This window comes from Actinocorallia aurea (assembly GCF_054783995.1).
Genome location: NZ_BAAGPQ010000028.1, coordinates 286,010 through 383,531, shown reverse-complemented (window position 1 = coordinate 383,531; position 97,522 = coordinate 286,010). Strand labels below are relative to the sequence as shown.

At 71.5% G+C, this 97,522-nt stretch carries 95 protein-coding genes and 1 pseudogene; 52 read left to right on the top strand and 44 right to left on the bottom strand.

The genetic code is table 11. The features are described from left to right. Window positions 1-463, bottom strand: a pseudogene (locus tag ACYVOM_RS32665) (hypothetical protein); the annotation flags it as partial. Between the two features lie 156 nt (window positions 464-619). Between ACYVOM_RS32665 and ACYVOM_RS32660 the strand changes: the two are divergent. Next, complete coding sequence (locus tag ACYVOM_RS32660) at window positions 620-1,618, top strand: LacI family DNA-binding transcriptional regulator (RefSeq protein WP_460307412.1); 999 nt, start codon at window positions 620-622, stop codon at window positions 1,616-1,618. A 52-nt stretch (window positions 1,619-1,670) separates the two neighbouring features. Here the strand turns inward: ACYVOM_RS32660 and ACYVOM_RS32655 are convergent, their stop codons facing one another. Together ACYVOM_RS32655 and ACYVOM_RS32650 are read right to left on the bottom strand one after the other, a co-directional pair. After that, complete coding sequence (locus tag ACYVOM_RS32655) at window positions 1,671-2,327, bottom strand: DedA family protein (protein WP_460307411.1); 657 nt, start codon at window positions 2,325-2,327, stop codon at window positions 1,671-1,673. 194 nt (window positions 2,328-2,521) lie between these two features. Next, entirely contained in the window at window positions 2,522-3,247 is a 726-nt protein-coding gene (locus ACYVOM_RS32650) for an alpha/beta hydrolase fold domain-containing protein (protein ID WP_460307410.1), read from the bottom strand. 155 nt (window positions 3,248-3,402) lie between these two features. On the opposite strand from ACYVOM_RS32650, the gene ACYVOM_RS32645 reads away from it, so the two are divergent. The 3 genes from ACYVOM_RS32645 (at window position 3,403) to ACYVOM_RS32635 (ending at window position 4,666) form a co-directional block, all read left to right on the top strand. Continuing rightward, window positions 3,403-3,570 (top strand): hypothetical protein, encoded by a 168-nt coding sequence (locus ACYVOM_RS32645; RefSeq protein WP_460307409.1) that lies wholly within the window; start codon window positions 3,403-3,405, stop codon window positions 3,568-3,570. 23 nt (window positions 3,571-3,593) lie between these two features. Next, window positions 3,594-4,019, top strand: coding sequence for a hypothetical protein (locus ACYVOM_RS32640; protein ID WP_460307408.1), 426 nt, complete (start codon window positions 3,594-3,596; stop codon window positions 4,017-4,019). Between the two features lie 365 nt (window positions 4,020-4,384). Continuing rightward, on the top strand, window positions 4,385-4,666 hold the full coding sequence (locus ACYVOM_RS32635) for a GlsB/YeaQ/YmgE family stress response membrane protein (protein ID WP_460307407.1): 282 nt from the start codon (window positions 4,385-4,387) through the stop codon (window positions 4,664-4,666). 133 nt (window positions 4,667-4,799) lie between these two features. Here the strand turns inward: ACYVOM_RS32635 and ACYVOM_RS32630 are convergent, their stop codons facing one another. After that, window positions 4,800-5,171: a hypothetical protein gene (locus tag ACYVOM_RS32630; RefSeq protein ID WP_460307406.1), complete on the bottom strand. Its 372-nt coding sequence runs from the start codon at window positions 5,169-5,171 to the stop codon at window positions 4,800-4,802. 392 nt (window positions 5,172-5,563) lie between these two features. Here ACYVOM_RS32630 and ACYVOM_RS32625 point away from each other — a divergent pair, with 392 nt between their 5' ends. The 4 genes from ACYVOM_RS32625 to ACYVOM_RS32610 all read left to right on the top strand — a co-directional run bounded on the left by ACYVOM_RS32625 (window position 5,564) and on the right by ACYVOM_RS32610 (window position 7,782). Next, on the top strand, window positions 5,564-6,010 hold the full coding sequence (locus ACYVOM_RS32625) for an OsmC family protein (protein ID WP_460307405.1): 447 nt from the start codon (window positions 5,564-5,566) through the stop codon (window positions 6,008-6,010). Between the two features lie 188 nt (window positions 6,011-6,198). Then, a complete protein-coding gene (locus tag ACYVOM_RS32620) occupies window positions 6,199-6,753 on the top strand; it encodes an AAA family ATPase (protein ID WP_460307404.1) in 555 nt (184 codons plus the stop codon). Between the two features lie 180 nt (window positions 6,754-6,933). Next, window positions 6,934-7,470 (top strand): hypothetical protein, encoded by a 537-nt coding sequence (locus tag ACYVOM_RS32615; RefSeq protein ID WP_460307403.1) that lies wholly within the window; start codon window positions 6,934-6,936, stop codon window positions 7,468-7,470. A 174-nt stretch (window positions 7,471-7,644) separates the two neighbouring features. Further along, on the top strand, window positions 7,645-7,782 hold the full coding sequence (locus ACYVOM_RS32610) for a zinc-binding dehydrogenase (protein ID WP_460307402.1): 138 nt from the start codon (window positions 7,645-7,647) through the stop codon (window positions 7,780-7,782). Window positions 7,783-7,862: 80 nt separating this feature from the next. On the opposite strand, the gene ACYVOM_RS32605 is transcribed toward ACYVOM_RS32610, so the two are convergent. The 4 genes from ACYVOM_RS32605 to ACYVOM_RS32590 all read right to left on the bottom strand — a co-directional run bounded on the left by ACYVOM_RS32605 (window position 7,863) and on the right by ACYVOM_RS32590 (window position 12,314). Continuing rightward, window positions 7,863-8,774, bottom strand: coding sequence for a hypothetical protein (locus ACYVOM_RS32605; RefSeq protein WP_460307401.1), 912 nt, complete (start codon window positions 8,772-8,774; stop codon window positions 7,863-7,865). Next, entirely contained in the window at window positions 8,771-9,964 is a 1,194-nt protein-coding gene (locus ACYVOM_RS32600) for an aromatic ring-hydroxylating oxygenase subunit alpha (protein WP_460307400.1), read from the bottom strand. The genes ACYVOM_RS32605 and ACYVOM_RS32600 overlap by 4 nt, the downstream gene beginning before the upstream one ends. Further along, a complete protein-coding gene (locus tag ACYVOM_RS32595; protein ID WP_460307399.1) occupies window positions 9,961-11,484 on the bottom strand; it encodes a class I adenylate-forming enzyme family protein in 1,524 nt (507 codons plus the stop codon). The genes ACYVOM_RS32600 and ACYVOM_RS32595 overlap by 4 nt, the downstream gene beginning before the upstream one ends. Before the next feature lie 209 nt (window positions 11,485-11,693). Further along, entirely contained in the window at window positions 11,694-12,314 is a 621-nt protein-coding gene (locus ACYVOM_RS32590) for a TetR/AcrR family transcriptional regulator (protein ID WP_460307398.1), read from the bottom strand. 64 nt (window positions 12,315-12,378) lie between these two features. On the opposite strand from ACYVOM_RS32590, the gene ACYVOM_RS32585 reads away from it, so the two are divergent. Beyond that, a complete protein-coding gene (locus ACYVOM_RS32585; protein ID WP_460307397.1) occupies window positions 12,379-12,711 on the top strand; it encodes a YciI family protein in 333 nt (110 codons plus the stop codon). Window positions 12,712-12,870: 159 nt separating this feature from the next. On the opposite strand, the gene ACYVOM_RS32580 is transcribed toward ACYVOM_RS32585, so the two are convergent. The 4 genes from ACYVOM_RS32580 to ACYVOM_RS32565 all read right to left on the bottom strand — a co-directional run bounded on the left by ACYVOM_RS32580 (window position 12,871) and on the right by ACYVOM_RS32565 (window position 14,738). Next, window positions 12,871-13,248: an ArsR/SmtB family transcription factor gene (locus tag ACYVOM_RS32580; protein ID WP_460307396.1), complete on the bottom strand. Its 378-nt coding sequence runs from the start codon at window positions 13,246-13,248 to the stop codon at window positions 12,871-12,873. Continuing rightward, window positions 13,248-13,406, bottom strand: a complete 159-nt coding sequence (locus ACYVOM_RS32575) for a DUF3073 family protein (protein ID WP_460307395.1) — start codon at window positions 13,404-13,406, stop codon at window positions 13,248-13,250. Before ACYVOM_RS32575 ends, ACYVOM_RS32580 begins: the two co-directional genes overlap by 1 nt. A 53-nt stretch (window positions 13,407-13,459) precedes the next feature. Then, window positions 13,460-13,642, bottom strand: a complete 183-nt coding sequence (locus ACYVOM_RS32570; RefSeq protein WP_460307394.1) for a hypothetical protein — start codon at window positions 13,640-13,642, stop codon at window positions 13,460-13,462. Between the two features lie 175 nt (window positions 13,643-13,817). Continuing rightward, the gene (locus tag ACYVOM_RS32565; RefSeq protein WP_460307393.1) at window positions 13,818-14,738 is read right to left on the bottom strand and encodes an alpha/beta fold hydrolase; all 921 of its coding nucleotides are present in this window, start codon (window positions 14,736-14,738) and stop codon (window positions 13,818-13,820) included. A gap of 59 nt (window positions 14,739-14,797) precedes the next feature. Here ACYVOM_RS32565 and ACYVOM_RS32560 point away from each other — a divergent pair, with 59 nt between their 5' ends. Then, window positions 14,798-15,328, top strand: a complete 531-nt coding sequence (locus ACYVOM_RS32560) for a helix-turn-helix domain-containing protein (protein WP_460307392.1) — start codon at window positions 14,798-14,800, stop codon at window positions 15,326-15,328. Window positions 15,329-15,384: 56 nt separating this feature from the next. On the opposite strand, the gene ACYVOM_RS32555 is transcribed toward ACYVOM_RS32560, so the two are convergent. Then, window positions 15,385-16,290, bottom strand: a complete 906-nt coding sequence (locus ACYVOM_RS32555) for a carbohydrate kinase family protein (protein ID WP_460307391.1) — start codon at window positions 16,288-16,290, stop codon at window positions 15,385-15,387. A 301-nt stretch (window positions 16,291-16,591) separates the two neighbouring features. Here ACYVOM_RS32555 and ACYVOM_RS32550 point away from each other — a divergent pair, with 301 nt between their 5' ends. From ACYVOM_RS32550 to ACYVOM_RS32520, 7 genes are all read left to right on the top strand, one after another. Further along, the gene (locus ACYVOM_RS32550; protein WP_460307390.1) at window positions 16,592-16,990 is read left to right on the top strand and encodes a VOC family protein; all 399 of its coding nucleotides are present in this window, start codon (window positions 16,592-16,594) and stop codon (window positions 16,988-16,990) included. Window positions 16,991-17,212: 222 nt separating this feature from the next. Then, window positions 17,213-17,968: an IclR family transcriptional regulator gene (locus ACYVOM_RS32545; protein ID WP_460307389.1), complete on the top strand. Its 756-nt coding sequence runs from the start codon at window positions 17,213-17,215 to the stop codon at window positions 17,966-17,968. A gap of 143 nt (window positions 17,969-18,111) precedes the next feature. Continuing rightward, on the top strand, window positions 18,112-19,116 hold the full coding sequence (locus ACYVOM_RS32540) for an aromatic ring-hydroxylating dioxygenase subunit alpha (protein WP_460307388.1): 1,005 nt from the start codon (window positions 18,112-18,114) through the stop codon (window positions 19,114-19,116). Then, complete coding sequence (locus ACYVOM_RS32535; protein ID WP_460307387.1) at window positions 19,113-19,280, top strand: hypothetical protein; 168 nt, start codon at window positions 19,113-19,115, stop codon at window positions 19,278-19,280. Before ACYVOM_RS32540 ends, ACYVOM_RS32535 begins: the two co-directional genes overlap by 4 nt. Next, on the top strand, window positions 19,277-20,245 hold the full coding sequence (locus ACYVOM_RS32530) for a PDR/VanB family oxidoreductase (RefSeq protein WP_460307386.1): 969 nt from the start codon (window positions 19,277-19,279) through the stop codon (window positions 20,243-20,245). The genes ACYVOM_RS32535 and ACYVOM_RS32530 overlap by 4 nt, the downstream gene beginning before the upstream one ends. Before the next feature lie 192 nt (window positions 20,246-20,437). Then, on the top strand, window positions 20,438-21,847 hold the full coding sequence (locus ACYVOM_RS32525; protein ID WP_460307385.1) for a sulfatase family protein: 1,410 nt from the start codon (window positions 20,438-20,440) through the stop codon (window positions 21,845-21,847). A gap of 107 nt (window positions 21,848-21,954) precedes the next feature. Then, window positions 21,955-22,683 (top strand): GntR family transcriptional regulator, encoded by a 729-nt coding sequence (locus tag ACYVOM_RS32520; RefSeq protein WP_460307384.1) that lies wholly within the window; start codon window positions 21,955-21,957, stop codon window positions 22,681-22,683. A gap of 2 nt (window positions 22,684-22,685) precedes the next feature. On the opposite strand, the gene ACYVOM_RS32515 is transcribed toward ACYVOM_RS32520, so the two are convergent. Genes ACYVOM_RS32515 through ACYVOM_RS32470 form a run of 10 tightly spaced genes read right to left on the bottom strand, consistent with a single transcriptional unit; the run spans window position 22,686 to window position 33,536 of the window. Continuing rightward, window positions 22,686-23,675, bottom strand: coding sequence for an ornithine cyclodeaminase family protein (locus tag ACYVOM_RS32515; protein ID WP_460307383.1), 990 nt, complete (start codon window positions 23,673-23,675; stop codon window positions 22,686-22,688). Between the two features lie 51 nt (window positions 23,676-23,726). Further along, the gene (locus ACYVOM_RS32510) at window positions 23,727-24,950 is read right to left on the bottom strand and encodes a M24 family metallopeptidase (RefSeq protein ID WP_460307382.1); all 1,224 of its coding nucleotides are present in this window, start codon (window positions 24,948-24,950) and stop codon (window positions 23,727-23,729) included. Then, window positions 24,947-25,984: a sugar phosphate isomerase/epimerase family protein gene (locus ACYVOM_RS32505; RefSeq protein ID WP_460307381.1), complete on the bottom strand. Its 1,038-nt coding sequence runs from the start codon at window positions 25,982-25,984 to the stop codon at window positions 24,947-24,949. The genes ACYVOM_RS32510 and ACYVOM_RS32505 overlap by 4 nt, the downstream gene beginning before the upstream one ends. Further along, window positions 25,981-27,399: an FAD-binding oxidoreductase gene (locus ACYVOM_RS32500; protein WP_460307380.1), complete on the bottom strand. Its 1,419-nt coding sequence runs from the start codon at window positions 27,397-27,399 to the stop codon at window positions 25,981-25,983. The genes ACYVOM_RS32505 and ACYVOM_RS32500 overlap by 4 nt, the downstream gene beginning before the upstream one ends. After that, window positions 27,396-28,427 carry a sugar phosphate isomerase/epimerase family protein gene (locus ACYVOM_RS32495; protein ID WP_460307379.1) on the bottom strand — a complete coding sequence of 344 codons (1,032 nt, stop codon included), beginning with the start codon at window positions 28,425-28,427 and terminating at the stop codon, window positions 27,396-27,398. The genes ACYVOM_RS32500 and ACYVOM_RS32495 overlap by 4 nt, the downstream gene beginning before the upstream one ends. Next, window positions 28,408-29,244: an ATP-binding cassette domain-containing protein gene (locus ACYVOM_RS32490; protein WP_460307378.1), complete on the bottom strand. Its 837-nt coding sequence runs from the start codon at window positions 29,242-29,244 to the stop codon at window positions 28,408-28,410. Before ACYVOM_RS32490 ends, ACYVOM_RS32495 begins: the two co-directional genes overlap by 20 nt. Then, a complete protein-coding gene (locus ACYVOM_RS32485) occupies window positions 29,223-30,158 on the bottom strand; it encodes an ABC transporter ATP-binding protein (protein WP_460307377.1) in 936 nt (311 codons plus the stop codon). The genes ACYVOM_RS32490 and ACYVOM_RS32485 overlap by 22 nt, the downstream gene beginning before the upstream one ends. Beyond that, entirely contained in the window at window positions 30,158-31,009 is an 852-nt protein-coding gene (locus tag ACYVOM_RS32480; RefSeq protein WP_460307376.1) for an ABC transporter permease, read from the bottom strand. The genes ACYVOM_RS32485 and ACYVOM_RS32480 overlap by 1 nt, the downstream gene beginning before the upstream one ends. Further along, window positions 31,006-32,013, bottom strand: coding sequence for an ABC transporter permease (locus ACYVOM_RS32475; RefSeq protein ID WP_460307375.1), 1,008 nt, complete (start codon window positions 32,011-32,013; stop codon window positions 31,006-31,008). The genes ACYVOM_RS32480 and ACYVOM_RS32475 overlap by 4 nt, the downstream gene beginning before the upstream one ends. Before the next feature lie 5 nt (window positions 32,014-32,018). Beyond that, a complete protein-coding gene (locus tag ACYVOM_RS32470) occupies window positions 32,019-33,536 on the bottom strand; it encodes an ABC transporter substrate-binding protein (RefSeq protein ID WP_460307374.1) in 1,518 nt (505 codons plus the stop codon). A gap of 199 nt (window positions 33,537-33,735) precedes the next feature. Here ACYVOM_RS32470 and ACYVOM_RS32465 point away from each other — a divergent pair, with 199 nt between their 5' ends. Both ACYVOM_RS32465 and ACYVOM_RS32460 read left to right on the top strand, forming a co-directional pair. After that, on the top strand, window positions 33,736-34,419 hold the full coding sequence (locus ACYVOM_RS32465; protein ID WP_460307373.1) for a GntR family transcriptional regulator: 684 nt from the start codon (window positions 33,736-33,738) through the stop codon (window positions 34,417-34,419). Window positions 34,420-34,671: 252 nt separating this feature from the next. Further along, window positions 34,672-35,292, top strand: coding sequence for an L-threonylcarbamoyladenylate synthase (locus ACYVOM_RS32460; RefSeq protein WP_460307372.1), 621 nt, complete (start codon window positions 34,672-34,674; stop codon window positions 35,290-35,292). A 103-nt stretch (window positions 35,293-35,395) separates the two neighbouring features. On the opposite strand, the gene ACYVOM_RS32455 is transcribed toward ACYVOM_RS32460, so the two are convergent. After that, the gene (locus ACYVOM_RS32455; RefSeq protein ID WP_460307371.1) at window positions 35,396-36,040 is read right to left on the bottom strand and encodes a TetR/AcrR family transcriptional regulator; all 645 of its coding nucleotides are present in this window, start codon (window positions 36,038-36,040) and stop codon (window positions 35,396-35,398) included. 298 nt (window positions 36,041-36,338) lie between these two features. On the opposite strand from ACYVOM_RS32455, the gene ACYVOM_RS32450 reads away from it, so the two are divergent. Continuing rightward, a complete protein-coding gene (locus ACYVOM_RS32450) occupies window positions 36,339-37,577 on the top strand; it encodes a YncE family protein (RefSeq protein WP_460307370.1) in 1,239 nt (412 codons plus the stop codon). A 249-nt stretch (window positions 37,578-37,826) separates the two neighbouring features. Continuing rightward, window positions 37,827-38,180 carry a hypothetical protein gene (locus ACYVOM_RS32445; RefSeq protein ID WP_460307369.1) on the top strand — a complete coding sequence of 118 codons (354 nt, stop codon included), beginning with the start codon at window positions 37,827-37,829 and terminating at the stop codon, window positions 38,178-38,180. Here ACYVOM_RS32445 and ACYVOM_RS32440 read toward each other — a convergent pair whose 3' ends face one another. Beyond that, entirely contained in the window at window positions 38,181-38,774 is a 594-nt protein-coding gene (locus ACYVOM_RS32440) for a TetR/AcrR family transcriptional regulator (protein WP_460307368.1), read from the bottom strand. It abuts the gene before it with no gap. An 84-nt stretch (window positions 38,775-38,858) separates the two neighbouring features. On the opposite strand from ACYVOM_RS32440, the gene ACYVOM_RS32435 reads away from it, so the two are divergent. The 5 genes from ACYVOM_RS32435 (at window position 38,859) to ACYVOM_RS32415 (ending at window position 42,615) form a co-directional block, all read left to right on the top strand. Beyond that, window positions 38,859-39,545, top strand: coding sequence for an SDR family oxidoreductase (locus tag ACYVOM_RS32435; RefSeq protein ID WP_460307367.1), 687 nt, complete (start codon window positions 38,859-38,861; stop codon window positions 39,543-39,545). A 102-nt stretch (window positions 39,546-39,647) separates the two neighbouring features. Then, window positions 39,648-40,652, top strand: a complete 1,005-nt coding sequence (locus ACYVOM_RS32430) for an NADP-dependent oxidoreductase (RefSeq protein ID WP_460307366.1) — start codon at window positions 39,648-39,650, stop codon at window positions 40,650-40,652. 219 nt (window positions 40,653-40,871) lie between these two features. After that, a complete protein-coding gene (locus ACYVOM_RS32425) occupies window positions 40,872-41,282 on the top strand; it encodes an ArsR/SmtB family transcription factor (protein WP_460307365.1) in 411 nt (136 codons plus the stop codon). Beyond that, entirely contained in the window at window positions 41,279-41,737 is a 459-nt protein-coding gene (locus tag ACYVOM_RS32420; RefSeq protein ID WP_460307364.1) for an SRPBCC family protein, read from the top strand. The genes ACYVOM_RS32425 and ACYVOM_RS32420 overlap by 4 nt, the downstream gene beginning before the upstream one ends. Window positions 41,738-41,772: 35 nt before the next feature. Then, the gene (locus ACYVOM_RS32415; RefSeq protein WP_460307363.1) at window positions 41,773-42,615 is read left to right on the top strand and encodes an alpha/beta fold hydrolase; all 843 of its coding nucleotides are present in this window, start codon (window positions 41,773-41,775) and stop codon (window positions 42,613-42,615) included. 275 nt (window positions 42,616-42,890) lie between these two features. Here ACYVOM_RS32415 and ACYVOM_RS32410 read toward each other — a convergent pair whose 3' ends face one another. From ACYVOM_RS32410 to ACYVOM_RS32400, 3 genes are read right to left on the bottom strand one after another with little or no spacing between them, the layout of a single operon-like run. Continuing rightward, the gene (locus ACYVOM_RS32410; protein ID WP_460307362.1) at window positions 42,891-44,126 is read right to left on the bottom strand and encodes an RNA polymerase sigma factor; all 1,236 of its coding nucleotides are present in this window, start codon (window positions 44,124-44,126) and stop codon (window positions 42,891-42,893) included. Next, window positions 44,123-44,494, bottom strand: a complete 372-nt coding sequence (locus ACYVOM_RS32405; protein ID WP_460307361.1) for a YciI family protein — start codon at window positions 44,492-44,494, stop codon at window positions 44,123-44,125. The genes ACYVOM_RS32410 and ACYVOM_RS32405 overlap by 4 nt, the downstream gene beginning before the upstream one ends. 56 nt (window positions 44,495-44,550) lie before the next feature. Next, entirely contained in the window at window positions 44,551-45,177 is a 627-nt protein-coding gene (locus ACYVOM_RS32400; RefSeq protein ID WP_460307360.1) for a DUF998 domain-containing protein, read from the bottom strand. 160 nt (window positions 45,178-45,337) lie between these two features. On the opposite strand from ACYVOM_RS32400, the gene ACYVOM_RS32395 reads away from it, so the two are divergent. The 7 genes from ACYVOM_RS32395 (at window position 45,338) to ACYVOM_RS32365 (ending at window position 56,269) form a co-directional block, all read left to right on the top strand. Then, window positions 45,338-45,790 (top strand): hypothetical protein, encoded by a 453-nt coding sequence (locus ACYVOM_RS32395; protein WP_460307359.1) that lies wholly within the window; start codon window positions 45,338-45,340, stop codon window positions 45,788-45,790. A 96-nt stretch (window positions 45,791-45,886) separates the two neighbouring features. After that, window positions 45,887-47,413, top strand: coding sequence for a tetratricopeptide repeat protein (locus ACYVOM_RS32390; RefSeq protein WP_460307358.1), 1,527 nt, complete (start codon window positions 45,887-45,889; stop codon window positions 47,411-47,413). Next, window positions 47,395-51,030, top strand: a complete 3,636-nt coding sequence (locus ACYVOM_RS32385) for a CHAT domain-containing protein (protein ID WP_460307357.1) — start codon at window positions 47,395-47,397, stop codon at window positions 51,028-51,030. Before ACYVOM_RS32390 ends, ACYVOM_RS32385 begins: the two co-directional genes overlap by 19 nt. Before the next feature lie 142 nt (window positions 51,031-51,172). Then, on the top strand, window positions 51,173-51,664 hold the full coding sequence (locus tag ACYVOM_RS32380; protein ID WP_460307356.1) for a hypothetical protein: 492 nt from the start codon (window positions 51,173-51,175) through the stop codon (window positions 51,662-51,664). A gap of 3 nt (window positions 51,665-51,667) precedes the next feature. Continuing rightward, a complete protein-coding gene (locus tag ACYVOM_RS32375) occupies window positions 51,668-53,206 on the top strand; it encodes a hypothetical protein (protein WP_460307355.1) in 1,539 nt (512 codons plus the stop codon). Window positions 53,207-53,366: 160 nt separating this feature from the next. Beyond that, window positions 53,367-54,773, top strand: coding sequence for a tetratricopeptide repeat protein (locus tag ACYVOM_RS32370; protein ID WP_460307354.1), 1,407 nt, complete (start codon window positions 53,367-53,369; stop codon window positions 54,771-54,773). A gap of 383 nt (window positions 54,774-55,156) precedes the next feature. Further along, window positions 55,157-56,269: an IS110 family RNA-guided transposase gene (locus tag ACYVOM_RS32365; protein WP_460307353.1), complete on the top strand. Its 1,113-nt coding sequence runs from the start codon at window positions 55,157-55,159 to the stop codon at window positions 56,267-56,269. A gap of 293 nt (window positions 56,270-56,562) precedes the next feature. Here ACYVOM_RS32365 and ACYVOM_RS32360 read toward each other — a convergent pair whose 3' ends face one another. Further along, on the bottom strand, window positions 56,563-57,162 hold the full coding sequence (locus ACYVOM_RS32360) for a superoxide dismutase (RefSeq protein ID WP_460307352.1): 600 nt from the start codon (window positions 57,160-57,162) through the stop codon (window positions 56,563-56,565). Window positions 57,163-57,354: 192 nt separating this feature from the next. Between ACYVOM_RS32360 and ACYVOM_RS32355 the strand changes: the two genes are divergently transcribed. Next, window positions 57,355-60,087 carry a CHAT domain-containing tetratricopeptide repeat protein gene (locus ACYVOM_RS32355; RefSeq protein ID WP_460307351.1) on the top strand — a complete coding sequence of 911 codons (2,733 nt, stop codon included), beginning with the start codon at window positions 57,355-57,357 and terminating at the stop codon, window positions 60,085-60,087. An 83-nt stretch (window positions 60,088-60,170) separates the two neighbouring features. Here ACYVOM_RS32355 and ACYVOM_RS32350 read toward each other — a convergent pair whose 3' ends face one another. Next, entirely contained in the window at window positions 60,171-61,043 is an 873-nt protein-coding gene (locus ACYVOM_RS32350) for a helix-turn-helix transcriptional regulator (protein ID WP_460307350.1), read from the bottom strand. A gap of 328 nt (window positions 61,044-61,371) precedes the next feature. Between ACYVOM_RS32350 and ACYVOM_RS32345 the strand changes: the two genes are divergently transcribed. Both ACYVOM_RS32345 and ACYVOM_RS32340 read left to right on the top strand, forming a co-directional pair. Further along, window positions 61,372-61,773: a (R)-mandelonitrile lyase gene (locus ACYVOM_RS32345; RefSeq protein WP_460307349.1), complete on the top strand. Its 402-nt coding sequence runs from the start codon at window positions 61,372-61,374 to the stop codon at window positions 61,771-61,773. Between the two features lie 52 nt (window positions 61,774-61,825). After that, window positions 61,826-62,848: a zinc-dependent alcohol dehydrogenase family protein gene (locus ACYVOM_RS32340; protein WP_460307348.1), complete on the top strand. Its 1,023-nt coding sequence runs from the start codon at window positions 61,826-61,828 to the stop codon at window positions 62,846-62,848. A gap of 87 nt (window positions 62,849-62,935) precedes the next feature. On the opposite strand, the gene ACYVOM_RS32335 is transcribed toward ACYVOM_RS32340, so the two are convergent. Continuing rightward, window positions 62,936-64,093: a spirocyclase AveC family protein gene (locus ACYVOM_RS32335; protein WP_460307421.1), complete on the bottom strand. Its 1,158-nt coding sequence runs from the start codon at window positions 64,091-64,093 to the stop codon at window positions 62,936-62,938. A gap of 237 nt (window positions 64,094-64,330) precedes the next feature. Here ACYVOM_RS32335 and ACYVOM_RS32330 point away from each other — a divergent pair, with 237 nt between their 5' ends. After that, window positions 64,331-64,933: a TetR/AcrR family transcriptional regulator gene (locus ACYVOM_RS32330; RefSeq protein ID WP_460307347.1), complete on the top strand. Its 603-nt coding sequence runs from the start codon at window positions 64,331-64,333 to the stop codon at window positions 64,931-64,933. 102 nt (window positions 64,934-65,035) lie between these two features. Next, window positions 65,036-66,715 (top strand): protein kinase domain-containing protein, encoded by a 1,680-nt coding sequence (locus ACYVOM_RS32325; RefSeq protein WP_460307346.1) that lies wholly within the window; start codon window positions 65,036-65,038, stop codon window positions 66,713-66,715. A gap of 700 nt (window positions 66,716-67,415) precedes the next feature. Here ACYVOM_RS32325 and ACYVOM_RS32320 read toward each other — a convergent pair. Continuing rightward, a complete protein-coding gene (locus ACYVOM_RS32320; RefSeq protein ID WP_460307345.1) occupies window positions 67,416-68,390 on the bottom strand; it encodes a LacI family DNA-binding transcriptional regulator in 975 nt (324 codons plus the stop codon). A 216-nt stretch (window positions 68,391-68,606) separates the two neighbouring features. On the opposite strand from ACYVOM_RS32320, the gene ACYVOM_RS32315 reads away from it, so the two are divergent. The 3 genes from ACYVOM_RS32315 (at window position 68,607) to ACYVOM_RS32305 (ending at window position 72,390) form a co-directional block, all read left to right on the top strand. Beyond that, the gene (locus ACYVOM_RS32315; RefSeq protein ID WP_460307344.1) at window positions 68,607-70,340 is read left to right on the top strand and encodes a glycoside hydrolase family 3 protein; all 1,734 of its coding nucleotides are present in this window, start codon (window positions 68,607-68,609) and stop codon (window positions 70,338-70,340) included. A gap of 362 nt (window positions 70,341-70,702) precedes the next feature. Next, window positions 70,703-71,050 carry an anti-sigma factor gene (locus ACYVOM_RS32310; RefSeq protein WP_460307420.1) on the top strand — a complete coding sequence of 116 codons (348 nt, stop codon included), beginning with the start codon at window positions 70,703-70,705 and terminating at the stop codon, window positions 71,048-71,050. Then, on the top strand, window positions 71,020-72,390 hold the full coding sequence (locus ACYVOM_RS32305; protein ID WP_460307343.1) for a sensor histidine kinase: 1,371 nt from the start codon (window positions 71,020-71,022) through the stop codon (window positions 72,388-72,390). Before ACYVOM_RS32310 ends, ACYVOM_RS32305 begins: the two co-directional genes overlap by 31 nt. A 93-nt stretch (window positions 72,391-72,483) precedes the next feature. On the opposite strand, the gene ACYVOM_RS32300 is transcribed toward ACYVOM_RS32305, so the two are convergent. The 3 genes from ACYVOM_RS32300 to ACYVOM_RS32290 are packed head-to-tail and all read right to left on the bottom strand — an operon-like array spanning window position 72,484 to window position 75,259. Beyond that, window positions 72,484-73,233, bottom strand: coding sequence for an SDR family oxidoreductase (locus ACYVOM_RS32300; RefSeq protein WP_460307342.1), 750 nt, complete (start codon window positions 73,231-73,233; stop codon window positions 72,484-72,486). Beyond that, complete coding sequence (locus ACYVOM_RS32295; protein ID WP_460307341.1) at window positions 73,230-74,417, bottom strand: NADH:flavin oxidoreductase; 1,188 nt, start codon at window positions 74,415-74,417, stop codon at window positions 73,230-73,232. Before ACYVOM_RS32295 ends, ACYVOM_RS32300 begins: the two co-directional genes overlap by 4 nt. 14 nt (window positions 74,418-74,431) lie before the next feature. Beyond that, window positions 74,432-75,259 carry an SDR family oxidoreductase gene (locus ACYVOM_RS32290; protein ID WP_460307340.1) on the bottom strand — a complete coding sequence of 276 codons (828 nt, stop codon included), beginning with the start codon at window positions 75,257-75,259 and terminating at the stop codon, window positions 74,432-74,434. A 96-nt stretch (window positions 75,260-75,355) separates the two neighbouring features. Here ACYVOM_RS32290 and ACYVOM_RS32285 point away from each other — a divergent pair, with 96 nt between their 5' ends. The 8 genes from ACYVOM_RS32285 to ACYVOM_RS32250 all read left to right on the top strand — a co-directional run bounded on the left by ACYVOM_RS32285 (window position 75,356) and on the right by ACYVOM_RS32250 (window position 80,752). Then, a complete protein-coding gene (locus ACYVOM_RS32285; RefSeq protein WP_460307339.1) occupies window positions 75,356-75,967 on the top strand; it encodes a TetR/AcrR family transcriptional regulator in 612 nt (203 codons plus the stop codon). Between the two features lie 262 nt (window positions 75,968-76,229). After that, complete coding sequence (locus ACYVOM_RS32280; protein WP_460307338.1) at window positions 76,230-76,379, top strand: GPGG-motif small membrane protein; 150 nt, start codon at window positions 76,230-76,232, stop codon at window positions 76,377-76,379. Window positions 76,380-76,869: 490 nt separating this feature from the next. Continuing rightward, on the top strand, window positions 76,870-77,271 hold the full coding sequence (locus tag ACYVOM_RS32275; protein WP_460307337.1) for a VOC family protein: 402 nt from the start codon (window positions 76,870-76,872) through the stop codon (window positions 77,269-77,271). Between the two features lie 190 nt (window positions 77,272-77,461). Next, window positions 77,462-77,872 carry a hypothetical protein gene (locus ACYVOM_RS32270; RefSeq protein WP_460307336.1) on the top strand — a complete coding sequence of 137 codons (411 nt, stop codon included), beginning with the start codon at window positions 77,462-77,464 and terminating at the stop codon, window positions 77,870-77,872. A 187-nt stretch (window positions 77,873-78,059) separates the two neighbouring features. Beyond that, window positions 78,060-78,422 carry an ArsR/SmtB family transcription factor gene (locus ACYVOM_RS32265; RefSeq protein WP_460307335.1) on the top strand — a complete coding sequence of 121 codons (363 nt, stop codon included), beginning with the start codon at window positions 78,060-78,062 and terminating at the stop codon, window positions 78,420-78,422. Then, the gene (locus tag ACYVOM_RS32260) at window positions 78,419-78,910 is read left to right on the top strand and encodes an SRPBCC family protein (protein WP_460307334.1); all 492 of its coding nucleotides are present in this window, start codon (window positions 78,419-78,421) and stop codon (window positions 78,908-78,910) included. Before ACYVOM_RS32265 ends, ACYVOM_RS32260 begins: the two co-directional genes overlap by 4 nt. 2 nt (window positions 78,911-78,912) lie before the next feature. Continuing rightward, the gene (locus tag ACYVOM_RS32255; RefSeq protein WP_460307333.1) at window positions 78,913-79,476 is read left to right on the top strand and encodes a dihydrofolate reductase family protein; all 564 of its coding nucleotides are present in this window, start codon (window positions 78,913-78,915) and stop codon (window positions 79,474-79,476) included. Window positions 79,477-79,531: 55 nt separating this feature from the next. Then, entirely contained in the window at window positions 79,532-80,752 is a 1,221-nt protein-coding gene (locus ACYVOM_RS32250) for an ATP-binding protein (RefSeq protein WP_460307332.1), read from the top strand. 415 nt (window positions 80,753-81,167) lie between these two features. Here ACYVOM_RS32250 and ACYVOM_RS32245 read toward each other — a convergent pair whose 3' ends face one another. From ACYVOM_RS32245 to ACYVOM_RS32230, 4 genes are all read right to left on the bottom strand, one after another. Further along, window positions 81,168-81,524: a hypothetical protein gene (locus ACYVOM_RS32245; protein WP_460307331.1), complete on the bottom strand. Its 357-nt coding sequence runs from the start codon at window positions 81,522-81,524 to the stop codon at window positions 81,168-81,170. 148 nt (window positions 81,525-81,672) lie between these two features. Then, window positions 81,673-86,478 (bottom strand): DNA-binding protein, encoded by a 4,806-nt coding sequence (locus tag ACYVOM_RS32240; RefSeq protein ID WP_460307330.1) that lies wholly within the window; start codon window positions 86,476-86,478, stop codon window positions 81,673-81,675. An 847-nt stretch (window positions 86,479-87,325) separates the two neighbouring features. Beyond that, window positions 87,326-88,129: an ArsR/SmtB family transcription factor gene (locus ACYVOM_RS32235; protein WP_460307329.1), complete on the bottom strand. Its 804-nt coding sequence runs from the start codon at window positions 88,127-88,129 to the stop codon at window positions 87,326-87,328. 113 nt (window positions 88,130-88,242) lie between these two features. After that, window positions 88,243-88,956, bottom strand: a complete 714-nt coding sequence (locus ACYVOM_RS32230; protein ID WP_460307328.1) for a PaaX domain-containing protein, C- domain protein — start codon at window positions 88,954-88,956, stop codon at window positions 88,243-88,245. Window positions 88,957-89,019: 63 nt separating this feature from the next. Here ACYVOM_RS32230 and ACYVOM_RS32225 point away from each other — a divergent pair, with 63 nt between their 5' ends. Next, window positions 89,020-90,633 carry an acyl-CoA dehydrogenase family protein gene (locus ACYVOM_RS32225; RefSeq protein WP_460307327.1) on the top strand — a complete coding sequence of 538 codons (1,614 nt, stop codon included), beginning with the start codon at window positions 89,020-89,022 and terminating at the stop codon, window positions 90,631-90,633. Between the two features lie 102 nt (window positions 90,634-90,735). Here ACYVOM_RS32225 and ACYVOM_RS32220 read toward each other — a convergent pair whose 3' ends face one another. Together ACYVOM_RS32220 and ACYVOM_RS32215 are read right to left on the bottom strand one after the other, a co-directional pair. Continuing rightward, window positions 90,736-92,325, bottom strand: a complete 1,590-nt coding sequence (locus tag ACYVOM_RS32220) for an AAA family ATPase (protein WP_460307326.1) — start codon at window positions 92,323-92,325, stop codon at window positions 90,736-90,738. A 110-nt stretch (window positions 92,326-92,435) separates the two neighbouring features. Beyond that, window positions 92,436-93,086 (bottom strand): DUF6518 family protein, encoded by a 651-nt coding sequence (locus ACYVOM_RS32215; RefSeq protein WP_460307325.1) that lies wholly within the window; start codon window positions 93,084-93,086, stop codon window positions 92,436-92,438. A gap of 3 nt (window positions 93,087-93,089) precedes the next feature. Here ACYVOM_RS32215 and ACYVOM_RS32210 point away from each other — a divergent pair, with 3 nt between their 5' ends. Together ACYVOM_RS32210 and ACYVOM_RS32205 are read left to right on the top strand one after the other, a co-directional pair. Then, window positions 93,090-93,974 carry a hypothetical protein gene (locus tag ACYVOM_RS32210; RefSeq protein ID WP_460307324.1) on the top strand — a complete coding sequence of 295 codons (885 nt, stop codon included), beginning with the start codon at window positions 93,090-93,092 and terminating at the stop codon, window positions 93,972-93,974. A 9-nt stretch (window positions 93,975-93,983) separates the two neighbouring features. Next, window positions 93,984-94,556 carry a hypothetical protein gene (locus ACYVOM_RS32205; protein ID WP_460307323.1) on the top strand — a complete coding sequence of 191 codons (573 nt, stop codon included), beginning with the start codon at window positions 93,984-93,986 and terminating at the stop codon, window positions 94,554-94,556. A gap of 9 nt (window positions 94,557-94,565) precedes the next feature. On the opposite strand, the gene ACYVOM_RS32200 is transcribed toward ACYVOM_RS32205, so the two are convergent. From ACYVOM_RS32200 to ACYVOM_RS32190, 3 genes are all read right to left on the bottom strand, one after another. Further along, window positions 94,566-96,179 carry a serine/threonine-protein kinase gene (locus tag ACYVOM_RS32200; protein WP_460307322.1) on the bottom strand — a complete coding sequence of 538 codons (1,614 nt, stop codon included), beginning with the start codon at window positions 96,177-96,179 and terminating at the stop codon, window positions 94,566-94,568. A gap of 199 nt (window positions 96,180-96,378) precedes the next feature. Further along, window positions 96,379-96,555 carry a DUF397 domain-containing protein gene (locus tag ACYVOM_RS32195; RefSeq protein WP_460307321.1) on the bottom strand — a complete coding sequence of 59 codons (177 nt, stop codon included), beginning with the start codon at window positions 96,553-96,555 and terminating at the stop codon, window positions 96,379-96,381. Further along, window positions 96,552-97,364, bottom strand: coding sequence for a helix-turn-helix domain-containing protein (locus ACYVOM_RS32190; RefSeq protein WP_460307320.1), 813 nt, complete (start codon window positions 97,362-97,364; stop codon window positions 96,552-96,554). The genes ACYVOM_RS32195 and ACYVOM_RS32190 overlap by 4 nt, the downstream gene beginning before the upstream one ends. Window positions 97,365-97,522 lie beyond the last annotated feature (158 nt).

Genomic DNA, 97,522 nt, shown 5'->3' with positions numbered 1-97,522 from the left:
ATGATCCTTCACAACTGAGCGTCACGACCAACGAGCCGACCCCAGGGAGTGAGACAGAGCCCAGGAAGAGCTGGTAGCCGGTCACCGAGAAGTACCCGGTGTAGAGGAGCAAGCGCCCGAGGAAGGCCCACGCGAAGTCGGGGTGCTGGACCGGGCTGACCCAGAAGGTGGCCAGGACCTCGCGCGGCCGGAGCGGGCCGGGGGACGCGCCGGTGCTGGGGTGGTCGGGGTTGAGCAGGGTGAACAGGCCGAGGTCGGCGACCTTGTCGTCCTCGCCGAACAGCACGGTGATCTGCTGCGGCAGCAGCACACCGGGGATCGCGCCCCACAGCAGGAAGACGCCCAGGTTCGCCGGGATGATCCAGCCCATCAGGCGGCGCAGGCCCCTGATCGGGGCGGGCGGGTCGTGGGCGCCCTCGGCCTGGGCGAGGGCGGGCGCGGAGAGTCCGTCGGGGTGGGACATGGGGGGTCTCCAGAACAGTGGATGAGCTGGGAATACACTCACTTAATCGTTATAGTGGAGAGGACGATCCCACCCTGGTGCGATGTCTATCAAGGTGCTCATGGAGCGTTATCTTGAGGTGGCCCGAGGGGCGCCACACGACCACAGGAGCCAGCCATGCCCCGCGAATCGACGCCGGCCAGGCGCGTCACCGGCGCGGACGTCGCCCGCAGAGCCGGGGTGTCGGCCGCGACCGTCAGCTTCGTCCTGAACGAGACCCCGGGGCAGACCATCCCCGCGGCCACCCGCGAACGCGTCCTCGCCGCCGCCCGGGAGCTGCGCTACCAGCCCTCGGCCGCGGGACGCGCGCTGCGCAGGGGCCGCTCCGACATCGTCCTGTTCCTCATGCCGCACTGGTCCACCGGCGAGGCGGTCGGCCAGGCCATGGACGCGGTGTCCGCCGCCCTCTCCGAACGCGGCCTGACCTACCTCGTCCACCCGCGCGCCACCTCCAACCGCCACCTGTCCGACCTGTGGCGGAGCATCACCCCGGCCCTCGTCATCTCGGCCGACGCCCTCGACCCGCAGGAGGCGGCCACCCTCGACGCCGCCGGCATCGCCCACATGACGCTCGACGACGGCAGCGCCCTGGGCTCCTTCCAGGAGACGATCGGCCGCATCCAGGCCGAACACCTCATCCAGACGGGCCACACCCGCCTCGGCTACGCCACCGCACCCGACACCTCCCCCTTCACCTTCACCGAACCGCGCCTGCGCGGCGTCCAGCAGGTGTGCGCCGAACACGGCCTGCCCGCCCCCCTCCCCCTCGGCGCCGAGCCGGGCGCGGAAGCCGCCCGCTCCCTGCACACGTGGCGCTCCGCGGGCATCACCGCCGTCGCCGCCTACAACGACGAAGTCGCCCTCGCCCTCCTCCACACCGCCCGAGCCTCCGCCCTCACCATCCCCGACGACCTCTCCGTCATAGGCGCCGACGACATCACCGCCGCATCCCTCGCCTTCCCACCCCTCACCACAGTCCGCTTCGACCCCGCCACCCTCGCCCCCGCCCTCGTCGCGACCATCACCTCCCGCCTCGCCAGACCCGCCGACGAGAAACCACCGGCGGTCCCCCGGGCAGAACTCGTCCTCCGCGCCTCGACGAAACTCCCGACCTAAGGAGAACCCGTTGCCCGCGACGGCCGAGCCCGGCGTAGGACTCCCGGCGTCTTCACCGATCGAGGCGAGGCAGGTGGACCGAGGCGGCCGATCTGCGCGCACGACGGAGTTCCAGTAGGACGGGCAGGGCGGACACCGCGGCGATCACGCACACCGCGGGCAGGAGGTACCGGTCCACGCCGGGGACTGTGCTGCCGAGCAGGTACCCGGCGCCGACGATGCCGACGGTCCACAGCAGGCCCCCGGCGACCTGCCAGAAGACGAAGGTCCGTGCGGGCACGTTGAGCACGCCCGCCATCGGATTGAGGACCGTCCGGACGACCGGCACGAAACGGGCCAGCACGATCGCCTTGCCCGGCCCGTACCGGGTAAGGAGCTCCTCGGCCCTCGCCACCCCCCGGTGGATCTGCTCACTGCGCGTGCGGCCGAGCAGTGCCCTGCCGCCCCGACGCCCGATCAGGTAACCGGTCTGGGCCCCGATCAGCGCACCCGCGACGGACGCCACCAGCACCCAAGGCAGCGACAGCGCCGAGGACCCCGCAGCGCTCGTCGTGCACAGCAGCCCCGCGGTGAACAGCAGCGAGTCTCCCGGCAGGAAGAACCCGATCAGCAGCCCGGTCTCCGCGAAGAGCACCAGGGCGACACCGGCCGCCCCGAAAGCGGCCACCAGCGCATGGGCGTCGAGCGGATTGACAGCGAGCGCGACCATTCGAACCCCGTCCGGTAGAGATCGCGCTCAAGCTAGCCACAGCAAGGTTAGAGCCAGGCAAGCCCCGGCCCCGCGTCCCGCCCCTTGCCGTTCAAGATCCGCCCGAGCTGGTCGGGGGATCGGGAGGAAGGCCGAGCCCGCACCGCGATCGATCACCCCAGTCCCGGACCCGTCGTCCGGGGCCGGGGGTGGGGTCAGGGTTCCAGGGCTCGGCGGAGGAATTCGGTGCGGGTGGCGGCGGAGGCCTGGGCGAGGGCGGATGGGTAGGCGGCCTCGAAGCCGTGGTACCCGCCGCCCCACAGGTGGAAGTCGACGCTGACGCCCGCTTGGGAAAGGCGCAGGGCGTAGTCGATCGCCTCGTCGCGGAAGGTCTCGACCGAGCCGACGTCGAGGTAGGTGCGCGGGAGGCCGGACAGGTCCTCCGCGCGGGCGGGGGCGGCGTAGGGGGAGACGTCGGCGGTGCCGCGGCGGTCGCCGAGCAGGGCGGTCCAGCCGAAGAGGTTGTCCTCGCGGTCCCAGACGCCCTCGCCGTCGAGCATGCGGGAGCTGGGCGTCGTCATCCGGTCGTCGAGCATCGGGCAGAGGAGGACCTGGTGGGTGAGGGCCGGGAAGCCGCGGTCGCGGGCCAGCAGCGCGGTCCCGGCCGCGAGGCCGCCTCCGGCGCTCCCCCCGAGGATCATGAGGCGGGCGGGGTCGGCGCCGAGCGCGGCGGCGTTCTCGGCGAGCCAGCGCAGCCCCGCGTAGCAGTCCTCGACGGGTGCGGGGTCGGGGTGCTCGGGCGCGAGGCGGTACTCGACGGACACCGCGACGGCGAGCCCCTCCGCGACGTACCCGACGACGCCCGCCAGGCCGGTGTGGCGGGCGCCCATCACCATGCCGCCGGGATCGAAGGGCGGACGGGACGGGGTGGTCTCTGGCATGGGTGCTCCTTCCTCAGCGCGATGAGCCTCGCCGATCTCCGGCGGGACGGGCACCCGCCATCCGTCGTGGTGGCGGCTTCCGTCGCCCGCCACCCGGCGGCCCCGCGCTCCGGACCGCCGCACCGTCTGGCGCTCTCCCCGGTGAAGGAGTATCGATGAGCGGTACGGCGCGGCTCGCGGGAAGGGGCACCATGCACGATCTCATCACGAGGCTGGCGGTCGTCGACGGCGACGCGGCCAGCGCCCTGCGCGTCATCTCGCACTTCGACGCCCTGCCCTGCTCATCCTCACCGCGTGGACGCCCGTCTTCTTTCCCGAGCTGAACCTGCGCCAGCCCCTCTGCACCGTGACGACCGCGAACGCCGTGGTCTGTTACGAGTGCGAGGGATGGGGCGTCTGCCTGGAATGCGAGGGCAGCGCCCGCGACCCGCGCCGGACCTGGGGACGCTGCGAGTGCGTCGCGTCGAACGCCGGGCCGGGCCGCTGCGGGGTCTGCCTCGCCGCGGGGCAACTGCCCGCCGAAGCGGTCGCGTCGGTGCGCCGCCGTCACGGCACGTCGGCCGAACCCGGCCCCGGCACGGTCGAAGGGGAGGCGTCCTCCCCGGTCCGCGCGCTCGCCGCCGCGGCCCGCCTCACCTGCGCGTGCGGTGAGTTCCGCGCCCTGTGGCGGGCCGCCCTCAGCACCGGACGGGACCGCCCGGTCCTCACCTTCTCCGCGTGCTGCCAGGGCTGCGCCGCGCACCGCGCCCACGACTTCGCCCTCCCCGGCTGAGCCGCCGTCTTCCGAGCGCGACGAACCGGGGAATGGCGGCGCACCGGTCAGAGAATGGCGCGGCGCGCGCCGCGATAATGTGCACGAGAAGCCCCATGCGCGGGATCCCGGCGCAAGGCTTCTCTCCCTTTTCGGGGACGTGAGTGAGCACGGAGCGTGTACGGCATGGGCCGCACAGGGGGTGAATCCGTCGCCTAGAAAGTGGGGATGAACTGGTGATATGCAGCAGCATACGCCAGAGAAAGGTGGTGCTCACCTTCTGTGAAAACCACGTGATGCACGTCTCTTTTCGATACCGAATGGTTAGTCGAATGGTGCTTCGGGCATAAGTGGATTATCAAATTTCGTCTTGAGGAAGAGGACACATGACCGTCGCAGGGATCATCACCGCCATCGTCATCGGCGCCATCGTCGGGATGCTGGGCCGGCTGGTGCTGCCGGGTCGGCAGTCGATCGGCGTCCTGCTGACCGTCGGCGTCGGTATCGTCGCCGCACTGCTCGGTACCGCGCTGGCGCAGAGCGTCGGCGTGGCCACCACCGACGGCGTCGACTGGATCGAGCTGGTCTTCCAGGTCGGCCTGGCCGCGGTCGGTGTCGGCATCGTCGCCGGCGTCCGCGGCGGTCGCACCCGCAGCGGCCGCTACTGACCCCCCAGCTCGGCTCCCTTCCGGGGGGTTGGGGAGCCGATCGCCGAGGGCCGCACCCACGCGCCGGGTGCGGCCCTCGGCCTTTCGCACGTCACCACGAGCCCCGCACCGCCAGAAAAGCGGAGGAGCGACCTCAGAAGGTCCAGCACCCCGAGTAGTGGTTTCCGGGCAGGTAGTTCCCCGGAACGAAGAGCACCCACTCCCAGGGCACGAAGTAGTGGATCCGGCAGTAGGGAGCCCACCCGTCGATGTACGGCCCGAGCACGTCCCAGCCGAAGGTGAACCCCGACGCGGCGAGCGAGGAGAGCGCCGCGTCCGGCGCTCCCTCCGCCCGGAGCTTCCCGGCGATCTGCTCCCGCTGCGCCGGCGAGAGCGTCGTGCACGTCGTCTGCACCGTGACCGTGCAGACGGATTCCGGCTCGGCCGCCGCAGCCGGAACAACGCTCCACACACCTCCGGCCAGTGCGCAGACCGCAGCCATCGATGCCGTTCGTGAGATGGTCATGCCGCCGACGCTAAACCGCAAACCATCCCGAATCTTGTCATTCCCACCACTAATCCCGCACAAGGACCCACCCCGCACTGGACATCCGCCACATGATTGTCAACACCACCCCACAAGCCAGCGGCGCCGACCGAAGCGGCGCGGCGGCCGGCCCCCCGCCCACTACCGCCGCACCCAGTCCCCGTCCGGACCCTGACCCGAGATCGGAGGAACCGGGCAGGGCGCGGCCGACGACGGCAGCGGTTACAACCACCGCGTTGTCAACTACACCGGGTGACCTTTAAGCCAGAGATGTCCATGGCCCGCTCAAGAAAGTCCATATATGACGATGTCTGGTGGGATCTGCCGCACACTCGGGTGTGCCACCACTTCGACGCCTCGGGGGCTCCGCCATGACCGAGATCAAGATCGTCCACCAGGACGGCGACGCTTTCACCATCTTCATCCGCGACCACGTCGTGCACGTCGATGTCCCACGCGCGGGCGGCTACGACTCCGGGCCCACTCCGCTGGAGCTGTTCGTGGCCTCCATCGCCGCCTGCATCGCCCACTACGCGCGCCGCCACCTGAAGGACCACGGCCTCCCGCACACCGGCCTTGAGGTCGGCGCGGGCTTCACCATGATCACGAGCGACCCGCAGCGCGTCACCTCGATGTCCCTCGACGTCCGGATCCCTTGGAAGCTCTCGGAATCCGAGAAGACCGGCCTCCTCAACGCGCTCAACCCCTGCCCTGTCCTGGCCTCGCTCCAGACCGCGCCGGACGTCTCCGCCACCGTCACCTGCGCCCCCACGGCCCATCGCGCCGAACCGGCCCCCACCCCCATGGCCCTGCACTGACGCAGCGCGCCGCGCTCCTGGGGCCGGCCCGGACGTGGACCCGGCTCGGCTCTCCGCGGTTCGCGCGGCGCTCCGGCGCTCCTGGGCCGACCGACTGCGGCCGCACGCCCTCGTCGCGCCCGCCGAAGGGCCCACCGCCTCGCCATGCCGGCGCCGACACACGTGAAGTGCCACAATGCACTGTGACCGTGAGCGCACCGACGCTGATCGTGGTCAGCGGCCCGCCCGGGAGCGGGAAGACCACGCTGGCCCGGCAGATCGCCGCGCGGATCGGCTGCCCCCTGATCGTCCGTGACGAGATCAAACAGGGCCTGGTCATGGCGACGCCCGGCTACGCGCCCGGCGGCGACGACCCGCTCAACCTGACCGCGCTGACCACTTTCACCGACGTGCTCACCACGCTGCTGAAAGCCGGGACGACCACGGTCGCCGAGGCCGCCTTCCAAGACCGGCTCTGGCGGCCGATGCTCGAAGACCTGACGCCACTGGCCGACATCCGGATCATCCGCTGCGAAGTGCCCGCCGAGACCGCGCACACCCGGGTCGCCGACCGCGCCGCCGCCGACGCCCACCGGGCCGCCCACGGCGACGCCGGACTGCTGGCGGCCATCGCCGCCGGGAACAGCCCGATCGCGTCCTTCACACCGATCGCGATGAACCTGCCGAGCCTGATCGTGGACACGTCCGACGGCTACCGGCCCGGCCTCCCCGACATCATCGCGTTCGCCACCGGCAAGGCCTGATCAACGGACCCCTCCGCCGACGAGCCGCGGCTCTCGGGACGCGGGCGGGGACAAGAGCGGGACCGGAGTCCTCATCGTCTGGACGAGAGCGGGACCGGGCACCCTCGTCGGCGGAGGAACCGATCATTAGCGTCGGCCTTGCTCGAAGCCCGATCCGGACTCTCCCCGAAGGCCTGACGCATGAGCGAATCGATCGGACCCCTGCGCGTGTCGAGGGTGGGGCCCGCTGCGGTGATCCTTCTGCTGGCCGCCGCGTCCTGCACCGCGCCCTCCGAACCGGTCCGGCCCGCACCGGTCGCCCCCTCGTCGGCCGGTGCCGCGCAGCCTTCCACCGGCACCGCCCCCTCCCCGAGCGGCTCCGCCGACGGAAACTCGATGCACCTCGTCGGTGCGGTGAATTACAAGGTCCCGGGCTCCGGGATGGCCGTCACGTGCGAGGTGACCCAGAACGGACTCACCCTGGTCGGGACCGCGCAGGGACCGGACGCGACGACCTACACGCTGAAGGTCGACCTCGTGAACGAGGTGGTCGCCGTGCTCGTGCGGGTCTCCGGCCCGAACGGCGTCTCCACCTTCGGTGCCACAGGACTGGACGGCCCGGCCGAACTCGCCTTCGTCAACGCCCAGGAGAAGTTCGCCGCGGTGCTGGGCGACCTCCAGGGCATGGACGGCACTTCTGGCACCGTCACCGTGGGCGGCGGCCTGCAATGCCCCTGACGGGCGTCCGAGCAGGAGGCCGGTCCGGTTGTGGACTGTGGAGGGGGCGGCGGCGGGCGTAGGGTCGGGGCGTGAGGGCCGCTGTGCATAGCCGGTATGGGGCGCCGGAGGTCGTGCGGATCACCGAGGTGGACGGGCCGGTGGTCGGGGAAGGCGATGTCCTGGTCAGGGTGCATGCGACGGGAGCTGATCGCCTCGGGCTCCTACACACCGCTCATCGACCGCTGCTACCCCTTCAACGAGATCGTCGACGCCTACCGGTACGTCGAAACGGGCCGCAAGGTCGGCAACGTGATCGTCAAGCTCCGGTGAGCCGACCGGAGACACGGGCCTCCGTTCGGCGGAGCCGGGGCGACGGACAAAGCGCCTGATCGCTCACTTTCGCCTGACCGTCACCCGGCCGGGACGGGCAGTTCGAACCAGGTGTCGGTCCGGTCGTGCTGGAAGGCGGCCGATCGGAACAGTTCCAGGTCGGTGGGCGCGGCGGCGTCGACCTCGGCCTCGACGGCCCTGGCGCCCTGCCGCCACAGCCAGGCGAGGGTGGACGCGAGCAGGCGGGCTCCGTGCTCCGGCCCGGCGGGATCGGGGAGCGCGAGCCTGTGGATCGTGCCGAGGCGCCCGTGCTCCTCGTCGGCGGCGACCGTGACCAGGGCCTGTCCGGCCGGGCCGCCGAGGCCGTCGGCGAAGCGCACCGTGGACTCCGTGCCCGGCACCCGCGCGGACCGGCCCCCCGCGCTCCCCGCGCTCCCCGAAATGACGGTCGTGTCGGGCACCGGCACGGCGACGGCGAGCCTGGAGCCGGCGTGGTCCGCGCGGGACGGGAGCAGCAGCCGGTGCCGTTCGCCGCTCGGGACGACGCCGAACCGGCGGGCGAGGCGCAGCGCCGCCGGGTGGCTGCCGTACGCGCAGGCCCGCACCACGTCGAGGCCCGCATCCGCTCGGCCTGGCACGGCGGACAGGCCGGGCCCGAGGAGCTCGGCCGCGGACGTCGCCACGCCCATCGACCGGAACTCCGGGGCGACGACGAGGCCGGCGATGCCGACCGGCGGACAGGAGGCGTCGAGCGTGACGACCGCGGCGAGCCGCGGCGCGGTCCCCGCGGCGACGGCACCGCGGCGCAGGCGCGTGCGCACCTCGACCGTGGTGCGGTCGCCATCAGCCGAGGGAGCGGGAGCGCCGAACCCCATCTCGCGGTCGGCGCGGCGCGCCCGCTCCAGCAGGGCGCGCGCCGCCGCGCCGGGCGGGCCGTCGGACCAGCGCAGGTCGACGGTCCGCGGGAGGTAGGAGCGGCGGGCGGCGGTCACTGCGGTGTGCCGTGGACGAGGCGGCGGATCTCGCGGCGGAACAGGTGGCCGGCGATCTCGTTGCGGCCGAGCAGCATCGTGCCTGCGTCCTGGTTGAACATGGCGTTCTGTGATCCGGCGAGGATGGGGAAGTCCTCGTCGTGGATGATCGAGATCATGATGTGCCAGTTCTTCTCCCAGAGCTCGCGCCAGCGGTCCTCGGAGAGCCCGGTCGCCTCCCGGGTGGGCGCCATGATGCGCATCTCCATCGTCGAGCGGCCGGGGTCGGCGCCGCACGGGCGGAAGGTGAGCAGCTCGACGTGGCTGGCGTGCTTGAGCAGCATGCTGTTGGGGGCGATGAAGACGCTCTCGATGACGTGCTTGTCCATCGGCGCGTCGCCCGGTCCGGTGTCGAGGAAGCGGTCGATGCTCTTGCGGGCGGCCAGGAACCAGAAGTGCCTTCCGAAGTCCTGCAGCGCGATGGCGTTGGTGTGCAGGACCTTCCCCGCGGTGTTCGGGTGGGCGTACCTGACGTGGTAGTTGTCGAGGAAGCCGTCCTGCATGATCTTCCAGTTGGTCGGCCGCTCGAACGTGTGCGGGGTGACGCTGACGAGCTCGTCGATGCCGTAGCCGGCCAGGACGGCGTCGGCCTCGGGCCCGAGCCATCCGGCTACGTCGATCTCGGCCTCGGCGTTGTCGACGATCCAGACGAACCCGTGCCGCTCCTCCACCGGCAGCCGGACGAGCCCGAAGTCGGCGCGGTCGAAGTCGCCGAAGGTGCCGTCGAGCGTGACGGTCCGCAGGGAGCCGTCGGGGTCGTAGGACCAGCGGTGGTACGGGCAGGAGAACAGGCGGCAGCGTCCCGAGGGCTCTTCGACGAGTTGGGCGCCGCGGTGGCGGCAGGCGTTGACGAACGCGCGCAGGCCGCCGTCCCGTTGGCGGACGATGACGACGTTGTTGCGGGGCAGCTGCACCGACACGAAGTCGAACGGCTCGGGCACCTCCGAGGCGTGGGCGACGATGAACGGCACGGCCCCGAAGATCCTGTCGCGTTCCAGCACGGCGAGGGCCGGGTCGCGGTACTCGGCGGCGGAGAACGGCTCGATCCGGTCGAAATCGTCGGTCGTCGCGTCCTTGAGGTGGGAGATCAGCCGGTGGACGGCCGCGCCGCGCACCTGTTCGTCGATGGTGCCGCTGGAGTCGCTGCTCATGCGCTGGTTCCTCTGCGTTCGAAGCGTTCGGTCAGGTCGGCGTAGGAGGCGCGGATCGCCGGTTTGTCGATCTTCATGCTGGAGGTCCGGGGCAGCGGCTCGGTGCGGAAGACCACGTACCGGGGCGCCTTGTAGGCGGCCAGGCGCTGCCGACAGTGCGCGACCACGTCGTCGGCGCTCAGGCCGCCGGTCGCGGTGAGCAGCAGGGCCGGGGTCTCGCCGAACTCGGCGTCGGCGACGCCGATCACCGCGGCCTCCAGGACTTCGGGGAGTTCCAGGACGGCGCGTTCGATCTCGGCCGCGTAGACCGTCATGCCGCCGGACTTGATGAGGTCCTTGGTCCTCCCGACGATCCGCAGCGTGCCGTCGGCCTCGCGGACGCCGATGTCGCCGGTGCGCAGCAGGCCGCCGCCGAACACCTCCTCGGTCAGCGGCTCGTCCTGCCAGTACCCGGCGGCGACGCCCGGCCCGGAGACGCAGATCTCGCCGGGCGTCCCAGCCGGGCACGGCGCGCCGTCGGCGCCGAGGATGCGGACGTCGGTGAGGACGCCGCCGAGGCCCACCGACTCCGGCAGGCGCATCGCCAGTCCCGCCGACGGGAACGTCACCATGGACAGCGACTCGGTGAGGCCGTACGCCTGGCGCAGCCCGACGTTCTTGCGCGCCCACGCCTCGACCAGCGGCGGCGTCACCGGGTTTCCGCCGGTGAACACGACGGTCAGCGACGTCAGGTCGGTGTCGGCGAAGCTGGGCAGGGCGGCCATCTGCTCGAAGAAGATGGTGGTGGCGGCGATGCAGTTCACCCGGTGCTCCTCGATGAGGCGCAGGGCGTCGTCCGGATTCCACATCGGCATCAGGACGACGGTGCCGCCGAGCACGAGCGGGGCGAGGAACCCGTTGAGCAGACCCGCGGCGAACGACATCGCGCTGATGTTCAGGGTGGTGGCGCGCAGCAGCTCCGGCGCCTGCAGCGTCCATTCGAAGAATGCGCCGAGCAGCGACTCATGGGTGTAGACGACGGCCTTGGGCAGCCCGGTCGAGCCGGACGTGGGGATGACGGCGACCGGTGCGGAGGGGTCCGCGGCGAGGGCGGGCAGCTCGACACCGTCCGCGCCGCCGTCCGCGAAGGCCTCCATCGGCAGCAGCAGCGGCCGCCCCTGCGCGACGGCCTGCCCGGCGAGCTCCCGGTGCGCCGCGCCGACCACGAGCACGGACGGGTCGAGCCGGCCCAGCACCCCGGCGAGTTCGGCCGCGGGGTACCGCTCGTTCAGCGGGCACAGGATCGCGCCCGACCGGATCACGCCGAGGGCGGTCACCGCCCAGTCCAGCGACATGCCGCCCAGCAGGGCCACCCGGTCGCCGGGCCGCACGCCCGCCGCCAGCAGCCGCGCCGCGGCGCGGTCCATCGCGCCGGTGAGCTCACGCCAGTCCAGGGCGTCGTCCCGGCATCTCAGCGCGACGGCGTCGGGCTGCCGCAGGGCCCAGGAGTACAGGGCCCTGATCACTGTCGTATTACGCATTGCGCTCCTGTCGGGGGTGGGGTGGAGACGGGTCACAGTGCAGCGGTGGGGATGGGGCGCGACGGACGCCAGGCCGCGCGCTCGCCGTAAACTTAATGGCTTTAAGTAAAGGGGTCAATGGTCCCCGGCTGGGAACGGGCGGCGTTCTTTCGAGGCCACGGCCAGGCGTGCGACGGCCGCGGCCGTCGTCGGCTCAGTGGCGAGCGGTCTCAGCCGGTCTTGGCGGCACCGTGCAGGAAGACGCGGACGGACTCGGCGAACAGCTCCTCGGTGCTGCGCCACTGGTTGGCCTCGACGGCGCCGACGAGCCGCGGCTCCCGCTCCGGATCGGCGTACGGGAAGATCTCATCTCGGGTCGCCTCGGGCTTCATCGCCTGCGTGAGCGCCGCGCCCAACGTCAGGTTCTCCATCCCGTCCACGATCAGCACGTGCCGCTCCGCCGGCACCCCCGCCTGCTCCAGCAGCACGATCGCCTCGTCATACCGCGCCGTCAGCAGATCGCGCGGCACGAACTCCAGCAGCAGCGGCGCCGCGTTCGGATGCCGCAGCACCGCCCGCCTCAGGTCGACGCACAGCGAAACCAGCCACTCCACCCAGTCCGCCGCCCGCCCCTGCCCCGGCACCGGGATCTCCCTGACGATGCTCCGCGCCACCTCGGCCATGATCTCCGCCCGGTCCGCGAAGTGGTGGTAGAGCGCCGGCGCCTTCGCGTCGAACTCCCGAGCCAGCCGCGGCAGGCTGCAGGCCCCCAGCCCCTCCGCATCGATGATCTCAAGAGCCTTCGCGATCACACGATCACGCCGGAGCAGAGGCTGACTGGGACGCGGCATCCCCCCATTATTCTCCGCGGCAGCGGGTAGAGGAGGCACGGGACCAGACGAGAGGAGTTCCGCCTTGGCGAAGTTCATCACCATCGGCTACGGCGAACAGACCGGATACGACCGCACCGACCCTGCCGTGCGCGACGCCGCTCATGCCCACGACGCCCGGCTGCGGCGCGAGCAGCGCGGCCCCATGGGCATCGCGGGCGAGCCCGTCCAGGTGCGCAACCACGACGCCGCCGGGACGAGCACGCAGCAGGGCCCGTTCATGTCGTCGCCGCTCGCGCTCGCGGGCTTCGGCGTCATCGAGGCGGCGACGCTGGAGGAGGCCGTCGAACTCGCCTCCCGCACCCCCTGCGCGGTGGCCCACGGCGTCGTCGAGGTCTGGCCGCTGCGGGAGCAGTGAGGCCCGCAGGCCGCGCCGGGCCGGCTGCGGGGACTCCGTGCGTCACCGCGGACAGCTGTCCGCGGTGACGCACCGGGTCGTCATCGCCGCCCCCGCAGGCCGTGTTTCCACAGGCTGCACCGGGTGGACGTGCCCCGTCCGGGGCGACCGCGCCGGGCCTCAGCGGTCCTCTTCGCCTGCCGAGGCGGTGCGGAAGTCCTGGAGGAGATCGGCCTGGCCGACGAGGACCTCCGTGAGGATGCTGCGGGCGACGCGCAGGAGTTCGCCGACCTGGGGGTCGGTGAGCCGGTAGTGGACGCTGGTGCCCTCCTTGCGGGAGGCGACCAGGTTCGTGCGGCGCAGCACCGCCATCTGCTGCGACAGGTGCGCGGCCTCGATGCCGATCTCGCGGGCGAGTTCCCCGGCGGAGCGCTCGCGCACGCTGAGCAGCTCCAGCACCCGGATCCGGGCCGGATGACCCAGGGTCCGGAAGAACTCGGCCTTCAGCTGGTACAGCGGAGTCCGCACCGCCGCACCGGCCGCGCCCTCACCGGTCATCACTCGACCTCATGCTCCTTCGCGTCGGCGCGGCCCTCGTCCTCACCGTGCCCGACCCCGAGGTCGCGGCGCAGCCGATCGAGATCGACCCTTCCGCCGTCGTACTTCAGGTCACGCGCGATCTTCCGCTGCATCGCCCTCGACCGTCCGCGTCCCATGACCGCCCTCCTTCATCCCGCCCGTCGGCCGCACCCGATCGGCGCCGCCCGGCCTATCCGTCCTGTTCCTCGTCGTCAACGGTGATGCCGTGGTCGGCCGCCCGCCTCAACAGATCCTCCAGCTCGGCCGCGAACGTGTCCTCGCCATGGCCGTCGCCCTCGGACCGCGCACGGGCCAGGTTCACGCGCGCCGCACGAATCCGCTCCCGCAGATTCCCCGCCATCGCACCCGCCATACCCAGGCCTCCCCACCCACCCGACGACTACTTGCAAACATTAGCAAGTTAGCGAAAGCCGCCGCAGGCAGGTCGGCCACGAGGCCCCCGAGCGGCACGAGCCGTCCGACGATCCGGATCCGAAGGGGGCTCACCCGGCATCCAGCCGAGGCCCGTCCACGACGCCGCGACCCGGTCAGCGGCGGGCGATGACGTCGCGGATCGCTTCGGTGATCGCGTCGGGACGGTGCATGGGGAGCGTGGTGTGGCCGACACCCTCGACGAGCCGGTTCTCGCCTCGGGGGACGGAAGCGGCCATCCGGTCGTACAGCAGCGTCTTGCCCTCGATCTCGGCTTGGAGCAGAGCCGGGGGCAGGTCGGCGGAGACCAGTTGCTTGAACGTGTCGACGCCGGTCGCGGTCAACACGATCAGTGGCAGGTCCGGCAGGGGGCCCGCGGCGCGGAGTTCGCCGTCCAACCTGCGGGCCGCCATCGCCTCGATCAGACCGGCGCGCAGTCCGTCGCGGCTGACATGGTGGTCGACGAGGGGTCGGCGGATCTCCTCCGGCCAGGCGGTCAGCTCCTGGTCGAACACCGCGCGGTAGAACTCGGCGATCTCGTCGGGGATCTCCTCGACGAGCGCCCGTCCCGGGTCGAAGGCCCGGTGACGGGCGGCGAGTTCGGGCGGCAGGTGGGCCGTGTAGTCCTCGTGATGGGGCTCGACCAGGACCAGGCCCGCGACCCGATCGGGGAAGCGCGAGATGAAGACCCGCGCGTAGTCCGCCCCGAGCGAATGCCCCACCAGAACGTACGGGCCGGCCACGCCGGCCTCCTCCAGGAGCCCGGCCAGCTCATCGGCCACCGCCGCAGCGGTGCGCTCGGTGTTCGCCTGGTTCTTGTCCGCGCGTGGCACCGGGCCGCTCCAGCCGGTGCCCGCCCGGTCGTAGATGACGCTCGTGGTGAACTCGGCCGTCTGCCGGTGGGACGGCCAGTAGTCCAGGCCGACCGCTCCGGCTCCGGCGAGGAAGACCGCGGCCGGGACGCCTGCTCCGGCCGCGTGCAGGAACAGGTCGTGGTCGCCGACTCGGTAGTGGTGTCCGTAAGGGGGTCGGGGCATCGCCTGCTCCTCAACGGTTCCATTTTTGGGAACGGTACCAGATATGGGAACATTACCTCGTGGATGCTCTCGACCTGCTGCTCCATCCGGTCCGCCTGCGCCTCGTGCACGCCATGTCCGGGGGACGGCTGCGCACGACGAACGAGCTGTGCGCCGACCTCACGGACGTGCCGCGCACGACCGTCTACCGGCATGTGGCCGTGCTCGCCGAGGCGGGTGTCCTGGAGGTGGCCGAAGAACGGCAGGTCAACGGCATCGTCGAACGCCGCTACCGGCTGACCGGCCACCGGCCCGTGATCGACCGCGCGGCCATGACCCCCGACCACCACCGTCGCGCCTTCGCGCTCGCCGTCAGCGTCCTGCTCTCCGAGGTCGGCGCCTACCTCGACCGCCCGGACGTCGACCCGGTCGAGGACTCCCTCGGCTACACCCAGTTCACCCTCTGGCTCACCGACCGCGAACGCGCCGACCTGATCGACCGCCTGGTCGCCGCCATCACCGACGTCCGCGGCAACCAGGCGGCCCCCGACCGTCGGCCCTACCTGCTCAGCCCCGTCCTCATCCCCACCCGACCGGATCCGCGCCCCTGAGCCGAGCACCGGAGGACCGAGCGGGGCCGCAACCGCCTCCCATGCTCGCGCACGGGCTACCGAAGGGGCGAAAGGGCCGTGCGGGACAGGAGGGCTTCTCGCGTCAGCGGGGAGGCGTGGGTGCCGGGAGTGGTGCAGGCGTGGTGGCCCGCGATGGCACCGTAACGCAGGGCGGTGGCCAGGGGGAGACCCGCCAGATGGGCGTAGAGGAAACCGGAGACGAAGGCGTCTCCGGCGCCGTTGGAATCGACGGACGGGGCTCCGGTGGCGGGCGGGTAGGAGAGCACTTCGCCTGCCGAGCGCGTCAGGTAGCGGCCGCCTCTCGCGCCGTCCGTGGCGACGACGGTGTGCGCACGGCCCTTGTCGAGGATGCGGCGCATCACCTGCGGAGTGCGCGGCCCGAGGACCGCGGAACTGAGGAAGACCAGGTCGGAGGAGTAGGCGAAGTCCTCCTGGTAGGGCGCCTCGCCGTCCCAGGTGTGCAGATCGGTCGAGGTGGAGACGGCGCCGAGCAGAGGGTAGGCGTGGCGCGCGAAGTCCATGATGGAGACGTGAACATGGCGGACGCCTTCGAGCGCGCGCCGCAGCACGGGCTCGGGGGCCCTGGCGCCGGGCTCGTCCTGCCCGTCGTAGAACGACATCCGGCGGCCTTCGGCGTCGACGAGGTTGACGGCGCGCCGGGTCCTCGCGGCCGGCAGCCATATCGTCTCGATCCCCGCGACGGCGACCCGCTCCCGCACCAGGGCTCCCTGCGGGTCGTCGCCGAGGAAGTCCAGGAACCGGACCCGCAGGCCCAGCGCGGCGCAGCCCAGGGCGACGCCCGTGCCCGTGTGGCCCGCGTGGTCGGCGATCCCCGGCGTCATGACCGAGTCCGCGAGCGGCACGGGCAGCCCCTCGACCCGCACGATGGTGTCCACCCCCGCCCCGCCCAGCACCAGCACGTCGGAGTCTCGGGTGCTCATGGGAACCTCCTCCATTCGAGAAGAACCGGCGTGCGCAGCCAGGAGGCCCGCACGAGGCCGGCCACTCGGCAGAAGGCCGCACTCTAACGGAAATGCCCGTTGCGCTCCTGGTGACGGGCGGTCCGAACGCCTCCCGGAGGCGTTCTGCACCACGTACGCGCCTCCGCTCGGACGTTGCCCTCGGGGATCCTGCCGGGGCCGAACCTTGCCGATGGTCGCCAGAGCCGGTGAGGTCTCGCGGGGGACGACCGGGAACGGTCATCGGGAAGCGGCCACGGCAAGGTGGCGGCAGCATGGGCAGATGATCGGTCATCTCGGGATCAACGTTCCGGATCTGGTCGGAGCCAAGAGGTACTACGACCGGCTCATGCCCCTCGTCGGCTTCGAGCCGTTCTTCGCCGAAGACGACGAGTTCGCCTACGCGCCTCAGGGCGGAAAGCCCGGCACCTACCTGTTCTTCTACCCGGCGCTGGAGGACATGCCGTTCTCCAGGCACCGCACCGGCCTCCAGCACCTCGCGTTCATGGTGCGGACCCGTTCCGCGGTGGACGCGGTGCACGCCCACGCGGTCGCCGACGGAAGGCAGGTGATCCACGCACCACAGCACTTCCCGCAGTACCCCCCGCCCTACTACGCGACCTTCTGGCTCGACCCCTTCGGCCTCATGCTGGAGGCCGTCTGCCACCACGACCGCCCCTGACCAAGGCGACCGCATCCCTCGGCCGCGAGCGGCAGCCCGCCGATCCGGCCCACCCGCGCGCCGGTCTCGACATCCCCGGCGAGGGACATCGATCCGCTCATGACCGGGCAGCCTAGGCCTGTTCGCCCGTCCCGCCCGGCCGCAGGACGACCGATCGCACCGGCGGAGAGATACGTTCGGTGAGGACGGGATCAGAGCCGGGCGGCGGACGGGAAACGGGCGATGGGCGACGACGGTGGGCCGCGGACGGCCGCTTCGCGGCTGCTCGACGTGCTGGGGGCGTTCGGGATCGAGCATCCTGACCTGTCGCTCACCGAGGTCGCGCTGCGCGCGCACCTGCCGCTGCCGACGGCGCACCGGCTGGCGGCGGCCTTGGTGGAGTGGGGGGCACTGGAGCGGGGCGACGACGGCCGGTACCGGATCGGGCTGCGGCTGTGGGAGGTCGCCGCGGCGTTCCCGCACGACATGGGGCTGCGGGCGGCGGCCATTCCCTTCCTGGAGGATCTCTACGAGGCCACCCACGAGAACGTGCAGATGGCCGTGCGGGACGGCGGCGAGGCGGTGTTCACCGAGTGGATCGCCGGGCGTTCGGCCGTCGGGGTGAAGACGCGGGTCGGCGCGCGCTGGCCGCTGCACGCGACCGGTGTCGGGCTGGTGCTCCTCGCGCACGCGCCCTCGGCCGAGCAGGAGCGCTACCTCGGCGGCCCGCTCGCCGCGTTCACCCCGTACACGATCACCGACGCGGGCGCACTGCGCCGCGTCCTGGCCGAGGTGCGGCGGACGGGGTGCGCGGTGAGCGACCGGCAGATCACCACCGACGCCGTGTCGGTCGCGGCCCCCGTGCGGGTCGAGTCGGGGAAGGTGGCGGCAGCGGTTTCGGTCGTCGTGGCGGCCGACACCGCTGCCGTCGCGGCGCTGGTGCCCGCGGTGCGTCTCGCGGCGCTCGGCATCAGCCGACGGCTCTCCCAGCAGCGCTGACGGACGCCGGCTTCCGCCACGCGGAAGTCCCGTTGTGCCGTGGCTCACGGATTCCGGATGCTGGGTGCGCACCCGGGCGCCGCCGCCCGTCACCACCCCGCTACGCACCGGACTCCTCGGTGTGCCGTCCGGCAGGAGAGATCATGACGCCTTTCGCCCGTGACCAGTGGTACGTCATCGCCTACGCCCACGAGGTGGGCCGCGAACTGCTGGCGCGCACCGTCCTCGGCGAGCCGATCGTGCTCTACCGCACCGAGGACGGGCGTGCGGTCGCCCTCGCCGACCGGTGCGTCCACCGCCGCTATCCCCTGTCGGAGAGCGCGCTGGTCGGCGACACCGTGGTGTGCGGCTACCACGGCTTCACCTACGACGCCCAGGGGAGCTGCGTCGCGGTCCCCGGCCAGTCCCGCGTCCCGCGCACCGCGCGGGTCGCCGCCTACCCGCTGTCGGAGACCGATGGCTTCGTGTGGGTGTGGATCGGCGATCCCGCCCTCGCCGACGAGACCGCCGTCCCGCGCGCCGCCCATCTCACCGCCCCCGGATGGGTGACGGTCAAGGGAATGGAGCCCATCGCCTGCGACTACGGCCTGCTGGTGGACAACCTCATGGACCTCTCCCACGAGACGTACCTGCACGGCGGCTACATCGGTACCCCCGAGGTGGCCGAGACGCCGATCACCACCGAGGTGGACGCCGCGGCCGGCGTCGTCCGGGTGTCGCGGCACATGGCGGACGCCGAGTGCCCGCCGTTCTACGCCCGCTCCACCGGCATCCAGGGGCGCATCCGCCGCCACCAGGACATCGAGTACTTCGCCCCCTGCCTGTACCTCCTGCACAGCCGGATCAGCCCCGTCGGCCAGGACGCGCCGCTGTTCCGCACCGAGATCACCTACGCGATCACCCCGTCCGCGCCCGGCCACGTCTACGACTTCTGGGCCGTCTCCCGCGACTTCGCCACCGACGACCCGCAGGTCACCGACTTCCTGGAGAAGTTCAACCACACCGTCGTCATGCAGGACGTGGACGCGCTGAACCTGCTCCAGCGCACCCTGGACGCCGATCCCGGCGAGAGCCCGGAGCTGAGCATCAACATCGACGCCGGCGGGCTCGCCGCGCGCCGCATGCTCGCCGGGCTGGCCGCGCGATGAGCGGGTCGCGCGAGGTCGTGCGCGTCACCTGGACGCCCGGCGCCGACCTGCTGCGCGGGACCTGCCACTGCGGCGCCGAGCAGACCGGACAGGACCCGGCCGAGATGTGGGACTGGCTGTTCGCCCACCCCACCGGCCACCGGACGAAGGAGGAGCAGCGATGACCGCTCAGCCGCAGCAGCAGGACACCTACGAACTCGTCGTCGCCGACCGGCGGCCCGAGTCCGCAACCGTCGTGTCCCTGACTTTGCGCGACCCGGACGGGCGGGCGCTTCCGTCCTGGTCGCCCGGCGCGCACATCGACCTCCTGCTCGACACCGGAGCCGTCCGGCAGTACTCGCTGTGCGGGTCGCCGGAGGACGCCACTGCGTGGCGCATCGCCGTGCTGCGCGAGCCCGACGGCCGCGGAGGCTCCTCCCACATCCACGCCGATGTCGCGCCCGGAAGGAGACTGCGCGTCCGCGGCCCGCGCAACCACTTCGCGCTGGAGCCCGCCGCGCGCTACCTGTTCGTCGCCGGTGGCATCGGCATCACCCCGCTGCTCCCGATGCTCGGCGAAGCCGCCGCGCGCGGAGCGGACTGGCGGCTCCTGTACGGCGGCCGGAGCCGCGCCACGATGGCGTTCCTGGAGGAGGTCTCGGCCTTGGCCGCACACGAGGGCCAGGTCAGGATCGCACCGCAGGACGAGGAAGGGCCGCTCGACCTCGCCGCGTTCCTCGGCCCGCCCCGATCCGGCGCCCTCGTGTACTGCTGCGGCCCCGCCGGCCTTCTGGACGCCGCGCGTGAGGCCTGCTCCGCCTGGTCCGAAGGCGCCCTGCGCACCGAGAGCTTCGCCTCCGTCGAAGCCACCCGCGAGGGCGACACCGGCTTCGAGGTGGAACTCGCGCGCTCCGGCCTCACCCTTCAGGTCCCCGCGGACCGCAGCATCCTCGACACCGCCCTGGACGCCGGCGTCCCCGTCCTCTACTCCTGCGCCGAGGGAACCTGCGGGACCTGCGAGACCGACATCCTGTCCGGGGAGGCCGACCACCGCGACACCGTGCTCACCGCCGCCGAGCAGCAGACGCACCAGATGATGATGATCTGCGTGTCCCGCTGCCGGGGCGACCGCCTCGTCCTCGACCTCTGACCCCCGGCGCGGCCGACCCGCCCCGATCCGGGTGGGAAGCCTTTCCCACCCGGCTCATCCATCTCGCAGATCCCAGACATCACGAAAAGCGATTTCCCTGTGAACCACATCACTCCTTAGCGTTACCCGGGCCGGACGTTCTCGTGCGCCGGAGAAAGCGCACGGATCCGGTCCCACCCGAAGGAGTTCCGAATGTCCTCGTCCCTGTCCCGTCGCGCCTTCGCCGGGCTGATCGGCGGCGGCACCGCAGCGGCGGCGCTCTCGGCGGCACCCGCACTGGCCTCCCCCTCGGCCGTACGCCAGGACGAGCGGGAGTTCTCCGCCTCCTCCACCAAGATCCGCAAGAAGCCCAACATCCTCGTCATCGTCGCCGACGACCTCGGCGCGGCCGACCTGTCGTGCTACGGCGCGCCGCACATCAAGACGCCGAACCTCGACAGGCTCGCCGCCGAAGGAGTCCGCTTCACCCAGGCGTACTCCGGCTCCGCGACCTGCTCGCCCACCCGCTTCTCCCTCTACACCGGCCGCTACCCGGGCCGGCTCGAAGGCGGGCTCGCCGAACCGATCGCCGACGAGAGCGTCGGCCTGCCGCCCGAGCACCCGACTCTGGCCTCCCTGCTGCGCGACGCCGGGTACTCCACCGCCCTCATCGGCAAGTGGCACGCCGGCCACCTCCCCGAGTACGGGCCGACCAAGTCCGGATGGGAGGAGTTCTTCGGCAACTTCGGAGGCGCCCTGGACTACTTCTCCAAGATCGACGCGTCAGGCGCCTACGACCTCTACGAGGGCGACGCCACCTATCAGGACCTGCGCTACTACACCGACGTCCTCACCGAACGGGCCGTCGAATACGTCGAACGCGACCACCGCAAGCCCTGGCTGCTGAACCTCAACTTCACCTCCCCGCACTGGCCATGGGAGACCGAGGACGACAAGGACGTCAGCGACCGGATCACCGAGCAGGTCCGCTCCGGCGCCAAGCCCGGATTCCTCGCGCTGCTCCACCAGGACGGCGGCTCCGTGGACACCTACGCCCGCATGGTGGAGTCCCTCGACCGGGCCGTCGGGAAGGTCCTGCGAGCCCTGGCCCGCGCGGGTGCGGAGAAGGACACCATCGTCCTGTTCACCAGCGACAACGGAGGCGAGCGCTTCTCCTACCAGTGGCCGCTCACCGGTGAGAAGGCGAGCCTCAACGAGGGCGGGATCCGCGTCCCCAACCTTCTGCGCTGGCCGGCCGCGATCAAGGGCCGCCAGTACAGCGCGGTCCCGGTGATCACTCCTGACTGGACCGCCACCCTGCTGGAGCTCGCGGGCGCGACCCTCGACCCCGCATACCCGCTGGACGGACGCAGCCTCGCCGGCTACCTCACGAGGGGTTCCGAGGCGCCCGAGGGCGACCTGTTCTGGCGGGTGCGCGGCTACCGCGCCCTGCGCCGCGGGAACTGGAAGTACCTGCGGGACGCCGACGGCAAGGACCACCTCTACGACCTGTCCACCGACGAGCGTGAGCAGACCGAGGCCGGAGCCGCCGAACCCGGCAGGCTGGCCTCGATGAAGCAGGCATGGGAGGCCGTCAACGCCACGCTCCTGCCCTACGGCTGATGCCGCGCCGCCTCCGGCCCCGCGCCGGAGGCGGTCGACGATGATGGTCCCTTGGCGCGCGAGCGGTGCTCGTGTGTGATCGCGCCTGCGCGGTCCGGTAATCTGAGATGGTCGAGATTGCGGATCGGGAGCGGGTGCCGGTGGCCGGTGCAGAGACTGCGATGGCGCCTGGAGAAGCGGATCGTTCACTGCCACAGCTGGTGTACGAGCGCGTGCGCCAGCAGATCATCTCCGGGGAGCTGCGGCCTGGGCAGCGCTTGATCGAGCGGGAGCTGTCGGAGGCGCTGCGGGTGTCTCGCGTGCCGCTGCGTGCCGCGCTGCCGCAACTGGAGGCCGACGGACTGATCAAGATCTTGCCGCGGCGGGGCGCGATCGTCACCGAGCTGAGCATGCGCGACGCCGTCGAGCTGTTCGAGATGTGGGAAGTCCTGGAAGTGATGGCGGCCCGCCGCGCGGCCCGCAACGCCGCCGCCGGAGGCGGCGCCCCGGCGCTGGCCGCCTCGATCGATCGAGCCCAGCGCGCGATCGAAGCGGGCGACGCGGAGGCGGCCGCCCGGGAGACCAATGACTTTCATCGGCAACTGCACGCCTTGGCCGACCATCGGTTGCTCGGCGGCGTGATGCAGTTCCTGGAGAGCCGGCAGCTCCGGCTGGCCCGGCTGGTGGGCAAGCAGGGCGGCGACGAGCTCGCCGAGCATCGGCGGATCTACGAGGCGGTCCGGGAAGGGGACGAGGAGCTGGCGGCGGCTCTGGTCTTCACGCATATCGCGCAGCTCCGCCGCGCGGCCGTCGCCGAATTGGCGGGCTCCCTTCCCGAGGACATCGAGCAGGATTAGGTTCAGCCCGCGAGGTCGATTTCGCGGCCCATGTTCTTCTCCCGCGCCAGATCGACGATCATCCGCGCGGTGGCCAGGTCTTGCAGCCCGATGCCGAGCGAGTTGTACAACGTGATCTGGTCCTCGTCGTCGCGGCCGGGTCTCGTTCCGGCGAGCACTTCGCCGAGTTCGTCGGCGACGTGCGCGGGGCCGATGATTCCTTCGGTCAACGGGATCAGGATGTCGCCGGACTCCTGCAGAGCGCCGGCTCTGCTGTCGACGACGACACGTGCGCGGAAGATGCCTTCCGAGTCGATCTCCCGGTGGTCGGGCCGGGGCGGGGCGCCGACGGCGTTCACATGGATGCCGGGCCGGAACCACGCACCGTGCACGATCGGATCGCGCGACGGCGTCAGCGTGCAGACGACGTCGGAGCCCTCTACGACATGCCGTGCGGAGGGCACCGCCTCCACGGGCGTTCCCTGCCGTGCGGCCTTGTCGAGGAAGGCTCGCACCGTCTCCGCGGAGCGGCTCCACACGAGGACGCGATCGAGGTGGGGAAGCACTGCGGTGAGGGCGGTCAGATGGGCGTGCGCCTGGGCGCCGGCCCCGACCAGGCCCAGCGTGCGGCTGCCCGGACGGGCGAGCACGCCGGTGGCGAGCGCGGAGGCCGCCGCCGTGCGGAACAGGGTGATCGCACCGCCGTCGAGGACCGCTTCGCACGCGCCGTCGTCGGTGGAGGTCATGAGCAGCGCCGAGCGCTGGGTGGGCAGGCCTCGCGAGGCGTTGGAGGGCAGATCGGCCAGGAGCTTGACTCCGGCGAGCCGCGCCGAAGCGGACGCCGAGACCATCGCGAGGAAGGCTCCGTCGCTGCTCGGCACCCGCATCACGGGGGGTGCCGGATTGACCGCGAGTCCTCGGGCCAGGTCCGCGTGCGCCGCCCTCACGGCTTCGAGGACGGCGGAAGGAGTGAGGAGGCCGAGGATGTCCGAGCGGGTGAGGATCAGGGTCATGGTGTCCTCCGGTGAAGGCCCGGGCCGTCGGCGGCCCGGGCCTGGGGCGTTTCAGGCTTCGACGACGACGATGCGGCCGGTGAGGGTGTTGAGCTCCTCGTAGCCGTCCTCGGTGAGCAGGACTGTGCCGCCGAGGCAGACGCGCTTGCCGTCGTGGACGGCGTTGGCTTCGAAGGCGAAGGCGACGCCGGCCTCGAGCGTGAAGTCCCCGTCCCGCGCGACGCCCGGGATCGGGCGGGGAAGGTGCGCGAGGCCGGGATCGAGGTGCGTCCCCTCGTGCGTCTTGCCGTTGTAGATGGCCGGGGAGATCGTCTGCACCATCGGCCCCGTGTTCCAGACCTTGGCGCGGGTGAGCGGCTCGTGCATCGCGTCGCACACTTCGGCGAAGGTGGCTCCGACGCGCAGGGCGTCGAGCCCGGCGCGGTTCGCCTCGATGACGATGTCCTCCAGACGCCGCAGATCCTTGCCCGGTTCGCCGAGCGAGACGTCGATCTGCTGCTGGGATTCGAAGCCCCCGTAGAAGGCGAACAGCTCCGAGCCGATGGTGTCGCCGCGCCGCAGGGTGCGGGGCTGCCCACCCAGGTTCATCCACTCGGGCTGTCCCCAGGCGAAGCGGGTCGGTCCGCTGCGCTGCAGGACGTAGGGCGGGTAGAACGGGGTGCCGCCCTCGGCGAGGATGGTGCCGAGGGCCGCGCCGACCGCCGCGCTCTCCAGCGCACCGGGCCGGCAGGCGCCCGCGTAGGCGGCGCAGGCGGCTTCGCCGATGGCGGCGGCCTTGCGGATCATGTCGCGTTCCTCGGGGCTCTTCACCATGGCGATGTGCTCGAAGACCGCGGCCACGTCGACGAAGGTCGCCTGCGGCAGCGCCTCGGTGATGCGCGTCCAGACGCCGTGCGGGATGACCCCGGCCCAGGAGCCGACCTGCCGACTGCTCAGGCCGACGACACCGATGACGCCGGCTCCCACCCCTCGTTCGTTGAGCACGTCGGGGAGAGAGGCGCCGACGCGGAAGTCGGAGATCCACCGCTGGTGGGCCTGGCCGGGCTCGTCGAACCACTGGAGCGGGTAGCGCCCGAGCAGGTGGACCGCCTCTCCTTCTGCGGTGAGGACGGCGATGCCGCCGGGTTCACCGGCGATGTAGCGGTCGAGCGGCTCGCGTTGGCCTCCGAAGACGACCAGTGCGTCAAGGCCCTGTGTCGTCATCATCGCGCGCAGCACCGACCAGCGTCGGTCGCGTTCGGCGAGCGAGAGCGTCGGGAACCAGGTGCCGGTCATGGGGCGACCTCCAGGTCGGTCAGGACGGAGCGCAGGTGGGCCGCGCTGCGGGTGATGAAGGAGAGTTCGCTCTCCGCGTCGGAGAGCTCGCGCAGTTCGGGCAGTCCAGGTGCGGAGCCCTGCCCGACCCGGGCTTCGTAGCCGCGGGTGAGGGCGATGACGTCGTGCAGCTCGGCCGACGTCAGGTCAGGGTGGGAGGCGTGCCACAGCGGATCGTGCAGGTACAACGGCATCTCGGCTCGGCCGAACATGATCCCCTCGATGGAGAGGGTGGCGTGCGCGGGCAGGTGGCGCAGCAGCGCCGCCCAGTCGATGACGCCTTCGCCGCAGGGCGCGAGGAAGCGGCCGATGCCGTCGCCGGTGAAGACCGCGGCGACGTCCCGGACGTGGCTCTGCCGGACGTGGGGCGCGACCCGTGCGGCGGCGGCGACGGGGTCCTCGCCGCGGACGAAGACGTTCGCGGTGTCGAAGGTGATGCCGAACGCGTCGGGTCCGGCGTCCTCGACGAGGCGGACCACCTCGAAGCTGGTGATCTCCTCGTGGGTCTCGATGTTGAGGTGGACGCCGAGGTCGAGCAGGAGGGGCCGCAGCCGGTGCAGCACCTTGGCTGTGGCGGCGAGCTGGTCGGCCCAGGCGACGTCGTCGCGGAACCGGTCGCAGGCGCGCATGCCGCGGAGCTTGAACTGGTAGTTGGCGGTGGCGGTCCACAGCTCCGTCACGCCGGCGCCGGCGCAGGCCCGGATGAGCTTCTCCAGCCCGGCGAGATAGTCGCCGTCGCCCAGCGCCCGGACCTGCGGCGCTTCGGGGGCGGCGAACGGGTTGGCCTTGGCGGTGCCGACCTCCACGTAGAGGCCGAGTTCCCGGCCCAGGGCGACGGCGTCGCGCATCTCGCCGGGATCGAGCGTCGCGCTGAGCTCGTACGGGGAGCGGAAGAACGCCCCGTCGAGGCCGAGCCGATGGATCTCGCGCAGGGTCCAGAGGGCCCCGTTCGCGGCGGCGCCGGGGAATTTGCTGGTGTCGGTGCCGATCCTCACGAGGCGGCCCCGGGGGCGAGGTCGACGAGGCCGCGGCGGAAGACGTTGCCGGGGTCGTAGGTCTTCTTGACGGCGACGAGCCTGTCGTACTTGTCGCCGTAGACCTGCCTGCCGATCTCCTCGTCGCCCTGCACGCTGGTGAAGTTGATGTAGGTGCCGCCCTGGTAGGGGGCGAGGGCGTCGGCGAAACCGCGCGCCCACTCCACCAGGGGGGCCTTCTCCTCGGCGAACTCGAAGTCTGCGCCGATGTTGGCGGAGTACGGCATGAAGTGCGCTCCGGCGGCGGTGGCGTCGGGGTCGCGCCGGGCCATCCGGCCGCCGCCTCCGATGATCTCGAAGGGGCACATGACCTGGTGGGCGATGGAGGCGTGGGCCTGGAGGGAGCGGCCGGGGTAGCGGTCGGACCAGTCGAGGGCGATGTCGATGGCCTCGTCGGAGAACGACTGGATGAAGACGTGCTTCCAGTAGTGCCCGATGTTGTAGCGGAACTCGTCGTCGGTCTGGTGCTGGAGGGTGACGTGCGGCATCGTGCGCAGGCTGGTGTAGATCGGTTCGGCCTGGGCGAAGAGGGGGGCGGTCGCGGCCGGCTCGTCGGCGGGGTCGCCGTAGAACACCGTCGCGATCGACACGATCTCGGTCCCGCGGTGCGCGGAGGGGACCTGCGACCAGTACTCGGGGCACTTGTACAGCCGGGCGTAGGCCGAGGCGTTGTCCGGCAGCGCGACGGACAGGCCGCGGAAGGCCCGCAGTACCTCGCGGCGGTCGTCGGTGGCGAACAGCGCGATCCGCACGGTCGCCTCGCCGGGCAGCGGGACGTACCGGAAGGTGAAGGAGGTGACGACGCCGTAGTTGTGGCCCGCGCCGCGCAGCGCCCAGAACAGGTCGGTGTGCTCGTGCTCGTTCACCTGGAGGATCCTGCCGTCGGCGACGACCACGGTCGCGGCGACGAGGTGGTCGACGGTCATGCCGTGCAGGCGCGACAGGTAGCCGGCGCCCCCGCCGAGGGTCAGCCCGGCGACCCCGGTGTGCGACACGACTCCCGCGGGCACGGCGACGCCGAGTTCGGCGGCGGGCCGGTCGACGTCGCCCCACCGGCAGCCCGCGCCGACGGTGACGGTGCCGGCCTCGGTGTCGAACAGGACGTCCTTCATGAGGCCGGTGTCGAGCAGGACCGCGCCGTCGATGACCGCGGTGCCGGCGAGGTTGTGGCCGCCGCCGCGGACGGTGATCTCGTGGCCCTGTCCGACGGCCCAGGTGAGGGCCGCCGAGACGTCCTCGGCGTTCCGGCACTTGACGATGGCGGCCGGGCGGCGGTCGACGTCGGCGTTCCAGACCCGGCGTTCCAGGTCGTAGCCGGTCTCCCCGGGCAGGATCACCCGGCAGGAGACGACGTCGCGCAGTTGGTTGATGGTCATGCGTGCTCCAGTTCGGACAGCACGGCCCGAAGGTGGGCCGCGCAGGCTGCGGTGAAGTCCTCGAAGACGGGCTGGGGGCCGTGGCGGAGTTCGTCGAGTCCCGGCCCGGTGTGGGAGTCGGCCAGGTCGCCCAGTGAGGCCAGTTCGGCGTCGGTGAGGTCGGGGTGCCCCGCCCGCCACACGGGGTCGTCCGGGTAGAGGCCCATCTCGGCGCGCAGGCCGCCGATGGGCTCGATGGTGAGGTTGCGGACGGGGGCGCGGGCGATGAGCTCGCCGAGTAGCAGCGTCCAGTCGATGACGCCTTCTCCGCACGGCATGAGCAGCCGTGCGATCCCGTCCTCGGTCCGGCGCAGCGCGGCGTCGCGCAGCTGCGTGGTGCGGACGTAGGGGGCGAGCCTGCGGACCGCGTCCATCGGGTTCTCACCGCGGACGGGGAGGTTGGCCGGATCCAGGCAGACGCCCAGGACGTCGTCGCCGACGGACTCCACCAGCCGGATCAGTTCGAAGCTCGTGATCTCCTCGTGGGTCTCCAGGTTCAGGTGCAGGCCGGTCTCCCGCAGGAGCGGTGCGAGGAGGTGCAGGGCCCGCTCGGTCGCGGCGAGCTGGTCCGCCCAGGGGGCCTCGCCCCGGAAGCGGTCGGTCGCGTGCATCCCTGAGTACTGGAACTTGAAGCCGCCGGTGGCGCTCCACAGCTCGGTCACCCCCATCTCGGCGGCGGCGAGGATCAGCCGTCGCTGGCCCTCCAGGTAGCCGCCGTCGCCGAGCGCGCGGATGTGCGGGAGTTCGGCGGCCATGTACGGGTTGACCTTGCCGATGCCGAGCTCCAGGTAGAGGCCGAGCTCCGCGGCGAGCTCCCGGACCTCCTTGAGGTAACCGCGGTCGAGCGTCGGGGACACCTCGTACAGGGTGCGGATGTGCGCGCCTTCCAGCCCTGCCTCGTGGGTGGACCTGAGGGCGGCCAGGGCGTCGGGCCACAGCGGAGGCCCGTAGGTGGCCTCCAGCTTGACGTCATGCCCGATCTTGAACATGGGTTGCCTTTCTCGTCGCGCGCCGGGCCCGTTCGGCCGCCGGGTCGGGCAGCGGCACTGCGGCCAGGAGCGCTTGCGTGTAGGGGTGAGAGGAGGAGCCGAAAACCTGCTCGCGGGTTCCCGTCTCGGCGACCCGGCCACTGCTCAGGACGACGAGCCGGGCGCACAGTTGCCGCACGACGGCGAGGTCGTGGGCGATGAACAGCACGGACACCCCGAGCCGCTCGTGCATGTCGGCGAGCAGGTTGACGACCTGGGCCTGGACCGACACGTCGAGCGCCGAGACGGGCTCGTCGCACAGCAGCACCTGGGGCCGAACCGCCAGAGCGCGCGCGATCGCGATGCGCTGGCGCTGGCCTCCGGAGAAGGAGCGGGGATGCCGGGTCAGGTCTCCTGCGCCGAGTCCGACGAGTTCGAGGACCTCGACGGTCCGGTCGCGGCGCTCGGCGCGGCTCTTGGACAGCCGGTGGACTTCCAGGCCCTCGCCGACGATCTGCTCGACGGTGCGTCGCGGGCTGAGGCTGGAGTACGGGTCCTGGAAGACCATCTGCACCTCGCGCCGGAAGCGGGCGAGGTCGGCTCGGCGCGCGGTCCGCACGTCGATGCCGTCGTAGACGATCCGGCCGGCGTCCGGTGCGGTGAGGCCGACGATGCAGCGGACGGTCGTGGACTTGCCCGAGCCGGACTCCCCCACGAGCCCGAGGATCTCGCCCCGGGCGAGGTCGAAGGAGACGTCATCGACGGCGCGACCGCTGCCGAAGGACTTGGTGAGCCCGCGCACCGACAGGAGGCCGCTCATCGGTCGCTCAGATGGCATGCCACTCTCTCCTTCAGCCGGGGCACCTCGGCCCTGCACCGTTCGAACGCCGCGGGGCAGCGCGGGTGGAAGGCGCAGCCGCTCGGCAGGGACGAGGGCGTCACCGGGATCCCGCCGATGGCCGGGAGCCGCGCGGACGGGTCGCGGTCGACGCGGGGCACGGAGGCCAGGAGCGCGTCGCCGTAGGGGTGGCGGGGCTTGTCGTAGAAGGCGTCGACGTCGCCCTCCTCGACAAGGCGCCCGGCGTACATGACGGCGACCCTGTGCGCGAAGCCCGCCACGATGCCGAGGTCGTGGGTGATGAGCAGGACGGCGAGGCCGAGGTCTTCGGAGAAGTCCGCGATGAGGTCCAGGACCTGCTCCTGCACCCGCACGTCCAGCGCGGTCGTGGGCTCGTCGGCGATGAGCACGCTCGGCCGGGCGATGAGCGCCGCGGCGAGCACGACCCGCTGCCGCATGCCGCCGGAGAACTCGTGCGGGTAGGCGTCGACGCGCTCGGCGGCGCGCGGGACGCCGAGCCTGTCGAGCATGGCCGTCGCCTCTTGGCGGGCGACCTTCTTGGGGGTGCCGCGTAGCCGCAGCGGCTCGGCGACCTGCACGCCGATGGGCAGGACGGGGTTGAGGGCGGTGAGCGGGTCCTGCAGCACCATCGCGATGCCGCTGCCGCGCACGCCGCGCATCTCCCGTTCGGGCAGGTCGAGCAGTTCGCGTCCGGCGAGGCGGACGCTGCCGCCGACGTCGAGCCTCCGGTCGAGCCGCATGATCGCGCGGGCGGAGACGGACTTGCCGGAGCCGGACTCGCCGACCAGCGCCACTCGCTCCCCTGCGCGCAGGGTGAGGTCGAGGCCGTGGACGAGGCGCAGGCCGCCGGGCAGCCCGACGGTGAGCCCGCTGACCTCCAGGACCGTGTTCATCAGTGCTCCCGGAGGGTCGGGTCGAGCCGGACGCGGACCGCGTCTCCGGCGAGGCCGAAGGCGACCGCGGACAGGGTGATGGCCGCACCCGGGGCAGCGGCCACCCACCAGGCCGTCGTCACATGGGCCTTGCCCTCGGCGATCATGGCGCCCCAGTCCGGGCTCGACAGCGCGGGCCCGACGCCCAGGAACGCCAGGCCCGACATCATGACGATCACCGTGGCGACGTTCAGCGCGGCCTGCACGTACAGGTCGTCGAGGGAGTTGGGCAGGACGTGGCGGGTCATCAGCCGCCGGCGGGAGACGCCGAGGACGCGGGCGCTCTCCACGTAGGAGGAGGCCATGGTCTCCCGGATGACGCCGCGCACGAGCCGGGCGAAGGCCGGCCACATCGCGATGGCCATGGCCAGGATCGTCGAGCGCGACCCGGAGCCGAGCGCCGCGGCGATGCCGAGCGCGAGGACCAGGCTCGGCAGGGACAGGAAGATGTCGCACAGCCGCATCAGCGCGGCGTCGACCCAGCGCGGCGCGAGGGCCGCCGCGGAGGCGACGGCGGTGCCGACGGCAGCGGCGAGGAACACCACCGCCAGGGAGGACAGGAGGGTGAGGCGGGTTCCGGCGAGCAGCCGTGACAGCACGTCGCGGCCTGCGCTGTCGGTGCCCAGCCAGTGCTCCGCGCCGGGTGCCTGGAGCGTCCGGGTCATGTCGACCTGGTAGGGGTCGTGCGGGGCGAGCCAGGGCCCGATGAGCGCGAGGATCAGCAGGGCGAGGACCAGGATGAGGTTGAGCCCGTCGAGCAGAGGCAGGTGAAGTCTCGGAAGGCGGGCGAGGCGTGAGGTCGCGGCGGTCATGCGTCGGCTCTCGTCCGGGGGTCCAGGGCCACTTGGGCCAGGTCGACCAGCAGGTTCATGAGGACGAACACGACGCCGACGACGAGCACCGAGCCCAGGACGGCGAAGGTGTCCTGCGAGCCGACGGCGTTCGCGAGGTAGGTGCCGACTCCCGGCAGCCCGAACACCGTCTCCACGAGCAGGGCGGCGCCGAGGATCCAGCCGAACTGCATGCCGAGCAGCGTCAGCGTCGGGGTGAGCGCGGACCGCAGTGCGTGCCGGACCACCACCCGGGACGTGGAGCCGCCCTTCGCCCGGGCGAACACCACGTGGTCGGAGGCGAGCGCGCCGAGCAGGGAGGAGCGCACGCCGCGGGCGACCGCGGCCAGGAACGGGGCCGACAGGGCGATGGCCGGGAGGATCAGGTGCAGGAGGGTGTCGAGGAGCCCGGCGGGGTTCCCGGCGAGGAGCGCGTCGAGGGTGGCGAACCCGGTGACGGCGGGCGATTCCATGCCGTAGGAGGTCCGGCCCGAGATCGGCAGCCAGCCCAACCGTGTGCCGACGACGTACTGGAGCATCAGGCCGAGCCAGAAGACCGGGATTCCACCGCCGAGCACGACGGTGATCCTGATGGCGGTGTCGGCGGCCCGGCCGTGCCGGACCGCGGCGACGACGCCGAGGGGCACGGCCACGCACACGTTGATGATCATCGTGATGACGACGAGTTCGAGGGTGGGCGGCAGCACGGTCGCCAAGTCGGAGGTGACGGGCTGGAAGGTGACCACGGAGGTGCCGAGGTCGCCGTGCAGCAGGCGCCAGAGATAGGACAGGTACTGCTCGATCAGCGGTTCGTCGAGACCGAGGCGCTGCCGTGCCGCCTCGACCTGTTCGGGGGTTGCGGTGCGTCCGGCGGCGATCCGGGCCGGGTCGCCGGGAATCGCCTTCATCAGCAGGAAGATCACGGTGGCGATGCCCCAGACGGACAGGACCGTCTGGGGCAGCCGCCGGAAGAGGAGGCGGCGCATGGCGGTCAGTTCTTCGTGAAGAGGGTGGGGTCGAGCAGCATGTGCGTCGGCGAGTAGCCGAGGCCCTGCACGGTGTCGGCGTGGACGACGACCTCTTCGGCCGAGGAGATGTTGGCCGCGACCGCGTCGTCGTCGACGATCGTCTGGATCTCCTTGCTGATCTCGCACGACTTCTCGGGCGAGCCGGCCTTCTTGGCGGCGGCGAGCAGGCCGTCGACCTTCGGGTTGGCGTACATGCCGTAGTTGGAGCCGGTGCCGACGAACCGCGAGTCGTAGACGCGGCTGAGCATCTCGGTGGTGTCGGGGTACATCGGGAAGTCCCACAGCAGGACCAGGTCGGGCGCGTCGGCCTTGCTGGACAGGGCCTTGATGATCTCGGGGTAGGCGGCTGCCTTGAGTTCGAGGTCGACGCCGACGTCGCGGAGGTTGGACTGCAGGAGCTGGGCGGCCTTGGCGTGCTCGGGCAGGTAGCCCTGGTAGTAGACGGTGAGAGAGGTGTCCTCGGCCCCGGCCTCCGACAGCAGCTTCTTGGCCTGGGCGACGTCCTGGGCGGAGTCGGGCCTGTCGAGGGAGCAGGAGTTGGCCTTGGGCACCGGCCCGTTGGCGATGGTGCCCTCGCCGCTGAGGATGCCGGTGATGTGGCCGGTGTAGTCGTAGGACAGGCGGATGGCCTTGCGCACCCGCACGTCGGCGGTCGGCCCGCCGCCGGTGTTCATGAACAGGTAGAGCTGGACCGGGGTCTTGACCTCGGTGGTGGTGAAGCCGTCGGCGTCCCGGAGCGTGGCGGTGTCCTGCGGGGTCAGGTCGTAGGCGACGTCGATGTTGCCGCTGCGCAACTCGTCGCGCTGGGTCGCGCTCTCGGCGATGTAGCGGTAGACGAGGACAGGGGTCTTGCCTCGGTCGGCATCCCAGTAGCCGGGGTACTTCTGGAACTTCGCCTGCTGGTTGGCGGTGTAGGACTCCAGCGTGTACGGGCCGGAACCCGCGGTGTGGGTCGCGAGCCAGCCCTGGCCGTCGTCGGTGCCCTCGTTCTTCGCCACCAGGGCGGAGTTGAGCACGTAGACCTTGCTGAGCGCTCCCAGGAACGCGCTGTTCGGCCGGGCGAGTTCGATGGTGACGTGGGTGTCGTCGACGGCCTCGGCGGACTCGAAGTCCGCGATGAGTGCGGAGACGCCCATGCCCAGGCGGTGCGCCCGGTCCAGGGTGTAGACGACGTCCTTCGCGGTGAGCGGGGAGCCGTCGTGGAAGGTGACGCCGGCCCGCAGGGTGAGCTCGACGGAGGCGGCGTCGTCCGCGACCTTCCACTCGGTCGCGAGGGCCGGGACCAGGCGGTCCTCGGCGTCGTAGGCGAGGAGGCTGTCGTAGACCGGTGTGCTGGTGAGGTCGGTCTGCACGTCGGAGGCGAGCTGCGGGTCGAGGGTGGTCGGCACCGCGGAGACGCCGATGATCAGGGTCTCGTCCCTGGAGCCTGACCCGTTCGTCGCCGCGCCCGCGCAGCCGGACAGGACCAAGGTCAGGGCCAACGGACCCGCGGCTAGGCGTGCTGAACGATGCATGGCTGCTCCCATGGTTCCCGGGGATGTGTTGGTATACAAAGAACCAGGACCATGGAACAGGCTGATGTCCCGCTTGTAAAGAGGGTGTTTCCTACCAGCGGATTTGCTTTAAGGCTTGCAAGCCTGCGCAGGCACAACTAGATTTTGGATACCAAAGGAGGGGTGAGTGCGGGTAAGCGACGCCATCGCCAACGGAGCGCTCTCGGAACGGGTCTACGCCTCACTCAGGGAGATGATCATCGATGGACGGTTCCAGCCAGGGGCACGTCTGGTGGAGCGCGTGCTCTGCGAGGTCCTGCAGGTCTCCCGCATCCCCTTGCGCGAGGCCCTACCGCGGCTGGAAGCGGATGGATTCGTACGTCTCCTCCCCCGGCGCGGCGCGGTGGTCCGGCAGATCACGCTGCGGGACATCGGGGACCTCTTCGCCGTGCGGGAGAGCCTGGAACCCCTCGCCGCACGCCTGGCCGCCCGCAGGGTGGCCGAAGGCCACGCCTCCGCTTCCGAGACGGAAGGCCTGCGCGACCTCGTCACGCGGGCGCGGCGGGCGCTGGCCGACGGCGACGAGCAGGGCGCGGCGGCGGCGAACGTCGCCTTCCATCGCGGGATCGTCACACTGGCCGGCAACGACCTCCTGTCCCTGCTCATGCAGCCCCTGGACGGCCGGATGGAATGGCTCTTCCGCATGACCGCCGACCGCGACCTCGACGTGCAGTGCCACGAGCACGAGCAGCTGTACACGGCGCTCATGGCGGGCGACGCCGAGCTAGCGGCGAGCCTCGCCTACGTGCACGTGGCTTCCGGAAGAACGCCTTCCCTCCTCTCCCTGGCCGACCTACTACCCACCGAATGACCCACGCTGGTATTTGGTATCCAAAATGGGAATCACCCTCGGAGGGATGGCCCGTGACCTTGACGCAAGGGCCACCCCACGAGAGCCCACTCCTGAAATCCCTGTTCAGCGGACTTCTTGGAGCCGGAGACGTATTTGCGTTTGGGGCTACGGCATGCTGCGGAACCATCCGGCCGGGCGGTGCCTCCAGGGTCATGTCCGCGAGGCCGTCGGCTTCTTCACGGACGGAACGTTGGCCCTAGGCTGTGGGGCGTGGCCAAGTATTTCGATGTGCATCCGGAGAACCCGCAGCCTCGGCTGCTGGGGCAGATCGTGGATCTCGTGCGGGCGGACGGGCTGATCGCCTACCCGACGGACTCGTGCTACGCGCTGGGGTGCAGGCTGGGGAATCCGCGCGGGATCGAGCGGATCAGGGAGATCCGGCGGCTGGACGACGGGCATCACTTCACGCTCGTGTGCAAGGACTTCGCCCAGCTCGGGCAGTTCGTGCAGATCGACAACTCGGTGTTCCGGGCGATCAAGGCCGCCACGCCGGGCGGCTACACCTTCATCCTCCCCGCGACCAAGGAAGTCCCGCGACGTCTGCTGCACCCCAAGAAGAAGACGGTCGGCGTGCGGATCCCCGACCACAAGGTCACCCACGCGCTGCTGACCGAACTCGACGAACCGCTCCTGTCGAGCACCCTGCTCCTGCCGGACGAGACCGAACCGATGACCCAGGGCTGGGAGATCAAGGAGACGCTCGACCACACGATCGACGCCGTCATCGACTCGGGCGAATGCGGCGACGTCCCGACCACCGTCGTCGACTTCTCCCAAGGCGAACCGGTGATCCTCCGCAGCGGTGCGGGCGACCCATCGCCCTTCGAGTGACCCACCCGCGGTCGGGCCGGTTCGCTCGCTCGACAGACGTCGGCGGATCACCACCGGATGGGTGCTGACGCTCGCCGCGATCTGCTCGGAGGTGGCGCCGGGGCTAGAGGGCGATCTTGTAGCGGCCGAGGAGGAGTTGGAGGAGTTCGTTCGCGATCTCCTCGCGGGTGGCGTCGACCCAGCCGACGACCCAGTCGTGCATGAGGCCGTTGACGGCTCCGATGTAGGCGGCGCCCGCGATCCGGTAGTCGCCCGGGGGGATCTCGCCGCGCGCGATCGCGTCGTCGGAGAGGGCGGAGACGAAGTCGATCCAGGTGGCCCGGCGTTCCAGGCGCTGGAGGTCGATGCGGGGGCTGACGCCGATGACCTCGACGTAGACGATCCGCGCGTGCCTGAGATCGGAGACCGCACCTTCGACATAGGTGTGGAGCAGGCGCTCCAGACGCTCGGCGAGGGGCAGGTCCCGGACTTGCGGAAGGAGTTCGACGACCGGTTGCTGAGCGTGGGCGTGCACCATGAGGTGCAGTTCGGCCAGGAGGTCCTCCAAGGCGTGGAACTGCTCGTAGAACTGGCGGCTGGACAGGCCGGCCTGCTTGCACAGGTCCGCCAGGGTGGTGCCCCGGTAGCCGGGTCCGCCGCCGAACAGGTCGAGGCCCGCCTCGATGAACCGGGCGCGCCGCTCCGCCTGCCGCTGGGCGGCGTCCTTGCCCCCGTACCGGCCCTCCGCCGGACTGATCCTGCCTGCCACCATGCCCTCCGCTGGGTCTGACCACATCCTCCCCCATCCGGGGTTGTGGCCGACGTCACCATTGCCTACCATCCAGTAACACGAATTGAACTTCGGCAGGTTCAAAGTTCAGTTCGGGTGGCGGGCGGCAGCGAAGCCGAGCGCCGCCCGTGTGCTCGCGTTCGAACCGGCTCGCCCACCAGATCCCCCCAGTCACCAGGGCCGCTCGACTCCCCCGGCCGCGGTGGAAGAAGCGGGGGCATCCGCGTCTCCGGCGTGCCGTCCCACCCCCCTGCCTGTGGAGCATCCATTGAACATCGTGTTCCGTTCCCTCCGGTGCAGAACCCTGCTCGCCGCCGGCGCCGCCGCCGCGGTCGCCGCCGCGGGGATCACGGTCCCCGCGCACGCCGCCGCGCTGCAGGAGGTGATGTTCGTCGGCAACAACTGGAGCGGCACCGCCACCGTCATCAAGTCCCGCGGGGACTTCGCCAGGATCGGCCAGATCAACGTCATCCCCGACAAGGACCAGCGGATGGCGGAGATCTACCTCAACCCCCTCAAACTGGCGTTCTTCCTGGGCATCCGCTACTCCGTCGGCGAGGGCCACGACCAGTTCGTCGACGACATGTACGCCACGCCCGACGGCGGTGCGCTGGTCGCCTCGCGGCCGAGCTTCGCCGACGTCGTGTCCATCGACGTGACCACCGGCAAGCTGAAGTGGCGCTTCCCCGTCTCGGGTTTCCGCTCCGACCACATGGCCGTCTCCCCCGACGGCACGAAGATCGCGGTGTCGGCCTCGACCTCCAACACCGTCCACGTCCTGGACATCAACACCGGCAAGGAGCTGGGCGAGTTCGCCACCGGCGACAAGCCGCACGAGAACATCTTCACCAAGGACGGCCGGTACATCTGGAACAGCTCCATCGGCGAGGTCAACAACGACGCCGACGCCCCGTCCCAGGACTGGCGCAAGGGCGACCGGAAGATCGTCGTCGCCGACGCCGCCACCTACAAGGTCGTCAAGACCATCGACATGCGGCCCCGCCTCGACGCCGCCGGCCGCTCCGACCTGTCCGACGCCGTCCGCCCCGCGGTCTTCAACGCCGACGAGTCGAAGCTGTACTTCCAGGTGTCGTTCTTCAACGGCATCGTCGAATACGACATCCCGACCGACAAGGTCACCCGCGTCAAGACCCTGCCGAAGAACCCCGCGACCAGCGACGACCGCACCACCTACGTCAACGACTCCCGCCACCACGGCCTGTCCATCAGCCCCGACGGCGCCAAACTGTGCGTCGCCGGGACCATGGACGAGTACGTCACCATCGTCGACCGCGCCACCCTCGCCGAAGGCCCCCTCATCCCCGCCGGAAAGCCCTACTGGGCCACCGTCAGCGGCGACGGGGGCGCCTGCGTCATCTCCGAGAGCGACACCGACGTCGTCACCGCGGTCGACTTCGCCACCGGCCAGAAGATCACCTCCGTCCCCGTCGGCGACCACCCGCAGCGCGTCCGCCTCGCCCACATCCCCGTCGGCTGGACCAGCCCCACCGGCTGATCTTCCGGCCGAGCCTCAGGAGCCCGAACAGCCCATCCCCCTCCGCTGGTCCCGGCCGCACCCCGCATCCGGGACCAGCGGACCGAGGCGTTCGACGGGCACCGCGGATCGCCACGCCCGAGGAGGCCTCTCGGGTTCCCGGAGCCCGCCGGTCGCGTCACGGTGTGACCCAGGGATCGGGCCCGGCGCCTTCTTCTCGGGCCGGAGCCCGCGCAGGTCCACAACCGCTTCCCGCGCATCGACGCGGGCGTGGTCCGCCTCGGCGGAACGCGGCTGCTCGGCCTCGTCACCGTGAGCATGGACGGGGAACAGGGCGCGCAGTGGGTCGAGACGGTCGCCTGCGACACCGTCGTCCCGGTGCACTTCGACGACTACGCCATTCGGGACGCAGCGCACCGGCCCGGCACTGAACCCGACTCCGGGAAGCTCCGCGCCGCCGCGAGGGCGAGGCCCGGTGGCGCGGCTTTGCGGGCGATGGGCGGGGTGGTCCCGGGTCTGGCCTCCCCGCCCAGGGGAGTTCCGCGCTTTCGGAAGATCTGCGAGAGCGCCTGCGCGGTGGCGGGGCGCTGGGCCGACTTCGGGGCCCAGGGGTCGCGGTCTTGATCAGTCGGTCGGGGTCAGGGAGGTGCGGGCGGCGGTGAGGATCTCTTCGGACAGGGGGGAGCCCTGGGTGGCGCGGGAGAGGAGGAGCGCCCCGATCATGGTGCACAGGCGGGCGATGCCGTCCTGGTCGCCGGTGGTGAGGGCGTCGGCGAAGTCGCGCACGCCCTGGGTGTAGACGCGGCGGGCCTCGTGGGCGTCGGTCTCGCGCGCGATGTCGGCGGCGAGGGCGGCGGCGGGGCATCCGTCGGCCGGGCCGTCGCGGTGCTCGACGGACAGGTAGCGGTCGATCAGCTCCTGCTGGGCGGCTTCGCGCTGCCCGTCGTGCTGCCGGAGGCCGTCGGCGTGGGTGCGGGCGAGTTCGGCGAAGGCGTGGGCGGTGGCCTCGTCGATGAGCGCCTCTTTGGAGGCGAACTGCTTGTAGAAGCCGCCGTGGGTCAGACCGGCGGCCTTCATGACGTCGGCGACGCTGACGTGGGTGCCGTGCTCCCGGAACAGCCGGGAGGAGGTCTCCACGACCCGACGGCGGTTCTCCTGCGCCTGTGCCTGCGACACGCGGCCCATCGGCTGCCTCCCCGTTTGGATGTCGATGCACATCTATCATAGGCTACAGTTTAGATTACGAGCATCATCCAATCGGGGCGGGGCCGTCGGGCGCGCCCACGACGCTGGGAGCAGGGCATGGAACTCAAGAACGCGGTCGCAGTGGTCACCGGCGCCAACCGGGGGCTCGGCCGGCACCTGGCCGCCCAGCTCGCCGAGCGCGGGGCGAAGGTGTACGCGGCGGCCCGCCGTCCCGAGACCGTCGACCTTCCGGGCGTCACCGCGCTGCGGCTGGACATCACCGACGCGGCGTCGATCCGGGAGGCCGCCCTGCTCGCCTCCGACGCGACGCTCCTGATCAACAACGCGGGCATCTCGACCGGAGCGCCGCTGATCGCGGGCGACCTCGAGGCGGTGCGGCTGGAGATGGAGACCAACTTCTTCGGCCCGCTCAACGTGACGCGCGCGTTCGCTCCGGTCATCGAGGGCAACGGCGGCGGCGCGGTGCTCAACGTCCTGTCGGTGCTGTCCTGGCTGCACCCCGGCGCGCTGGGCTCGTACGCGGCGGCCAAGGCCGCGGGGTGGGCGCTGTCCAACGCCGCCCGGGAGGAGCTGGCGCCCCGCGGCGTCGCCGTCTCCGCCCTGTACGTCGCCTACATGGACACCGACATGGCCGCGGCAGTCCCCGCCGACCAGAAGACCGATCCCGCCGCCGTCGCCGCGCAGGCCCTGGACGGGGTCGAGGCCGGCGTCCCGGAGATCCTCGCCGACGACATCACCCGCCACGTCAAGCAGAACCTGGGCGCCGCGCCGAGCACCCCGTGAAGCCGCGCCCCCGGGGTCATCGACCGCGGACACCCGATGCGACGACGGAGCAGTTCGCCTGCCCACCCGAGGCCGGCCAGACGCCGGGAAACGGAGACGATGATGAAGGCCTTCGCGATCGAGCGGTACGGCGACAAGGCAGGGGTCCGCGCCAGGCGGATGCCCGAACCGCAGGTGGGAGCGGCCGACGTCCTGATCCGGATCCACGCCGCGAGCGTCAACCCGCTGGACCTCAAGATCGGTGACGGGGCCTTCAAGGCCTTCCTGCCCTACCGCCTCCCGCTCATCCTGGGCAATGACCTGGCCGGTGTGGTGGTCCAGACGGGATCCGCCGTGACCCGCCTCTCGGTGGGCGACGAGGTGTACGCGCGACCCGGCCAGGACCGCATCGGCACCTTCGCCGAGCTCATCGCCGTCCACCAGGACGACGTGGCGGTCAAACCGGCCACGCTCACCATGCGGGAGGCCGCCTCCCTGCCCCTGGTCGCGCTGACCGCGTGGCAGGCGCTGGTCGAGCGGGCGCAGGTACGGCCCGGCGACAAGGTCCTGATCCACGCCGGCGCCGGCGGCGTCGGCACCGTGGCGATCCAGCTGGCCAAGCAGCTCGGCGCGCACGTCGCCACCACCGTGAGCACGGCGAAGGCCGACCTCGTGAAAGAACTCGGCGCGGACGTCGTCGTCGACTACACCCGGCAGGACTTCGAGACCGTCCTGCACGGCTACGACGTCGTCCTGGACACCCTCGGCGGCCGGACCCTCCACACCTCGCTCCAGGTGCTCGAACCGGGCGGCAGGATCATCAGTGTCGCGGGGCCTCCAGACGCGGCCTTCGCCCGTGAACTGGGCCTCAACGCGGTCCTGCGCGCGGTGATGGGCGCGCTGAGCTTCAAGATCCGGCGCAGCGCCAAGCGCCACGGAGTCACCTACGAGTTCCTGTTCATGAAGGCCGACGGAGACCAGTTGCGTGAACTCGCCGACCTCGTCGACGCCGGGAAGATCCGGCCCGTCATCGACCGGGTCTTCCCCTTCGAGCAGACGCCTGAGGCCATGGACTACGTCCGCGAAGGCCGCGCGAAGGCCGGCAAGGTCGTCGTCTCCATGACGTGAGAGCCAGGCCCTCACCGGACCCCGCGCCTCGGTCGGGGCCACGGTCACCGCGAGGGGCGGCGAAGCCGGCGTGATCGGTCCTTCTTGGCCGGAGACGCGCGGGAGGCAGCGGGCCGGCACAGCGCCGCGCGGGGCACGGGGGGGCCGACGGCGATGGGACGAACGAAACCCACAACCCTTCAGTTGTACAACTTCGCCATTGTGGGTTAGCGTGGGGGCATGTCGTTGGTGGAGGAAGTACTCGAGGACAGGCTCAGCGAGGTGTTCGCCGCGCTGGCCGATCCGACGCGGCGGGCGATCGTGGCCCGGCTGGCGGGCGGGGAGGCGACGGTCGGGCAGCTCGCGGAGCCGTTCGCGCTGACCCAGCAGGCCGTCTCCAAGCATCTGAAGGTGCTGGAGGAGGCGGGGCTGGTCGCGCGGGCGAAGGTCGGGCGCACCAGGCCGTGCGCGCTGCGGCCGGAGCCATTGGACCGGGCGACGGGCTGGATGGTGCGGCACCGCGCGCTGTGGGAGGAGCGGCACGACAACCTCGCGGCGTACCTGTCCGAACTGCGGGCAGGGCTCGGCGAGGGGGCCGGCACGGCGGGGCGCGAAGCCGGAGAGCCCGCGCGGGAAGGAGGCGGGCGATGAGCGAGAGCGCGGAGGTGGGGGAGATCGTGCACCGCAGGGTGCATCGGGCATCGCCGGAGCTGCTGTTCGCCTGCATGACCACGCCCGAGCACCTCGCCCGGTTCTGGGGGCCGAAGGGCACCCGCACGCCGGTCGAGAACATCGTGGTCGACCTCCGGCCAGGTGGGGCCTTCGAGACCACGATGGTCAACGAGTCCGACGGCGGCGCCTACACGATGCGCGCGGTCTACGCCGAGATCCGCGCGCCGCATCTGCTCGTGTGGATCGAGCCCGCGGTGGAGGGCGGCATGCGCACCAGCGTGACCTTCACCGACCTGGGCGACGGGCTCACCGAGGCCGTCACCCGCCAGAGCAACGTTCCGGCCGCCTACCGCTCCGCCGAAGCGCAGGCCGGCTTCGCCACCAGCCTCGACCGCTTCGACGTCTATCTGGCCGAACTCGACCGGCGCCCGTAGCCGAGCGCCGCGAGGCGTGCAGACAGGAGCAGACCATGCCCACCGCGATCTCCCGGGACGGAACCCCGGTCGCCTACGAGCGCGACGGCTCGGGCCCCGCGCTCATCCTCGTGGACGGCGCGATGTGCCATCGCGCGGGCGGCCCGATGCGTCCGCTCGCCGCGCTCCTGCGGGCGTCGTTCACCGTGCTCGCCTACGACCGCCGCGGGCGCGGCGAAAGCGGCGACACCGCGCCCTACTCACCAGAGCGCGAGGTCGAAGACCTGCGCGCCCTCATCGCCGAAGCGGGAGGCCCCGTCCACCTGTACGGGATGTCCTCGGGCGCGGCCCTCTGCCTCGCCGCCGCGGCCGCCGATCCCTGCGTCCTGTCCGCGGCGCTCTACGAGCCGCCGTTCCTCGGCGCCCTCGCCGACGACGCGGCGGCGGAACGTGCCGCCCGGTCCCGCGCCTACACCGCGGCCTTGGAGACCGCCCTCGCCGAAGGCCGCCGCGGCGACGCCGTCGCCCTCTTCCTCGCCCACGTCGGCACCCCGTCCGGCCAGGTCTCCGCGATGCGCACCCAGCCTTTCTGGCCCGCCATGGAAGCGCTCTCCCCCACCCTTGCCTACGACGACGCCCTCCTCGGCGACGGCACCGTCCAACCGTCCTGGATCTCCACCGTCACCGCCCCCCTCCTCGTCCTGGCCGGCTCCGCCAGCCCGCCCGACCTCCGCGAAGCGGCCTCCGTCACCGCCCGATCCCTCCCCACCGCCACCCTCCGCACCCTGCCCGACCAGACCCACGACGTCTCCCCGACCGCCCTCGCCCCAGCCCTCACCTCCTTCTTCACCGACCATCAGCCTTCGCCCCCGACACCCCGGCACGCCCACCCCGGCTGATCCCACCCGCCCGGCGGCCCGGCAAGGGACGCTCCGAGCGGATGCGGAGTCCCTCCGATGGGGTGTGTCGCTGTCGTCGGCGTTTGCCGTGCTCAGAACCGTCCCGAACACCCTCCGCAGCACGTCGACGCAGGCGACGCCCTCCACACTCGACCCGCACCCCCGCCGTCGCGTGCGACACGCCGGTCAGGCGAGGCCGCCGAGAACGTACTCCGCGGCACGCGGGCGACGCCCTCCTCGCCTGACCCGGTGCGCCGTCGCGTGCGGCGTGCCGGTCAGGTGAGGCGGCGGGCCTCGTTCAGGAGGTAGCGGCGTTCTACCTCGTTGCGGGTGAGGTCGGCGGCTTGCCGGTAGAGGGACGCGGCGGGGGCCGTCCGGCCGGTCAGGCGCAGGAGGTGGGCGCGGACGGCGCGGGCGCGGTGACGTACCAGCGGGTCGGTCTCCAGGCCGTGGCGGTGGTCGAGGTCCGCCAGCAGTGCCAGGCCCCGGTCGGCTCCCCAGGCGTGGGCGACGGCGACCACCCGGCTCAACCGCACCGGGGCGGTCGGGGTGAGGTGCTCCAGCCACAGATAGAGCACGGCGATCTGCGGCCAGTCGGTGTCCTCGGACGCCGCGGCGGCGGCGTGCACCGCGGCGATCGCCGCCTGGAGCTGGTACGGGCCGATCTCGCGGCGCGGCCACACCGCGTCGATCAGCGCCACGCCTTCGGCGATCAGGGTGCGGTCCCAGCGGCCGCGGTCCTGCGCGTGCAGCGGCACCAGCGTCCCGGCGCCGCCGGTGCGGGCCGGGCGGCGCGCCTCGGTGAGCAGCATGAGGGCCAGCAGTCCCGCCGCCTCGGCGTCGTCGGGACGGGCGGCGTGCAGCATGCGGGCCAGCCGGATCGCCTCCGCGGTCAGGTCGACGCGGGTCAGCGCGGGGCCCGCCGTGGCGGTGTAGCCCTCGTTGAAGATGAGGTACAGGACCTTCATCGTGGCGGCAGTCCGCTGCGGCAGGTCGGCCTCCTGCGGCGGAGTGAAGCGGGCGCCCGCGCGCTTGAGCCGCTGCTTGGCGCGGCTGATGCGGGTGCCCATCGTCGCCTCGGCGACGCCGTGGGCGTGCGCGATCTCCGCGGTGCTCAGGCCGCCGACCGCGCGCAGCGTCAGCGCCACCTGGTCCGCCGGGCTCAGCGCGGGGTGGCAGCACAGCAGCAGAAGGGCGAGGCTGTCATCGACGGCGGAGACCTCCGCGGCTTCGCGCGAGCCGGGCGCGAACCCGGCGGCGGCCGTCTCCAGTTCGCGGCGGTGCCGGGCCTGCTCGGCGCGCAGGAGGTCGACCATACGGCGGTAGCCGACCCTGATCAGCCACGAGCGCGGGTCGGCGGGCACGCCGTCGGCCGTCCAGGACCGGTGGGCGGCCAGCAGGGCCTCCTGCACCGCGTCCTCGGCCGCGTCGAAGCGGCCGAAGCGCCGCACCAGCGCGCCGAGCACCTGCGGCGCCTCGGCGCGCAGCAGGTGCTCGACCGGAACGCTCACGCGGTGAACTCCGCGCCCATGATCGGCCGGATCTCCACCGGCTCGCCGAGGGCCGCGACGATCCGGGACGCGATCTGCACCGCGCGCTCGTGCCCTGACACGTCGATCACCGCGAAGCTCGCCAGCACCTCCTTCAGCTCGGCGAACGGCCCGTCGGTGGCCACGGCGCCGGCCGGAGCGGGGCGCACTGTCGTGCTGACCGCGGGATGGCCCAGGCCCTCGGTCGCCACGAGCTCGCCCGTCGCGCGCAGTTCCCGTTCGAGCTCCTGGTAGGCGGCGAACGCGGCCAGCGCGTCCGGCGTGGGCGCGTCCGCGGTCCCGGCGTCCCAGGCCGCCGCCGGCGTGTAGCCGAGCAGCAGGTACTTCATGTCGTCTCCCTCGACGAGGTGCAGGGCCGTCCCTGCCCGGCGATCTTCCAGCGTAGTCAGGCCGACCGCAGGCGCAGGGCCAGCAAGGTCGTCCAGGTGAAGGCGACCAGCCCGTTCACCGCGATCTGGACGCTCATGTGCTCGGCCGACATCGGCAGCAGCAGGACCAGCGCCGCCGCCCCGCTCAGCACCGCCGACGGCACCCGGCGTCCGCGCGCCTCGCGGACGGCCAGGACGACCGCCGCGGCGGCGAGCGCGGTGAAGGACACGACGGCCGCGGCCGAATGCGCGACGCCGTGCCACGACATCCGCGCGGCGGGGCCGTCGGGGGTGCCGGCCGGGAACCCGTGCTCGGGATCCATCGGGAACACCCCTGCGGCGATCATCCCGAGTCCGAACACCGTTATCAGTAGCGGCAGCGCCCTCCGTCCGACGCCCTCGGTGATCGTGCGGCCGATTCCCGCGGCAAGGACCAGCCCACCCGAGCCCGCGGCGGCGAACGCCGCGACCTGGATCCAGCCCAGGTCGCCGACGGCCAGGAGGCTGATCGGGTGCCGGGTGAGGTCGAAGCCGTCCCGGGCGACGGCCTGGGCCGCGGCCGCGGCGAGGAAGACCGGCCCGGCGAGTGCGCCGGCCGCCAGCAGCCGGCGGGTGGTGGGTGTGGTGTCGATCGTGGTGCGCATGTCCGCCTCCTGAAGGGTCGCTCGCCGGATACCTCGGAGCCGGCGCACGGACTTCGACGCCACAGAAAGTGATCCACGTCACGTCGCTTCGGTGCCGGAACACGCGGGACGGCTCCGAGGTACCGGGTGCGAGCACCGACCACGACCCCAGGAGGACGGCATGACCACCACCGACCACGACGACACCGCCGACGACACCGCCCGGCCCAGCGCCGCCCTGCGCGCCCTGGACCGGCTCGTCGGCACCTGGCGCATCTCCGGCGGCGCGGAAGGCACCGTGCGCTACGAGTGGATGCCCGGCGGGTTCTTCCTGCTCCAGCACGTCGAACTCGTCCAGTCCGGACACACCGTCACCGGCCTGGAGGTGATCGGCCACCTCAGGCCCTTCGGCGAGCCGAGCGGCGCCGACGTCGTCTCCCGCTTCTACGACTCCGACGGCAACACCCTCGACTACGCCTACGAGATGACCGGCGACAAGCTGACCATCTGGGCCGGCGCCAAAGGCTCCCCCGCCTACTACGAGGGCGCCTTCAGCGCCGACGGCACCACCGCCACCGGTGCCTGGGTCTATCCCGGCGGAGGCGGCTACTCCTCCACCATGACCCGCCTCTGACCCGACCCGCCTGCGGCGCCTCCTCCCCCGGAGAGGCGCCGCGGGCGGCTCTGCTGATGGTTGACGTTCGCCACGGAAGTTGGGGACCGTGTATCCGTGACGGAGCACACGCCCTGGGAGGATGTCGCCGACCGGCTGCTGGCCGAGATCTTCGAAGACGGGAACGGCGAGGCTCTGGGCGAACTGTCGCTCAACGTCGAAGACGCGTCGGCGGTGGCCCGGTCCCTGAGCGAGCTCGCCGAGCATGAAGCGTACGTGTTCAATCTGGCGATCGCCTGGCGTCAGCTGTACAGGATGACGGGTGCCACGGAGGCGCTCGACCGGGCGATCGCCGAGTTCGAGCGGTGCGCCGACCTCATCTCGGTCGACCATGGGCAGTATGCGCGGTTGCTGACGGAGATCGGCGTGACCGTGCGATTGCGGCTCGAGTTGAACGGCGACCGCGCCGACGCCGAGCGGGCCGTCGGGGCGATGGCCGAGGTCTACGGGATCGCGGAGGACGACCCCGCTGTCCGGGCCCAGCGGGCTCTGCAGTTGGGCATCGCCCTGCAGGACCGCTATGAGCGCACCGACCAGGGCGACGACCTGGACGCGGCGGTCGATCTGTTCCGGGCGGCCGCCCGCGACGCCCCGCAGGACCCCGCGCCCCATGGTGCGGTCGGCAACGCGCTGCGCGTGCGCTTCTCACGCACCCGGGACCTCGCCGACCTCGACCAGGCGATCGCCGCTGAGGAGCGGGCCGTCGCCCTCCACTCGCGAGGGGGCGACCCGAGGGTGCTCAATCACTTCGGCTTGGCGCTGGAGGCCCGCTATGAGGCGACGGGCGACCTCGCCGATCTGGAGCGCGCCATCGCGCTCTTCCAGGCGGCCGGGTCCGGGGTGCCCGACGGTGGCTATGACCAGGTGATCTTCTCGGTCAACCTCGGGCGGGCGTTGTGGGAGCGGCACGGACGATCCGGCGACCGCGCGGACCTGGAGGCCGCCGCGGTGGCGTACCGGCGGGTCCTCACCTCCGACTACGCGCCCTACGGTCGGAAGCCTCCCCAGGTGATCTTCTCCTACCCCTTCCTGCTGCTCGAACTGCTGGGACCCGGCGACACCCTGGAGCCTCTGCCCGAGGCGGTGGACGCGGTGCGCGCGTTCGATGCGGCGCTGGAGGTCTTCCCGGCCGGCGGTGAGCCGCACGGCCGGCTGCTGGGCGGGCGGCGGGCCGCGCTGGCGCGGCTGCCGCGCCCGCGGGCGGGTTCAATCGTGCGAAGGGGCGGACGGACCGCGTTCGTCCTGACCGGCGAGCATCGCGGTGTGCCGCGCAGGATCGTGACGATCCTGCCCGGCGACGGGGAGATCCTCATCGGGGTGGGCGCCGATCCCCATGCGGAGCGGTTCGCCTCGACGATGTCCCATGTCGACCGGTCGTATCCGGACGGGGACGTCCATCCGACGTGGCTGGCCGAGCGGTCGGCCGCCGCGAGCGGCGAGCCGGCTTCCGAGATCGTCCTGCGGTACTTCGCGGATTCGACGATCGGCGAGGAGGAACTCGCGCTGGACGCGCTGCGCTGCACCGAGGGGGGCCGCCGGAGGCGCACGGTCCCTACGGGGACGGGTTGCCCGCGCTGGTGCTGACCGGTCCGTTCGCGGGTGCCGAGCGCCACCTCGTCCTCGTGGGAGAAGAGGTCGAAGCCTGGGGCGGCATGGCCTCCGGCGGGCTCGCGGCGATGGGCTTCTTCATCAACGCGATGAGCGCCGCGGTCACAGCGGTTCCGGAGGCACGGGTCGTAGGCGTCCAGGGCGGTGTCGTCCAGTACTACGGTGATCTGCCCAAGTCGGGCCTGCCGCGCGCAGTCGCCGAGCAGGTCCTCGGCGCGCTGGCTCCCGACGGCCAGGACGCGGGATGGGATCCGGCCGGCTACGACGAGGCCGGGCGGCAGGCTCTGACGCTGCACGCGTCGGCGATGCGCGTCATGGGCGTGTTCGAGCAGACGGGTGATCCTGCCCTGCTCGACAGGGCGGCGGTGGTGTTCCGGGCCGCGATCGATGCCCTGCCCGTCGCGCATCCGCACAGGAGCAACCATCTGGTCACCTTCGCGAGCTTCTGCGACTGGCTCTTCGAGAGCCGGGACGACATCGCGGCGCTGCGCGAATCCGCCCGGCTCTGGCGCGAGATCGCCGCGGCCCCTGACGCGGCGTGGCGGCACGGCTTCCAGTTGGGGCGGGTCCTGGCGATCCTGGGCGAACAGCTCCACGATGCGGAGTCGATCGGCGAGGCCATCACCGAACTGCGCGCGGCCTCGGCGACCGTCGAGCCGGGCGGCGGGGATGAGGTGGAGGTCCTCGCGATGCTCTGCTCGGCCCACCGCCTCCTCGCGTGGCTGACCCGCGACGCCTCCGCCGCGGCCGAAGCCGTCGCAGCGGGCAGACGCCTGGTCGCCCTCGGCGAGGATCATCCGCAGCGGCTCGGCCACCTGGAGCAGCTGGCTCTGGCCCTGCGGATCCGGGCGGAACTGACGGAGGAGCCGGGCCCGCTCGACGAGGCGGTCGACCTGCTCCGCCAGGTGCTTCACGAGAGTCCTTCCGACGGCGTGGAGCAGGCCGGCCGCCTGCACGATCTCGCGCTGGCGCTGGCGTCCCGCGCGGCCGACGGTGACGGGGAAGAAGCGCTGGAGCTGTTGCGGCGCGCGGCCTACGGACACCAGGCGGCCGACGCGGACCAGCGCAGGGCGGTCCTGCTGGCGAGCCTTGCCGGGGCGCTGACCGAGCGGTACCGGCACACTCAGAACCGCGAAGTGCTGGAGGAGGCGCTGACCGCCCAGCGCCACGCCGTGGAGCTGACCCCGCAGGAGGCCGGAAGCCGACCCGCACGGCTGTTGGCGCTGAACTCGCTGCTCCATCAGCGCTACGAGCGGTCCGGTTCGCATGCGGCTCTCGACGAACGGATCGAGATCTGCCGCGAGCTCGCCCACCGCCACCCCGACGGGCCGCGCCTCCTCGGCCAGGCGCTCACGATGCGTCACCGGAGCCGCGGTGAGCATGCTGACCTCGCCGAGGCCATCGAGGTGCTGCGCGGCGCCGTCTCCCGGACGGCCGCCGACGCGCTCACCTTCAACGATCTCGCACTCGCCCTGCAGAGCCGCTACACCGAACTCGGTGATCTCGCCGCGATGCGCGAGTCCGCCGAGCTGATCGAGCGTGCCGTCCACCTCACTCCGGCGGGCTCACCTGACCTGCCGGGCCTGCTGTCCAACCTCGCGCACGCCTACCGCACGCTCTTCGAGCGCACCGGGGAGGCGGTGATGCTGGACCACGCCATCGACGCCGGGCGGCGCGCCGCTGCCGCAGGCCCCTCCGCCATCATGGACCGGGTCGGGATCCTCACCAATCTCGGGCTCGCCCTGATGGTCAGGGCGCGGACGGTCGGCGACCTGGCCGCGGGCGCCGAGGCCGTCGGGCTTCTGCGCCAGGCAGTGGACCTCCTGCCGCCCGACTTTCATGATCGGGGGCTCTACCTGTCGAACCTCGCCCTGGCTCTCGCCGCCCAGGATCCCGCGGAGGCGCTGGAGGCCGCCCGCCGGGCCGTCGAGACGACGCCTTACGGGGCGGCCCGCGCCGAACGGCTCACCAACCTGCTCCTGCACCTTGCCGAGCACACTCCCGATGCCCTCGACGAGATCATGGCGACGGCACGGGCGGTTCTGGAGATCGAGTACGCGCCGCCGATCACCCGTGTCCGCGCCGCCGGCGTGCTCGGCGGCCTGCTGGCCCGCCGCGCGGAGTGGGCCGAGGCGACACGCGTCTACGTACCGGCCATCGAGCTGCTGCCCCAGGTCGCGCCCCGCGACCTGGCCCGGACCGACCAAGAGCACGGGCTCGCCGGTCTGGGACCCTTGGCCGAGGACGGCGCCGCCTGCGCGCTGCGATCCGGTGATCCCGAACTCGCCCTGCGGCTGCTGGAGCAGGGCAGAGGCGTGCTGCTCGGGCAGGCGCTGGACGACCGGAGCGACGTATCGGAGCTGCGGCTGCGGTCCCCGGAACTCGCCGAACGTTTCGAACGGCTCCGTGACCGGCTCTCGGACCCCGCGACCGGAGCCGATGAGACGCGGGTGCGGCTCGGACAGCAATGGCGCGAGGTCCTCCAGGAGATCCGGTCGGCGCCCGGCTGGACGGACTTCCTGCGGCCGCCGCAGCTGTCCGAACTGCTCGCGGCCTCCGCGCACGGCCCGATCGCGGTGCTCAATCCCAGCGAGTTCGGCGGCGACGCGCTGATCGTCTCGCCCGGCGGCGTCCGCGCCGTACCGCTGCCCGGCCTCACGCCCACGGCGCTCGACGAGCAGATCAACGCCCTGCGCGCGGCTCTCCAGGCATCCGGTGACCTCGCGGAGATCCTGCGATGGCTCTGGGACGTCGTGGCCGAGCCCGTCCTGAACGAACTCGGGTTCACCGGCACTCCGGAAAGCGGGCGCTGGCCGAGGCTGTGGTGGTGCCCGGCCGGGCCGCTCGCCCTGCTCCCGCTGCACGCGGCCGGGCGCCGCACCGATGGCCAGGACCCCGAGCCCGCGGTCCTCGACCGGGTGATCAGCTCCTACACCCCGACGATCAGGGCACTGCTGCACGCCAGGAGCAACGCCCTGGACGAGCGGACCGATGCCGACGAGATCGTCGTGGTGTCGGTTCCGAACGCCCCGGGCGCGCAGCCCTTGCCCGGTGTCCTGCACGAGACCGAGAACCTCGTCCGGCGCTTTCCCGGCAGCACGGTTCTCGCAGGTCGGGACGCCACCCGCGAACGCGTCCTGCGGGCCCTGGCCGCACACCGGATCGCGCACTTCGCCTGCCACGCGACCTCCGACCCGGTCAGGCCTTCGCACAGTCACCTCGTGCTGTGGGATCACGAGCGCCGCCCGCTCACCGTCCTCGACCTCAGCCGCAGCGACCTCGGCCGAGCCCAGCTGGCCTATCTGTCAGCGTGCCAGACCGCCGCGACCTCCCCGGCGCTGGCCGACGAGGCGCTGCACATGACCGCCGCCTGCCAGCTCGCCGGATTCCCGCACGTGATCGGCACGCTCTGGCCCATCTCCGACTGGTTCGCCGCGCGGACCACTCATGAGGTCTACACGGCCCTGTCCGGCTCCGGCGGCATCGACGTCGGCGCAGCCCCGGAGGCCCTGCACCAGTGCCTGCGGCGCGCCCGCGACCGGGATCCCGGACGTGCCGGGCTCTGGGCGGCTTTCGTTCACTTCGGCTCCTGACCGCATCCTCGTGCCGCGCCGTCCGGACGGCGACGCCTCGCAGCCTTTCCCGGTGGCGCGCCTTTCCGCGGTGAAAGGCAAAGCCCGTGTCAAGAAGCGAGCCGATGGGGCATGCTGCTTGCTGAGGAAAGGTGGTCGGCGCTTGAATCAGCCTCTGCTCAGCGAGCTCACCACGGATGCGGCGACCTTGGACCCGACGGGGCGTTCCTCCGCCCCCGGCATCATCGTCCAGGTCGATGCCGAAGGCCGTCCGGAGTCCGCGAGAGACGCGACGGGCCCCCTGCGGTTGCAGGTCGTCGCCGACGACACCACGGTCGAGGGACTGCTGTCGGACTACGACGTCGTCACGGCGGTCCTGTACGAACGCGTCGTCGTGGTGCTGGTGGACTCCGGCGGCGCCGCGAGCGGGGTCGTCCCGCAAGAGCATCTGGTGTACGCGCTGACGGCGCAGAGCGGGATGCGCGGCGGCGACCTGTTCGGCCACGACGCCCAGATCTTCGGAGAACCGAAGAACGAGCCGATCGGGGGCTCGAACGTCCGCTGCCCCTCGTGTGGTCACACGGCGAGGTACGACTACATCGAGCCGGGCGAGACGACGTGCGTCCGTTGCGCCGCCGTGCTCAGGCCGGAATAGCCGATGGGTGGACTGGTCGACAGCGCCGCCGGGCTGCTCAGCAGGCGTCTGGTCGTCACGACCTGGATTCCGCTGTTCGTGCTGCTTGCCGTGCTGGCGTTGCTCGCTGCCGCCGGCACCGGCTGGTCTTCGCTGATGTCGGTGTGGAGCACGGTGCCCGCGGATCTCCGGGTGCTCGCAGGGCTGGCCTGCCTTGCGGTGACCACCCTGCTGGCCCAGGTGCTGAACGCGGTTCGCCCCGGCCTGATCCAGATCTACGAGGGCTACTGGCCTGCCCGGCTGGTGGAGCGGTACCGGGGTCGTCATGAGGAGATCCATCGCGGCCTCGCCGGTGCCGACCCGTGGCCGGCCGCCTATCCGCGCGCGCCGCGCCGGGTGCTGCCGACCAGGCTGGGCAACGTGCTGCGGGCGGCGGAGGAGCATCCGAGGCTCCAGTACGGGATCCCCGCGGTCATCTTCTGGCCACGGCTGTACAGCGTCCTGCCCGAGATGTTCCGCGCCACGCTCGCCTCGGCCGCCGCCGGACTCGAGCTGATGATCACCATGAGTTTCCTCGGGCTCGTCCTCGCGGTCGCCGGAACCGTCGTGTCGGCGGTGCTGCTGCCGTGGTGGGCGGCGCCGCTGGTGCTGCTGGCGGGCGTGTCGGTGTTCTGGTTCGGCTATCTGGCGGCGGTCCGGGCGGCCCTGCCGTATGCGAACCAGGTGCGGGCGGCCTTCGATGTCCACCGCTGGAAGCTGCTGCAGGAGGCGGGGCTGCGTCTGCCCACCGCCTACGGGGAAGAGCGGGCCCAGTGGAACCAGCTCGCCAAGCTGTGGGCGGGGGCCGGGCCGGACTCCGACCGGGCCGACCTGCTGCGCTACCCGTTCGAACAGTTGCCGCCCGACCCGGCAGCCGGTGCCTGCACATTTCAGGCGGCTGCCCCCGGCCCGGCGCCTTCTCCTCCGCCACCACCGGTCGCGAGCCCGGTGCCGTCGCCTCCGGCGCCCGCGACCGCACCGGCGGCTCCCGCGTCGACCGCGCCCGCAGATCCGCGACCGCTTCCGAGCCGAGGCGCCCGGCTCGGGCGTGATCTCGGCCTTGCCGTGCTCCTTCTCTGCTGCGTCACCGTCGCGGTGACGGTCATCGCGGAAGTGCGCAGGGACGAACCCGTCACCGCACGCCATGGCGTGCCCGCCTTCCACCAGCTGGCGGTCGCGGACCTCAAGGGCCCGGCGGACCGGCTGATCGGCCGGTACACCGTCGCGCCGATCGGGTCCGGTGCGGAAGTCGACGGCAAGGCGCTCGGCCCGAAACTGGCGGTCGGCGCACTGGACGGCCGCTCAGTGGTCACCCTCGCCTGTGCGTCCGGCACTTCGATCATCGTCCGTCGCGGCGACACCGCGACGCTCCGATGGACGCCGGACAAGGCGACGTCCGCCCAGAGCGTCGACGATGTCCTGCTGCTCGCGTGGCTCCCGGGCGAGCGCGCGGTGCTGGCGGTCCGATCCGCCGATGTCGGCCGCCTCCCCACATCGGTAGCCGTACAGTTGGCGCGCGGCTGAGGGCCGAACCGACGTCCCCGAGGTCACGCGGACCGTTAACGGCCAGGACGGACAACCGTGCCCCCGGCCCGCAGGTGGCACGGGAGACTCGCCACATGGTCGTCGATGTGATCCGGACCGCCTGGCGCCGACCGCCGTGCCGCGATCGAGGGCAGGGCGCGTGAGCGAACGCGATGAGCTCATCGCGGCGTTGCGCCGGCGGTTGAGCCGGTCGGTCGAAGAACAGGACCCGGCCGCGATCCTGGGCGCCGAGGTCCTCGTTCAGGCCCGGCATCTCGCCGAGCACCTGGAGCACGATGACGACCTCATCGGAAGGCATCTCCTGGGCTGGCTGCACTGGAACCGCTACCAGGCGCTGCCGGACGGGATCGGTGCGGCGGATCTGCAGGCGGCGCTGGACAGTTTGGTCGTCTGCTTCATCAACGACGTTCCCGACGGCGACCTCCCGGCGAGCCTGCTGCCCTCTCTGGCGGACCTGTCGGCGCCCGCAGCCGCCGACTTCCTGCGCCGATCGCTGGATCTGCCCGATCCCGCCGAGTTGTCCGCGAGCATCGACTTGTGGCGGCGCATCCTCACCCATACCGCTGCGGACGGTCCCCCCGTCGGGTACCTCAACAATCTGGCGATAGCGCTGCGGAGCAGATTCCTGCTTCTTAGTACTGCGGCGGACCTGGAGGAAGCGATCACGATCAGCCGTCTCGCGGTGCGTGCCGCTCCCGCCGACGGCCTCGACCATCCCCTCGCCCTCAGTAACCTGGGCATCGCGCTGCGGACGAGGTACGAGTACACGGGTGCGGTGGCGGACCTCGCCGAGGCCATCGACGTGGGCCGCCTGGCGGTGCAGATGACCTCGCCCGATCATCCTGAACACGTCAGACGGCTCAGCGGTCTCGGTGCCGCGCTGCGCACCAGATTCGGGCATACAGGGGTGGCCGCGGATCTGGACGAGGCCGTCGACATCGGCCGCCAGGCCGTGCGGAGCACTCCCCCCGGTCACCCCAACCGCCTTGTGCACCTGAGCCATCTGGGCGTGGCGCTGCGCACCAGGTTCGAGCACGCGGGCGCGGTGGAGGACGTGAACGAGGCGACCGACCTGCTCCGCGAGACAGCACGGTCCAGCTCCGTTGGGCAGCCGAATCATCCGGTGCATCTGGGCGAGTTCGGCACCGCTCTGCGGATCAGGTTCGACCGGCTCGGCGAGGCGGCGGATCTGGACGAGGCGGTGGAGGTGCTCCGGGAAGCCCTGCGCGTCACCTCCCCCGACCACGCCGACCGTCCCGGACGACTCGGTGCTCTGGGCGCGGTCCTGCAGGCCAGGTTCGACCGGCGGGGCGAGGTGCCTGATGTGGACGAGGCCGTCGACGTGCTTCGCGAAGCGGCGCGAATCGCCCCCGCCGACCACCCCGGCCGCCCCACGATGCTCGACTCGCTCGGGGCCGCGCTGGAGGCGAGGTTCGACCGGCTCGGCGAGGCGGCGGATCTCGACGCGGCGATCGCCGCCGGGCGACAGGCCGTGCAGGCGACCCCCGCACGCCACCCGGGCCGACCCGGCCGACTGCACTGGTAGTTGTAGATCCGCTCCGCTGCGGCGGCCTGACCATCGATTGCATACGGGCCCGTTGGTGCCTTGAAGTTGAGCTGTCGTCCGTCGCAGCGGAGCGCCCTGGCCGTCGCCGTACCGGTCCTGTTGAAGATCATTCGATGGTGGGATGGGTGTTGACCGCGTCTCCCGCCTCGTGCTGGCCCCTGCTCATTTCATTGACCCCCGGTTGTCCGGTAATCGACCCGCCGTCCGAGGAGCCTTCGGGCGGCGTGGGTGGTGCCGGAGCGGACCACGCAGTGACCTGATAGGAGCATGACCCCGCCCCCGGGCAGGGCTCGTACCAGTGATGTCCAGCAGGTCCGCACCGCCGCCGGCAAGAACGTCAGCACGACCCGAGACGAGGCGATGTGACCATCACCCACCAGCCTGCCCGCGCCCATGAGGTGTGGGTCGGCGTCGACACCCATCGCGACGTGAACGTCGCGGTCGCCCTGGACGAGCGCGGTCGGCGACTCGGCGAGATCTCGGTGGACACGACCCGGCAGGGCAACGCCGAACTCGTGGCCTGGGCGCGAGGGCTCGGCGACCGGGTTCGCGGGTTCGCGGTGGAGGGGACCGGCACCTTCGGCGCGAGCCTCACCCGCCACCTCCAGGCCGAGGGCGTGCCCGTCGTGGAGGCGACCCGGCCGCGCCGTGACCGGATGGCCCAGCGCAACGACGGCAAGAGCGACAGCTTCGACGCCCTGCGCGCCGCCAAAGGGCTCCTGGCCGAAGACCTCAGCATCGTCCCCAAGAGCCGCGACGGGGACGTTGAAGCCCTGCGGACCCTCAACGTCGTCCGGCGCAGCGCCGTCAAGGCCCGCACCGCCGCGATCAACTCCATGCGCGGCATCCTCGTCTCCGCCCCCGACCAGCTCCGCGACCAGTTCCGCGGCGCCGCCAAAACCGACCTGATCGACCGCTGCTCCCGCCTGCGTCCCGGCCCCGACGGCGGCCTGGAGGGCTCGCTCAAGCGGAGCCTGCGCCGCCTGGCCCGCCGCTGCATCGCGCTCACTCAGGAAGTCGCCGACGTCGACGCCGAGATCTCCATGCTCGTCCAGCGCTGCGCCCCGCAACTCCTGGAACTCCAAGGCGTCGGAGCCGCGGTCGCGGCCACGCTCCTGGCCGCCGTCGGCGACAACCCCACCCGCCTGCGCAGCGAAGCCAGCTTCGCCCACATGGCCGGCGCCGCGCCCCTCCCTACAGGGAGCGGCCTCACCAGCGGACGCCACCGACTCAACCGCGGCGGCAACCGCCAAGCCAACAACGCCCTGTGGACCATCGTCCTGACCCGCCTCAGCCGCGACCCCCGCACCAAGACCTACGTCGCCCGCCGCACCGCCGAAGGAAAAACCAAGAAAGAGATCATCCGCTGCCTCAAACGCTACGTCGCCCGCGAGGTCTACCAGGTGATCATCAAAGCGATGGACCCCGGACAAGCCCACCCCGCCACCACGGCCGGACAGCCCGGCCGTCGATAAGACGGTCTAAACGCATAACTTGCTCCCACCAGGGCAACCAATGCCGGAACCGTAAACGAGGCAGGTGGCTGAGGTCGATCACCGAGGAGGCCGCAGGACGCACTCGGGTGGTGGGGCGGATGTCGTTCGCGTTCTGCACAGGATGTTCGGCTTGGACGGGGCGGGCCCTTACCGGAACATGCCCGCCCCTCCACGGGATGGAGAGGCGGGTGCGGCGCCGACGGGGAAGTCTTCTCAAGGGTTACAAGATCCGATCCGACCCACCACTGCCGGCGCCGCGCTTGTGGGCGGTCTCAGCCGCGGGCGGCGTCGAAGCGCGCGGTGACGTCGGCCCAGTTCACCAGGGACCAGAGCTTGGCCACGTAGTCCGGGCGGACGTTCTTGTACTGCAGGTAGTAGGCGTGCTCCCAGGCGTCGAAGACCAGCAGCGGGGTCGAGCCGATGCCGACGTTGCCGTGGTGGTCGTAGACCTGCTGGACGATCAGCTTCTTGCCGATGGGCTCCCACCCGAGGACGCCCCAGCCGGAGCCCTGGACGGTCTGGGTGGCCAGCGTCAGCTGCCTGCTGAAGGCCTCGAACGAGCCGAAGTGCTCGTCGAGTGCGGCCGCGAGCTCGCCGTCGGGGCGGTCGCCGCCGTCGGGGGACAGGTTGTCCCAGAAGATCGAGTGCAGGACGTGCCCGGACAGGTTGAACGCGAGGGTCTTCTCCAGGCCGACCAGTCCGCCGAGCTGTTCCTTGTCGCGCGCTTCTTCGAGCTGCTCCAGGGTGTCGTTGGCGCCCTTGACGTAGGCGGCGTGGTGCTTGCTGTGGTGCAGCTCCAGGATCTCGCCGGTGATCGCGGGCTCCAGCGCCGCGTAGTCATACGGCAGGTCCGGCAGTGAGTAGGTCGACATGATCCCTACTATTGCAAGTAACTCGCAACAACAGCAAGTACGCAACAAGTTCAGGCGTGTGCCTCCCTTCCCAACCCTCACCGCCGAGGGCTCACCCATCCCTCTCACCGGGGCGCTCGTGCGCACGACGATGGGTTCGATGCGCTGACGTTTCCCCAGAGCGGACCCTTGCCGGAACATAGGAGCGTCAACTTGGGGAACGCCTTGGCCGCGCGGTTCGCGCGTTCGGGTGAGGCCGAGGTTCTTGAGGAGGCGATCGGCTTCTTCCGTGAGGCGGTGCGCACCTCGTCCGCCGACCATCCGCACCACGCGACGATGCTCAGCGGTCTGGGCGGCGCTCTGCGGGGGCGGTTCAAACGCACCGGCGAGGTGGGTGACCTGGACGAGGCGATCGAGATCTGCCTTCTGGCGGCTCAGCGCACTCCCGCCGGCCATCCCGACCGTCCGGCACGTCTCAACGGTCTGGGCAACGTGCTGTGCGCGAGGTACGAGCGCCGGGGCACGCCGGCGGATCTGGACGAGGCGATCAAAGCGCTCCGAGAGGCGGTGCGGGACACCCCGTCCGGCCATCCCGACCTCCCGGCATGGTACGTCAACCTGGGCAGCGCGCTGAGCACCCGGTACGCGAGGTCAGGTGCCGAGGGCGACCTGGACGAGGCGATCGAGGCGGGCCTCGCCTCCGTCCGGCACCTGCCCGCCGACCACGCCGACCGCCCCAAGGCGCTCGGCAACCTGGGGAGTGCGCTGCGCACGAGGTTCGAGCGCCGGGGCGCGGCAGGCGACCTGGACGAGGCGGTCGAGCTGCTTCGCGAGGCTGTGCGGGCCACCCCCGCCGACCACACCGACCACCCCGAGATGCTCGCGAATCTGGGAAACGCGCTGGCCGTGCGGGCCGAGTCGGCGGGGACGGCGGGGACGGCGGAGGACCTGGGCGAGTCGGTCGAGGTGCTGCGCAGAGCCGTGCGGACCATCCCCGCAGACCACCCGCTCCACGCGGCGGTGCTCGGAAACCTGGGGAGCACGCTGAAGGACCGGTTCAGCCGTTCGGAGGCGGTCGAGGATCTGAACGAGGCGGTCGGGATGCTTCAGGAGGCGGTGCGCCGGGTGCCCGATGATCAACCCGATCACGCCCTGCTGCTCAACAATCTGGGAGCCGCACTGCACGCCAGGTTCCAGATCTCAGGCGCGGCGGAGGATCTGGAGGCGTCGGTGGCGGCGCTGGAGGGGGTCTTCGCGGCAGAGGCCGCGGCACCGTCGATGCGCGTCCAGGCCGGGCGTGCTGCGGGTCGCCTGCTGGCCGGAGCGGAGACGGCGCGGGCCGCGGCGCTGCTGGAGAAGTCGGTCGGCATGCTGGAGGAGGTGGCTTCCCGGGAGCTGGGCCGGGGCGATCAGCTTCGCGCGGTGGGCGCGCTGACCGGCCTGGCGGGCGAGGCCGCGGCGCTGATCCTTGAAGATGAGTCGCGCCCCGGGCGGCAGCGGGCCGAGTCGGCACTGCGGTCGCTGGAGTTCGGCAGAGCGAGGGTGATGGCGCAGATGCTGGAGACCCGTACCGATCTCAGCGAGCTGGGCGAGCGGCATCCGCGGCTGGCCGACCGCTTTCAGGAGCTGCGAGCCCTGCTGGACCGGCCCGAGCCGACGTCGCACTCTCCCGGAGGGTTCTCCGGGCTGGAAGGGGGTGCGGCGCGTGACGAACGGCGTGCTGCCGCGCGGGAGATGCGGGGACTTCTCGCCCGGATCCGGAGCCTTGACGGTTTCACGTCGTTCGCCGGGCCGCCCGCGGTCGAGGAACTCAAGGCGCAGGCCGGCCATGGCCCGGTGGTGACGTTCAACGTCACCCCGCGCCGCAGTGACGCTCTGCTCCTGACGGCCGCGGGCGTCGTTCTCGTCCGGCTTCCGGATCTGAGCCATGAGGCCCTCATCGACCAGGTCAACGGCTTCCACCAGGCCCTGCAGGAAACCGGCCACGGCCCGATGGGGGCGCGGATCGCGGCCCAGCGGAGGATGGGACGGACTCTGGAGTGGCTGTGGGACACGGCGGCCGGGCCGGTGCTCGGCGCGCTGGGCATCACGGGCGCGCCGTCGGCGCATGATCGGTGGCCGCGCGTGTGGTGGGCGCCGGGCGGACTGCTGGGCTTGCTGCCGCTGCACGCGGCAGGACACCACACCGATCCGCCGGGGCCGGAACGGCGGGTGGTGCTGGACCGGGTCGTCTCCTCCTACACCCCTTCCATCGGAGCGCTGCGCCACGCCCGCCGTCCCGTGCGCCCGGCGCCGGACCGGTCGCTGATCGTGGCGATGCCCACCACTCCGGGACTCGCCGGTGGAGCGCCGCTGCCCCAAGTGACGCGTGAGGCAGAACTCCTGAGCGACCGGCTGCCCGACGTCACGCTTCTGGCAGAGCCCGCCCCCCGGAACACGCCTCCCGAGGGCGACGATCCAGAGGCCCCGACCCGTGTGCGGGTGTTCGCACGGCTGGGCGAGGCGACTGTCGCGCACTTCGCCTGCCACGGATTCAACGATCCCGCCGATCCGTCGCGCAGTCGGCTGCTGCTGCACGACCACGCCGGCGATCCGCTCACCGTGGCCAGTCTCGCGCCGCTGGATCTCGGTCACGTCCGCCTGGCCTATCTGTCGGCCTGCTCCACAGCAGTCTCCTTCCATCAGGATCTGCTGGACGAGGCAGTCCATCTCACGTCGGGTTTCCAGCTCGCGGGGTTCCCCCACGTCGTCGGCACGCTGTGGCCCATCAACGACCGCGCAGCCGTCGACATCGCCGACGACTTCTACGCGCACCTGGCCGCCCCTGACGGCTCCCTGCGCTGGCAACACGCCGCCCACGCCCTGCACCGAGCCATTCGCACCCGATACGCCGCCACGCCCGGCATGCCCTCCCTCTGGGCGGCACACCTCCACGCGGGCGCATGACGCCGACCCGCGAAGCGTCGAGGGCGATCACGCGGTACCGGCCGCCGTTCCTGATCTCCCCGGCCTGATCGGTCGGTGGACGTTCAGGTTCGGGTGGTGTCGGCGGGGGTGGTGGGGAGGGTGGCGGCGCAGCTGGCCAGGAGGCGGAGGGCGTCGTGGGCGGGGGTGCCGGTGGGGGCGGTGTAGACGGTGAGGGTGAGGCCGGGGTCGCCGGGCAGGGCGAAAGCTTCGAAGTCCAGGGGGAGGTGGCCGACTTCGGGGTGGTGGAAACCCTTGCTGCCGGTGTGGTGGAGGCGGACGTCGTGGGCGGCCCAGCGGGTGCGGAAGTCGTCGCTGCGGGTGGACAACTCGCCGATGAGGTCGGAGAGGTCGCGGTCGTAGGGGTCGCGTCCGGCTCCGGTGCGCAGGATGGCGACCGAGGTGTCGGCGGCGGCGTCCCAGCTGGGGTAGAAGTCATGGGCGCGTGGGTCGAGGAAGCAGAAGCGGGCGAGGTTGACCGGCCGGTGCGGGGTGTCGAAGGCCGGGGCGTACAGGGCGCGGCCGAGATCGTTCGCGGCCAGGACGTCCAGGCGGCCGTTGCGGATGAACGCGGGCCCGTCGGCGAGGGCGTCGAGGACCTGCTGGAGGCCGGGCCGGATCTTGTGCGTGGGGCGGCGCCGCTGCCGGGGACCGCTGCCTGCGGTGCGGGCGAGGTCGAACAGGCGGGAGCGCTCGGCCTCGTCGAGCTGGAGGGCCCTGGCGATGGCGTCCAGGACGGCTTCGGAGGCGCCGGCGAGCCTTCCGCGTTCCAACTGGGTGTAGTAGTCGATGGACACCCCGGCCAGCAGGGCCGCTTCCTCGCGGCGCAGGCCGGGGACGCGCCGATTGGTGCCGTAGACGGTCAGCCCGGCCTGCTGCGGGGTGATCCTGGCCCGGCGGGAGACCAGGAACTCGCGGATGTCGTCCCTGTTGTCCATGCCCCCAGCCTACGAGCCGGACTCACCATGAGGGGGGTGCTGTCGACCCCTGGAACACCAGCCACTGCCACCAGGCCGTTTTCGCAGGTTGTATGGGCGAGGGGGCCACGAGGGAGGTCAGGAGTGGCGCGGGGGTCGGCTGAAGGCAAAGACCAGCCCTGCCGCGGATGAACTCCGCCGCCTGTCAGCAGTAGGCCGCCCACCTCAAGGAATAGCCCTATTTGAGGAGGTATGTGATGGGTCTGGACAAGCCGTCGGATGCCCGGCCGATGTTCGGGGATCTGGTCCCCGACCTGGGTCGGCCGCAGATCGTCGAGGAGAGCTGATCATGGAGTTGGTGCAGAAACCGGCGACCGTGAAGGGCCCGGCCGAGTGGTTCGCCGGGGACGTCTGGTTCGACGTGATCTATCGGGGCGAGGACCCGTCTCGGGCGCGGGCGAACACGGTGAGGTTCGCGCCCGGCGCCCGCACCGCCTGGCACTCCCACGGCCTGGGCCAGACACTCCTCATCGTAGAGGGCGTCGCACTGATCCAGTCGCGCGGCGGACGGCTGATCGAGGCGCACCCCGGCGAGGTGATCTGGACGCCGCCGGGCGAGGAGCACTGGCACGGCGCCGCCCCCGACCACTTCATGACCCACCTGGCGCTGTGGGAGGGCGACGACACCTCCTGGCTGGAGCACGTCACCGACGCCGAATACGGCGCGCAGCGCTCCGGCACCCGCGCCTGACCGGCGCCCGCATCGACGACGAGCATTCACCGAGACAACGAGGAGATCTCCCATGCGTGGAGTAGTCCTGAACGGGCCCCGCGACGTCCAGGTCGTCGACCGCGACGACCCGAAGATCAGCAAGCCGACCGACGCGATCATCAAGGTGACGGCGGCGTGCGTGTGCGGGTCGGACCTGTGGCCCTATCGCGGCATCGAGAAGACCAGCGGCCCGGCTCCGATGGGGCACGAGTACGTCGGCGTGGTCGAGCAGACCGGCGACCAGGTGAAGAACGTCAAGGTCGGCGACTTCGTGGTCGGCTCGTTCTTCGCCTCCGACAACACCTGCGAGATCTGCCGGGCCGGCTACCAGTCCCGCTGCGTGCACGCCGAACTCATCGGCGCGATCGGCACCCAGGCGCAGTACGCGCGCATCCCGCTCGCCGACGGCACCCTGGTCGCCACCCCCGGCCTGCCGGACGCCGACCTGGTCCCCTCGCTGCTGGCGGCCTCCGACGTGCTCGGGACGGGCTGGTTCGCCGCCGTCGCAGCCGAAGCGGGCCCGGGCAAGACCGTCGCGGTCGTCGGGGACGGCGCGGTCGGCCTGCTCGGCGTCCTTGCCGCCCGGCAACTCGGCGCCGAGAAGATCGTCATCTTCTCCCGGCACGCCGACCGGCAGAAGCTCGCCCTGGAGTTCGGCGCGACCGACGTCATCACCGAGCGCGGCGACGAGGGGGTGAAGGCGCTGAAGGGAATGAACGGCGGGCTCGGCGCCCACTCGGTGATCGAGGCGGTCGGCACGCAGGAGTCGATGATGCAGGCCATCCGATCGACCCGCCCGGGCGGGCACGTCGGCTACGTCGGCGTCTCCCATGACGTCTCGCTTCCCGGGGACGAGCTGTTCTTCTCCTCCGTCCACCTCCACGGCGGGCCCGCCCCCGTCCGGCGCTTCCTGCCCGAGCTGATCGACCTCATCTGGAACCGGACCATCGACCCCGGAAAGGTCTTCGACCTCACCCTCCCCCTGGAGGACGCCGCCGAGGGCTACCGGGCGATGGACGAGCGCCGCGCCATCAAAACCCTGCTCACCCTCTGAGGAGCGCCCGAGGAGTGCGAAGCGGGCGAGGCGTCTCGGTCCGTTCCTAAGCACCCTGACGCCCCCGGTCTCCTCAGCCGGGACGCATCATCTCCCTTGCTCGAAGGGAACGACCTTCGGCTGCTCCCCGCCCGGCGGCAGGACGAACTCGCCGTCGATGTCGACGTAGCCGGAGCGCTTGGTGGGAATCGGCAGCGCGGGATCGGGGCAAGGGCGGTCCGATCCCCCACCGCAGACGGGTCCGCTGAAGTAGGAACGCTTCTGCACATCGACGGGCCAAGGGTCGGCGTGCATACCGATCCACTGCGCCGGGACGTTGTAGAAGGTGAAGAAGCACGCGCTGACCGCGGCGAAGATCGCGAGGAATCTGGTGAGCTGCCGGCGCGCTGCGCCTCCGCGCACATGGTCCAGGCCGCGCTCGACGACGGTCCTGCCGCGGTCGTCGGTGAAGTAGCGCAGACAGCACAGCGCCGCCTGGACGGCTCCCCACATCAGCCCCTCATAGACGGGCCATTGGTAGTAGTGACCCGCGTTGATGGACAGCGACTGGATGGCGCCGGGATACGAGTACATTCCGGCGGGCAGGATGACGCAGCCCTCCATGACGAAGTCGAAGACGATGGCCATCGCATAGGTGAGGCCGATCAGCTGAAGATCGCTGATCTTCGGCCATCGCGCCTTGATCCCGCGCATGAGCCGGCATCCGGCGATCGTGATCAGGAGGACGCCGAACGCGTAGCCCGGCGCGTTCGTCAAGATGGGTTCCGGCACCTGGTGGCCCGGCTCCTCCGGGGACACCCAGCCGGGAATGTTCGATGACCAGGAGCCTCGGTTGAACAGCCACGCGTTGTACGTGCACCACGTGTTGACGTAGTTCAGCAGCGGGTCCTGGAAGAACATCAGGCCCATGGAGACGCTGAGCATGCCGTCCAGCGTGATGCGCCGCTCGCGCCGCCAGGGCCTGATGATGAACCACCACGCACAGAGCGGCACCAGGACCCACATGGCGACCATGTTCGCGGTCAGCACCACCTTCATGTACGTCGGCGGGTCGCTCGGCCCCGAGGGCACCCGCTCGAAGTACGGCCCGGTGACCCACCGGGTCCACACGTACAGCTCGAGCGCCAGGATCAGCCCGCCCGCCGCGGCCCAGATCAGGACCGGCCTGGACTCGGGCCGCGTTCCCGGCTCGGCCGTCGCCTCCCGCGGTTCGGTGACGGCATCGGCCTTCGTTCCGTCCGGCATGTCACTCACAGCACCCTCCTCGTTGGCGCCCGACTTGCCCCGGCATGCACACCCGCAGGGTACTCATCGGTATCTGAGAGGGGAATGAGTATCTGAGATGCTTCTCGGGGGCCCGTCGTTGAGGCAGGTGAACGCGACCGAGCGTCCTGAACCGGTCAGCGGGGGCGATCGACGGGGCATCGGCACCCTCTCCCGGCGCGCGAGGCCAGGCCACGGCCCTGTGACATACTCGCTGGCATGGTCGAGCGCTGGACGAGGGAGCGACGTCTGGAGCACACTCGATCGCTGCTCCTGGACGCCGCGGAGCAGGTGTTCGCCGAAAAGGGCTTCACCCAGGCGACCATCGACGACATCGCCCACACGGCGGGTTTCACCAAGGGCGCCGTCTACAAGCACTTCGGCACGAAGGAAGACCTCTTCCTCGCCGTCAGCGACAAGTACTGGCGCCGCTACTTCGACAACTTCACCGAAGTACTGGCGGCGGCGACCTCGGTGGGGGCCCGCGAACTCGACGAGGTCGCCCGCCGGTGGCGCCGCCTCAGCCAGGACCGCGGAGTGGAGCACGCCGCACTCGGCCACGAGTTCACCCTGTACCTGCTCCGCAACCCGGAGGCCCGGGAACGGGTCAGTGCGAAAAGGCTGAAGGTCGCCCAGGAACTGGCCGCCTTCATCGTCGAGGGCCTGGACAAGATCGGCGGAACCCTGCTGATGCCCGCCCTGACCTTCGCCCACGTCCTCATCGCCACCAGTGACTCCGTCGTCCTGGGAACCCGACTCGACGACGTCGATCTCTACCGCCCGACCCTCGAAATGTACATGTCGGCCATCAAACTGCCCTGACCCGATTCCCCGATGACGCCCCTGGCCGCCTGATCGCCGGGAAAGGACTTCCTCGCTCAACCCTGGCGACCCCGGCCTTCAACCTCGGTAGCATTTTGGATCATGTCGCAACTAAATGCGCGAATCCTTGGCGGGCGCTACCGGCTCCTGGACCGGGTGGGGCGCGGTGGGATGGGTGCGGTCTGGCGGGCGCGTGACGAACTCCTGGGGCGCGAGGTCGCCGTCAAGGAGATCGTGTTGCCGCCGGGTCTGGACCAGGAGCACCTCGCGGAGGCGCGCGGCAGGGCGGTCGGCGAGGCCCGTGCCGCGGCGCAGGTTCGGCATCCGGCGGTCGTGACGATCCACGACGTGGTCATGGAGGGGGATCACCACTGGATCGTGATGGAGTACATCAAGGCGCGGTCGCTGGACGATCACCTGCAAGATCGCGGCGCGTTGCCGGTGGCCGAGGTCGCCCGCATCGGCGCGGTCCTGGTGGGCGCGCTCCAGGCCGTTCATGACCTGGGCATCCTGCATCGTGATGTCAAGCCCGCCAATATTCTCCTGGATGACGACGGCCATGTGGTGTTGACCGATTTCGGGATCGCCACGATCGAAGGCGACGCCCGCCTCACCGCTTCGGGATTTCTCATCGGCACGCCGGGCTACATGGCTCCGGAACGGCTGCGAGGCGACCCGGCCGGACCGCCTTCCGATCTGTGGTCTTTGGGAGCGGTTCTCTTCACCGCGGTCGAGGGGCATCCCCCGTACCAGGGAAACACCCCCATGGTGATCGCCTCAGCCATCCTGACCCACGACCAGGTTCCGCTGCGGCGGGGCGGACCGCTCAGTGCGGTGATCCTCGGCCTGCTCACACCGGATCCCGCCGATCGCCTGGACGCGCGCGCCACAGCTGATCGTCTCGCGAAGATCGTGGAAGGCCGGGGCCTGGACAGCCCTGCCGGCTCATGGCCCCAGCCTGATCCCCAGGTTGAACTGACGCGGCGAAACCCGCCCGGCGAGGGCACCGGGCCCGTACCCGCCGCCTCGCCCGGGGACGACGGGCAGGGGCGGCCGAACGACCTCGCCACGTCACCGGCGGCACAGGTCAAGTACCGGACGCGGACGGGTCCGGTACTCCTCGCCGCGGTGGCCGGCGCCGTACTGGTGGCGGTGGCCGCCGCTGCGATAGGCATAGGGGCCAACGACACCGGGGACTCTGCGGCGGCGCACCGTCCCGAAACGAGAGCCGGGAACTCGGCCGCGCCGACGCCCAGCAAGGCGGCCGGTGATCCGTCCGTGAAACCCCTGGCGAGTGGCAGCCAGGAGGCGACCATCTCGCCGTCGCCCGAAACCGTCGAGAAGCCCGCCGCCGTGCCGCACACCAAGAAGCCGACCGCATCTGGGAAGCCGACCACGATCAGGCTGCGAGCCCGTTCCAACAAGAAATTCGTCGCATTGGACCCGGACACGCTGACGCTGGCCGCGAACCGCACCGGCGCCGGACAGGGGGCGAAGTTCACCGTGACGTATGTCGGCCATAACGATATTCAGTTGAAGGTGAAGTCCAACGGCAAGTTCGTGACCGCGGACGGTCCAGAGGGCACGAAGCCCCTGATCGCGAACCGCGACGCGGCTTCGGACTGGGAGACCTTCCTCCTGGTGCGCAACTCCGACGGTTCGGTCAGTCTGCTGTCGCGCGCCGACAACAAGTACGTGACGGCGAACAACGGCACGGCGCCCCTGATCGCGAACCACCCCGCCAACGACAACTCAGCCCGCTTCGACCTCATCCCCAGCTGACGCGGCGACGGACCTCGACCGCCTGGAGCATCTGCTCGGCCCCCTCAGCGGTGCGCCCGGAGCGTCCTGGCCCGGTAAAGATCTTCTCGGCGAAGGTGCACCCACAGCTGTCCGGCGGCTGGGACCACGTTCGGGAGCGGAGGGCCGGAACCCGTGTGGCCTCGTCCGCTCCGGCTCAGTTCGGTGGTCCTCGCGGTGGCCGGTCACGCCGCCGCGTGCGGGATCCATGCTCGCGAGCACGTCATCCGGCAGGGCGGAGCGGGTGCGGGAGGCACCCGAGAGCAGCTCGATCTTGACGTCCCCGTTGGCGATGAAGACGAACGTGGTGCCGTGCGCCTCGAAGCGCCGTTCGAGGACGAAGCCGAGCTTGTCCGAGTACCACTCGATCATCGCGTCGAGCCGCTCAGGGGTGACGCTGATACACCAGGGAGAACCCGGCCATGGGACCAGCAGTACCACCCTGACGGACAAGTCCCCCACAACAGAATGCACCCCGCTCCGGGAGCCGAGGACAGCCGAACTCCACTCCCGTCAGCCCCCGGTCCGGTGCGGCTCTCGACCCCATGGACGGCGGGTGGCTGCCGCGTCACCACCGACGCCGTCCAGGTCTTGGGCGGCAGCGGCTGCACCCGCGAGTGCCTCGTCGTCTCCCGCGGCCTCCTCTGACCGTGAGAAGAGGCGGACCGCCTTCGTTCGGCGGTCAGGCCGAGGTCCGTACGATGACGTCGGCGGCGTTCAGCGGGGCGGGTGGCGGCACCGGCTCGCCGTGGAGCGCGGCGACGATGCGGCCGATGAGGTCGGCCGCGTTGCTGGAGGGGTCGCCGACGGCCACCGTGGTGAGGGACGGCGTGTAGAGGGCGGCGAGGGGATGGTCGTCGATGCCGATCACCGCGACCTCGTCCGGGACCGAGACGTCCAGGTCCGCCAGGGCCGCCAGGACGGCGAAGGCGGTCTCGTCGTTGTAGGCGCAGATTCCCGTGGCTCCGGCGTCCAGCAGCGCGGCGACGGCGGCGCGTGCGGCTTCCCGTCGCGCCGGCACGGCCTGGGAGGGCGAATCGGAGAGGCCGAGCTCCCCGCAGGTCGCCTTCACGTCCTGGTGGCGCGAGGCGTCGAAAGCGGCGAGCCTGGGATCGGGTGTCCCCGCGTAGGCGACGACGCGGTGGCCGCGCTCCGCCAGGTGGCGTACCTGGAGTACGGGTGGCCGCTCCCCCACGGCGGCGTCGGAGAGCGCCACGACGACCGGGGCGTTGAAGGCGCGCAGGTAGGCGCTCTCCTGCGGGTCGGGCTCGGTGAGGTGCAGGACCGCCGCGGGGGCGAGTTCGTTGGCGGGGTGCCGGACCTTCGCGGCGGGGTCGTAGCCGAGCTGCCACACCAGATTGAGGCCTCTCGCGCGCAGCCCGTCGGCCAGCGGTTCAAGATAGGGGGCATAGCTGGGCGGGACGATCGGCGCCCGGTGCGCGAACAGGATGAGATCGCTGGCGCCGCGGGCCAGGGCCCGCGCCGGGGCGTAGGGCGTGTAGCCGAGACGCGCCGCCACCGCCAGGACGCGTTCCCGCGTCTCCTTCGGGATCGTCTGTCCCGGCTTGTCGTTGAGCACGTAGCTGACGGTCGCGGTCGAGACCTCAGCCTCCCGTGCGACGTCCGCGCTCGTGACCCGCTTCGGTCGCCCGCCCATCGCGATTCCCTCCTCGGCGCTGCTTGACGCCTGTGTGACGCGACATTAACTTATGCGCCTAAGTGATACTACTTGCGCGCTTAACCCAAGCTCACACCCCACCCCTTTCACCGCAAGAAGTACGAAGGGTCGCATTGGCCTCCACCCACGCCGAGCCGTCCCCGGCACCCTCGCCATCCGCCCCATCCGATCCGTCCGCTGAACGAAGAGAAGAACATGACCTACCGCGATCCCGCAGCCCCGATCGACGCCCGCGTCGAGGACCTGCTGTCCCGCATGACCCTGGAGGAGAAGGCGGGACAGATGTTCCACACCATCCTCCTCATGGGCCCCGACGGAGAGCTCTGGGAGGGTGAGAGCCCGTTCGGCGCCCTCTCCACCGACGCGTTCGTCTCCGGCAGGCTGATGACGCACTTCAACGTGCTGCAGGTCGCCTCGCCCGCGAAGATGGCGGGCTGGCACAACCGTCTGCAGGAACTCGCGTCCCGGACCCGTCTGGGCATTCCGGTCACCATCTCCTCCGACCCGCGGCACAGCTTCACCGACAACCCCGCCACCGCGCTGTTCTCCGGCGCGTTCTCCCAGTGGCCGGAGTTCCTCGGCATGGCCGCCACCCGCGACGCCGAACTCGTCCGCGCCTGGGCCGACATCGTCCGCCAGGAGTACCTCGCCGTCGGCATCCGCGTCGCCCTGCACCCGATGGCCGACCTCGCCACCGAACCCCGCTGGGCCCGCGCCGTCGGCACCTTCGGCGAATCCGCCGAACTCGCCGCCGAACTCGTCGCCGCCTACATCCGCGGCCTCCAGGGCGACGAACTCGGCCCGCACAGCGTCGCCGCCATGACCAAGCACTTCCCCGGAGGCGGGCCCCAGAAGGACGGCGAAGACCCGCACTTCCCCTACGGGCGCGAGCAGGTCTACCCCGGCGGGCGCTTCGACCACCACCTCATCCCCTTCGAAGCGGCGTTCGCCGCGGGGACGTCGCAGATCATGCCGTACTACGGCATGCCCGTCGGGACCGAGCTCGAAGAAGTCGCCTTCGGCTTCAACCGCGGCGTCATCACCTCCCTCCTACGCGAGAAGTACGGCTTCGACGGCATCGTCTGCACCGACTGGGGCCTGCTCAACGACATGGAGATCGGCGAGACCACCGAAGTCGCCCGCGCCTGGGGCGTCGAGGACCTCACCCCGCGCGAACGCGCCCGCAAGGCCCTCGACGCCGGAGTCGACCAGTTCGGCGGCGAAGCCTGCCCCGAACTCATCGTCTCCCTCGTCCGCGACGGCGACATCACCGAAGAGCGCATCGACACCTCCGTCCGCCGCCTCCTGCGCGAGAAGTTCCGCCTCGGCCTCTTCGACGCCGCCCCGCTCGACCCCGAGAAGGCTGCCGCGACCGTCGGACGGGCCGACTTCCGCGCGGCGGGCCGCAAGGCCCAGCGCCGCTCGATCACCCTCCTGAAGAACGACGGCGTCCTCCCGCTGCGCCCCGGCGCCCGCGTCTACACCGAAGGCATCGACCTCGGCGCCGCCTTCCCGGCGGCGTCCTCACCCGACGAGGCCGACGCGGCAGTGCTGCACCTGACCGCGCCCTACGAGGCGCGCAGCGGCAACTTCCTGGAGGCCCTCTTCCACGCGGGCGACCTCTCCTTCCCGCAGGAGGAGATCCAGCGGGTGACCGCCATCGCCTCCCGCGTGCCGACCGTCATCGTCATCCACCTCGACCGCCCCGCCGTCATGCCGGAGATCGACGCGGCCGCATCAGCCGTCCTCGGCGAATACGGCGCCGACGACGAAGCCCTGGCCGCCGTCCTCACCGGTGCCCACCAGCCGGAAGGCAGACTCCCCTTCGACCTGCCCTCCTCCATGGCGGCCGTCAAGGCAGGCCGCCCCGACGTCCCCCACGACACCGCCGACCCCCTCTACCGCTTCGGCCACGGCCTCACCTACTGAGCGGCCCCGATCGTCCGGCGGAACTCTCCGGCGCGCTCGCGCCGCTGAGTGACCGCCCCGAAGGTCGCGGACAGTGCTCCCGCTCTCGGGAGGAAGCCGTCGTGCATGCGCAGGCATGCAACCGTCGGGGGCTGCACCGATCAGTCTTGAGCACTCGATGCCACCACAGAGCTGGAGCCTCAGGATGGTCCACCACAAAGTCGAAGAATGCATCTACCACCTCGCGGAGCCCTTCCCTGCCTGCCGGGGCCCGGGCGAACAGCTCATCGAACACGTGATCAGGGATCGACCGGACCACCGGCGGCCTGATCTGCGGCCGTAGCCGGGCACGACGGTAAGGCTGCGCGGACTCCACGACCGATCTGCCGGCCGCCCCCAGCCTCCACGCCTACGAACTCTGGCTCATCGGCCCCGCCGGAGCCCGTCCCGCAGGACTCCTCGACGGATCCAGCGACCCCAGCCTCACCCCGCCGCTCACCGACACCACCCACATCGGCCTCACCATCGGACCCGCCGGCGGATCACCGGCCCCCTGCGAACCGGCACTGCTCCCCCGCAGCGGCCGCCTGTCGGGGATTGACGCTCTCTTCACCATCGCTTGTCCGCCGGTGGGCATGAGGGATGAAGAGTCGTGTCCTCGCTGTGCGGGCGGAGGTGCGTCGGGAACACGGGAGCGGGGATGGGTGGCTGGTCGATCCGCGTGCGGCTGACCGTGCTCGCCACTGTGGTGATGACCCTGCTCTGCGTCCTGGGGTGCGTGCTGATCACCGTGTTCAACTATGAGCAGGCCGGGGTGTTCCGGGCCGAGCAGATCGAGGCGTCCGCGCTGAAGACCGTCCACCTGATCAAACGGGGCGCCCTCACCACGGTGCTGGCCGACCCCGGACCGCCCACCACCGCGCTCCAGGTCGTCAACGCCCGCGGCGAGGTCGTCGCGGGGACCGGGGCGCTCGGCACGCAGGACCGGCTGTCCAGGCTCGTCCCCCCGAAGGACGACACCACCCGAGATGGCACGATGTGCAACGTGGCCGACACGCCCGGGTGCCTGGTCGTCGCGGTGTTCCGTGTCTACCAGGGCGACGGCGACTGGTACGCGTACGCGTTCGGTGAGCCGGTCCCCTGGTACATCAGTGTCCAGTTCGTCGGCCAGCTGCTCACCTGCTCGCTTCTGCTGATCCTGCTCACCGCATGCGGGACCGCTCTGGTGGTCGGGCGGGCGCTGTCTCCGGTGGAGCAGATCAGGCGGGACGCTGCCGAGATCGGCGACCACGTGGCCGACCGCAAGGCCGAGGGCCGCCGTGTCCCGCTGCCCGCCCACGATGACGAACTGCGGGCGCTGACGGTCACCGTCAACGCGCTGCTGGCCCGCATGGAGGAGTCGATCCAGCACGAGCGCCGGTTCGCCTCCGACGCCTCCCACGACATGCGCAGCCCCATCACCGCGATGCGCATGGAACTCGACGACGCCTTCGACAACCCCGACGACACCGACTTCGAGGAACTCGCCCACCGCGTGGCGGGCAGCGTCGACCGGCTGCAGCGGCTCGTCGACGACCTGCTCGCCCTCACCCGCCTGGACGCGGCGGCGCCCGCGGCCCGCGAACGCCTCGACCTGGCCGCACTGGTCGGCGCCGAGATCACGCACCGCGAGCCGGACGAGCGCGTCGAGGTCCACGCCCAGCATGTCCTCATCGACGGCTCACGCTCCCAGCTGTCCCGACTCGTCGCCAACCTGCTGAACAACGCCTGCCGCCACGCCGACCGGCACATCCGCATCCACATCTACCGCGACGGCGACGACGCGGTCCTCGACGTCGACAACGACGGCGACACCATCCCCGCCGAGCAGCGCGAAGCGATCTTCGATCGGTTCACCCGCCTGAAGGACTCCCAGACCAAGGACAAAGGCGGCAGCGGCCTCGGCCTGGCCATCGTCCGCGAGATCGCCACAGCCCACCACGGCACCGCCACCGCCACCACCTCCCCCCTCGGCACCCGCCTGCGCATCCGCCTCCCTCGCACCACCACCCCACCCCCAGACGAGCCCTGACGAACAAGCCCAACACGCGGGCACCACCCCGGAAGGACCCGCGCCCCGCCCTCAGGTCCCGCCGGGTATCCCGGCGGGACCTCGGTGCGCTGGTCAGAAGGATGAACCGGCGGTCATGCCTCCGTCCACGACGAACTCGGCTCCGGTGGAGAACGCCGACTCCTCGCTCGCGAGATAGACGACCAGGGCGGACACCTCTTCGGGCAGCCCCATGCGCTTCAGGGTGCTCGCCGTCAGGTCCACGTCGGCGACGCCGTGCTCGGCGGCCATGCCCGCGATCATCGGGGTGTAGATCGCGCCGGGGTGCACGGAGTTGACGCGGACGCCGTGCTCGGCGAGTTCCAGCGCCGCGGACTTGGTGAAGCCCCGCAGCCCCCACTTGGAGGCCGTGTATCCGTGCATGCCGGACACGCCCTGGAGGCCGGCCGCCGAGGAGATGTTCACCACCGAGGCGGGCCGGGCGGCGACGAGCGCGTCCCTTGCCGCGCTCAGCCCGAGGAACGCGCCGGTGAGGTTGACGTCGAGGATCCGGCGCCACTGCTCGTCGGTGTACGCGCCGAGGGGTCCGCCGTCGAGGATGCCCGCGTTGTTCACCAGGACGTTGAGGAGCCCGAACCGCGCGAGGGCGGATTCGATGGCCGCCGCCCAGTCGGCGGCGCTGGTGACGTCGAGGTGGACGTAGAGGCCGTCGATCTCCTCGGCGAGTGCGGCGCCGCGCTCGTCGGAGACGTCGGCGACGACGACGTGCGCGCCCTCGGCGGCGAAGGCCCTGGCGTGGGAGGCTCCCATGCCGGAGGCCGCTCCGGTGATCAGCGCCACTCGCCCTGCGAGCCGGCCGGTCACCGGGTCTCCGCCAGGACGCAGTGCGTGCCGGTGAAGATCGACGGCATGCACTTGTTGCAGTGGATGCACAGCGAGCGGGCTGAGGAGTCGGCCTGCATGCGGTTCAGCAGGCCAGGCTCGCGCAGCAGGGCGCGGGCCATCGCGACGAACTCGAAGCCCTCGGCCATCGCCTGGTCCATCGTCGCCTTCTCGCTGACCCCGCCGAGCAGGATCAGCGGCAGGTCCAGGGCCGCGCGGAACTGGCGCGCGCTCTCCAGGAGGAAGGCCTCCTGGTACGGGTAGCTGCGGATGAAGTGCTTGCCGACGAGCTGGACGCCCAGCTTGACCGGCTGCTTCATGACGGCCGCGAACTCCCGCAGCGGAGCCTCGCCGCGGAAGAGGTACATCGGGTTGAGCAGAGAGCTGCCCGCGGTCAGCTCCAGGGCGTCGAGGCTGCCGTCGCGCTCCAGCCACTGAGCGACCTGGAGGCTCTCATCCAGCCAGAAACCGCCGGGCACGCCGTCGTCCATGTTGAGCTTGGCGAGGATGCCGATGCGATCGCCGACCGCCTCGCGGACGGCGCGGGCGATGCCGAGCGGGACCTTGGCGCGGTTGGCGAGGGAGCCGCCGAACTCGTCCTTGCGCTTGTTGAGCTTGGGGCTGAGGAACGAGCTGGCCAGGTAGTTGTGGCCGAAGTGGATCTCCACGGCGTCGAAGCCCGCCTCGATCGCCATGAGGGCGGCGTCGGCGTGCGCCTTCGTGACGCGCTCGATGTCGTCCTTGGTGGCGCCGCGGACCAGGGCGAGCGCCTGCGGGTTGAAGAAACGCGCGGAGCTGATCGCCGGCAGTCCGTTGGACTTGCCGTTCGCCACAGGTCCGGCGTGCCCGATCTGGGCCGAGGCGGCGGCGCCTTCGGCGTGCACCGCGTCGGTGAGGCGGCGCAGCCCAGGCAGAGCCTCGGGCCGCCAGTAGATCTGGTCGCGTTCGGTACGGCCTTCCGGGGCCACCGCGCAGTAGGCCACCGTGGTCATGCCGACGCCTCCCGCGGCGTGGGCGCGGTGGAACTCGATCAGTTCGTCGCTGACAAGGGCACCTTTGGTCATGCCTTCGAAGGTCGCGGCCTTGATAGTGCGGTTGCGCAAGTTGACGGGGCCGAGCTTCGCGGGGCTGAAGACGTCGGGGATCGTCGTTTTCGGGGTGGTCATCGCGGGGCTCCGGTTCAGAAGGTCATGGCGGTGGGGTAGGCGTCGGGGCGCATGGCGGCGTCGGTGCCGCCGTCCACGTAGAGGATCGTCCCGGTGGTGTAGCGGGCCTCCGGGCGCAGGAACTGGTGCACCCAGAAGGCGATGTCCTCGGGCTCGCCGAAGATCCCAAGCGGCATCGGGGTGGGGAACGCGTCGGCGTCCAGGTCCTCGCGGCGGCCGGTGGAGCCGAGCATGAGCGGGGTGATGACGGCGCCGGGAGCGACGGCGTTGAGCGTGACGCCCTTGCGGGCCCACTCCTCGGTGACCGCCGTGCGACGGACCCAGCGGCTGACGGCGAGTTTGGAGGAGGCGTACGCGCCGATCGACGGCACGAGGTCGGTGATCTCCTTCGGCATCGCCGCCTGCGCCTCGCGGGCGCGGAGCCTGGCGGCCTCCTCGTCGCCGGACAGGGCGAGCCCGACCAGGTCGTCGTCGACGAGCGGCACGGTGGAGGCCGAGTTCGAGCTGATGACCACGGCCCGTCCGCCGCCTCCGCGCGCCAGGGCGGGGCGCAACGCCTCCAGCAGGGTGGTCTGCCCGAAGTAGTTGATCGAGATCACGGCCGCGGCGTCGGCCATGTTCGGGCCGACGCCGGCGATCGCGGCGACGCCGTCCAGGGTGTCGCCGCACTCGGCGAGGATCCCCTGGGCGGCCGCGGCGCGGCCTTCGGGGGTGGAGAGGTCCGCGATCACCTGGGCGTCGCGCAGGTCCACCCCGATCACGGTGTGCCCGGCGTCGGTGAGCAGCGCCGCGGTGGCGGCGCCCATCCCCGAGGCCGAGCCGGTGACGGCATAGGTAGCCATCGGTCATCCCTTCTCTGGGGGTCCCGGGGTTCCCGGGCCATCATCAGTCAATCACTGATTGAATGATGGTTGCGCATCTTGTGGTCCAATGGCCAGATGCCAGAGGAGACTTCTTCGACCCGTGACCGCCTGCTGGCCGCCGCAGAGCGGTTGTTCCTGTCCAAGGAGCCCGAGCGGGTGTCCGTGCGGGCGATCAACGCCGAGGCAGGTCTCAATCCCGGCGCCGTGCACTACCACTTCGGCTCCCGGGAGAACCTCGTCGCCGCCCTGCTGGAGCGTGAGCTCGTGCCCGTCTGGGCGGATCGGCTGGGTCCGCTGGCCGAGCGCTCCCAGAGCGACGCGGCGGCCGACACCCCGTCGGTCCGCGACCTGGTGACCGCGCTGGTGGAGCCCTTCGAGGACCTGGTCAGCACCGAGAAGGGCCGGATGCTGTGCCACCTTCTGGCGCGGGCGACCCTTCAGCGCCGGCGGATGCCGATCTCCTCGCCCTGGTTCAGCTCGACCCCGTTCGAGGTGATGCTCGGCCGGGCCCGACCCGACCTGTCGGTCCGCCAGATCTCCGACCGCTGGCGGCTCGCCTTCACCCTCCTGCTGGAGATCTACGGAAGCTCCCTCGCCGCGGGGCCCAGCGAGAAGCCGCCGACCATATCCGGCGCCGCCATCATCGACTTCCTGACCGCCGGCCTGGACGCGCCGCCCAGCGCCTGAGATCAGGCCGGGGCCGCCACCTCGGGTCGCGGCCCCGGCGTTCGTCAGTGGTGGGCTCCGCCGTCGATGCGGATCTCGGTCCCGGTGAGGAACGCGCCGTCGTCGGATCCGACCCTTCCGTCCCGGCCCGGCGCCGTCGGCGCCGGTCAGACCCCCGCAGGGTCCTTGCGCGGACCGGCGAAGCCACTGTGATGCGGGTCGCAATTCCGGATCTGTCGGATAGGGACGTTTACCTGATTGGGGAAAGGGCTATAACGAATACATGCTTACTCTTTTGTGGCTGATTGCAGTGGTCCTGGTGATCTACGGAATTTACGTGCTGATCGCCCAGCGCAATGTCCTCCTGGGCATCGCCCTGATCGTCATCGGCCTGCTCGTCGGGCCAGGCGGCGTCAGCATCTTCAACTTGTAGGCACCAGGGCATGAACCCCGCCCGGCCGAGTGGAGGTCCCACTCGGCCGGGCCCTGTCATTTCACCCCGGAACCTCGGAGACAGATCAAGCCGACCGCAGAGGGCACGAAATCCGTGGCGATCGCGAATTCGACCGCCCGTGCTCTTCGGATGAAGCGACCGGTGACATGGGCAGGGAATGACGACTCCGATATAGCACCGTGATCGGCGAAAATGGGTCGTGATGTGGGCCAAGGTCCCTCATCGCACTAGCGACCAGACCCCGCTCAGCGATGTCGCCGCCTTCCGGCCTGGAGATCTCCCCTCGCGAAGCGCGGCCGCGCTCGCGTGGCCGACCTGCCGGGACGGGTGACGTCGGTCGCCCTACGGGTCGGGCGAGAGATCCGGGAAGCGCCCAGGCAGGCGAACCGGCGGCGGTTCGGGTCTTGACCTCGAGTTCGGTCGAGGTTCTAGCGTCGGGGGAAGGCCGGCGGAGAGAAGGAGAGCGATCGTGTCCGATCAGCACATTGATTCCGGAGTGCGACTTGATCACACGGTGGTGAACGCGAGCGACCGCACCGTGTCGGCGACGTTCCTCGCCGGCATCCTCGGGCTGAAGGTCGGCGCGCCGACGGGCCCCTTCGTGCCCGTCGTCGTCGACGGAGGACTCACCCTGGACTTCTACACCTACACCGGCGGTCCCGTGCAGAGCCAGCACTACGCCTTCCGGGTCCCCGCTGCGGAGTTCGACACCATGATCGACAGGCTGGAGCGGTCCGGCGTCACCTACTACGCCGATCCCCGCCACACCCGTCCCGCGGCCGTCGGCGAGCACGGCGGCTGGCGCAACGCCTACTTCGCCGACCCGGACGGCCACAACATGGAGATCATGACCTACCCCTCCGAAACCTGAGAGGCGCCGAGGGACATCCCGGGACCGGCGGAGCCTGGTGGCCGCCTGCCGCCGCCCGAGTCGACGACGGGCAGGTGGCGGGCTTCATCACGATCCGCTCCCGGCGCCCAAGGTCCCGCAAGGCACGGACTTTCGTCCCAAGGTCGCCGACCGCCCGTCCCGCGGCGCTCTCTGATCGTAAGGTTCAGGGGTGGCGATGGATGAGGCGGTCGAGTTCGTCGTGGGTGAAGCCCTCCAGGATCTGGCGGCGGGCCGGTGGCGCACCTCCCGCACGGACCGGCTGAGCGCGAGTCAGCTGCGCCAAGCGCTGGCGCCCTTTGCGGGGCCGCGCCCCGAGGAGCCGTTGCGCGGCCGGCTGGAGGCGCTCCGTGAGGGCCTGGCCGCGATCGCGATCGCGGTCGCGTCCTGCCACGGACCGATGGCCTGGTGCCTGAGCCGGTGCATGCTCGCCTTCAACCCCATCCTCGGCTGGCGGTCGCTGGCGGCCGACGACCGGCACTCCTTCGGCACCACCATCCCCGCCCCCGGCCAACTCGCCGACGCCGAACAGGCCTTCTCCCGCCTGCACGCCTTCCTCTCGGACTCCCAACACTGGAGCTGACCCACAAGACGCTCCTCCGCGGACACGGTCCCGACCGCCCGTCGGCGGCCGTGTCCGTTACGGATCTCTTTCCGACGGTCACCACGTGAACGCCCAGGAGCTCAGGGAAGCGTCCAGGCGCATCCCCTTGACGGCATCGCCCTCTCCGATACGCTTAACATGGTCGTTAAGTGAAGGGAGGCTTCGCATGGCCGGCTCCGATCAGCTCAGCGCGGTGTTCGCGGCGCTCGCCGACCCGACTCGACGGGCGATCCTCGCCGAACTGGCCGAACGCGACGCCACCGTCACCGAACTCACCGCTCCGCTCTCCATCTCGATGCCCGCGGTGTCCCGGCACCTGAAGGTGCTCGAACACGCCGCGCTCATCTCGCGGTCCCGGTCGGGCAAATGGCGCGCGAGCCACCTCGAACCCGCCCCCCTGCGCGAGGCCGCCGACTGGATCGACCACTTCCGACGGTTCTGGGACTCCTCCCTCACCCGCCTCGACGCCCACCTCGCCGCAGTGCAAGCCGCCGAACGGGCGACCGACGACCCCAGGGAGGTCGAATGAACACCAGAACTCCGCAACTCGTCATCTCGCGCGTGTTCGACGCGCCGCGCGACCTCGTCTACCGGGCGTTCACCGACCCCGACCACCTGGCGGCGTGGTGGGGTCCGGCCGGGAACTCGCTGCCGCGCGACGAGATCGAGTTCGACGTGCGCCCCGGCGGCCATCAGCGGTGGACGGAGGTCAACGCGGCCGAACCCGGCCTTCGCGTGCGCGTCCACTTCGACCTCACGGGCGTCGTCGGCGGCGCACTGCTCGAAGGCGTCATGCACGTCGGCGGCCGGCTGCCGGAGGGCGTCGAGGCGTTCGAGACGAGGCTCCGCATCGAGTTCCATGACGAGGCCGACGGGCGGACCCGGCTGGAGATCCGCCAGTGGCTCCCCGAACACCTGGCGCACCCCAGCGAGAACGGCTGGCGCCAGGCGTTCACCAAGCTGGACGCCGCGCTGACGAGGGTCCAGGCCGTCGCAGCCGATCACCGAGAGGCATAGGCATGGCAAAGCTCATCTACGTGACGAACGTGTCGCTCGACGGCTACATCGAGGACGAACGCGGCGTGTTCTCCTGGCTCCCCGGCGACGACGAGGTGTTCGCGTTCACCACCGGCGTCCTGCGGTCCGCCGGCACGCTCCTCTACGGGCGGCGCCTGTACACATCGATGGCCGTCTGGGAGACCGACCCCGCTCTGGCCGCCCGGTCCGACCTCACGGCCGACTTCGCGAAAGCCTGGAAAGCCCCGCACAAGATCGTCTACTCCACGACCCTGGCCACGGTGCCGACCGCCGACACCCGGATCGAACGCCACTTCGACCCCGCCGCGGTACGGCGCCTGAAGGCCGAGGCCGACAGCGACCTCACGATAGGCGGCGCGAACCTCGCGACCCAGGCCTTCAAGGCCGGCCTGGTCGACGAGTGCCACCTGTTCATCTGGCCGCTCGCCGTAGGCGGCGGCAAGCCGGGCCTGCCGACCGGCACCCGCACCGACCTCGACCTCCTCGACGAACGCCGCTTCCCCAACGGCGTCGTCCACCTCCACTACCGCACCCTCGAACACTGAACTTTCGTGCAGGTCAGGGGTTTTCTATGCTGGGAGGGACTGCGAGGGGGCCGACATGGACAAGGTGGATTTCAGGACGTTGTTCGACGTCGCTCCGGTGGCGCTGGCGCTGATGTCGCCGGAGTTCGACTACGTTTCGGTCAACCGGGCGCATGAGCGGCTGTTCCGGCTCCCCCGCGAGGAGTGCGTCGGCCGGAACGTCTTCGAGGTCTTCCCCGGGCGCGCCTGGCCGCAGGGGGCCGAGAGCCTGCGGGCGGCGTTGGAGCGGGCGCTCGCCGGGGAGGAGGGCGACGTCCTCACGCTGCAGCGGTACGACATCGAGGTGCCCGGCGGCTCCGGCGAGAGCACCGAGCGGTACTGGATCGTGGCCGCCACGGCGTTCCCGGAGCCGGACGGCACGATCGGCGGCGTGGTCGTGCGGGTCCAGGAGGTCACGTCGTCCGTCGACGGGATCGGCGCGGGCGGCCTGTCCGCGTTCTCCGGAGCCGGGGCGACGCACGCGGCGGCCGTCGAGGCCCGGCTGTTCGCCCAGGCCGGGGAGCTCCAGGAGATCAACCGCAGCCTCCGCAGCGCCGGGGACCAGGAGCGGCGGATCTCCGAGGGGCTGCGGGAGATCGTGCGGCGCCAGCGCGAGGCGGTCGCCGACACCTCCCACGACCTGCGCGGCCCCGTCACCGGCCTCCAACTCCGGCTGGAGGACGCCCTGGCCGACCCCGACGCCGACCCGCGCGCGATCCTGCGGTCGGCCCTGCGGGACGCGGAACGGCTCGGCGACATCATCGGCGACCTCCTCCAACTGGCCCGGCTGGAAGAGGGCGCGGCAGTCCCGACCGAACCCGTCGACCTGGCCCGCCTGGTGCGCGACGAACTGGCCCGCTCCGACCCCGGGACCGCCACCACCACCCACCTGGACTTCGGCGTCGTCGTGAACGCCTCCCCGATCCGCCTGGCCCGCCTCGTGGGCAACCTGCTGGCCAACGCCGAACGCCACGCCCGCTCCCGCGTGGAGGCCCGCGTCACCGCGCAAGGGGACACGGCAGTCCTGGAGGTGATCGACGACGGCCCCGGCATCCCCGACGCCGACAAGGAGCAGGTCTTCACCCGCTTCTACCGCCGCCCCGACGCCCGCACCGCCGACCCGGGCGGCAGCGGCCTGGGTCTCGCGATCTCCCGCGAGATCGCCGAATCCCACGGCGGCACCCTCCACGTCACCGACCGCCCCGACGGCTCCCCCGGCGCCCGCCTGGTCCTCCGCCTCCCCCTGCCCCGCCCCTGACCGCCGACCCCGCCGCGGCGTCAGCCCTCCGCCGGAGGGGGAGGGTTCCGGCCGTACCGCTCGGCCAGGGCGGCGCCGATCGAGGCCAGGTGGGCCCGCACTCCCGTCGGGGATCCGCCGCAGGTCTCGCGGAACCCCCTCGTGGCCGACGCTGTGGGCAGTCGTCTTCTGAGACCGGAGTGATCTATGGCCGGCCTGCGGTGGGGCACCGCCGTCCTCGTCTGCTGTCGCGTGATGCTGTCCGCCTGCTCGGGGGAAGGTCCTCCCGGACCGGAGCCGTCGGGCGCCGCCGAGGGGCGGACGTGCGCCGACAGGGTGGCGGCCTGGGAACTGGCACGGTGAGCGGCGGCGCGGCAGCCGAACCTGTGTCGTTCGCCGTCCGGTAGCCGCCGACATCGGGGCGTCGGTGGGGTGGTCAGCGATTCAGGACGATGGCGCAGAAGCCGACGCCGCCGACCGCCCAGGGCGTCGAGGCGTCGGCGAGGTCCGGGTGGCGGGCGGCCGAGACGACGGCGTGGGCCAGGGACTCGTCGGGGAACGCGCCGGTCAGCGTCAGACCGGAGAGGGCCGACCTGCCGACCACCTCGCCCGTCTGGACCGCCCACGCGGCCGTGCCGAGCAGGCGCGTCCCGTGCGGGCACGGCAGGTGCGCCGACGCGTCGCGGCGCTCGTCGGCCGCAGCGCGGTGCGCGAGCGCGGTGTACCCCTCCAGCGGATCGCCGCACAGGCCGTCGGGCATGTCCTCCTCCCCCGCCACCACTTCTGCCCGCACCCGGCGACCTCCCCGCTCGACGCCCAGTGTGCGCCCGACCCCGTCCGACGCCCCAGGGACTCCCGCCCACGCCTCCCGGGACACCGACGCAGCCCGCACCCACGCCCCGGCCCCGGGCGTGAGTGCGGGGCCGCGGGCGGGGCCGGCGTCAGGGTGCCGCAGGCCCGGGTGGGGGCTCCTCAGCGGGGAGGTGCGGGCGGTCGCCTTCGGTGATCCGGCGCCAGGCGCGACGGTACACGTCGGCGACGGGTTCGGTGGGCACCACCGTGGTCAGCGGGGCGGCGCCGCGGGCGGAGAAGGGGTACAGGGCGTGCTTCCACTCCTCCATCGGCACCCGCGGACCGGGGGCCTCGGCCCACGGGCAGGGCAGGAAAAGGCCCCGGCCCGCCTTCGGGCGGCGGACCATCACGACGAGGTCGGTGGCGGCGAGCTCTTTGCGGGCCGCGGCCAGGCGGGCGGGGCGCCAGCCGGTCCAGCGGGCGGTGTTCCGGTCGGTCGGATCGGGCATCGCCAGCAGCATGAGGTACACCGCCGCGGCGTCCCGCGAGACGCCGCACCGTTCGGCGGCCTCGGCGACGACCCCCGGCACGGAGCGCGAGGGGTCCTGGGGGTACCAGGTGCCGTCCTTGAGCCGGTCGCCTTCGGCGGGGTCGCCCGGATCGGCGAGCAGCGCCGCGAAACGCTCGTCGAGCGCCGTCCGGAAGGCGATCTCGACGGCGTGCGGCAGCTCGGGCTCGCCGCGCAGCAGGGGCAGCCGCGGCTCCTCCGCGAGACGCGCGGCCAGAAGGCCGGGCCGGTACCGGGGGACGCCCGTCTTGAGGAGGATCGCGCCGTACCGCTCCCATCCGTCGCCCTTCTCCTCGGGGGCCTCTCCCGCCGCCTGCTTGAAGTCCGCGATGTCGATCTGGTCCGGCAGCCCGAGGACGAGCCCCGGGTGGGCGAGGCGCTCGCGCACGGCGGCGAGCCCTTCCGGGAGCAGCTTCCGCAGCCGGTCGCCCGCGGGCAGCCGGTGCGCCAGCCAGGCCAGCGACCGCACCGACGATTCCAGCACGTCCGCGGTGAACCCGTCCCTGACGACGGGCTCGAAGCCGTAGCCGCGCGGCTTGAACTCCAGGTCCCGGGAAAGGCCCGGGGAGTTCTCCGGGTCGAGCACCGCGCGCAGGTGGCGTTGCGCCCCCGTCCCTGATCCCAACTCCTGCTCCGCCTTGGTGAGCAGGTCCTCGGGCACCATCGTGCGCCACGGCACGCTCCGGTTCCACACGTCGGCGGCGGCGGCGACGTCCGGGCCCCGGCTCCACAGCAGTGCGGGGTCGGCGGGCAGCAGCGCGCCGACGAGCGCGCGGCGCACCTTCCCCGGCAGGGTCCGCAGGGACGCCTGGGCGGCCTCGGTCTCGGCGGCGTTGCGGCCGAGCGCCTTGCGCACCCCGTCGAGCTGGGAGGAGCCCGTGTGTCCGGAGAGGCCGATGAGGCCGGACACCACGAGCCCGGCGACCGTCGGCGTGGCCCCGGTGAGCCGCGCGAACTCCTTGGCCGGACCGGCGTGCCACGGGGCGGGCCCCTGCGCGTCGAGCAGCGCCAGTGTCGCCGCGACGGGAATGCCCGCGGTGTTCTCGGCGTAGGGGAGCACCTTCAGGACCTCGTACTCCCCCGGTGCCTCGAACCCGCCCGACGGGTCGTGGCAGACCGCCCAGTACTCCGTCGGCGCGCCGTTCGCCCCCTTCTCCTCGCCCACGACGGCGAAGAACGCCCCGCCCTCGCGCTGGTAGCCGCGGCGGGGCTCGCGCTCGGCCTCCTCCGTCCGCGGCCGGACCCTGAACAGCCGCCAGGCGGCCGGGTCGGCGTCGACGAGGCCGGCGGCGTCGAGCAGGGCGAGCAGTTCCCGCAGGGCGGCCCGGCTGGGCTCCGGCACGATCCCGGTCGCGGCCAGCAGCGTGAAGGCTGCGAGAGCGTCGGGCGCCCAGGTGAGGTCGAGGTCCTGGACGGGCAGCTCGATCCACGCGCCGGCCTGCCCGTACCTGCCCTCCCTGAACCCGGCGAGCCTCCACAGCAGGTGGGCGGTCTCGGTCGTCCGGCTGCCGAAATAGCGGCCGCTCTGGTCCTCGCGCAGGCCGTCGACGGCGCGGAACACCGCGTGGTCCCCCGGCGACGCCGGACGCTCGGCGGGAAGGCCGGAGACCGGCCTGAGCACGTCCTCGACGTGCTTCGCCACGTCCGTCAACTGAGCGGCCAGCCGCATCGCGTCGACGACGGCGCGCGCGACGCCCTCGATCAGCACCGTGTCGCCCACGTCGGGCAGTTCGGCGCGCACGCGCTCCTCCACGGCCTCCTGCGGCCCCGCCATGAGACGCGCCGCGAGGTCCCGGTCGACGCGGCGCAGTGCTTTCGAGCCGCGCTCGTCACGCGGCCGGAGCCTGACCCAGTAGTGCGCCGGCGGGATCCGGAACCGCTCCCCGTGCCCGCCGGACATCCAGGTCTCGGCGAGGACGAGCCCGTCCGGACCGATCAGGTGGCAGTAGGCGAAGTTTCCGTCTCCGCTTCGGGCGAGCGCGCGCGGCGCGTCGTCCCCAGGCAGGGTCAGCGGCCACAGCGTGTCGTATCCGGCGACCGCGGGGGTGGCGCGGCCCGCGAGGTCCTCGCCGCGCGCGGTGCCGTCGGGCAGCCTGACCGTCCGCTGCCCGAACAGCCCGCCGACGACCGCGCCGACCGGGGTCGGGCCGTCCTCCGGGAGGGGCGCGAGGAAGCCGTCGAGGAAGGCTTCGCCGGGCTCGGCGAAGAAGTCGGGCATGCCGGGCTCGGCGGGCCGCCCGGTGCCCGGGTCGAGCCTGTGCCAGAAGGGCCCCTCCGGCTGCGGGACGCGCGCCCAGAAGGCCTCGCCGTCCGAGACGAGTTCGGCCGAGCCGGGCGCCGCCGCCTTGCCCGGGCGGATCACCGAGGTGCCGGTCAGCCGGCCTCCGTCCGGCGCTTCCAGGCTGATCCTCGGGAACCTCCAGGTGCCCTTCAGGACCTGGCGGTTCAGGTGGTCGCCCGCCAGGCGCAGCACCCTGTGGGGAGCGGTGTGCCAGTACCCGGAGATCTCGCCGTCAACGGCCCTCCACTGGACGAGCAGCCTCCCGTCCACGTAGCGAAAGCCCGTCGGGCGGCGGGCGGGCACGTGCAGCTCGTGGTCGAGGACGACGCCGGAGCCGTCCAGGACCACGGCGCGCCTGTCGTCGGCGAGGACCAGGTAGGGCCACTCCTCGGCGATCAGCGGCGTGCCCGCGCCGTCCGGCGGGAAGAACCCGGCCATGGCCTCCTCGAAGGCCGGCCAGACGAGCTCGGCGAAGAGGCCGCCGCGCAGGGTCCTGGCCAGCAGGTCCGCGGGGTCCACGGACCGCAGCGCGGTGCGCGCCTCCGCGCCGGCGGTCCGCAGGATCTCGGGGCGGAGCTCCTGCAGGCCGCCGAGCCGGACACCCCACGTGGGCAGATCCGACCCGGCGACGCGCCCCGCCCGCTCGACCGCGAGCCCCCGCACATGCGGGCGCAGCGCGGGGGCCTGGTACAGGACCCGCTCATGGTCGGGCCCGTGGTAGTGCGCCCTGCTGATCTCGTCCCGAAGGCCCTCGGCGAAACGCGGGTCGGCGCCCAGCGCGGCGAGATCGCGGCGGTTCTCGTTCGCCGTCCACTCGGTGAGGGACAGCCCGCGACGGGACGGGCCCGCGACGGGCAGGCCGAGCGCGAGCAGCAGATCGAGCAGCTCGGCGCTCCTCGGCGCGGCCGGCGGAGCGCCCCGCTCCGCGATCTCGGCCCGCAACCGGCCCGCCAGCGGCGTGATCAGCGTCTCCAGGGGCATCGACCTGCCCGAGAAGTCCTCGCCGAGCGCCTCCAGCAGGCACTCGAGGAAGTCGACCGCGCCGCCCTCCCCCGCTTCCCCTTCCGCGAGCAGCGACGCCGCGCCGCTCGCCTCCAGGACGCCGATCCAGGTCTCGACGAGCCCGGTCCTGGTGCGCCAGGTGGCGCGGAAGGTGAGGTGCCGCAGGACGGCGGGGGTGAGGTCGAGGACGACGCGGCGGATCTCCGGGCGCTCCGCGGCCAGCGCCTTCAGGGTCGCCTGCTGCTTCGTCCACCAGTTCTGCGGCGCGAGCGCGGTGGCCGGGAACGTCAGCAGTTCGGCGAGGTGGTCGCGCTCGATCCGGCCGGTGTCCGCGGACGCCGCCTTCGCGAGCCGCCTGACGTCCGACGCCATCGACACCGCCGGAGGCACGCCGCCCGACGTCCGGCGCACGGCCAGCCGCAGATACCGCGCCAGGGCCTCGTCCGCGGGGAGGCGCAGGGCGAGTTCCCGGGAGTGGTCCGAGAGCGAACCCGAAGGGAGCAGGCCCGTCAGGGAGAACTCGGTGAAGACGTCGTCGAGCCTGTCCCAGTCGATCGGCAGGCCGTGGACGTCCTCGGCCTTGCGGGCCGCGCCGAACATGCGGACCGCGCAGGCCGGCTGCCGGGCGGCGACGAACTCCCTGGCCGCCCGCTCGAAGTACGTGGGCAGGAGGTGCGGCAGCGACTCGGCGAGCCGTTCGCCGAGTGCGAGGAACCCGTCGAGCGCGGCCTGCGGGCGGGCCGCCGCGAGGCCCGACAGCCGGTCGATCTCCGGGAGCAGCGCGAGCGCGCGGGGCGCGTCCTGCGGATGGTGCACCAGCACCCACTCGGGGAACGCGACGCTCCGGCCCGCGCCGAACCCGACGACCTCGGCGGGCCCGAAGCGCTCCAGGCCGTGAAAGGCCGCCGCGGCGTCCTCGGCCGCGCCGGTCCGCTCCGGGACGAGCCGGACGACCGTGCGCCCGGGAAGGCCGGGCCGCCGGTAGGCGCGGGCGGTGACGGGGACGCCCTCACCCGGGTCGGCGGTGTCCGGGTGCAGGTAGGCGCCCGCCTTCAGGTCCTGGGCCGTCGCGCCCTCGGACGGGTCGTCGATCGTCTCGTTCATCGGTTCTCCCCTCGCGCGACGGCACGCCGCCGCGGCGCTCGCTGCCCATGACCCGGACCCGGATCTCCTCCGGGGCGGGCACGGCGAACGCAGGGCGGGGGATCTGCGATACGCCTTCACCGCGGCGTCTCCACCGCGACGGTCCGCCGACCGGTTCCCGCTTCCGCGGCGCACCCGGTCGGCACGACTTCGATCAGAACCTAGCGGCCGCCACCGACAGTTCACGCGGCGACGAGACGAGGCGCAGCGAACCAGGCCCCGCGACCGGTCCGTCTTTTGCGCGCGTCGAGGGCCCCGGCGGTGTCCGCCGGGGCCCAGGGTTTGCGGGTACTACACCATCCGCCGGTACGTACACCGGCTTGCATGTTCCGCGTTCACCGGCCGAAAAGGCCCGGTGTGCGGGGATCGCGAATGCGTGACCGAGAACCACCTTCCAATCTGATGGGACTGCGGTACCCGCCCGGCGAGACGAACTGCCTGCGACGGGCGATCCGACGGCGTAAGACCCTTCCCTTCTCCTCTGATCTTTCACTTGCCGTTATGCACCAGCGGTGACTGCACTTGCCTTTTCTCTCGGCGACGCCGCCCTGCCCACGGCCTTCGCACTGCCGGCCGCCGCGCGGGCGTCTCGTCGTCGCAAAGCCCCTACTCCACAGGCTCGGCCTTGCGACGTACCGCCGTACTGCGTTTCCTGCCCCGGCAGTTCGTCATCTGCCGGGTATCTCTGATCTCGTTTCTCGCTACGACAGGAACTCTACCCACACCAAGCCCCAATGTCTACACTGGCCATCATAGATTTCCTCTAGGGAGCAGGGGAGGCCGCGAGATCCGGCGCGAGGCGGGACCGTCAGGAGTCGTCCGGGAGCGGCTCACCGGTCTCCAGCAGCGTCTTCAGGCTCGCCACCACGCCCGGCCAGCCGTGCTGGACCATCTCGGCCATGCCCGATCCCGCCTCGAAGCCGTCGTGCACGACGGTCAGCTTCACAACCGGCCCCGTCTCCTCGATCGTGAAGGTGACCTTCGAGCGGGCCTCGGCGGAGAGCCGGGCGAGCAGCTCGTCGTCCCAGCCGAAGCGCTTGGCAAGTTCCGGGGTGATGGTGTGCCAGGTGTAGGAGAGCCGGCTGTAGGGGTCGGCCTCCAGCACGACCTGCTCCGGGTCGCTGATCAGCACGCCGTGGTTGTCCCAGGTCATCGGTGAGCCGACGGACCAGTCCGTGGTGAACTCCGTGGCCCAGTACCGGCGGGTGAAGGCGGGCTCGGTCAGCGCCTGCCAGAGCTTCTGCGGAGTGGTGCGGATGTAGGTGGTGTAGACGAAGGTCGGCGCGTCCATCGTGGTCTCCTCCAGCGCGAGTTTCAGGTCCGCCAGGGCATCGACCCTGGCGCGGTCGTAACGGCTGATCCACCGGTGGGCGATCTCGTGCACGGGCGCGGCGTTGAGGTAGTGCAACTTCTCCCGCCCGCGGCGCACGGTCGCGACGAGCCCTGCCTCCTCCAGCACCGCGAGGTGCTTGCTCACGGACTGCCTGGCCATGTCGAGCCCCGCGCACAACTCGCGCAGCGTCTGCCCGTTGCGTGCGTTGAGCGAGTCGAGCAGCGCGCGCCGGCTCGGATCGGCCAGCGCCTTGAAGACCTCGTCCATGTCCGTTCTCACACCCCGGTCCCACTCCCCGATATGCAGCCATTCGGCTGCCTTTAACTTAGGCAGCCAACCGGCTGCCTGTCAAGGCGCGCATCCGCGGCCCGCTGCGCGCGGACCGAACGCGGTCAGGCGGTGGAGGCGGTGCGGAGGAAGGCTGCGAGGTCTTCGCGGAAGCCGGCGTAGTGGGCGCGGAGGGTCGGACCGGGCCAGGGCTGCGGCAGGAGGGCGGGGGGAAGCAGGGGGTCGTCGCGGAGGTGGCGGAGGGCGGCTGCCGAGATCACGAAGCGCGCGCGGAGGTCGGCGGCCTCCTCGAAGGCCGCGTTGAGGGCGCGGGCGCGGGTGTCCCAGGCGGGCAGGTCCCACAGGCGGGCGGCGAGCGCGACGGGGTCCGGCACCGTCGCGTCGAGGCGCAGGCAGGCGGGGAACTCCGGGAGCGGGCGGGCGAGGTTGGCCGGCCGGGTCCAGACGCCCTCGCGCAGTTCGGCGAGGCCGAGCCCGGCGAGGTCCTCGCGGAGCGCGGCGCGGTCGGCGGCGCCGCGCCGCTCGGCGACGACCACGAGCATCTCCCAGGAGCCCTCCCAGGCGACGGTGCGGGGTTCGCGGCCGTCGTCCTGGCGGCGCTGGCGCTCCACGAGCCGGTCGGCGAGCGCGTAGCCGCGCTCGGTCTGCACCAGGTCGCCGGCCGCGACCATCCGCGACAGCGCCACCCGCACCGTGCCCTCCGCGACCCCGAACAGCTCCCCCACCCTGACGAGGTGACGCGCGGCGAGCCGCGGCGGATGGGCGCCCAGCAGCGTGCTGAGGACGACCGAACGGGCCGTGAGCGGCCGGAACTCCATGCCGGCGACCCTACCGCCCATTACAGTCTTCACACACGTGTCGAAGAGATGTAACGTCCGGGGATGGACACGGCTCAGAGGTACGCCACCGAGCGGTACCGGGGCGCCGCGGCGCTGAACTGGTACACGACCGACCCCACCTTGCGCACGGCCCTGCGCCCGCACCTCGGCGACGCCCGGTCATGGGCGGAGGCGCGGCTGACCGAGGCGGGCGCGCTCATGAGCGGCCTCGTCGAGACCTGCGCGCGCGAGACCGACCGGAACCCGCCCCGTCTGGAACGCTACGACCGGTGGGGACACGAGGTCGGCGAGGTGGTCATGCCGCCGTCGTTCGAGACGGCCAGGGCGGCCCTCATCGAGGGTTCCTTCTCGCGCCCGGAGTTCGTGGCCGAGGCCCGCACGCGCGGCGCGCACCCGATCGCGCTCGGCATGGCCTGGAACTACCTGCTCTACCAGGCCGACATCGGCATGGGCTGCGCGCTCGGCACCGGCGGCGACATGGTCGTCCTGCTGGCCGAACGGTTCGCGCCCGACGACGTCAAAGCGCGCGTCCGCGAGATCTTCGCGGCCGGCATGTACTCCGGCGAGGCCGCCCAGCTGCTCACCGAGCGGACCGGCGGCTCCGACCTCGCCGCGATGGAGTCCACGGCGGTGCCTTCCGGCGACGCGTGGGAGCTGTCAGGAGTGAAGTGGTTCGCCTCCAACGCCGGTGGATCGGCGTTCGTGGTGATGGCGCGGGCCGGCGGCCAGGTCGCGCCCTTCCTGGTGCTGAAGGAGCGCCGCGACGGCTCGCGCAACGCGGTCGTCGTCCGGCGGCTCAAGGACAAGCTCGGCACCCGCTCGGTGGCCTCCGCCGAGATCGAGTTCACCGGCGCCGAGGCGTTCCTGCTCGCACCGGCCCGCACGGAGGGCGAGGGCGGGACCGGCGACGGACGCGGACTCGGCCGGATGATGGAGCTCACCAACGGGGCGCGGCTCGGGATCGCGCTGATGGGTCTGGCGTGCGCGCGGCGCTCCCTGGTCGAGGCCGTGCTCTACACGCGGGCGCGCGAGGCGTTCGGCGGACCGCTCATCGACAAGCCCCTGGTGCGGCGCAAGCTCGCCGAACTCATCGTCGACGTCGAGGCCGCGCAGGCGCTCGTGTTCGACGGCTTCCTGCACCGCCAGCGACTCACCCCTCCCCTCGCGAAACTACGCGCCGCCCGCCTCGGCCTGACGGCCGCGAGCGACGCGCTGGAACTGCACGGCGGCAACGGCTACATCGAGCAGTGGCCGATGGCCCGCATCCTGCGCGACGCCCAGGTCAACCCGATCTGGGAGGGCGGCGACAACATCCTGTGCCTCGACGTGCGCCGCGCCCTGCGCAAGGGCGCCTACGAGGAGTTCCGGGCGCGCATCGCCGAGACCGGCGCCGACGTCCCCCTCACCGACCTCGACAAGGCCGTCGCCGCATGGCACGCCCTGCCCGACGACGTGGCCGAGGCCCGCCTGCACCCCCTCGCGACCTTCCTGACCGACGTCCACACCGCCTCCCTCCTCCAACGACACGGCCGCCCCCTGGTCGCGAAGCTGTTCACCGAACGCCGCCTGCACTCCCCCGGCCCCCTCCGCGGCATCGACGCCCCCGACGACCTCACCCACTTCGACACCCTCCTCCAGGGCGCCCTCGCCACCTGACCGCAGGCGCCGGACGCGATGCCGTTCCTTCTACGCGGTCGTCTCCCCGCGCAACCGACCCCGCGTCCTTTACGCAGTAAGGTTCGGTCTGCGGCCATCACGTCAGGCCCGCAGGACGGTGACCTTGCGCCCTCGGGGGGTGGCGGCGGAGCCGAGGGTGGTGCGCTCGTGCCAGGGCGGGGCTTCGGGGCGGCGGTCGAAGACGACGAGGACACCGGTATCCAGCCCGAGGCGGTCGAGATAGCCGTCGAGCTGCTCCAGCCCCTGATCGTGCGGGTCGGGACGGCCGGGATGCCAGAGCTTCACTTCCAGGGCTTCGCGCTGCACCCGGCGATCGCCGTCAGGGCCCTGGTAGGGCCAGCGGATGAGGACGTCGAGGCGGCCGGTTCCGGTGGCGTACTCGCGGTCGAGGTAGCCGCCGCCGTTGACGAGGCGCTGTAGGTAGGCCATCAGCACGATATGGCAGGCCGCCTCGTGGTAGACGGTGCCACGGACCAGGACCTCACCGTGCTCACGCCAGAAGCCGGTGAACTCCCGGAGCAACCGCGGCAGGTCGAAGCGCCCGTCCGCGAGAACGAAACTGCGCGGCTCTGCCATGACAAAGCCCTCCGCACGGCCGCCGAGCACGCGCAGGACCACCTCGCGATAGATCGGGTTGGCCACGCGCAGCGGAAGACCCTGCGCGATCAGGCCGAGATCCCGGACGTAGCTGACGTCATCGTCGAAGGTGTCGTCGGCACCGGGGAAGGTGCCGGCGACCATCGGCTCCATCACCCGGCGGACCCGGGGCTCCTGCAGCTTGGCGACGAGGGAGTCCAGATGGGTGGCGCGAGCGCGGATCAGCCGCTCCTTGGCCTGATCGACGTGCTCCGCGGTGATCGGCTCTTGCAAAGGAGTCCGCATCTCGCGAGTGATCTCGTAGGCGAGCGCGTTGACCAGCCAGGGTTGACCGCAGGTCACCTCGAACGCCGCGGTGACGGCCTCGGGGCGGAACTCCTGCCCGGTCGCTGCCGTGTGCTGCGCATACAGCTCAGCGACCTCCTCGCGCGTGAAGTCACCCATCCGCAGCGATTTCACCGAGATATTGAAAGGGCTGGCCGTCCCCAACCTGGACGGATCGCCACCGGACGCCGCCTTGTAGTCACGCACGTCCCGCAGGCCGCAGAGCACCACCGCATTGGGAAACGGGCGACTCTGCGGGCGCATGTTGTGGCCGTTGCGCAACTGTCGCAGTACCGAAAGCAGGCTCTGCCCCCGCATCGCATCGATCTCGTCGAAAAGCAGCACGAGCGGCAGCGGGCACTTGGCCGCCCAAGCGCTGAGCGCGGCGCCCAGCCGCGCACCCGGCGCGGCGTCAGGCCACGGTTCGGGCGGCATTCTCGCCTCGTCCAGGCCCGCGGACCGTGCGGCTTCGCGCAGGTCGTCGAGCAGGATCGACTCGGCCGCACCGAAGTCGTCCTCTGCCACCGACGCCGCCTCACAGGACACGGTCAGCGCGACCGCGGAGCCCTCCGCCCTGAGTTCCCGTGCGAGCGCCCCCAGGGTGGTCGTCTTCCCGGTCTGGCGCGGAGCGTGGACCACGAAGAACCGGTCCATCTCGATCAGCTCGCGCGCCTCCGGAAGCCGAGGACCGGCAGGCAGCATGTAGTGCAGTTCCGGGTCGCAGGGGCCGGTGGTGTTGAAGTACTTCACGCGCACCCCTCACTCTTTCCGGTCACCATACTGACACGAAGAGTACTGACAGGCGGCCGCTTCGGCACCCTGGTGGGCTCTGTTCGGGGTGGCGCCTCGCGGGGTCGGGGTCAGAGGAGGAAGGCCTTGTTGATGAGGACTGCTGCCAGGATGGCGGCGGCCGCGGTGCCGAGGAGCGCCGGCAGGGCGTAGGCGCGCTCGCGCGGGGAGCGGGCGAGGGCGACGGGGAGGGCCACACCGATCAGGAGGTAGCACCAGGCGGCGGTCCTGCCCGGTCCGCTGTTGGAGTTCGCGTCCGTCGCGAGGTAGAGGAAGTTCAGGCCTTCCATGATCCAGACCGAACCGGTGACGCCTGCCGCCGTCACCCGGACGTAGCGCCGTCCGTCCGCGAGCAGCGACCCGGCGGCCGCGTACACCGGTCCCGCGATCGCGCCCGCCGCGACCCAGATCACCACGGACGCCATGCCTGCCGCGAAGCCGCGCATTTCCGAGGTCACATAGTACCCCGCGACCAGGCCGACCTGCGCTATGAGGCCCGCCGCGACGGCGGCGCGCCAGCGCCCCCGGGCGCAGAGGCCGACCAGGAAGGCGACCATCACCCACGGAGCCGCCGAATTGACCAGCGCGTGCCAGCCGCCCGTGAGAACACTCTGCCCGAAGGATGTCAGCACGCCGCCCGCGAGGCCGGCCCCGAAGGCGAGCGCGCACAGCGTCCACGGGCTGGAAGGCCGCCGAACGGATCCGGTCACGGTCACTGTCACGAGGTGATCCTCCTGGCTGGGGCGTCGCCCCTGAGGGCCGCTTCACGATATCCCTCCCCGCCACCGGAAGACCCGGGCGGCGTATTCGAGGAGGTCGTCACGGGCAAGGCCGCCGGGCCTTTAGGCATATTCCTGAAATTCTCATTGTGCTATGTTTTGCCCACCTTTGTGGATCTTGCGGAGAGGCTGACGCACTTGGCTCGCTTCACCTACAAAACCGTCGGGGTCGTGGTCGGGGTCGTCCTGGCAGCCGGGGCGTGCACGAGTTCGCCCGGGGAGGCCCCGCCGGAGAGGAAGACAGGCGCCCCTACAGCGGACGCCACCGTCCAGGCCGAGACGAACAAGTTCGATCTGTACACGCCGGGCGGGCAGGCGCACGGGCGGGAGAAGTATTACTTCGGAGAGTTGCCGTCCATGACGGCGACGGCCGACCTGGTGGTGCGGGGGAAAGTCGTCAAGGTCGAGGCGGGCGAGCCGGAGTACGACCCCGGGGATCCGAGCGGGAAGCCGGTGCTGACGGCGCGGATCGTCACACTGAAGGTCTACGAGGTGTACAAGGCGGCGGACGCCGCACCGGAGACCGTCCGGGTTTACGAGGGGCATTTCAACGGTGACGGCGTCGGCATCCAGTACGGGAACGTCACCTGGACCCGCGAAGGGACGTCCGGGCTGTACTTCCTCGACCTCAACGAAAAGACCGGCGTCTACCTCCTCATCAGCTCCGAAGGCCGCGTGCTGTTCAAGGACGGCCGGCTCGAATCGAGCGCCGGGGACATCTCGCCGCTGCACGAGGAGATCGAGCAGATGAGCCGGGAGCAAGTGGAGGAGAAGGTCGTCAAGGCGGTCAAGGACGCCGAGGACGGCAAGATCAAGCCGAAGCAGCCGTAAGGAGCGCAAGTGAGGGCATGGCATCTGACCGTTCTGACCACCGCCACCGTACTCGCCTCAGCTGCTGGACTCTGCGGGCCGGCCCACGCCGGCCACGGTGGGGAGGGCATCACCCCTGACAGCGTCGACCAGTACTTCACCTCCGCCTATCTCACCGCCAACGGCGTCACCGCCTACGACTGGGGCCGAACGGAACTGGCGGTCAGCGACATCGCGGTCTACAGCGGTGACGGCGATGTCCGCGTGCGGGACTGGGCTTCGCAGGTCCACGCCAACGACTTCGGCTGGTCGGAGTGCTACGACATGACGACCTACTACGCCTGCGACAAGATGGACGTGGTCTTCAACAACGCCCTCATGGACTCCCGCAGCGTCAACGACTGGCGCAGTCTCGGCTGCCACGAGATCGGCCACACCGGCAACCTCGCCGACCGCCCGGTCTCCGGAGACACCGACAACAACTCCTGCATGCGCACCGATATCTGGCCCCTCCACCTCGACTCCCACGACCTGGCCGACATCAACGCCGACTGGAACATCCCGCACACCATCCAGCCAGGCTGCCTCGTCAACGCCTGCTGACTCGCGCGGTCATGGGGAGTCCGTTCGTGGTCTCCAGACCGTCAGTTCGGTGAACCGGAGGGTGCCGGCGGGGTGGGCGGTCAAGACGGAGGAGCCGAGGGCGATTCCGCCCGCCTTGATCTCCCGGTCGGTGGCCTTGTGGAAGGGGACGCCGTTCAGGTAGAGGGTGAGCGACGCGGAGTCGGCGACGGCGGTGAGGACCGACTTCGCGGGGACCGCGACGGAGCGGGACTTCTTGGCGGTGAGGACCTCTTGTCCCTTGTCGGTCCACTTGCGGGCGAAGCCGCCGCCGTCGCCGCAGATCACGAACTCGTAGGAGTACGGTTCGCTGCGGCGCAGGACGAAGGAGGCGCACCGGGTGCCGGTGAGGGTGACGGTGGCGCTCACGGCCACGTCGTCGTACTGCGCCTTGGAGATGTCGCAGAAGGTGACGGAGTCGGGCTTGCCGTCGACGTCGAGGAGGTAGGAGGAACCGGAGGCGCCGGAGGTGCGGCAGTAGTCGGGCGCCTGGTAGGTGGCCGGGGCGTGAACGGTCCACCCCTCCGGGACGCCCGGCGGCAGGGCCGGGCCGGTGGGGGTCGGGGTGCCGGGGTCGGCGGCGGGGGGAGCGCCCGAAGCGCCGGTCTTGTCCGCGCCGTCGGTGGCGAGCGCGTAGCCCACGGTGGCGACGGTGGCGACGGCCACCGCGGCCGAGACGGCCGCCGCGATCCCGGCTCGCGAGCGCTTGCGGCGCGACGGAAGCGTCGGGTGGGAGCGCGGGGAGGCGGACCGTCCGGTGGGCGCGGTGGTGCGGGCGGCCCGGCCGAGCAGTGCCTCGGCCAGCAGCCGGCCCGAGTGCGGCCGGTCCACCGGGTCCTTGGCGAGCAGTTGGGCGATGTGCGCCGAGAGGTCGGCGGGGAAACCGGGGACGGCCTCGGTGAGCGGTCGCGGTATCGCGTTCAGATGCTTGTACAGCATGGCGGGCACCGAGTCCGCGACGAAGGGCGGGCGGCCGGATGCGAGGGCGTACAGGAGGCAGCCCAGGGCGTACAGGTCGGCGCGGCCGTCCACGGGGTCGCTGCTGAGCTGTTCGGGGGCCATGTACGAGGGGGTGCCTATGGCGCCCTGGGTGAGCGTGCCGGTGTGGGCGGCGAGGCGGGCGACGCCGAAGTCGCAGATCTTGAGGTCGCCGTCACGGTGGACGATGACGTTGGCGGGCTTGATGTCGCGGTGGACGACGCCGATCTCGTGGGCGGCGCCCAGGGCGTCGGCGAGCTGGGCGCCGTAGTCCCGCACGATCTCGGGCGGGAGCCCGTCCGGGTGCCCGTCGAGGACGCTCTGCAGGTCCTCGCCTTCGAGGAACTCCATGACGATGAACAGCTGCCGGGTCGTCTCGTCGAAGCCGCTGTCGAAGACGAGGGCGATGCCGCGGTGGCGCAGCGGCGCGGCGGCGGCGGCCTCCCGCTCGAACCGCCGCCGGGCGGCGGTGTCGGACGCGCGCTCCCTGGCGAGCACTTTGACCGCGACGGTGCGGCGGAGCCGCAGGTCGGTGGCCCGCCAGACCTCGCCCATCCCGCCCTCGCCGACCAGCGTGTCGAGCTGGTAGCGCCCGATGAGAGCGACCCCCCGCGCCATCCCCGACATGTCCGGCCTCCTCAGGCTACGGAGAAGATCTTCGGAAATATCATGCCATTCGGCCAGGACCAGGTTCGTCTCGCAAAGCCGACGCGATGGCCGAGCGGAACGGTTCGCCGTGCGGCAGAGGGCCAAGGGCCCGCTCCGGCTCCGGCACACCGCGCGGGAGGCATTCGGGGTGCCGGGAGGCGGGCCTCCCGGCGAGGGGTCAGCGGAGGTGGGCGGTCAGGGAGGCGAACTGGCGGGCGGTGAGGGTGAGGGGACCGGTCTCGGGATTCTTGGAGTCGCGGACGCCGACTCCGGAGGGGAAGCGGGCTAGTTCCACGCAGATCTCGTCGTTTCCGGTGGTGCTGTACGAGCTCTTGCGCCAGACGGGCTGTGTCATAGCTCCTTCAGTCTCTTCTCGATCAGAGCCCGGGACGTGTCCCTGTTGAGAGCAACCTCGGCGATGCGGTCGAAGGCCAGCTCGAAATCGCGAACTTCAAGCGGTTCCTCGATGAGTCGGCCCCCCTTCTGGGCACCGGCGTAGGCGACCTCGCGCGTCTCCAGGCTGATGATGCGGAAGATACCGGAGACCCCCGGGTGCCCGCCGCACTCCTCCGACAGGATTCTCACCGAGACTCGGGGGCTCTCCATGAGGTCGAGCAGGTGCTTCAGCTGCTCGCGGAGCGCCTGTCGGCCTCCGATCGGATTCTTGATCGCGGCCTCGTCCATCAGGACCCAGATCCAGGGCGGGTCCTTTCGGCAGAGCAGGGCTTCCTGGCGGGCGATGCGCGCCGCCATCTTCTCCTCGTCGTCGGCGGCAACCCCGGTGGCGAGCAGCCCGCGCATGTAGCCCTCGGTCTGGAGCGGCCCCGGGATAGTGGAGCCGCTGTACACCTTGAGGACGCGGGCCATCGCCTCGTACTTCGTGTACTGCTCGATCCACGCGGGGGTGTGGTTCATGCGGGCGTAGTAGAGCAGCAGTTGGAGCAGGAAACCCGTGTTGTAGCGCTGGTCGAGTTTGAAGGCCTGGCGTTCGTCGATGCGCAGGCGGCCCGCCTCGATGTTGGAGACGGTCGACTTGGCGGCGGCGATCAGCGCCCCGACCTGGTCGAGGGTCAGTTCGTTGGACTCGCGCAGGTAGCGCAGCTGGAACGCGAGCCAGTGCCACATGGACTCGCGCGGGTCGAGCGGGTCCCGGTTGTTGGGCATTCTTCCTCCGCGGTTTCCCTTTGGCGCGAAAATCGCAGTCGGGAAGTCACCCGCTGCGACGATCAGCCCAGTTCTACACCCATCTGACCTGGGAAAACAAAGGCACAGCTCATGACCCAAGACGATCTTTTCCTGACGCTTCTGGCATCTCCCGCGAC

What these genes read in the sequence shown, in the direction of transcription:
- ACYVOM_RS32525 (WP_460307385.1), top strand. Translation starts at nt 20,438, where the DNA reads ATGTCCTCGTCCCTGTCCCGTCGCGCCTTCGCCGGGCTGATCGGCGGC.
- ACYVOM_RS32615 (WP_460307403.1), top strand. Translation starts at nt 6,934, where the DNA reads ATGAGCGAATCGATCGGACCCCTGCGCGTGTCGAGGGTGGGGCCCGCT.
- ACYVOM_RS32260 (WP_460307334.1), top strand. Translation starts at nt 78,419, where the DNA reads ATGAACACCAGAACTCCGCAACTCGTCATCTCGCGCGTGTTCGACGCG.
- ACYVOM_RS32200 (WP_460307322.1), bottom strand. Translation starts at nt 96,179, where the DNA reads ATGTCGGGGATGGCGCGGGGGGTCGCTCTCATCGGGCGCTACCAGCTC.
- ACYVOM_RS32660 (WP_460307412.1), top strand. Translation starts at nt 620, where the DNA reads ATGCCCCGCGAATCGACGCCGGCCAGGCGCGTCACCGGCGCGGACGTC.
- ACYVOM_RS32405 (WP_460307361.1), bottom strand. Translation starts at nt 44,494, where the DNA reads ATGAAGTACCTGCTGCTCGGCTACACGCCGGCGGCGGCCTGGGACGCC.
- ACYVOM_RS32540 (WP_460307388.1), top strand. Translation starts at nt 18,112, where the DNA reads ATGACGCCTTTCGCCCGTGACCAGTGGTACGTCATCGCCTACGCCCAC.
- ACYVOM_RS32375 (WP_460307355.1), top strand. Translation starts at nt 51,668, where the DNA reads ATGGGTGGACTGGTCGACAGCGCCGCCGGGCTGCTCAGCAGGCGTCTG.
- ACYVOM_RS32535 (WP_460307387.1), top strand. Translation starts at nt 19,113, where the DNA reads ATGAGCGGGTCGCGCGAGGTCGTGCGCGTCACCTGGACGCCCGGCGCC.
- ACYVOM_RS32570 (WP_460307394.1), bottom strand. Translation starts at nt 13,642, where the DNA reads ATGGCGGGTGCGATGGCGGGGAATCTGCGGGAGCGGATTCGTGCGGCG.
- ACYVOM_RS32645 (WP_460307409.1), top strand. Translation starts at nt 3,403, where the DNA reads ATGAGCGGTACGGCGCGGCTCGCGGGAAGGGGCACCATGCACGATCTC.
- ACYVOM_RS32545 (WP_460307389.1), top strand. Translation starts at nt 17,213, where the DNA reads ATGGGCGACGACGGTGGGCCGCGGACGGCCGCTTCGCGGCTGCTCGAC.
- ACYVOM_RS32335 (WP_460307421.1), bottom strand. Translation starts at nt 64,093, where the DNA reads ATGCCGGACGGAACGAAGGCCGATGCCGTCACCGAACCGCGGGAGGCG.
- ACYVOM_RS32650 (WP_460307410.1), bottom strand. Translation starts at nt 3,247, where the DNA reads ATGCCAGAGACCACCCCGTCCCGTCCGCCCTTCGATCCCGGCGGCATG.
- ACYVOM_RS32565 (WP_460307393.1), bottom strand. Translation starts at nt 14,738, where the DNA reads ATGCCCCGACCCCCTTACGGACACCACTACCGAGTCGGCGACCACGAC.
- ACYVOM_RS32515 (WP_460307383.1), bottom strand. Translation starts at nt 23,675, where the DNA reads ATGACCCTGATCCTCACCCGCTCGGACATCCTCGGCCTCCTCACTCCT.
- ACYVOM_RS32325 (WP_460307346.1), top strand. Translation starts at nt 65,036, where the DNA reads ATGTCGCAACTAAATGCGCGAATCCTTGGCGGGCGCTACCGGCTCCTG.
- ACYVOM_RS32440 (WP_460307368.1), bottom strand. Translation starts at nt 38,774, where the DNA reads ATGTGCATCGACATCCAAACGGGGAGGCAGCCGATGGGCCGCGTGTCG.
- ACYVOM_RS32230 (WP_460307328.1), bottom strand. Translation starts at nt 88,956, where the DNA reads ATGGAGTTCCGGCCGCTCACGGCCCGTTCGGTCGTCCTCAGCACGCTG.
- ACYVOM_RS32600 (WP_460307400.1), bottom strand. Translation starts at nt 9,964, where the DNA reads ATGAGCAGCGACTCCAGCGGCACCATCGACGAACAGGTGCGCGGCGCG.
- ACYVOM_RS32360 (WP_460307352.1), bottom strand. Translation starts at nt 57,162, where the DNA reads ATGTCGACCTACTCACTGCCGGACCTGCCGTATGACTACGCGGCGCTG.
- ACYVOM_RS32250 (WP_460307332.1), top strand. Translation starts at nt 79,532, where the DNA reads ATGGACAAGGTGGATTTCAGGACGTTGTTCGACGTCGCTCCGGTGGCG.
- ACYVOM_RS32430 (WP_460307366.1), top strand. Translation starts at nt 39,648, where the DNA reads ATGAAGGCCTTCGCGATCGAGCGGTACGGCGACAAGGCAGGGGTCCGC.
- ACYVOM_RS32550 (WP_460307390.1), top strand. Translation starts at nt 16,592, where the DNA reads ATGATCGGTCATCTCGGGATCAACGTTCCGGATCTGGTCGGAGCCAAG.
- ACYVOM_RS32225 (WP_460307327.1), top strand. Translation starts at nt 89,020, where the DNA reads ATGGACACGGCTCAGAGGTACGCCACCGAGCGGTACCGGGGCGCCGCG.
- ACYVOM_RS32575 (WP_460307395.1), bottom strand. Translation starts at nt 13,406, where the DNA reads ATGGGACGCGGACGGTCGAGGGCGATGCAGCGGAAGATCGCGCGTGAC.
- ACYVOM_RS32420 (WP_460307364.1), top strand. Translation starts at nt 41,279, where the DNA reads ATGAGCGAGAGCGCGGAGGTGGGGGAGATCGTGCACCGCAGGGTGCAT.
- ACYVOM_RS32305 (WP_460307343.1), top strand. Translation starts at nt 71,020, where the DNA reads ATGGGTGGCTGGTCGATCCGCGTGCGGCTGACCGTGCTCGCCACTGTG.
- ACYVOM_RS32350 (WP_460307350.1), bottom strand. Translation starts at nt 61,043, where the DNA reads ATGGACAACAGGGACGACATCCGCGAGTTCCTGGTCTCCCGCCGGGCC.
- ACYVOM_RS32295 (WP_460307341.1), bottom strand. Translation starts at nt 74,417, where the DNA reads ATGACCACCCCGAAAACGACGATCCCCGACGTCTTCAGCCCCGCGAAG.
- ACYVOM_RS32330 (WP_460307347.1), top strand. Translation starts at nt 64,331, where the DNA reads ATGGTCGAGCGCTGGACGAGGGAGCGACGTCTGGAGCACACTCGATCG.
- ACYVOM_RS32290 (WP_460307340.1), bottom strand. Translation starts at nt 75,259, where the DNA reads ATGGCTACCTATGCCGTCACCGGCTCGGCCTCGGGGATGGGCGCCGCC.
- ACYVOM_RS32485 (WP_460307377.1), bottom strand. Translation starts at nt 30,158, where the DNA reads ATGAACACGGTCCTGGAGGTCAGCGGGCTCACCGTCGGGCTGCCCGGC.
- ACYVOM_RS32315 (WP_460307344.1), top strand. Translation starts at nt 68,607, where the DNA reads ATGACCTACCGCGATCCCGCAGCCCCGATCGACGCCCGCGTCGAGGAC.
- ACYVOM_RS32630 (WP_460307406.1), bottom strand. Translation starts at nt 5,171, where the DNA reads ATGACCATCTCACGAACGGCATCGATGGCTGCGGTCTGCGCACTGGCC.
- ACYVOM_RS32625 (WP_460307405.1), top strand. Translation starts at nt 5,564, where the DNA reads ATGACCGAGATCAAGATCGTCCACCAGGACGGCGACGCTTTCACCATC.
- ACYVOM_RS32590 (WP_460307398.1), bottom strand. Translation starts at nt 12,314, where the DNA reads ATGCCGCGTCCCAGTCAGCCTCTGCTCCGGCGTGATCGTGTGATCGCG.
- ACYVOM_RS32635 (WP_460307407.1), top strand. Translation starts at nt 4,385, where the DNA reads ATGACCGTCGCAGGGATCATCACCGCCATCGTCATCGGCGCCATCGTC.
- ACYVOM_RS32510 (WP_460307382.1), bottom strand. Translation starts at nt 24,950, where the DNA reads ATGACCGGCACCTGGTTCCCGACGCTCTCGCTCGCCGAACGCGACCGA.
- ACYVOM_RS32555 (WP_460307391.1), bottom strand. Translation starts at nt 16,290, where the DNA reads ATGAGCACCCGAGACTCCGACGTGCTGGTGCTGGGCGGGGCGGGGGTG.
- ACYVOM_RS32595 (WP_460307399.1), bottom strand. Translation starts at nt 11,484, where the DNA reads ATGCGTAATACGACAGTGATCAGGGCCCTGTACTCCTGGGCCCTGCGG.
- ACYVOM_RS32400 (WP_460307360.1), bottom strand. Translation starts at nt 45,177, where the DNA reads ATGCGCACCACGATCGACACCACACCCACCACCCGCCGGCTGCTGGCG.
- ACYVOM_RS32320 (WP_460307345.1), bottom strand. Translation starts at nt 68,390, where the DNA reads ATGGGCGGGCGACCGAAGCGGGTCACGAGCGCGGACGTCGCACGGGAG.
- ACYVOM_RS32240 (WP_460307330.1), bottom strand. Translation starts at nt 86,478, where the DNA reads ATGAACGAGACGATCGACGACCCGTCCGAGGGCGCGACGGCCCAGGAC.
- ACYVOM_RS32415 (WP_460307363.1), top strand. Translation starts at nt 41,773, where the DNA reads ATGCCCACCGCGATCTCCCGGGACGGAACCCCGGTCGCCTACGAGCGC.
- ACYVOM_RS32190 (WP_460307320.1), bottom strand. Translation starts at nt 97,364, where the DNA reads ATGCCCAACAACCGGGACCCGCTCGACCCGCGCGAGTCCATGTGGCAC.
- ACYVOM_RS32655 (WP_460307411.1), bottom strand. Translation starts at nt 2,327, where the DNA reads ATGGTCGCGCTCGCTGTCAATCCGCTCGACGCCCATGCGCTGGTGGCC.
- ACYVOM_RS32520 (WP_460307384.1), top strand. Translation starts at nt 21,955, where the DNA reads ATGGTCGAGATTGCGGATCGGGAGCGGGTGCCGGTGGCCGGTGCAGAG.
- ACYVOM_RS32495 (WP_460307379.1), bottom strand. Translation starts at nt 28,427, where the DNA reads ATGTTCAAGATCGGGCATGACGTCAAGCTGGAGGCCACCTACGGGCCT.
- ACYVOM_RS32490 (WP_460307378.1), bottom strand. Translation starts at nt 29,244, where the DNA reads ATGCCATCTGAGCGACCGATGAGCGGCCTCCTGTCGGTGCGCGGGCTC.
- ACYVOM_RS32195 (WP_460307321.1), bottom strand. Translation starts at nt 96,555, where the DNA reads ATGACACAGCCCGTCTGGCGCAAGAGCTCGTACAGCACCACCGGAAAC.
- ACYVOM_RS32480 (WP_460307376.1), bottom strand. Translation starts at nt 31,009, where the DNA reads ATGACCGCCGCGACCTCACGCCTCGCCCGCCTTCCGAGACTTCACCTG.
- ACYVOM_RS32265 (WP_460307335.1), top strand. Translation starts at nt 78,060, where the DNA reads ATGGCCGGCTCCGATCAGCTCAGCGCGGTGTTCGCGGCGCTCGCCGAC.
- ACYVOM_RS32395 (WP_460307359.1), top strand. Translation starts at nt 45,338, where the DNA reads ATGACCACCACCGACCACGACGACACCGCCGACGACACCGCCCGGCCC.
- ACYVOM_RS32580 (WP_460307396.1), bottom strand. Translation starts at nt 13,248, where the DNA reads ATGACCGGTGAGGGCGCGGCCGGTGCGGCGGTGCGGACTCCGCTGTAC.
- ACYVOM_RS32475 (WP_460307375.1), bottom strand. Translation starts at nt 32,013, where the DNA reads ATGCGCCGCCTCCTCTTCCGGCGGCTGCCCCAGACGGTCCTGTCCGTC.
- ACYVOM_RS32425 (WP_460307365.1), top strand. Translation starts at nt 40,872, where the DNA reads ATGTCGTTGGTGGAGGAAGTACTCGAGGACAGGCTCAGCGAGGTGTTC.
- ACYVOM_RS32500 (WP_460307380.1), bottom strand. Translation starts at nt 27,399, where the DNA reads ATGACCATCAACCAACTGCGCGACGTCGTCTCCTGCCGGGTGATCCTG.
- ACYVOM_RS32280 (WP_460307338.1), top strand. Translation starts at nt 76,230, where the DNA reads ATGCTTACTCTTTTGTGGCTGATTGCAGTGGTCCTGGTGATCTACGGA.
- ACYVOM_RS32345 (WP_460307349.1), top strand. Translation starts at nt 61,372, where the DNA reads ATGGAGTTGGTGCAGAAACCGGCGACCGTGAAGGGCCCGGCCGAGTGG.
- ACYVOM_RS32285 (WP_460307339.1), top strand. Translation starts at nt 75,356, where the DNA reads ATGCCAGAGGAGACTTCTTCGACCCGTGACCGCCTGCTGGCCGCCGCA.
- ACYVOM_RS32435 (WP_460307367.1), top strand. Translation starts at nt 38,859, where the DNA reads ATGGAACTCAAGAACGCGGTCGCAGTGGTCACCGGCGCCAACCGGGGG.
- ACYVOM_RS32610 (WP_460307402.1), top strand. Translation starts at nt 7,645, where the DNA reads ATGCGACGGGAGCTGATCGCCTCGGGCTCCTACACACCGCTCATCGAC.
- ACYVOM_RS32530 (WP_460307386.1), top strand. Translation starts at nt 19,277, where the DNA reads ATGACCGCTCAGCCGCAGCAGCAGGACACCTACGAACTCGTCGTCGCC.
- ACYVOM_RS32255 (WP_460307333.1), top strand. Translation starts at nt 78,913, where the DNA reads ATGGCAAAGCTCATCTACGTGACGAACGTGTCGCTCGACGGCTACATC.
- ACYVOM_RS32340 (WP_460307348.1), top strand. Translation starts at nt 61,826, where the DNA reads ATGCGTGGAGTAGTCCTGAACGGGCCCCGCGACGTCCAGGTCGTCGAC.